We start from the raw sequence: 115,343 nt of genomic DNA, 5'->3' as shown, positions 1-115,343 counted from the left end.
AAACCCTCTTTCCACCGCAGGTGAAGAGAGGGTGGTCGGGCGTAGCCTCGACCGGGTGAGTTTTAGCCAGCGTTTAAGCGAATGTTTATGTAAATTCCAATACATGATGCACAGGCAATTCGTGCAATTCGAATAAATTCGTGCCATTCGTGTTTATAAATTCGCCTCATTCGTGTGCAATAAAAAAGGCCCCGCCTGGCGGGGCCTATACTTACTTACATTATAAACACTAAACTAAAACTCTCTTTTTATTTAAAAACGCTGTATACGTTGGTAATTTTCCAGCCTTTGCCGGTATTGGCAACAGTTACGTAGTTGGTGCGTACAAAGCCGTCAAACTGCATATCTACTTTTACAACGGCCATGTCGGAGTTACTTTCCATAATGGTGGTACTGGTGGTACAATTTTGCTCGATATTTTTGTTTGATTTTATCGACTCAATCATTTCGTTTTTGGTAAAGCTTAATACGTTTTTACCACGTAACATATTAAATTTGGCCGATTGGTCAACCACATCGCCAAGGCCCTGAATTTTGCCGCGGGTCATGGCATCTACATAAGTATTTATTGCGAAATTGCGGGTCAGGTTGTCGCCTTCGGCATTTACGTTTGCTTTGGCTGCGCCACATACTATTACTAAAGCTACTGCTGCGATTATTGATTTTAAGGTTTTCATATTGTTGTTGTTTGGAGGTTATTTGTTTTTTAATTTATATCTATAAGACAGCGGCACTATTCCATTCGTTACAGCTAAATCAATAGATTTGTACGATTTAACAAACATTTAACAATTGGTATTTTTTATTAAATATTTAGCAACAGAAATATAATATATACCACGCTATGGTTGATTTTACTACCATTATTTTGCAATTTGCTGAACAGGGCGAAAAAACCGGCTGGACTTATATTGAAATTCCGGCCGATATTGCACAGGAAATGAAGCCCGGGAATAAAAAATCTTTCCGGGTGAAGGGCAAACTCGATAACCTGGACGTGCGCGGCATGGCCCTGATGCCCATGGGCGAGGGCAACTTTATTATGGCGCTGAAAAAAGATGTTTGCAAAGCCCTGCACAAAAGCCGCGGCGCCATGCTGCGCGCGCAGCTTGAACCCGATGATGATTTTAAATTTGCGATACCTGCCGACCTGCTGGAATGTTTTGAATACGAGCCCGAGGGCGAGGCTTTTTTTAACAGCCTTGCCGAAAGCCACCGCGGCTATTTTATAAAATGGATAGATAGTGCCAAAACCGACGCCACCCGCGCCAACCGGATAGCCAGCACCATAAACGCCATGGTAAGGCGAATGGATTATGGGATGATGCTGCGGGAACTGAAGAAGATGAGGGAGTGAGGAAGTTTATTTCAATAACTTTATATATATTAGTTTCCTGAATAAACAATTTAAACCTAATATGACTACTATCGAACCAGCCACTTACGAAGAAGTAACAACAAAAAAAATATATAAAGACCAGGCCATAAGGGTGGCAACATTTCTTGGTGGCCCCTTGGTTGCCGGTTACCTGATTGCCGAAAACTACAAGGCGTTTAATGAACTTGAAAAAGTTAAAATGACCTGGGTTTATACTGTAGTAGCAACCGTGATAATTTTTGGTGGTGTGTTTTTTATCCCCGATTCTGTTAATATTCCTAAAATAATAATCCCTTTAATTTACTCCTGGGTTACATTTTACATTGTACAAAGTTTTCAGGGTGCCCAAATGAAAACGCATATGGAGCAGGGCGGCGAAACCTTTTCCTGGGGCCGGACTTTGTTAATTGGTTTGATTGGAGCTGTTGTTACTTTGGCGCCTATTGTTATAATAGTTTATTTTTCGTTGGCTTAAGGTTTTTGTTATGAAGTTTATTGAATCTGTTATTTCCCCATCAACAACTCATCTATCAACTCGTCCGTCAAAACAGTTCGGTCATTATCAGTTCTCCATTTGCCATTACTCGGTGGGAAGGCATTGCGCGAATAGCCAACTTTGTTTTTAAAATCAAATATGGCGTGGCAGTAGTTATTGATTAATAACGAGGCTAATTGCCAGTCGTCGGTCCAGGCTATTTTAATATTACATGGGATTGCTTTATCTGTAACGTCGGCTACATTATAAATATGCACGGCATCCAGGATTGCCTGGCCGGGCATTTTTCCTATCGCGTAAAAATAGCCTGTTGTAAGGTCATCCTCAAAAACAACCCCATGCGATGAATCGGGGACAACGCTATCCAGAAATGTATCGTCGCCAACAATAAATTCTTCTTCTACCTCTAAAATCATCGGGCAAAGTTACATTAAGGGAGCGGATTTTATTTCAGATCGAATTAACAGAATTTAACATAATCGGGCCAGTTCCCAGGGGAAATGCAATATATCTTTGTTTTATATGAAAAGGCCGTTGATTTTCTTAATCACCTCATTAAGCTTGATATTGGGAAGTAACGCCGCCTCTGCCCAGGTAAAAATAGGTTATATTGATCTTAAGGCTTTGATAGCGCAAATGCCGGAGACTAAAGATGTTAAAAAGCAGGTAGAAGCTTACCAAAAGCAATTTATAGACCAACTGACAGCCATGATGAATGAATATAGCGATAGGTTTCCTTGTTGTGATGGATATCCTAAATTGACAGATTCTCTTCGTGATGTTATTGGGAAAGAGTTTCAGGCCATTCAAAAAAGGATGCAAGACGTCCAGGATGATGCCATTAAGAAGGTCGAAGCAAAATCGAAGGAACTATATAAGCCTGTGTCGGATAAAGCAATATCAGCACTTACCGAAATAGCCAAAGAAAACGGAATCAGCTATGTGATAGATTCGTCAAAAAACAACAGGCTAATTGTTGCTTTTGTCGCTTCGGACGGAATTAATCTGATGGATGCCACGAAAGCCAAATTAAGTATCAGGTGAATACCCGGCATATGATCAGTTTTTTTACTTAATTACATCGGCAGTTTCAATATTATCCACCTTCCAATCCTCCGGAAATGGAATTTCCTTCATTGTAACCTCCTTAAAGCCTGGTACCTTAAAATCTACCCCCGATTGGTTGTAATAAAAAAACGGGTTGGTTTTAAATGCCTCGTAGTCGGCCAGCATTTGCTGTTCTAATTTTATTAAGCGGTTGCGGTATTTATTATCAAAAGGGGCATCTTCCGGTTTTATGGCCAACAGCCTCATAATATGTTGCAGCAGGTTATAACAGGTGGTAAACTGCCCGCAGGCTATAATACAGGCTTCGCTATGCTCTTGCTCGGTAGATTGTTTGTCAAACCACAACGTGGTACCCATATCGAAGGCCACCTGGGCAACAATCTGGATATCGCGGCTGGGGTTGAGTATAGGAGGCGTTGGCGAGTGGTAGCCATCATTGGCTTCGCGGTTAATGTTGTTTGAAAAAGAAAGGTCATAAATATGGTTACCCTTGCCCCGGTTTTTCCACTGCGGCGAAAAGTAAAATTTATTGTAAAGTAGTTGTCTTATACGCTTTAAAAATATACTCAGGTTAAGCATCAGCACCGATTGTACCCTTGCGCTTATCATTTGTTTAATGATGCTTAAGGGTGTTTTTGCAAAATAGCCAACCAGCACGGTAATTATCCGTTCGGTAAAATTCTTTTTAAAGTTTAATATCAATGCCGAATTGGCAACGCCCAACAACTGCTGCCTCAAATAAAGCGTTGCTACCAAAAAAATTAAAGGGACGGTAGTGAGTAACGAGCAACCTATTGTTAATAAAGCACAATTGTGTTTTACACCGTACCAGGCGCCCACCGATAATATGGCAATAACCGCCGCGGCTATCAGCATCAATCCCCTTATGGATAGTTCCCAGCCCTTTTTTACTTCGGGCATTACATAAGGCGTAATAAAATGACTGCCCACGTCATTAACCATCAGGAAATCAAAATGCCGCAGGTCGGTTTCGTGCCGGGTACGGCGGCCATCGGCATACATCATACTTTGCAGGCCCTGGTTGTCGGTAATGCCGCCATCCATCAGCCCAAAGGTTTTTTTGCTTATAAATTCCTTTTCCTGTTTATCGCCGGTTTGCGGTAGCATGGTAAGTGCCTTTTTTAGGTCTGCCGGGTACAGGCCGGGATACGTAAAATCATCTGGAAAAACTATAGGCTCAAAACCTGCCGGAAAACACGACGATGCGGCCAGTATATCGCCCAGTTTTAGTTTACCTGCTGTTTTTTCATCCAGGTATATAACCATATTGCCGTAGGTGAAATAGGGGTCTTTACCGGCATCGGGCACCAGTTTGATATCCTGCCTGAAAGATTGGCCTGTAAAAAACTCGGTGGCATTAAAACAAACTTCCTGTAAATGCTTACCAGGCGCCCCGTCATGGCAAAGCGATTCAAGGTTGGCATGATCAAATAAATATTTATCGTAAGCCAGTGCAAACGCGTTAATAATATTACGGCTTTTAAGCTCCCTGGTTTTCCAGTACTTTTTATCGGCCAGCATTTCCATCGCGTGTTTTAACAGTTCATCGCCGGTTAGCGCTGTTAAAAGTTTGCTATAATAATCGCCAAAGCTTTTGCCTTTACTGTTGTACAATGCATACAGCGTGGTTGCTATGGTGCCGCCCGATGCCGACGACATATAGTTAACCTTTTGCAACAGGCTTTGTCCAAAAAGCTCATCGGCGGAATCATCAAATTTTACTTTGTCGAGGTATGATAATACACCCAACGCGAAGGAAGCCGCCCGAAAGCCACCGCCCGAAAATGCAAGCGCGATGCTATCAAACGGTTTAATTAAGGCAACCTCCAGCTTGTTTTCTGATAGAGGTTCAGGAGCGGCTATCTTATCCATAATAACATAGGTTTTTGGTTATATAAAATTAGTTAAATATTATGCGGAGTAAAAAAGAATTGACAGGAAAGTTTTTAGACAAATGGCCTGTAGTCCGCATTTTGAGCCTTCACAATCAGTTGTTTTTTTTAAACTAACATCGCCATGGGCATTAACAGTGGATTTTAAAACAGATTTGGTAATGTGCCGGAATAGAAGGAAATTGCCTTGAAGGTTGCATATACCAAAATACTTAACCGGCGTTAACTGGTTTTAATGTATAGACTGATAGTGCAATACCTGATTTTATTCCATTTTGTACCGGCATAATCTTATAACACATTTAAATATGAAAAAAGTAACAGGCATAGGCGGCGTATTTTTTAAATGCGAGAATCCGCAAAGTATGAATGAATGGTATGCCAAAAACCTTGGATTGCCTAAAAGTGAATACGGAACAACGTTTGAGTGGCGCGAGGCCGATGATCCGTCGAAAACAGGATCAACATCCTGGTGTACGTTTCCGCAGGATACCAAATATTTCAATCCCTCGGCAAAGCCGTTTATGATTAATTACCGGGTAGAAAACCTGGTTGCGCTGGTTGAGGAGTTGAAAAAGGACAATGTGACCATTGTAGACGAGATTGCCGAATATGACTATGGCAAATTCGTTCATGTGCTCGACCCGGAAGGCAACATTATTGAGCTTTGGGAACCGGCAGGTGAATAGCATCGGGATAATATGATAGGGTAAACCATGGTTTAGGTATAAAATACAGCGACGGTTTTAAACCCTAAGTGTTCGGCATTTTTAAAATTCAATGAATGTATTGGTCCAATATTCTTAAACATTGCGTAAATTCGATGTGATTTGTAATTAGCAGATCAAATGGTACTCCATGGAAAGACCTGTTTTTTTAGAAAAATTGTTATCTAATATTGATAACATTCACGAACTGGGAAGGCAGCGCGCCTTTGAACTTGGTAACCCATTTTATGCAAAATACGAAGGCGATGGCGAGTACTACACCAAGGAATTACCCACTGGTGAACGGTACCTGGTCAGCGTTGAAATTATTGTAGACGAAAACGACATGCCGGTACAAGTAAAAGATACTGTCATTAAGCAGTTAAGTTCTCAATGAAGCAACCCAAGTTTGTAGTTGTGGCTGGTTGTAACGCTGCTGGTAAGTCAAGTTTTATCCGTACGCGAATAAGTGAGCTTGACGGCTTTGAAATTATTATGACTGATGTTTATAAAGCTCGGTCGAAAGAAATTTTCCTGAAAGCACTCAAACAACGAAAAGACGTTATTTTAGAAACAGTTTTTAATGATTCGAGCTTCAAGGATTTGGCCGATAAAGCACGGAACGCCGGCTATTATACATCATTAATAGTTTTATTTTTAGATTCACCTCAGCACTCAATGGATAGGGTCGCTTTTCGTAGCGTTGAACAGGGAGGCCTGGAAATTAGTGGGAGCAATATTAAAATCAACTTTAATGAAAGCTTTAAAAACGTAGCAACCTACTTTTTTTATTTTGACCACTCCGAATTTATATATACCGGAATTACCAACAAAAATATTTCGGTAATGAGTTTTCAGAAGTCTATACTTACCCGTTATCTTGCTAATGACTTAATGTATCCACAAAAATTTGCACATTATTCTTTTCAAAGTGAGCGATTGAGTAGCGCGTCTTTTGATATCATAACCGCAAACATTAATTATCATATCTAAATTAGCAGTAACGCTTGTTCAAGGCTTCCAGTCCGGGTCTATCCCACTTCAAAAATTTCTTTCCTAAAACACTTGCAATTATATAAGCACTTATATAAATTGCACTATGAATTTATATCAAAGCCTGGGTTATTTGGTATTGGGTAGCAGGTTGCGGCGATTAAGCGAAGCTTTTTTGGCAGAGATTAACCGTGCCTACCAAAATGAGGGGATAGATTTTGATGCCAGCTGGTTTCCGGTGTTTTATTTACTCTCTAAAAACGATGCTTTATCCATCAAGGAACTGAGCGAGCAGATCGAGGTTTCGCACCCGGCGGCAAGCCAGCTGATTACCAATTTAAAAAACCGGGGCCTGGTTACCAGCGCAACCTGTACCGACGACGGCCGCAGGCAACTGGTTACGTTAACCGATAGCGGCCGCGCATTACTAAAGCAGATATTGCCCGTTTGGGATGCCATCAGCCAGGCCATGACCCAACTGGTGGATAGCGATGCCATATCGCAACAACTGTTGCCTGCTATTACGGCCGTTGAAAATACCTTTCGTTCAAGCAACCTGTCTGCCGTTATCGGCGAAAAGTTAACAGCTAATTTAAAATCCGCCGATCATGAATAGCATTTTCAACTACGGCACAAACCATTTAACCATTGGCATTTGCCTTGATATTGCCGCAGGCAAAACCAGGGGGATTATCGATGCAGATGCTGATAAAGCTATCCGTGCCTCCTGGGGCGAGGTTGCCAAAATCGTTCATGCGCAAAAGCCGGTTTACGGCATTAATACAGGTTTTGGCCCGCTATGCGATACCCATATATCCGAGGCTGATACCAGTTTGCTGCAAAGTAATATACTTAAAAGCCATAGTGTTGGGGTTGGTAAACCTATCCCGCGAGAAATTGCCAAACTGATGCTGATAACCAAAGTACATGCTTTGGCGCAAGGCTTCTCTGGTGTGGCGCCGGATACCTTAATACGTATCATCTGGCATATTGACAATGATATTGTGCCGGTCGTGCCCGAAAAAGGATCTGTAGGTGCTTCGGGCGATCTGGCCCCCTTATCGCACCTGTTTTTACCTTTAATAGGTTTAGGCGAGGTATATGAAAATGGCGAACGCAGGCCTGCGTCGCAGGTACTGCAAAAACATAACCTGGCCCCATTAGTTTTAGGCCCTAAAGAAGGGCTTGCCTTAATAAACGGCACACAATTTATATTAGCTTTCGCGATAAAAGCAGTTGAGCGTTTGGATGATGCCCTAAACCGTGCCGACCTGATTGGCGCCATGTCGTTAGAAGGGCTGATGGGTTCGGTAAGGCCTTTTGACGCCCGCATCCATGCTTTACGCCCCTTTAAAGGCACTAAAATGGTTGCCGACCGCCTGTTTACTTTATTAAACGGATCAGAGATCAATTCGGCGCACATCAATTGCGATAGGGTGCAGGATCCCTATTCCTTGCGTTGTATGCCGCAGGTGCACGGCGCATCGCGTAACGCCTGGCTGCATTTAAAAGAACTTACCGAGATTGAGTTAAACTCGGTTACCGATAACCCCGTTATTTTTAGTGCCGATGATACCATCAGCGGCGGCAACTTTCACGGCCAGCCGCTGGCTTTACCGTTGGACTATGCCACCGTGGCCGCTGCCGAACTGGGCAATATAGCCGACAGGCGTTGTTACCTGATGAGCGAAGGCCGTTACGGTTTGCCCAAGCTGCTTACTCATGATGCCGGATTAAATTCTGGATTGATGATCCCACAGTATACTACCGCTGCTTTGGTTACTGAAAATAAAACCCTGTGTTTCCCGGCAAGTGCCGATAGCGTGCCTACTTCATTAGGGCAGGAAGATCACGTATCCATGGGTTCCATCAGCGGGCGCAAGCTGCATACGGTGTTAGATAATATAGAATACATACAGGCCATCGAGCTGCTTTATGCGGCGCAGGCCATGGACTTTCGCAGGCCATTAAAATCGACCCCGGTTGTTGAGGCGTTGCATGATTATGTGCGCCAATATGTTCCGTTTATAAACGACGATCGTGTTTTTGCGGACGATATTAACCGTTTACATCAAATTATTACCGATGGCTCTTTTTTGGCGACTGCCAATAACGCTGCTAATCATCACCATATAACCCTCAGCCATGACGAGTTCGGAATTTATTGATACCTACGCCAGCCATCCGGTGTACAAAGCACCACGTGGTATGCGGCTGCATGCCAAAAGCTGGCAAACCGAAGCTCCTTTGCGGATGCTGCTTAACAACCTTGATGACGAAGTTGCCGAAAATCCTGCCGAACTGGTGGTGTACGGCGGCATTGGCCAGGCTGCCCGCAACCCGGAATCGCTGCGGAAAATTATTGAGTTGTTGCTGGAACTGGATGAGTATCACTCTTTACTGGTACAATCGGGCAAGCCGGTAGGCATTATCCGTAGCCATCCCCAGGCTCCGCGTGTTTTAATAGCCAATAGCAACCTGGTGCCTGCCTGGGCCAACTGGGAGCATTTTAATGATTTGCGCGCCAAAGGCCTGATGATGTACGGCCAGATGACCGCCGGCAGCTGGATATATATAGGTACACAAGGTATTTTGCAGGGCACCTACGAAACCTTTGTAGAGTGTGGCAACCAGCACTTTAATGGCGATTTGGCAGGCAAGCTGGTTGTAAGCGCCGGCTTAGGCGGTATGGGCGGGGCTCAGCCATTGGCGGCAACTATGGCAGGCGGGGTATTTTTAGGTGCGGATGTGGATGCAACGCGTATCCAAAAAAGGTTGGATTCGCAATATATTGACCGCATGACCTACTCCTACGAAGAGGCCATAACCTGGGTAAAAGAGGCTATCGACAAAAAAGAAACCCTGTCTGTAGGCCTGGTAAGCGATGTCGGCGATCTGCTGGAAAGATTATTGAATGACAACCTTATTCCCGATATTTTAACCGACCAGACATCGGCACATGACCCATTAAACGGATATATCCCGAATGGTCTGTCGTTAACGGAAGCTTTGGATTTACGCAAGAGCGATCCGGTAGAATACAAGCGCTTATCGTTAAAAAGTATGGCCAGGCATGTAGGCCTGATGCTGGAATTACAACAACGCGGCGCTATAACTTTTGACTACGGTAACAACCTGCGCGAATTTGCACGGCAGGGGGGCGAACCGGATGCATTTAATTTCCCGGGTTTTACACCGGCCTATATCCGCCCGCTTTTTTGCGAAGGTAAAGGGCCGTTCAGATGGGTAGCCCTTTCCGGCGATCCGGAAGATATTTATACTACGGATAAAGCGCTGATGGAATTATTCCCCGAGGATAAACCACTGGCCAAATGGCTGACCAATGCGAGGGAAAAAATCTCGTTCCAGGGATTGCCTGCCCGTATTTGCTGGCTGGGGATGGGCGATAGGGAGAAAGCCGGGCTGCTGTTTAACCAATTGGTGGCAACAGGCAAGGTAAAAGGCCCGATTGTAATCGGTCGCGACCATTTGGATTGCGGCTCGGTAGCATCGCCCAACCGCGAAACTGAATCTATGAAAGATGGCTCGGACGCCGTGTCTGACTGGCCGCTGCTTAACCTGATGGCCAATGCATCCGGCGGCGCTACGTGGATCTCGTTTCACCACGGCGGCGGCGTAGGCATGGGGTACTCCCAGCATGCCGGCATGGTTGTTTTGGCCGATGGCACCGACAGGGCCGCCACCTGTCTCAAACGCGTATTATATAATGACCCGGCCATGGGAATATTCAGGCATATCGATGCAGGATACGATAAGGCTGAAGAGTGGGCAGAGAAGTTTGGGTTGAAGGTGTGGTAGGTGGGCTGAAAGCTCAAGGCGTAAGGCCGAAAGCAACAAGATAATCGTGAAATATGAGATACGATATCAAACTATGTCATTGCGAGGAACGAAGCAATCTCATAACTATGCATAACCGATACGCAAGTCCGACATGCGTGGCGACGAGATTGCCGCGCTATCGCTCGCAATGACATATTTACCAACTAAATGAAAAAACTAATAGGCCCATTTACGCAAATACTTCCGCTCACTGGGCTTCCGTTAAAAGGCGCTCTAAAGGACGAGCAGTTACACATCATCCCCAACGGAGGTGTATTGATTGAGGATGGACTAATACTTGCAGTTGATGGCTTTGAAAAACTCCGGTCAAACTATCCGTCGGCACAAATCGAAGAAATTAACGGTAATCATGTACTATTGCCCGGTTTTGTAGATTGCCATACCCACATTTGCTTTGCCGGCAGCCGCGCAAAGGATTACGCCATGCGTAACAGTGGTAAAACTTACCTTGAAATAGCGCAATCAGGCGGGGGCATCTGGGATTCAGTTACCCAAACCCGAGCGGCGGATGAGGCGACGCTCACCAGTCTGCTTTTGAAACGTATAAAACGTCATGTAAGTGAAGGTGTTACCACTATTGAAATTAAAAGCGGATACGGCTTAAGTGTAGAGGGCGAGTTAAAACAGTTAAACGCGATAAAAGCGGCGGCAGATAAAACGAATGCCAGTTTAATATCAACCTGCCTTGCCGCCCATATACTGCCTAAGGACTTTAATGGTAATCACCAGGAATATCTTAATCACGTTTTAAATAACTTATTGCCTGTTATCAAACAAAAGGGACTAAGCAACCGGGTTGATGTTTTCATTGAGCAAAGTGCCTTCAATACCAGCGATGCTTTAAACTACCTTGCCAAGGCCAAGCAAATGGGCTTCGAGGCAACGATACATGCCGATCAGTTTACCACGGGCGGTAGCGAGGTTGCCATTAAGGCCCGCGCAGCATCGGCCGATCACCTGGAAGCCAGTGGCGACTATGAAATAAAATTATTGGCAAATTCTGATACCGTAGCTGTAACTTTACCCGGTGCATCCTTAGGTTTAGGTATACCTTACGCTCCAGCCCGAAAGTTACTGGATGCCGGCGCCTGCCTGGCTATAGCCAGCGACTGGAACCCCGGCTCGGCACCAATGGGCGACCTGCTGATGCAAGCCGCCGTAATGGCCGCCGCCGAAAAACTAAGCGCAGCCGAAGTCTTTGCAGGATTGACAGCCCGCGCGGCCCAGGCTCTAAACCTAAATGACCGTGGTGTTTTAGCCAAAGGTAAACTTGCCGATATGCAGGCCTACCCATGCGACGATTACCGCGAGATATTATACCAGCAAGGGAAATTAAAGCCTGAAATGGTATGGACAGAGGGTTTGAAAAATTAAAAGGTGGGGGAATGTGCGATTTTCGCTTTGAGAGGGGCGGAGGGGTGTGTTGGTAAAGCGGCGATGAACGCTGGTCAACACACCCCTGCCACCGCGCTTTCCATCCCGCCCCCTCTCGAGAGGGGAACTTAAAAAGAGGCAGGCTTCGCCGCCATAACCAATGAACTAATGAACCAGTGAACCAATGAACAAACTAATTGAATGCGTACCCAATTTTAGCGAAGGTGTAAACCTTGATATCATTAAACAGATAACCAACGAAGTGGAATCGGTTGAGGGGGTAAGGTTACTAAATGTCGATCCCGGCAAGGCTACCAATCGCACCGTGGTGACTTTTGTGGGTGAACCTTCGCGGGTGATTGAAGCGGCCTTCCTCGCCATAAAAAAAGCGGGTGAGCTGATTGACATGAGCAAACAGAAAGGCGAACACCCGAGGATGGGCGCAACGGATGTTTGTCCGCTGATACCCATTAGTGATATCAGCATGGAAGAAACCGCTGAGTATGCCCGGCAATTGGCAAAGCGTGTAGGGGAGGAGTTGCAAATCCCGGTTTATTTGTACGAAAATGCACAGCCCAATAAAAGCAGGAGCAACCTGTCTGTGATTCGTGCCGGCGAGTATGAAGGCTTTTTTAAGAAGATAAAATTGCCCGAATGGGTGCCCGACTATGGCCCGGCAGAAAATGATGTTAAGCGGGGGGCAACCGTGATAGGTGCCCGTGATTTCCTGGTAGCTTACAATGTAAACCTTAACACCACATCAACCCGCAGGGCAAATGCTATTGCGTTTGATGTGCGCGAGGCTGGCCGAACTTTGCGCGAAGACGACCCGGTTACAGGCAAAATCGTAACAGACGAGAATGGTAAACCCAAATCAATCCCCGGCTCATTAAAAGCGGTTAAAGCCATCGGCTGGTATATCGAGGAATATGGTGTCGCCCAAATTTCGATGAACCTGACCAATATCGAAATAACCCCTGTCCACGTTGCTTTTGACGAGGTTTGCACCAAAGCCAATGGGCGCGGCATTCGGGTAACGGGCAGCGAATTGGTGGGTTTGATCCCTTTAAAAGCGATGCTGGATGCAGGTAAATATTTCCTGCGCAAGCAACAACGCTCTGTTGGCGTTAGCGAAAAAGAACTGATCAAAATTGCCATTAAATCGATGGGGCTTGATGAACTTGGCCCCTTTGTTCCCGAAGAGCGCATTATTGAATATTTATTGCAGGATAAAGCCGATAGTAAATTGATCAGCATGAGCCTTACTGACTTTGCCGACGAAACGGCGAGCGAAAGCCCGGCACCCGGTGGTGGCTCTATCTCGGCCTATGTAGGCTCGTTAGGCGCTTCATTGGCTGGCATGGTGGCCAACCTAAGCTCGCACAAAAAAGGATGGGACAGCCGCTGGCTGGAGTTTAGCGACTGGGCTGAGCAGGCGCAGCAATATAAAGATGAGTTACTTGCTTTGGTTGATCTTGATACTACAGCTTTCAATAAGATCATGGAGTCTTTCAGCCTGCCCAAATCTACTGATGAAGAAAAGGCTGTAAGGGATCAGGCAATACAGGATGCTACCAAATATGCCATTGAAATCCCTTTTAAGGTAATGCAGGCGGCGCTGAACAGTATGGAAGTAATTAAGGCGATGGTAGAGATTGGTAACCCCAACTCCGTAACTGATGCCGGTGTAGCTGCCCTTTGCGCCCGTACGGCCGTTTTGGGTGCATTTATGAACGTGAAGATCAACGCCTCCGGGTATAAGGATAAGGATTACGTTTTGGACATTATTTACCGGGGCAACGAGATTGAACGGCAAGCTATTGCTTTAGAAGCAGAGATTATTGAGTTGGTAAATGGGAAGATAGGCTTGTAAGAAAAAGTCCATGGACCATAGTCTATGGTCCATGGACTAAACGACCTAAAACCTATACCTCACGAAAGCCTCCATAGCTTCGTACTCAGCCAATCCTAACCTGTCGTATTTTTTAGCGGTATCACTTGTCCTGTCTTCAGCCCGTACCCAGAATTCCCTTGCATCATCACCTGGGAATACCGGCCTGTCTTTTTGGGATTGGTGTTTGAAGATGGCATTACGCTTGCGGATCACTTCCTGTGGTGAAAGCGGCACAGCCATCTCAATTTCATGAGTTTCAAACTCGTGCCATGCACCGCGGTACATCCATAACCAGCAATCTTTTACCCACTCTTCGGTAGCTTTTAAACGGTCAAGGGCGGCAAGGATAATGTTGAAACACACCAGGTGGGTGCCATTAGGATCAGCAAAATCGCCGGCAGCGAAGATCTGGTGTGGTTTTATTTTCTGAAGCAGTTCGATGGTTAACAGGATATCCTCCTCGCCAACGGTGTTCTTTTTGATCTTGCCGGTTTCATAAAAAGGCAGGGCCATAAAGTGGATATGATCGTCCTGCAAGCCGGCATAACGGGCTCCCGAGATGGCTTCTGTTTTGCGGATAAAACCTTTTACATTCCGTATCTCACGGGTATCAATCTGGTTGGGTTGTTTTTGCGGGAAGAAGGCACGCATTTCTTCGTATAACGAAGTCAGGTGTGCACTGTCCTCACCAATGCTGTTGGTAAAATCGATGGCGAACTCCATGTAACGCAGCACATCATCATCCCAAACTGCGGTGTTGCCCGATGTTTGGTAAGCAACATGCACATCATGCCCCTGGTCAACCAGGCGGATGAAGGTACCACCCATCGAGATCACATCATCATCCGGGTGCGGGGAGAAGATAACCGAGCGTTTTTTTGCCGGTAAAGCCCTTTCAGGGCGTTGTGAATCATCAGCATTGGGTTTGCCACCCGGCCAGCCGGTAATGGTATGCTGTATCTGGTTAAAAATATCAATATTGATGTTGTAAACAGGGCCTTGCTCTACAGCTAATTGAGCCATACCATGGTTGTTGTAATCTTCTTCGGTAAGTTTTAATACCGGTTTGCCAATGGTATCAGCCAGCCAGATCACGGCTTTCTTTTTCAGCGTATTATCATCCCATGAACAATCTTTTACCAGCCAGGGGGTATCAAAGCGGGTTAGTTCAGATGCTGCCGCTTCGTCAAGCACAAATTCCACATGCTCTGATAATTGCAGGTAGGTAGCAGGAACTTCGCCTGATATCTCGCCTTCTACCGCTTTTTTAACAATCGGCGCTTTTTTGGCGCTCCAGGCCATCAGGATGATTTCGCGGGCTTTAAAAATGGTGCCAATACCCATGGTGATGGCTTTGGTAGGCACATTGGCCTTGCCACCAAAATCGCGGGCGGCATCGCTGCGGGTCAAATCATCCAGGGTAACCAAACGGGTACCCGAATTTGGCGCAGAGCCAGGCTCATTAAATCCGATGTGGCCGGTACGGCCGATACCTAATATCTGTAAATCCAGGCCGCCTAATTCTTCAATCTGTTTTTCATAATCCAGGCAGAAGGCTACCACGTCTTCTTTATCCAAAGTACCATCGGGGATATGGACATTGGCTTTATCAATATCAACATGGCTGAAAAGGTTCTCATACATGAAAGTAACATAGCTTTGGGCGGCATCGGGCTTCATGGGATAGTACTCATCCAAATTAAAGGTGATGACATCTTTAAACGACAAGCCTTCTTCCTTATGTAAGCGTACCAGTTCGGCATAAACACGGATGGGGGTAACACCTGTTGCCAGGCCAAGCACTGCCTGCTCGCCTTTTGCCTGCTTATCGCGGATAAGTTTGGCTATCCTGCCTGCTACGGCAATGGATGCCTCCTGCTGGTTGCCATAAACGCTTACCGGCAGCTTCTCGTACCGGGTCTCTTCCAATAAATTTAATCGGGCCATAATTTTCTAAAGAACCTTTGTTATATATATGTTGAATAAAAAAAAGCGTGTTAAAAAAAATCCCCGCCGAAACGAGGATTTATCAAACCAATTAACAAAAACTGTTTTAACCTCACCGACATAAGGCTAAAAAGAATTCTATTTAATAACAAGTTGTGCATTACTGGTACAAACATAATAAAACTTATTTTCAATAAAAAGAACTTTTTAAATTATTTTAATAAGTGTAATCGCACGAATTGTCACGAATTAAATCGGATTTCCCAAATGACGGTCACGCGAATTTTAGGACGATAAGTATCGATAGTGACATTAACTTTCTAATTCGTGTAATTCGTAAAGATTCGTGAACATTAGTGTGTAACAAGAAAAGAGCTCCTGATGGGCAGGAGCTCAGATTCTAACCAATTATAAAACATAAATATGAGAAGAGAAGAGATGCAGGGGATGGGGTCGAACCATCCGCTTGCTGCCAGCCAGCGCCTGCGTTATAGTTAAAAATGCACCCATTTATAAACTATCTGCTGCAAATATATAATTAATCTATAATATCTATCTATTTAGTAGATAAAATATTGAAATATTTTTTAAGTTTATAAAATTTCCTTCAACAAAAACTCCTGGTCTGCGTTATTAATGGGTTCGTCGATACAAAACTACTCTCTGTCGATGCACACTGTGTTAACTACAATTTAAGCTGAAAATTTGTCGTTAAGTAAATAATTAATTAAGGGTTCATCAGCCCTGTTTACGTTAACCAAAACTATTAATTGTATGATCTTACTACTTTGCGGCCTGTCTGGCGCCGGGAAAACCACCCTCGCTCAAAAAGTTAAAGTAAGCCTCAGCCGGATAGAAATTCCAACAGAGGTAATTGATGCCGACGAATACCGGCAGCAGCTATTCCCCGATCTTAAATATTCAAAGAAAGATAGGTTTGAAAACATCAGGCGGCTGGGCTTTATAGCCAATAAGTTTAGCAACCAGGGCATCGTTACCGTCATCAGCGCCATAATGCCCTATAACGCTATGCGGAGCCAGCTGGTTAACAATTACGATGATGTTAAAGTAGTTTATGTGGATTGCCCTTTACCCATTTTAAAGGCAAGGGATACCAAAGGGCTTTATCAAAAAGCGCAATTGCCAGCCGGCCATCCCGAACGCGTTGGCAACTTAACAGGCGTGAATGACCCGTTTGAAGCACCGGCATCGCCCCACCTGCATATTAATACCTATACCCATAATATTACCGAATGCACAGCTATGCTGCTGGCTTTTATACAACACGAGCATCAATTATTAAAACAGCAGGTTATTGCCTGTTGAATATTTCAAAATCAATCACAGTTAAATTAATACCCCCATGCAACACCAAACTTTAATTATAGCCGGAATGCACCGCTCAGGCACATCGTTAATAACAAACTGGCTTAACCGGTGCGGACTGCAAATTGGCGAAAACCTGGCAGCGGGTAACAATGGAAACATTGACGGGCATTTTGAGGATGTTGAATTTTTAAAGCTGCATGAGGAGATTTTGAATAACAACAGCCTCCATATTTCGGGCCTGGTAGATGCCAAAAAGATAGAATTATCGCCTTACCAGCTGGCCAAATTGCAAGGCATTATTAATATAAAACAGCAACTGTATGAGCAATGGGCATGGAAAGACCCACGCACCTGCCTTTTCCTTGATACCTACAGTAGGTTACTGCCCGAAGCCAAATACCTGGTAATTATGCGCGATTACCAGGCTGTTATCAGTTCGTTGATAAACAGGGAGTTTGCGCATATTGATAAAAAATACATGGGCCGCAATTGCCTGCAACGGATGCTCTGGAAACACTGGCGACGCAGCCGCCGCGAAGAAAAGTTTTACGCCGAACATGCCGAAACTTATTTAAAGGTGTGGATAAACTATAATGAAGAAATATTAAAGACCTTAAAAAAGCTGCCCGCAGATGATTACCTGGTTGTTAATTACCGGCTTTTACTGGAGAAGGACACGGAGGTTATTGATTTTTTAAAGAATAAATGGAAATTTGATTTAAACTACTTTAATTTTGGCCTGGTTTACAAAAGCAATTTAATGAGCGCCGCCCGCGATATTGAACGTTTTATACAAACAAAAACGCTACTGGTAAAGGCACAATATTTGCAGATGCGGTTGAGTCACTATGTGAGGCTGGGGTAGCAAGATGTGCAGATTTCAGATGTGCAGATGATTGTATGAACCCGGATTGCTAAGCAGATTGATCAGGTTATTTTGATTTAGATTTTCAAAAAATCCTGTAATCCTTTAGTCTGACGAATCCCGGTTCAGACATCTTTTAACCAGACAGGAATTTGTGAAATTCGAGTCAATTCGTGCCATGCGTGTTAAATAAGAATCGGCACATCTAAAACCTGCATATCTGCACATCAGTTTAAAACTGCACATACTTTTCAATAAGGGCCCTGTCAATGCCTTTTGCGCGGGCTTTTTTAGCCTGTTTTCTGAGTATAAACTCAAAAATGCTCATCCAGCCGGGGAGGTTGCTTTCGCTGATATCAAACAGCCAGGCTAATGCCAGCTTATCCCTTGGGAAGCCTTTTTTATTGGTGAGGCCATCTGATGCCAGGCCATATCCTATTTGAAGTGATTGCTCAAAGCCCCTGCTTGCGGGCCTCAGTTCTACGCTGAATTTGCAGGGTTTGCCGCTTCTGTTCCTGAACAGGTGGTTAACGTTGGGTTCGGCCAGGGCTTGCTGGCCGGGTTTTAACTTATATGCATTTTTGCCTAATGCTACCTCTACTTCACCATCAATACAGCTAAATTTTTCGCCGTAAGTTTTGTGGTAATGCAGGCCTACACCGCCGCCATCGGCCAGTTCAACTTCTACTAAAGTGTATTCGCCGTTTGTTTCGGCGGCTGTTTTCAAGAATACCACGGTGTCTTTCTGGATAGGATTATAAATGCTCCTGCGGTTATCGGTCATGATTGCTTGCGATTTATCACTATATACGGTCAGTTAAACAATATGGATTTTTGTCTGAACCAGGATTGTAGATTCTTCAGATTTTTTTGATTTGATTTGCAGGGGATAAATGGTCAAAGTTCTGAAATCTGTGTAATCTGAAGAATCTGCTTAATCCGAGTTCAGACTAATCACTAACCAGACAAGAATTTGTGAAATTCGAATCAATCCGCATCATTCGTGTTAAAAAATCATCTGCACATCTGAAATTTGAAATCTGCACATCTGCACTTTAATTTTTATCTTTACCCATCCAAAAGTTTTTAGCGAATAATGAGTGAAGATCTGAATCAAAACGAGATACCTGACAATAACGACGACAAATTACATAACGTTACCTCACTCGACGGGTTATACGAAAACTGGTTTCTTGATTATGCCTCCTATGTTATCCTTGACCGGGCCGTACCACACATCAATGATGGTTTAAAACCGGTACAACGCCGTATCCTGCATTCATTAAAGGAAATGGACGACGGGCGTTTTAACAAGGCCGCCAACGTAATTGGTAATACCATGAAGTATCACCCCCACGGTGATGCATCCATAGGCGATGCCATGGTACAAATAGGGCAAAAAAACCTGCTGATTGATTGCCAGGGCAACTGGGGTGACCCGGTAACCGGTGACTCGGCTGCAGCGCCACGTTATATCGAGGCCCGCTTATCCAAATTCGCGCTGGATGTGGTGTTTAATGCTGATACAACCATTTGGCAGGCCAGTTACGATGGGCGTAATAAAGAACCTATTACCCTGCCTGTAAAATTTCCTTTGCTGCTTGCCCAGGGCGCCGAAGGTATCGCGGTAGGTTTGGCTACCAAAATATTACCGCATAATTTTATCGAACTGATTGATGCATCCATTGCCGCCCTTAAAGGTATCAGGCCTAATTTATTGCCCGATTTCCCTACCGGAGGTATGGCCGATGCATCTGCCTATAACGAAGGGCAGCGCGGCGGTAAGATAAGGGTACGCGCCCGCATTGCCGAAAAGGATAAGAAAACGCTGGTGATATCCGAAATTCCGTTCAGCACTACTACCGGCGGGTTGATGGAAAGTATTGTGAATGCCAACGAAAAAGGCAAGATCAAGATCAAGAAGATTGAAGATAATACATCAAAGGATGTAGAGATTGTAGTGCACCTTGCACCGGGTATATCGCCCGATGTAACTATTGATGCATTATATGCCTTTACCGATTGCGAGGTATCGATATCGCCCAATACCTGCGTTATCCAATCGGATAAGCCACGCTTTATGAGCGTGAACGATATGCTTACCGAAAGCACGTTTTTTACCAAAGAGCTGCTAAAACAGGAGCTGGAGATCAGGCTGAAGGAATTGATGGAGAAAATTTTCTTCAGTTCGTTGCTTAAGATATTTATACAGGAGGGGATGTACAAACACCCCGACTATGAAACATCGGGTAATTTTGAAACGGTGCTGGAGGTATTGAACCGCTTGTTCGAGCCTTTCTTCCCGCAGTTTTACCGTACCATAATGCCCGATGATTATAAAAAGCTGATAGATAAACCTATGAGCAGCATCACCCGCTTTGACGTTAAAAAAGCGGATGAGCAGATGAAGGCCCTGGAAAATGAAATAAAACAGGTAAAACATCACCTGAAACACCTTACCGATTACACCATTGCCTGGTTTGAAAAGCTACGCGAAAAGTATGGTAAAGACAGGGGCCGTAAAACCGAACTGCGCACCTTTGATAAGGTAGAGGCTGCACAGGTGGCGTTGGCCAACATAAAATTGTATGTTAATAAAACCGACGGCTTTGTGGGCTCGGGCCTTAAGCGCGATGACTCGGTGGAGTATGTTGGCGATTGCTCGGATATCGACGAGATTATCGTTTTCCGCGCCGATGGCCGCTGCCTGATCACGAAAGTGCAGGACAAGGTTTTTGTGGGTAAAGACATCATCCACGTGGCAGTATTTAAAAAGAACGACGAGCGTACCGTTTACAACATGATATACAAGGATGGCGAAAGCGGCATTGCGTATATCAAACGGTTCTCGGTAGTAGGGGTAACCCGCGATAAGGAATACGACCTTACCAAGGGCACCAAAGGTACCAAAGTGTTGTATTTTACGGCCAACTCCAACGGTGAGGCCGAAATAGTAAATGTGCAGCTTAAGCCGCATTCCAAACTCAAGAAACTGCAGTTTGATGAAGACTTTGCTTCGATAGCTATTAAAGGCCGTGGATCGATGGGGAACATCATTACCAAATACCCGGTTAAAAAAATTGTGCTGAAATCAAAGGGCGTATCAACCCTGGCCGGCAGAAAGATTTGGTATGATGAGATCCTGAAACGCCTTAACGCCGATGGCCGCGGCAAATACCTGGGCGAGTTTGATGGCGACGACCGTATCCTGAACGTATTGAGTACCGGTGTATATGAGCTTACCAATTTTGATCTGAACAATCATTTTGATGATAAAATGATCCTGATTGAAAAGTACGATCCTAAAAAAGTTTTCTCGGCAATCCACCTTGATGGAAAATCCAAAAACTATATGGTTAAACGCTTCATGTTTGAAACCATAGCTATAGGTAAACAGGTAAGCATCATCAGCGATGAGCCCGGATCAAAGCTTATTTACATTGCCAAAGCAAACCAATTGGTAAAAATTGTACAGCTTAAAGGTAAAGAGCAAACACCCGAAACCATTGAGGTAAACCTTGCCGATCTGATAGATGTAAAAGGCATGAAGGCCATGGGCAACCGCCTGTCGCAATTACCTATAAAATCCGTTGAGTTAATAGCTACTGAGGAGGTTGTAGAAGAACCAGTTGAAGAGGACGGTAGCGACGAAGAAGATTTGGGTGAAACAAACATTGAGACTGATGAAACCGAACCAGAAACAGAGCCGGTGAAACCAGAAGCACCGGCAATGAAATCGGCCCCAAAACAGGTTGAATCTCCGAAAGAAGAATCACCCAAAACAGAAGCGGCAAAATCGCCGGAACCTGAAGTAAGGGAAGCCTCAAATGAATCATCAGATTCGCCCCCAAAACCGGTGCAAATCCAAACAAAGAAAATTGATTTCGAGATTACCAACCCGGATGATATTGATATAGACGACAAAGGCCAGTTAGGGCTGTTTTAAATTATTTAAGCCATCGGTTAACATGCAACCGGTGGCTTTTTTGGCAGTACTATATTACATTTTCCTTGTGGCCACATAAGCCACCAGGTATTGCGGTTCGGCCTTGGGACCCGCCTTAAGTACACCTTGTTCTGCACCGGCAATTACCTGGTTTAGCCGGGTGGCCACAATGCCCGGCACGGTGGCAAGTACATCGGGCGGCAGCAGGGCCGATATTACAGGGTAATATTTCTTTTCGATAACTGCTTTTTGTTTATCGGCGACTATGCTTACATTCCACAATTCGTCTTTGGCAAATCCGTATTCGCTGGCGCAATTGGTTAGTTCATATAAAAAATCCCTGGCCTGGGCCTCGGCAGATTTAGCGGCCATTATTTGGCTTTTTTGTTGGGTGTTATAATTTCTGGTTTGGCTTTGCTGGTTTTACCGGCCTGGTAATCAGACGGGGCTTTTTTACCTACCGGATTAGGCATGCTTTTTTTGTCTTTGCTCATGGTAGTATGGGTTTTATAACCTGCCGGATGTATTTCTGGCTGTGTGTAGTAATCAAAGATGAACTAATAAAACGATGTTTGCGCTATGTTGAAATAATAATTAAATAATTGCGGTATATTTACTTTTTGATTAAAAAACAACAAAACTAATTCGTAGTTGATGTGTTGTTTGGTTCAATAATAAAAGGTAAACTGCACTCATGAACGCTGAACAAGAAAAGACAAGATATAACGAAACCGAATTACTGGAATTTAAAACGCTGATACAGGGCAAAATTAAATCGGCCCGCGAAGAACTGCTCGATCTGACATCTTCAATCAGTAATCCCAACGCCAATGGCACCGATGATACGGCCAGTTCGCACAACACTTTAGAGGATGGATCGGCTACGCTGGAGAAAGAATCTATCAACCAACTGGCATCGCGCCAAAAGAAATTTATCGATCAGCTGGAAGCAGCCCTGGTACGTATAGAAAACCGTACTTACGGCATTTGCCGCGAAACAGGCAAGCTGATCCAGCGCGAACGTTTATTGGCCGTGCCGCACACTACGCTGAGCATGGCAGCCAAGCTGAAGCAGTAAGGTTGTAGTAAGTTATTTGAAAAATCAAAGCCCGGATGGATAAACATTCGGGCTTTATTTTTTAATACAGATTCTCCCGTTTGGTATCCATATAATTTTCGGATGTTTATTGAAATCAAATATTTTGACATCATTCCGGAATTGCCATATATTTATCAGCAAAGAAATCATTATCACAATACCTGCTTAATAGTTTGCCTTAACGTATAAAACAAACCTAACCTTACCCGATGAAAAAATGGCCAATAATTATTGTATGCTTTTCTTGTTTATTTATAGGCTCCATTTGGTATGCCGAATTTAAATATAAATTAGAATCGCTCGATTGGTTATTAACCAAATTGGCAGGTATGACGTTGATATCGGTAGCTTTAATTTTTGTAATTGTTACCAATAAGGAATCAACCGGGAGTAAAATTTTAAGGATATGTAATTTGCTTTTTTGGATGATATTTATGGGGTATAAAGATATATCCAAATACAACAATAATGTCCATCTGAATAAGTTTGGCTTAGTGTTTAATGATACCAGGCGGAGGTTGGGCGTACCCGAAATTCCAATTGATTGGAATGTAAAATACAAGTGGAACAGGTTTGTAGAATGGCAGGCGAAGGATACAACGATTGGGCACCAATCTAAAGAGATTTATATTGATTCAGTTTATAATGTTGATTTTGAAGATGATCGCTATAAACTTAAATCAATTGACAGCGTATCCAGGAGTATCTCTATTACTAGTCGATACGCGCGTGGTAAAATCAAAGACTCCATTTTTTATAATTTTAACCCGGGCGATAGCACCCGGTTAATTTCAAGGCAACAGGCCGACAGTGTCTTTGCTGCCGAAAAAATAAAAAAGGATTATCAGCGCTAAAGGGACCAGGTAGCTTCGAAGCATTATTCGCCATGCTTTTAATATTAATCGATATTTAACTTAGTTTTATAAACCATTAGCCTGATACCATCATGAAAATTATAGCATCAATATTAATAGCCCTGGTTGCCATTGAACACATTTACATTTTATGGATAGAAATGTTTGCCTGGACAACCAAAGGCCGCGCAACTTTTAAAACCTTCCCTGCCGAGTTGTTTGAGCCCACCAAAAATCTTGCAGCCAACCAGGGGCTTTACAACGGTTTTTTGGCCGCCGGGCTGATATGGTCGCTACTCATTGGCGATGCCGTATGGGCCAAAAATGTGGCCATGTTTTTTTTAGGCTGTGTAGTGGTAGCAGGCTTGTACGGCGGCTTTACCGCAGGTAAAGCTATTTTTGTAAAGCAAATGCTGCCCGCCGCTATAGCTTTATGTTCGGTGTTGATATGGATGTAGGTCAACCCCGCCTCCCTGCCTAATTACCAAATCTATTATATTGCCCCCGCTCCATCCTGATATCCAGGCGTTGCAGCATAGCTGGTAAATTGAACCCTTGTTGCTGATATTCGGACTGTACCAATTCTTTCGCGTTTTTTAGCGCTTCTTCACTGGCCCATACGGCTATGGTTATGCAAATAAAGTTGCCTTCATCGTCGGTACGTTCATAAGCTTCATCGTTAATAAAGCCGGGTAGTTGTTTAATAAATGAACGATTGATTTGCATGCGTTCGGTAAATTCCGCCTTTGCGTTTTGTGGCATTATAAAGCGGTCGATAAATATTTGTTCCATTTGATTTGTGTTATTAATTATGTTAAAAGGGTGCAGGCATAACCCTGCCTGTTCATGATATGGATAACCTGTGGCAGGTTAATTGCCTGCTGCGCCGATTCAATACGTAGTATCCGGTCGCAATCTTCCAGGTCGAAATTGATGCGGCAGTGCGGCAGATGTTGCGATAGCAGCCTAATCAGCGTAGCAGCTTCGCATTCCTGTACTACATCGGTTTTAAATATTTCAACCTGTGTGTTCATGCTCAGTAAGCAATTTCGACGGTCGACTTATAAGTTTCTTTATTAACAAGGTTGTTTACCATATAATGGCCTACATCCGCACGCGATACCCGGAGGCAGTTTTTTAAAAAACCGTTTACAGCTGTACGGTAATTAGCCGTTAATGGTTTGTCGGTTAACTGTGGCGGGCGAATAATTGTCCAGTCGGCGCTGCTGTCTTTTACGATAGATTCCATCCGTCGCAGGTCGGCATACATATGTTTAAGCAGCTTTTGAATTACATAACGGGCAACCAGGCGCACATACCAGGGAATCACGGGGCTTATTTCCACCGCCGAGGCCGAGATGCAAATGATGCGCTTAACACCATGCCGCTCCATTGCTTTTAAAATATTAGCGTTGCCCTGTGAGTAAAGCGTGGTAAGCTTATCGCTAAACAAACCGCCGCTTACACCTAATGCCGATAGCACAATTTGCTGGCCTTTTATTTCATCTGCAAAACTTTCAGGTTGCATGATATCGCCCTGTATAATATTAAGATTGGGATGCATTAACTGCAATTTAGCCGGATTACGTACCAGCGCGGTAACCCGGTGGCCGGCCTGCAAAGCCTGCTCCACCGCCTGGCGGCCAATGCCGCCATTAGCGCCTGCAATAAATATGTTCATATCAGTTAAATTTAAAAACGCTTAAAAAAATTATGAGTAAAAACAGCAGCAGCTGCAGCAGGTGAAAGGTTTTGATGTTGCTTTTGATGCGGGCAACTTCGGTAGTGAATACCAATCCTCCAGCTTCCAGCAACTTGCGAAGCTTTAAGCCTTGTCGCCGGCCTATAAGCAGGCTGTTCAGGATTACCAGTATCACCAACCCAAACTTAATCCGGAACCAGAGTTGCTCGCCAAAAACGCCGTGGGTTATAGCCATCATGCCTATACCGCTGGTAATAAGTACGGCGGCACCAATGCCGGCTACCCGTGGCAGCATGGCCATCATGTTCAATAAAGCTTCGGGACGGTTGCCCTGGCCGGCAAACTTCCAAAACGATGAGTAAGCCAGGTAATCAACCAATGTGGTACCGGCCATTAATACTAATGCTGTTAAATGCAGCACCAGAAAAGTGGGTAAGAGATAAGTGATTTGCATATTTTAAACTTTTTGGTAGTAAATAATATACAATATTATACCATATGGTAGTATGTAGCAAATAACTTTTGTCATTTTTTTATAATTTTGCTTCCAAATGGTAGTAAATCAAACAGTAGAATTGGTGAAGCGCTGGGGCGCTTACGAAGCGCAGCATCCCGGCGCCAGTATTGAAGATTTTTGCCGGTACCAGCTGGCGCAAAATGTTAAGCCCGAAAGTTATGGAACACGCAAAGAAGGCGACCTGCGACCCGACCTGAACGGCCAGCTGGTGATCCTGTTGCGCCGGATTGGTAAATTCCATATCGCTTATTCAAACAAAGCGCTTGAGGGCACCGGGCTTGACCAGATGGAAGAATTTGGGATACTGGTAACTATTTATAACCAAAAGAATCCCATCAAATCAGAAGCCATATACAATAACATTATGGAATTATCCAGCGGCAGTAATATGCTGATCAGGCTAAAAAAACGGGGTTTGGTGAGCGAGTACGACGATGAGCAGGACAAACGGGTAAAACGCCTTAAACTAACCACCAAAGGCGAGGCCACTTTATTAACTGCCAAAGAAGTTGTGCTGAAGGTGGCCCGAATGATGGTTAATGAACTGACCGACGAGCAAAAGCGGTTATGCATCCAACTGCTTAGCCCGATTGACCGCCGTTTTTCGGGGCTGTTTCAGAAACAACGCGCCAAGCCGTTTGATGAAATTTATCTGGAAAATATAGGGTAAGCCATATTTATTGAACAGACTTTTGAAAAGCCCCCGCTTTTAAACAAGCTCTGCTTCCCGGACTTTCTTGCAATAATCTGCGTTTGTTTTTTGTGGACCAGGTACGGCTGCTGTTGGGTATTGTGTGGTTATGAGGCTGCCTTTTGCCGCCGCGCCAATTACAATGGCTGCGGATACCAGCACAATGTTTTTAATAATGTATTGACCCAGCAAAGTGGGAATAAATACAGATGCGCCAAAGGTTTCATGAGGGAAGAAAAATAAAGGCAAAAATGTGCCTGCCATTTGAAAATAGAGCAATAACAGCGTAAGGCGCAGCCATTTTTTAAACACCAGGCCAAAGCCAATAGTACACTCCCACATGGCAAGTAATGGTAACGAAACCTGGGGTTTAACCAGCCCAAATGTTAGCGTGTAAATGGTTTTACCGGCAAGGCCCTCGGCAGGGCTTACACCCGGGAAAAATTTAAGCAGGCCGAACCAGATAAATACCAACCCTAAGGATATTCGTAATATATTTAGGCCATTTTGAGCTTTCCATGCTGTTAATTTCTTCTCCTGCGATGCTATCAAACTAATTACCCGGTTATTTCTCATTATTCTTTAAGCGATATTTACCCTAATGCGGTTGATAAAGATGCAAATAAACTAAAACAAAAAGCGGGCAGATTTTAAAAATTAAAAAGGAATTTTGCCTACCCTTTTTAAGTAAAGTTTTAAGAACGCAGCAGTCGTAACTGGTAAATAATGGGATATGTTGCTTAACTTAGCTTTATCGGCTTTTTAACCACCAATTAGCTATAACACCTTATGGATTTCGTAGCCTATCAGCAACTTTTTCAGCATATTTTAACAGATATCAATCCCCGGTCCCCTTATGATGATCCGCATTACCTGAATTATACCCGGTTAAACTGGTCGCGGCAGGAGCGTTGGCTAAAAGTGGGGGTGTTGAATGAAGAATTAACTGCATTGATAACGGGTATCAAAACCAAACAGAACTGGACTATTATCACCGAGCCCTGGTGCGGCGATGCATCCCATAGTTTGCCATTTATACACAGGTTATCGGAATTGAACCCACTGATTAAAGTTGATTATCAATTAAGGGATAGCGAGCCATTTTTAATAAACAGTTACCTCACCAGGGGCAGCAAATCAATACCCAAACTGATAATTGCCAATAGCTACCATCAAGACCTTGCCACCTGGGGCCCACGGCCGGCCGGTTGCCAGCTGTTATATGAGCAGCTTGTAAAAGACCATGTAGTTATGGAGCAGCAAAAGATAGCCTTGCAGCAATGGTATAATGCTGATAAAGGCGTGAGTTTACAGCAGGAACTGGTTGCTATTTTTAAAGCGATTGGGCAATGATTTTATATCGCATGGCGCAGACGACTTATCCAGGCTACGCTACGCTGAATCTCTCTCCGGCTGAAGCCGCATAGAGGGTGAAGCTTATTTTTTGCTTTCTTACCTTTTTCTTTTGCCCCCTCTATGCGACGCAGTCGGAGAGAGGGGAAGACGGGCGTAGCCTCGTCGGGGTGAGTCGTAGCCGGCGTTCAAAGCCAATGTTTTTGTAAAATCAAATACATCCTGAACAAAAACTCAACTCAATAACCCACCCGTAAACGATACCTTGATCTTTGACTGAAAGTTTTCGATGATCTTGAAAATTTCCTTTAATGTAACGCGTTCAATTTTTGAAAGCTGCGAGATGTCAATGTAATTATCAGGTTCGGTATGATCCTGGATAATCTGTTCGGTTTGTTTTTTTAGGCGCAGGTTCATCAGGAAGTAGTAGGATTGGATCAGTTCATGGTATTCTGATTCGGAGAAAATTCCTTTTGCTTTAAGCGCTTTCATGCGCTCGCCGGTGTTTACTTCAAAAATGCGGTTCTTAAGGGCGTAAACTCGTACCAGGTCAACAATGGGGCTCATTGTCCTTTTGATATCAAATACCTCACGGCTATCTTTTTTAAACGTGCGAATGGTGTTAAAAAACGTTAATGGCGGCTCGTATTGCAAGGCATTTTTGGCCATATGGAAAAATAGCTTTTCTAAAGGCTGTTGCAGCCGTTCGTCTAAAAACTGGTGCAGTTCGTTCATAATGGCGCTTTCGCCATAAATGGTGCGGCAATCAAAAAAGGTAGAAAAATTGATCACCGTTTCGGGGATAGATTCGTCCATCCAGTACTCATAATTGCGTTTCCAGTGCGATAGGGAGTGCGTCCATTTAGGGTTTTGGGCCATAAAATCGCCCGTGCAGTATACAAAGCCAATGTTGTTTAAATCGTTGGATACCCGGGTTGCCAGGTCAAGAAAATAAGCCCGTACCTCTTCGCGGTGCTCATTGGCTTTATCTTCATAAATAATGGCGTTGTCCTGGTCGGTTTTAAAGGTTTGTTCTTTACGGCCCTCGCTGCCCAGCACCATAAAAACGAATTTGGCGGGAGGCGGCCCAATTTGGTCAATTACACTTTCAATTACTTTTTGCGCAATAGTATCGGCAACGGTAGTAATTATCTGGTTCACAATCTCGGCGTTTACACCACGGCCAAGTAGTTGGGTCACAAACTGCGGTACGCTTTGCCACTTACGTTTCAGCTCATCTGTTGATAGCGCCAGCTTAACCGATTGTATAAACACCAGCGGCGATTGCGCCTGCTCGCTCAACAACTTATTGCGGCTGATAAAGCCCACATATCCCCCGGCCTTTTGGATCAGGATGTACCGGGTTTTGGTCTGGAACATCATCAGTAGCGCCTCGTAAACAAAGGCATCCGCGCTGATGCTCACTATAGGCGTATCCATAACCGGGCTTACGGCACCGGCAGTATCATATTGCCGGGCTATCACCTTATCGCGCAGCGTAATATCAGTTACGTAGCCAATAATCTTTTGCTCATCATCCAATATAAAAAGGCAGCTGGTTTTTTGGGCAGCCATAAGCTGTGCTGCTTTAAATATGGGCGTTTGCTCATGGCAGCCTACTACGGGCCGGTATTCTATACTTTCTACGCGGCGCGAGTATAATTGCTCAGATGCGATATAGCTTTCGGCAAAGGAGGCTGGTTGCTTAAAAAAATGCACAAACTCCTCGTTTTGCATCCGCTTGCCAAACTCGGCTGTAAAATGCAAAAAGAAATCTTCGTAAGTTTTGCACAGCAGCCGAAAATCCCTGCGGTGCAAAAAATACACCAGCGTTCCCTTTTTGGCAACAACCGTACGTAACGACCGCCGTCTGTTAAGCAATACCGAAACGCCGCCGTAGCAAAAACCGGGCTGGTGGTTTTCTATCAAGCGCTTATTGCCGGCGCTATCGTAAAAAAACGATTCATAGCTGCCCTTTACAATAATATCAACCCCCTTCATCATGGTTATATCCTGCTGGTAAATCACCGCGTCTTTTTGGTAGCTGATTTCCTGTAACTGCTCGGCTACGCCTTGCAGCACATCGGGAGGCAGGGCGTTAAAAGGCGTAGTAGTTCTCAGGAATTCCAGTCGGTTGTTCATAAGCTGTAAATGATGATGGCTGCCAACAATATAAGCATTAACGCGGGCAATAAGCAGCCTTTTTGCTTTTGGGCTGGATCGCGCTGTTGTTCAAAATCCAGGTTTTGCTGCCTGATGCTTTTATCCGGGATTTCGCCACGGTTGCGTAACTCAAAAAAGCAAGCGGCGGTAGCCTGGGCATCATGCAGGGCGTTGTGCTGGTGCTGCAAGTCGGTGTTAAACAACATGTAGTACAGCTCTTCTAACCTTAAATGTCGCGTAAGCGAGCTGTGCACCAGGTGCGTGGTAGCTGCCATGGTACAAAAAACAGGCAGTGTATTCAACGGGTTTTCCATGGCCGACCGGTAAAACGCCGCCCCCAGCAGGTAATAATCCAGGCGTATAAAATGGCCTGTTACCATAGGTTGGTATTGTTGCAAATCGGCGGTCAGCAATTGCAGTACTTCGGTTAGCGGTTTGCCGTTTATAGCCAAAAACTCCGGGGTAAGGCCGTGAATAGCCAGGGCGGCAGGTGTAATATGGATGCCTTCGCTGCCTATGTAGTGGTTCTGTTGCTTAATCAGCGTGTGGTGCCTGTCGTAAATAAGCCATGACACCTGCAGGGCGTGGGGCCAATTCTCGTCGGCGCTGTAAGGCAGGTCCCATTTAAGCGGGAGGCCCGATGCTTCTGTATCGATAAATAAAAAGTAGTCGTTCAAGGTATTTGCCGATGCTGTTTGCGCGGGCATTCAAAAGTAATTAATTCTGCCAGAAGTTGATGGGGATTAAACGGGCGCAGGGAAATTTCTAACAGCGGTATGTGTTGATAAAATACAGCACTTTACTTTGTTATTTCTCTTTTGGAAGAAAGTGCACAGAAATTAAACAAACTAATGCACTTAGCAGTAGCGTTGTTAAAATAAAAGTTATCAATGGTGTTAAGTGGTTGGTAGCTATAAAGTTATAAAAAACAGCTTCCGATTCAAAATATTTTTAAAAAAAAGTCGTTATAAAAGGTTTTCGTACGGCGTGTGCGGGCAGTTATCGTAAAACCTTGTCCTTAGCTTCTCTTTCAAATAAATTTCCAAAATTCCCATCCTGCCATCCTTGTAAATATCCTCCAGGCTTAGCGTATGTTTTTGGCTTTCAAGCTCAATAATCAGCGAGGGTACAGCTATGTAAATGCAATATAAGCCCAGTAGCAACGGCAAAACCGGGAGCACTATCGATTCTGTATATATTGGGATTGATTTTTCTTTTTTTACTTTCGCCAAAAAATATTCGGAATGAAAGAGCAGCTACTTGAGTTAATAATGGCATCCCAAAAAGGATTGCTGGCATTTAATGAAGTTATAAAATTGATTGACACGCATTACAACCATCAGCCAACCGCTTTTAAAAATGGCGATGTATATAATCAGGCCACGCAAAACCAGGGGAGCGCCAGGGTTTTTACCTGTGCCAAACTTAATAAGTTAAGCGCAGCACATACACTCTGGTTATTTGCCGAACATTATCAATCGGTATTAGCCAACCCGGATGCAACAGACCATCAAAATATAAGGCAGTTTATGACTTATGGCTGGGACGGGATGGTTTTTGAGGGTGAGGCTTTGAGCGCGAAATAGTAGGCGCGAAAAACGAAATTTAGCGCGGCAGGCAAAAACGTTACCACTTATAATTTACCAATTGCGAACAAATAGATAAATCCTCCGTATTAATGCTTACCAGCTATAATTGTTAAACCAAATGGTTTGTAATTTATACCATGCCCAAACTTACTTCGCATCCTGTTTTAAAAAAAATAAATGGTTTTTGGACTAATTTAATAGGCAGTCCGTCGGCATTCCCGTTAGAAAGCAGGATTTTCCATTCCATCAGTATAAGCCTGATTATACTAACCAGCTTTTATATTCCATATAATTTTTTTGCCGGGCTTTACATAGGTTCATTTTCGGCCTTTGTACTTTGGGCGTTTTTCGGTTACCAGTATTACCATTCCCGGTTTAACGGGCACAATCATAATAATATTTTGTTTGGGTTAGCCGGAATCGGTATTTTTTCCTTAAACTACTTTGCAAACTCGGGCATCGATGGCTCTACCGATTTGATTTGGCCCGTTTATTTATTACTGCTGCTTGCAATTTCGCCTTACCGGCAGCATATAGTATGGTTAGTTGCTTATCTCATGTGCTTTTTAATTGTGCACGCAGTAGCTTATTACTACCCTTTTTTAGTAAAGTATCCTTTTACTGCCGGTAAAGGCCAGTTTATAGATAGGATTACGGTATTCCCTATCCCGGTGATTACTATTTATGTTATAATCAAATACATCAGGAGAAGCTACGATAACGAAAAGCGTATATCCGAAGAAAAAGCGGCTACTGTAGAACTACGTAACCAACAAATACTGCTTCAAAAAGACCAGCTGGAGCAAAGCAGCGCCGAGAAAACCAAGTTAATGTCTATCATATCGCATGATATGCGTGCGCCGCTCATTAACATACAAAGCTACCTGGGGTTGCTGAACGAAAATGAACTGGAAAGCCATGAACGGCCTGCGCTGGAAAAAGAGCTGCTTAATGCTACTAATAATACCATGCAAATGCTTACCAATTTGTTGTATTGGTCAAAATCACAAATGGAGGGGCCTTTGGTTAACCTGGTGTCCATAAACCTGCTTTCGGTATTGCAAAATACCCTTGAAATGGAGAAAATGCAGGCCTCTACAAAAGATATCGTTTTAAACTACCGCATTGACGATAACATAACAGCTATTGCCGATGTGGATATGCTGCAACTGGTAGTGCGCAACCTCATCAGCAATGCCATTAAATTTACCCCGCATGGGGGCATTATTAATATAGATGCCCAACTGGTACTTAACGAATGTAAAATAACGGTTAGCGACAATGGGAAAGGCATAGCACCTGATAAACAGCAAAAGATATTTTCCATAAACACCGAACCCGGTTTTGGTACCAACAACGAACGAGGTGTTGGCCTTGGCCTGCTGTTATGCAAAGAATTTATTGAGCGCCAGGGCGGCCGGATAGGCTTTGACAGCACCTTTGGCCAGGGCTCCAGCTTTTTTATTTTTATACCGGCAGCTGTTGGAGTGTGATTAATGCGCCATTGTTGCTGTTGTCGCCAACGACTTTTTCCGGAAGCAAATTCGCTAAATGCATCATCAAAGCAATTCTTTATTGACAATAATTGGCCTGTTGGTGACAACACACAACAGGGGGCCATTAGTAACACTAATGAAGCGCTGTGTACGCAGCAACTGATAATTTTTTTGTTTTTATATTTATATTCTTAAATTTCATACATTCGTTATCAACTTCTTTAAAATGACCACCCTAAAGCACTTTTCGGACAACGAATTGGTTGACTTATTTAAGTCGGGGGATCAGGCTGCTTATGTAGAAATATACGATAGGTACACACTCACTTTATTTAATCATGCCTATAATAAAACACGAGACAGAGAAGAGGCCAAAGATGTTGTTCAGGAAGTTTTCACAACCTTGTGGGCTAAACGCGACCAAATTAATTGCCATTCTAATCTTTCGGGTTATTTATATACGTCATTACGTAACAATATTTTGAACAGAATTGCTCGGCAATCAATACTTGAAAAATATACCACGTCTTTAATACAATTTATTCAAACCGAAGCAAGCCAGATCATCACCGATCACCTGGTCCGTGAACACGAACTTGCTACGCTTATCGAAAAAGAGATTGCCGCTCTTCCGCCAAAAATGCGGCAGGTATTTGAACTTAGCCGCAAACAACATCTCTCACATAAACAAATCGCAGAGCAACTGGATATTTCCGAGCAAACCGTAAGTAAGCATGTTACCAACGCCTTAAAAACATTAAGGGTTCGCCTCGGTTTTTTTATCTATCTATTGATGCTTTTTCGGCTCTTGTAAAATATTTTATTTTTATTTACCTGTACGGTACGCGTTGTTTGTCTTACTAAAATAAAGGGAAATAAATAGTAGTATGAACGATCAGGAGCTCAGGGATTTATTACATAAATACGGAAACGATACGGCAACTGATGATGAGAAATCGCTGATTGAAAGCTGGTATTTGCATCATCAGGAATCGGAATTGCCCGATTATACACTTGATGAGCGCCTTCAGGATGCTGCAGCCGTTCGTGAAAACCTGAAAAGTCAATTCAGGATAGGCAGGGTGATATCACTTCCGCTTCGGATAAGTGCGGCCGCATGTGTTTTAATATTATTGAGCCTGGGCGGTTTTTATCTTATTAGAAATAATGTTACTAAAAACGAACTTACTGCAACTACACACCACGATATTCCGCCGGGGCAAAATAAGGCCGTATTAGCCCTTGCCAACGGGCAAAAGATTTACATAACCGGTATAAAAAAAGGGATTATTTACCGGCAAGGCGCACTGCAGGTAACCCGTAATAAAAACGGAGTGCTTGCCTACACCCTAAACAAAAGCTTGATTGCTCCCGGGAATGCAGATAACCAGGGCACAATAAGATACAACACCCTTTCTACACCTCGTGGCGGCCAGTCGTCGATAACTTTAGCAGACGGAACAGTGGCATACCTTGATGCCCAGTCATCTGTCAGGTTTCCGGTTGATTTTTCTAAATCTAAAGAAAGGCGGGTTGAAGTAACCGGGCAGGTATACTTTGATGTAAGGCACAATGCTTCAAAACCTTTTAGGGTAGATGTAAAAGGTCAAACCATTGAAGATATCGGTACTGTATTTAACATCAACGCTTACGATGACGAGCCGGCTATAAAAACCACATTGATTAGCGGCGGTATAAAAATAACAAGAGGAAATTCAATGGCTACGTTGCGGCCTGGTCAACAGGGAATAACTGTTTCTGATAAAACCAATATCCTGGTAAAAGAAACAGATACCGAAGAAGTTACCGCCTGGAAAAATGGCTACTTCCTTTTTAATAACGAGAAGCTGGAAAGCATAATGCGGAAGATATCGCGGTGGTATGATGTTGATATTGTTTATCCGCAAGATAAGAATACCAATGTTGAATACTGGGGCAGCATCACCAGGTATGATAACGTATCTAAAGTTTTAAAGATGCTGGAAATAACCGGCGATGTAAAATTCAGGATTGAAGGAAAGAAGATTTTTATAGAAAAAAAATAACTGACTTGATTAATAACTATTTATAAATTAAACCCAGAGAAATATGAAGAAACAATAACTATAAACTCCAGAAAAGTGAAAAGGAAAAATAGCAGAGGCATTCGCTGTGCCCCTGCTTAATAGCCTGCTCACATCGTTTGCCGGCCGGCAAACGATAAAATTGCTTTGAACCAATATTTCACGTAAAACAGACATTCAAATGTATAAAAAGTTCAACGGATTTTTTTGTACCCGGAAGGGGTATATCCGCAAATTCCTGCTGATTATGAGACTTACCTCTATTATTTTGACGGTTACCATCTTACATGTTAGCGCATTGAGCATCGCTCAAAAAATTACCTACAAAAATAATTCCGCTTCGCTTGAACAAATCTTCAAAGAGATTAGGAAGCAAACTGGTTATAACGTTCTTGTTGCATCCAATAAAATTAAAAACATCCAGCCGCAGGCCGTGAATTTTATAAACACGCCACTTGCCGATGTTTTAGATAAGGTGCTGGATGGACAATCGCTGACTTACAGTATCGACGACAAAACCATATTGATCCGATACGAGCAAAAATTAAAAAAAGACGCGGCGGATGAAGCTCCGCCTATTACCGGAAAAGTAGTTGATTCAACCGGGATGCCTCTTCCCGGTGCTTCCGTCGGCCTGAAGGGAACAACCAATGGCACGCAAACCGATGTAAATGGTAACTTTAGCTTGAACGCGTCGGCAGGCGACATTTTAATAATAAGGTATGTTGGCTATGAAGGCAAGGAAATAAAAATAGGCACCAGTACAAATTTAGTTATCGAACTGAAAAAAAGCGCTGGTTCGTTAAATGAAGTAGTTGTTACTGCTTTGGGTATAAAACGCGAAGCAAGGTCATTAGGCTACGCAGCTCAGACAATATCAGGTGCCGATATGAATAAAGTTAACCCGCCAAATATAGCATCTGGCTTAATGGGCAAAATAGCAGGCCTGAATATTACCCAGCCAAACGGCGTGGAAGGTTCTTCAAACCGTATAGTTATCAGGGGTAATAACAATCTGGCCGGGAACAACCAGGCGCTGATAGTGGTTGATAATGTTATTATTGATAATGAACCTGTACAGCCAAAAGGGGGGGTACAGTCTTTCAATGATGCCTTATCACTTAGCAACGGCGGTACCGACGTTTCGCAACCGCCGGTAGATAACGGATCTTTTTTAAACAGCCTTAACCCTGACGACATCGAAAGCCTTGATGTGTTGAAGGGCCCAACTGCAGCGGCGTTATACGGTGCACGCGGCGCCAACGGCGTAATACTTATCGTAACTAAAAAAGGCAACAAAAAGAAAGGTTTTGGTGTTGATTATGGCTACACCTATCGCGCTAATGATCCTTATCGTTTTATAAAAACGCAAAGTGAATACGGTAACGGGATGACAGAAGACCTTTACTCGGCAAATCCTTTCTTTTATAAAGATGCCAATGGTAAAAACCGGCAGGAACAAATAGGAGGCGACCCATATGGTCCTTTGGGCAACATACCAGGGGCTTATGTTAGCCCGGGTGTTACCAGCGCTGCCGGCGGGCCGTTTTATAATTATATTGGTTTTCCCGGCGATGGTGCATCATGGGGGCCTAAAATGGAAGGACAGCCGCTTGTTTGGTGGGATGGTACAACCAGGCCTTATACCGGCAATTCAAATATTTTCAAAAGCTTTTACAGAACCGGTAATACGCAAACCCATAACATAGCCCTTTCGGGCGGTGGGGAACTTGGTACCCTGCGCGTTTCCTATACACGGTCAACCAATGAGGCTATTACCTACAATAGTAATAACGCCACCAACACATTTAATATAGGTTCATCAATAAACATCAGCCCCAAAGTTAAGGTTGACGCTACAGCCAGTTATATTAACCTGACCAAATTTAATCCACCAAATATATACGGTGAAAACGGAGGTGCGGGTAATATCGGCCTGGGTTATATGACTGTGTACAATTTACCTGCAGATTATAAGCCGATTGAAAGAGGGCTGACTACGCTGGCCGACGGATCACAAAACCCTATACTAAAGCAATCGCCGTTTGAGTATGGGCAGCAATATTACTGGTGGAATACATTTAATGATATTACCACGCTTACACAAAACCAGTTTGTAGGCTCCATATCATTAAATGCCGAAGTTACACCCTGGTTAAAGGCCGTGGGTAACGTTGGTTTGGATTATTACACCAACGAGTATGTAACTAAAAATTATCCTACAGATGCCGCAGGATTAATTGGCAGCTACGGATATGACCTGGCCAAAAATGCTACCAACAACCTCGATGGTCGTTTGATATTTCATAAAAACAGGTTACTTCCCGATTTTAATGCCAGTCTTTCGGTAGGTGCAAGGCACTACTACCGCAACATGTATGATATTGCCCAAAATAATCCCGGGCCATTTAACTACCCGTTTTTATTTAACCTGAGCAATTACGCAGGCAATTCATCAACGGCACTTAATGCGTCAGAAAACAGGTATGAGCAGCAAATAAATACTGTTTATGGCTTGCTTAATCTTTCTTACAAAAATTGCCTGTTCCTGGATCTGGCAGGAACAAATGACTGGTCGTCTACCTTGCGCCCAACAAACTGGAGTTATTTTTACCCTTCGGCAAGTTTAAGCTTTGTGTTTACCGATGCGTTTGATATGAGTTCGGTAAAAAGCTGGCTCACTTATGGCAAAATACGTGTAAGCGAGGCCAAAAGTGCAAATGCCTATTTGCCTTATCAAAACGGATTTACCTACCGCCCAACCTCAAGCACGCCAGGTTTCACAACCGGGTTGAATTTGCCAAGCTCGTACCCAACCAACATACAGCCGCAACGTTCACGTTCTTTTGAAATTGGGCCCGACCTGGGTTTTTTCAATGACAGGCTGGATGTAAATTTTACTTACTATAACACCTACTCAGACAACCAGGAAATAACAATTCCTGTAGCTGGTTCATCGGGTGTTCCAAACGTTTTAATAAACTCCGGCGCATTACGCAACAGGGGGTTTGAATTAACCGTGAATGCAAAGGTGATTAAATCAAGCGATTTTTCATGGAATGTAACGCTGAACGCGGCACATAACCAAAACAAGGTTATCGCGCTTGAGCCAGGGCTTAACTCATTGCAGTTAGGGTCATGGTTTGGCAGCAACGGGGTTTTGATGAAAGTTGATGTAGGCCAAAATTATGGCAGCATTTACGGGTACGATTACAAATATGCGCCAAATGGCCAAAAAATTGTTAACCTGATATACGCTGATGGCACAAACACCGGAAACGGCCCCGTACTTGGCTCTCAATACGCCACATCAGACAATTTGGTTAAAATAGGCGATGCTACGCCAAAACTGACTGGCGGTATTTCGCAGAGTTTCCGTTACAAAAACTTCAGCTTATATGTTCTGACAGACTTTAAGGTGGGCGGACAGATCTGGTCTGGCGATTACGCTACCCTTATGGGGCAGGGTATGGCCCCTGAAACCGTTTACGAAAGGGACGGACACGGCTTAGCTTATACTTATCCCGACGGAACAAAGGCCAACGTTGGTGTAATTTTACCTGGCGTGGTACAGGGCTCAACAGCGGGTACCTATACACCAAACACCAATGTTGTAAATGCCTGGTGGAAATACGCGGGTAATTATCAATCATGGGATAATGATCCGATAGTACGCACCAACTCTATATTCAATGATTCATGGGGTAAGCTACGTGAGGTGTCAATCACTTATAACCTGCCGAAAGAATTTGTACAAAAAACAAAGTTGCTCCAAACCCTGTCCGTATCATTAATCGGCCGCGACCTTTTTTACCTGTTCAATACATTGCCCGACAGGATAAACCCTGAAAGTGTTGTAGGTACCGGAAACGTTCAGGGTATTCAGTTTGGTGGCTTACCTGGCGTACGCTCCTACGGTTTTTCGGTAAAAGCGGGATTTTAATAGGATTGTTAAAAATTAAGAACGAAACTTATGATTAAGTATCATGATATAAAACAATGGGCAATGGTAGTAACTACTTCATTGTTCATTACTGCAGTTCTTGCGTCATGTACCAAGAATTTTCAAAAGGAAAACGCGCCTTATAGCGGCCCGGCATCGGCCACCTTGCAACAGCTTTACACAGGTATCGGCGCTAACCTGGATCGTGCGGCTAACATAGGCAACTGGGCCGAAGCAAGATGGCTATACCCCGTAACCCAACTGGGCGCTGTATATGCCGTATCTGATTTCGGTTTTGTAGAAGGGCAAAACTGGAGCTTGTTTTACTCCAATTTACCGGCTATGGATCAAATGCTTACCACCATGGCCAGCAGTCCCGATTCGGCAACATACACTAATGCTATAGGTATGGTAAAAGTATTGCGGGCTTACGAGGCGCTTGAAGTATCCAACCTATATGGCGATATGCCATATTCTAAAGCAGGAAAGGCATTTTCGGGCTCTACTGCCGATCTTAAAGTGCCGTATGATAAACAGCAGGCTGTATATTTATCCTGCCTGGCCGATCTTACCTGGGCTGCAAACCACTTTACTACCAGCAGTACCCAGTTTTCGTTTGGTTCGGAATTTCTTTTAAACAACGATATCGGCCAATGGAAAGCGTTTGCCAATTCGCTGCGTTTGCGCTACGCGCTTACCATGTATGATAAAGACAATACAGATGCGGCGCCAATAATAGCCGATGCCATAACCAAGCTATCCAGCAACCCGCTTACCGATGTTGTTGGCTTTAAACAAGCCAATATTCCGGGCATATCCTTTGATATAGACGGAGCTGGAAGGGGTTTCTTCTTCCACCAGGAAAGCCGCGCAAGAATGGGCAGCACCCTATGGAACTTATTCAGCAGCAATAACAATACCGACGGCAGCGGAATATTTGACTTAAGGTGTAAAATATTTTTTGAAGTTAACGGGGCGGGTAACTGGGTACCTTATCCGCAAAACCCGGCCACCCCTATAACAGATGGCGGCGACCCTTATAACACCGAAAGAGATGCTGATAATAAAGGTTGGGCAGCTCATAAAGATGGCAATTTGTATTCCGATTATAATTATTACTGGGGAAGGGACGGAATTGCTACCGGCTCGACAGGTGCATGTCCCGAAATTTTCATTACACCGGCCGAGGTACACTTTTTAAAAGCAGAAGTTTATGCACGTGGCGTTGCGGGTGTAGCGCAAAGCACATCGTCGGCACAAAGTGAATATAATGCAGGCGTTACCGCATCACTTACCTTCTGGAATAGTGTAGCGTACAATTCATCCGTTTGGGTTGTAAACAAACCTACTTCAGAAACACCATCTACTGCAACTATCAACGCTATATTGGCCAACCCCAAAGTTGCCTTTAACTCCTCAAATGCACTTAGCCAGATCTATGCGCAGGAATGGGTTGATATGTTTCGCCAGCCCTGGTTAGCGTGGACCCTGCTAAGAAGAACCGGCGGCGCAACACCAATGGATACCAATAACCCGGCGGGCTATAAACAAAATTATGGCAGCTTACAACGTTACCAGTATCCGGCCGATGAAGCGCAACTGAACACGGCCAACTGGAAAGCAGCAACCGGTGGCAGTGATCTGACCAGCACTAAAATCTGGATTACCAAATAAGAAAATGCAAAACGGCATTACACCGAATAACACCAATGTGATGCAGCACTTGACATAAGTACATGTATGAGCCGTCCTGTTACCAGGGCGGCTTTTTTAGTTTGAAGTAGCTGTAATTTCGCCAACTACCAATGTCCAAATCGGCCCGCCATAATGTCTAATTTGCACCCTTTTAATTGCCGGAAACAACATAAGTTTGTATAAAATATATAAGATAAGGTATGACTCATTACCAAACCTTTTACCAGCTGCATCATCAGCCGGTTCCGTTTTTATTAGGTAACGCCTGGAATGCCAAAAGCGCGCGGCTGATACAAGTTGCCGGTTTTGAGGCGATAGGTACTTCAAGTGGCGCAATTGCCGAATCAATGGGCTATGCCGATGGCGAGCAGATTCCTTTTAATGAATTGCTCTACATTGTTCAAAGGATCAAAGCCTCAACAGATCTTCCACTGTCGGTCGATTTTGAGAGAGGGTATAGTAATGATCTGGTGGTTATCAATGAACAAATTCAGCAGCTGCTGGATATTGGGGTTGTTGGCATTAATCTGGAGGACGCCCAGGGCCAGGATGTTTATTTGCGTAAACTGGATAGCATCAAAAACTACCTTGCCAAAACCAACCAGCAGCTTTTTATAAATGCCCGCACTGATGTTTACCTGCAAAAACTGGCCTCGCCGCTCGAAACCGTTATCCTTAGGGCAGGGCTTTACCGCGATGCCGGCGCAGATGGCCTTTTTGTTACCGGCATAGGCGATGCCGCAGTTATTAAACAAATCAGCATGGCGGTTTCCCTCCCTGTTAATGTTGTTGGTAACCCAAATTTGGCTACTGTTGAGGCATTGCAAATTGCCGGTGTAAAAAGGATCAGTATGGCAGTTTTTCCTTATAGGGCGGCTTATGGGCACCTGGAGCAGCTAATTAAACAAGTAAATACTTCGCAATCACTCATGCCCTTGTATTAGGGTAAAAAATTATAAATTTTATACTTCAATCCATGAAACGTATCATCATCCTCGCCTTGCTAAGCTTTACAGCATACCAATGCAGCGCGCAACAACAAACAAGCAACATGATAACCCCACAAGAAAGAGAAAAAGCTACGCAATTGCTCACCCAAACCGAATCTGGCGTTTTTGATGCCGTTAAAGGTTTGAGCGCGGCCCAGTTAAACTTTAAGCCCGCTGCTGATAAATGGAGCGTGGCCGACTGTATTAAACATATTGCCGCCGCCGAAAAAGAACTCTGGGCCATGGCCGAACCTACCTTAGCGCAACCGGCTAACCCCGAAAAACGGGCCGGTATTAAATTTACCGACGACGACCTCATAAAGGCCGTGGAAGATCGCACACATAAATCCAAAACCTTCGCCGCGCTTGAGCCGGCAAATTCGCCCTACAAAACCGTTACCGAAGCGCTCGCCGCATTCAGATCTAATCGCGAAAAGCTGATAGACCTCATAAAAAACACCAAAACAGACCTGCGCAACCACGTGTTGGTATTGCCTGTTGGCACTTACGATAGTTACCAGTTTATCCTGCTGATAGCAGCCCACAGTAATCGCCATACCCAACAAATAAACGAGGTAAAGGGGGATGTTGGGTTCCCCAAATAACGGGCAGGCGCTTTAAAAGTTCACATAGGAGTAAGTTTTAGGAGCCCATATCCTGGTTATACAGGGTATGGGCTTTTTTTGTTGATATCGTTAGAGGGCGTTTGACGCTTTGGCTTTCCAAAAAATATGCTGAAGGACGAACGGCAATCCCGTTTGAATAAACCCGTTAGTCTGCAGAAAAAGACATAGTAATCCGAAGTCGGACCTCGAACAGCGGGTAAAATAACAGCTTTGGCCGGTGCTCCGATACCAACAACCAGAAGCTAAAATGGCTTAACGGCCATTGGAAAAATCGGCGGGAATACTATCTTTAGTTTTGTAAACAGAAATGTTTTTTCGATATGAAAGATAAAGTAAGCCTGGTAAATAAAGTGCCCGTAAAGTGTGGCCCATCATGTTATACTCACCGCATACAGCCCGATTTGGGCAACGGCGGATTTATAAGCCAGGTAAAAAGTTTTTTTGCAAAACTTTTTGATACTGCCGATTGGCCCGCAAGATGGCATTGCGGCAACTGGTCTGATTTTCATGGATGGTTATATATATTGTCAGACATGGCTATCTGGGCAGCATACTTCGCAATCCCCTTCCTGCTTTTCCGGATTATCAGTAAACGGAAGGATATTCCTTTCCCTAAAATACTTTGGCTTTTTATTGGTTTTATCCTGTTGTGCGGCACTACCCATTTATTAGATGCTATTATATTTTGGTGGCCGGCTTACCGTCTTAGTGCCCTGGTCAGGTTATTCACTGCAATTATATCTGTGTTTACGGTTTTCGCATTATACAGATTGCTTCCGATGATTTACCGCTTAAGAACACTCGACGAATTGGAGGCTGAAATTGAGGAACGGAAAAGGGCAGAAGAACAAAGCCGTCACCAGCAGGTACTGACGAAGGCCGCAGAAGATTTGATGGCAAAAAAAGACGAATTTATGAGTATAGCAAGCCACGAGTTAAAAACACCCATAACTACCGTAAAAGCATCTTTGCAGGTGCTCGAGCGAATTTTGGCCCAAAATGATGAGCTGGCTGTTATTGCGCCTTTTGTACACCGTTCATCCAAACAAATTAACAAGCTCACCAGTTTAATTGATGAATTGCTTGATGTAACCCGTATACAGGCCGGACAGTTGCAATTACACAAAGAAGACTTCAATATTATGAAAATGGCTGCCGAATGTGTTGAGCAATGCCAATCGGTGGATGGAATGCACCAGGTTACTATACAGGGAGATGAAAACCTAACGGTATTTGCAGATTACAACCGGATTGACCAGGTGCTATGCAATTTCCTGACAAATGCTTTTAAATACTCGCCAGAGCATACTTTAGTAGAAGTAAATATCAGCTCCGTTGATAATGGAAAGATCAAACTAAGTGTGGCCGACCGGGGAATTGGAATTCCGGACGATAAAAAAGATAATATTTTCGACAGATTTTTCAGGGTTGAAAATACATCCCAAAAATACTCAGGCATTGGTTTGGGCTTATATATTTCTTCCCAAATTATAGCAGCGCATGGCGGGCAAATTGGTGTAACGGATAATGGGGTAAATGGAACTATATTTTGGTTTATTATTTAACAGGGTTATACTTATACACCGTATTTGCGCAAAGCGAAGAGGCCGGGGCTGGCGCATTCATGTCGGACCTGGTCTGGTTTACCGGGTTATATCACTTCTAAATTGTCCTGGTATCGATTGTTTTAGGCACCCTGTAGGCTGGTGACTACGGGCATAGTAATTCGAAGTCAGAGAATCGAACAGCGTGGGCCTGGCCTGCCTGGGCGGTTTTTTTGCTGATTTGCGACAACCAGGTATCCCAATCCTATATAAAGGATAACCACCATCCGCTGTGTGTTTGCTTATATCGGCCATAGTGACGGCAGGGGTAATACATCAGCGCAATAACGGTTATCCAGCACAGGTACACCCCCCAAAGCGGAATACCGAAACCCGGCGCGGCCCATACCGGTGTAGGCTTCTGAAAGTCAAACGGAATACCGGCCATTATAACGCCCGCTACATTGATTATGCGCAGCAACACCAAATGTGCGATAAAATAAAAGTAAGGCACATTGCCATATACAGTACAAAACCGGGTAACGCGGTTGCTTGTGCCCTCGGTAACCGACAACAATAGCAATACCGGCCCAAGCGTCATCAACATAAACAGGAGCGAGGGCGTTTGCTTTCTCACGTTCAGGAACGAAAGCAAGGTATGCGCCGTATTCCGCTGAACGGCCCAGGGCGCAGGGTCGCCGTAATGGTTGATGAGCCGCAAGGTAACAAACAGCACAATCAAGGCGCAGCCCGAAAGCTTTAATATTTTCTGCCGCTTTGCCGCATTATAGCCCTTTTTGTACAGATGGCCAAAAACGTAGCCTAACAATAAAGCCCCCGTCCACGGAATGGCGGCATAAATAGCGAAAATAAACCGGTTGGCGCCGATAGGGATAAATGCCCCTACGCCATTCAATAATAGCGTAGTAAGGTTGCCAGGCGTGCCGCTTTTAGGCAAATCAACGTTGTCAAGTAAATTATGGCTGGCAATAATCAGTATTGCAACCACGGCTATAATTGTTTTAGGTGCCCGAATCAGTAAGGCCAAAATAATCATGCCAAAGCCAATGGCCCACAAAACCTCCAGCACCGGGAAATGGTAATGCACATCAAAGCTAAAGATGAGGCTGATAATTACCAGGTCGGATAATATGAGCCAGGCACCTCGTTTTAGTAAAAAAGTGGTCATTTGGCCGGTTGTTCGGCGTTGCGCGGCAAGGCATGCCGATACGCCGCTCAAAAAAACAAAGGTGGGTGCGCAAAAATGTGTTATCCAGCGCGTAAAAAACAGTATCACCGTGGTGCGCTGTACATCAAGCGGGGGCGGCCCGGCCAGGTGCAAAAAATCGCGGGCATGGTCAAGCGTCATGATAATCATGATTAATCCGCGCACGATGTCTACCGACTGGATACGTTGTTTCATTAAAATAAAGATAGTACAAAACGTTAGCTTTTCTCAATAAGGTATCTTCCTTATCCCGATTTTTAAACAAGCATTGTATGAACGCTTTTTGCTACTTGATTATGGTAGCGGGAGTAGGCACCTTAGTGTGGAGGCTACGGGCATAATAATTCGAAGACAGAGAACTCTACGGACAACGAGGTTAGCCGCTGTCAGAAACGCTTAGTTGACAGGGCCGGCCTTAGGTGGCTTTTTGGGCATTATACTAATTGTTATCACCACCATGTCATTGCGAGGGACGAAGCAATCTCTGGGTTATGTATGGCGTATACTTAGCACGCGGACCACAAAGGTGGACCTGCGGTAGAGAGGGGAACTCTATGAACAACAGGGTTATTTTATTTTTGGTGAAGCCTGAGCATACGGAATAATAGTAATATTTTTGATCTAAATTATACTAAATGACCACTTTAAAATTAGCCTTTTCAGTTCTTATTATATTTTTTTTTAACTGCAAAAAAAATCAGCAATTAACAAAAGAAACCACTCAAAAAGATAGCGTAATTGTTCCGGTTAAGCAATGGCTCAATTTGAATTATGCCGATGATGGCAAAGAGTATCATAACCTCGACATCCATTTGCCTAACGCAGCAAAACCCACCTATAAGGCAATTATTGTAATATACGGTAGCGCATGGTATGGCAATAATTTGAAACAAGCTGCGTTTGATGCCCTTGGAAAACCATTGCTTGACAGCGGTTTTGCGGTTATAGCCATTAACCACAGGTCAAGTGGCGATGCTCCTTACCCAGCCCAAATCAATGATGTGAAAGCTGCGGTACGATATATAAGGGCAAATGCTGGTAAATATCAAATTGATGCTTCATTTATTGGCATTACAGGCTATTCATCAGGTGGACATCTTGCCTCGCTCGCCGGAACATCAAATTCTGTTAAAGAATTTACAGTGGGGAAAGTGAAGGTTGACATAGAAGGAGACGTAGGAAATTATACCGCAGCCAGCAGTTCTGTGAATGCGGTAGTTGATTGGTTTGGCCCTATTGACATGGCTCTGATGGATGAGTGTAAGAAACCTAAAGGAGCAGACTCTCCCGAAGGTGCGCTTATTAGAGGCAATCCGGTCGATAATCTTGATATGATAGCCCTGCTCAACCCCATCACCTTTCTGGACAAAGCGGATCCTCATTTTATGGTAATTCATGGCGATGCTGATAATGTTGTACCCTATTGCCAAAGTGAGCTTTTTGCCAAAGCATTGAAAGAACAGGGAATATTAACTGAGTTTATTTCTGTTCCTAAAGGTCAGCACGGACCGATTACATTCAATGAAAATACTTTTAATAAAATGACAGATTTCTTTTTAAAAGAAGCCAAAAAAAAATAGTACAGCACTTTAATTGTCTCTTTGCCCTTAGTGGCCTCCCATACCAATTGAATAGCCCCGTTTAGTTTCTGGTCGGTGTTATCAGGCTGAATAAAAAAGCGCAGGATGTGTGGGATTCCTTCCTTGAAGAAGGGGGAGGTAGGGGCTAAATCAGGGTGGTTCGGTTAGGGCCGGTCTGGGCATCCTGTAGTCTGGAGACTACGGCGGTAGTTCGAGGTTAGCGACTTCAGCGGGGGAGGATGTTATCCTAAAAGCTGTTATCCTGAGTGGTAAAATTTGTGAAATTCCGAAGGAAGAACGATAACCAGGAGGAAGACTTAAGTTTTAAAAACTAAGTCTACTTCCTGGTTATCTGCGACGTAATGGTGCTATCTGTTATCTTATCATCATCGGCAAGCAGGAAAGCTTTGGATAAGATTACCGAAAGGCCCGCATCGCCTTCAAACGGAATAAACAAGCCTTCGGTGGGACTTTTTTGACCCCTGTCTGGCACAATACATAAATATTGGTCGTTGGGTTCCATCAGGATGTTGGTACTGCCAATGTGTATTTTATAAGTCCGCAGTTTGCCTTTTACTACCAAAAATTTGTCCTGTATTTGTGCAACCTTGCTTATTTTTAAGCGGGGAACCAGGCCAGCCAGTATTTCTTTGCGATTTTTGGCCAGCTCAGACAGATCGCCAAATGAGTATGCCGCCCAATAGTTGTTTAAAGCAGGCACCCCGCCCGAATCCTGCCAGGTAGGGTCGTTGCCAACGCTTGCCACGCCAACAAACAGGTCGACATCACGGAGCGCTTCAGAAAGCGCCAATACAGGAACATCTATCAGGTCAACAACGTTGTCGCTATCTGCTCGCACAAACCTTACCTGATCTGTTGTTACGTAGTTCCATATGCCGGTATCGTTGAAAGCGTCTTCGGCGTTTACCTCGCTTATCCAATATTGCACTTTAAGGCCATGTTCCGGCAAAAGTAGTTCGGCCATGCCGTTTTCTATGCCGTTATCGTAGGCCCCAAGCAATGAATATTTCCAGCCCCTGGTTTTGGCCAGCATATTAAACTGATGCTGCTTTAACACGTGCGCAGCCATCCTGTTACTGTATATGCGAGTATTTATTTCGGCTTCGGTAAGTAAATAAACCTCGCGGAACGCCTGTTTTAAAGGCTGCTGAATTTGATGTTGTGTTAAAAACTGCCGCCATTGTTGTACCTCGGCCAGTGGCACCAATGCCGGGTGCCATAGGGATACCTCGCCATTCTCGTCAGGTGTAATCTCCTCGCTGTTGTTATTAAGCCACTTACCGTTTATCCATATTACCGATGCCGGTTTGCCAGCCTGCGTAACATTCCAGATGACTTGCCTGGCAAGGGAACACATCAGTCCATGATGTAAATAAAACTCGTTAAAAGCACTGAAACTTAATTTACGATCAATGCGAAACATTCGGTCAATACGATCGCGCTGGGCACTGGTTGTTTGGTCGGTTTGCTTTTGGATACCTTTTATTTTTGTTAGCCTGGCGGCCTGTTTGTCTTTTATAGCCGTTGGTACTGCTTTCTGCTGCACACCGTCGGCTTTGTACCAGTTTAGCTCAGATTTGCCAACGCCTGTAATTTTAAGTATGCAGGTAAAGTTTTCAAACTGAAACTCCCGTGTGCCGTTTACAAAGCCAAGGTCGTCAACAGCCATATCCTCAATCTCGTGGGTAGATACACCTTGCTCCTGGGCAGCTTGCTGCATGTATTTTTCAATAATCTGTTGGGTATTAGTTTGTTTGATGCGAAGCTTGAGGCGCGATAGGTGGCCTATGCCATCCAACCCTTTTGATTTATAAAGCGCATAAAGGCAGGCGTTGCCTATACCGGCCGCTGCGGGCCCTATACCCGGCATTTTTTTATAACATCTTTCGGCAAGTTTGGCCAGATTATTAAGGGTGGAGTTATCATGAAAATGTGCGCACATCCACGCAAAACCCTTAATGGCTTCCATGTTAATGGCGCTTAAAAATGTTGATGTGGAGTAAGTGTAGCTACCGCTTGTATACACTTTGGTCTCTTCCTTTAAATTAATAACAAACAGGAACCAGCCATTAACAACGGTTTTAAATTTATCGGCACCTAATTGTTTAAACAGCTCCTTACTTTCCAACAAGTATTTATTGGATGGCTTAGATCCTGTAGCTTTTGAAGCTTTGGTAATTAATTGATACCAAAGTTGCTTGTCAGCATCTGGCAATGCCTGGATAACCTGGTTGGCATAGGCAGAAAACGGATCATCACCTAAAAATAGTGTCGGTTTCACCGTCTCGGGCGATGCTGTTGATCCAAATATCAGCTGGTCTATTTTCTCTATCAACTTTAGCCTGTCTTTTTCCCAATAAACCTGGTCTATTTGCTGTATTTTTAATTTAAACCCGTTTAGCAATGCTATCATTTGTTCGGATACGCCCGATTTGCTGTATTGCCGGGTAAGCTGATTAATGAGGGCTATTACCGGCCATTGGTAAAACACGCTGTGGTTCCAGGTTTTGTTTTGGGCAAACACCTGTAAAATCCTTTCCATGTCATGGTCGTCAATGGCAAGCTTGGTTTTAAACAGCTGTGCTGTATAAGCCAGTCTTACTTCTTTGTTATGCCCGGCTTTGTCGTTTGATGAATAGTTGGCGTTTTTTTTGTTGTATTCGCTGTTTTCATTTAGGCAGTAAATAATAAATTCAATTTTCTTTTTATCCGGCCAATTAGCAACTTCCTGTGTGTAAACTGATAAGGTGTTTATTTTTAAGCCATAAAAATAACTGCTTTTACGGGCGTGTTCTACGCGCGAATTGTGAACTATTTGGTCAAACTCACTTAGTTTGTGGGCCGTCGGGGTATTTTGCGCCGGCGCGGTTTTAAATAACGCGTCTTTAATTTTATCAAAAATGCTCATAATCAGCCACCTACCAATGGCGTTAATTTAATAAAACTGATGGTGGTATCTTTTCGCAAGGCAATTTGCTGATCAAGGCTTTCTGATTGGATATTATCTATTAGTACAAAAAAACCGTTGTTTTGAAATGCATTTAAAGCAACATACACCTGCTTCTCGGCATCAATTACTTTTTTGGGTTTCAGCTTAAAGCCGTTAAGCGTTTTCTCCACATCCGATGGTTCAATCAAACCATTAAAATATTCGGGCAGTTTGTTGTTATAATTTTCTACCTCTTTAATTACCCTGCCGGTTATAATGTCCTGCACGCTAACCGTTTCGGTTTTAAATTCTATCTCCAGTTCATGCAATATTTTGCCGGCAAAAGTCTCGTCTTTGATGGTAATAATCATGCTTTGCTTGTATGGTAATTACTATAATTATAATAAGGTAACAGATAAGCGTAAAGTTATAAAAGGTATTGATAGCTGCCTCAACTACTTACCAATTATTTTTGCCGGTGTAAATAAACCCAGGTAGTGCAGTTGGTCAATTACTTTCTCCAATGATTGTCCGAGGGACTCTGTGGGACTGTGTGAGTGAATTGTCCATCCAAAGCTGACGCACGCGCACCGCGTATGCCTCGCATGCAAATGACGATTTTGTTGGAAATCCAAATGCACACCTCTCCAATCCCCCCCGTTAGCGATTGAAACGGATACCGGCCTGCGCCTAATGCCCTGTGCGCGTATGAGTGTAAAGCGCGGGCCGCAGGCAACGGCGGGAAAAGAGTCAATATGTAAGAATCAAGAATTAAGACGCATTCGATATTTTAAATGCTTCGTCCCTCAGTATCAACGGAAGGAGTGGTGCTTTACCGGCTCTTAAACTTATAGAAAATGTATATTCAGTTTCGTAAGCGGCTGAATTCTTTTAAAATCCTTATAGTTACAGGTGTATAGGTCTGTGCAATGTTTTTCGGCTATGGCGGTGTGCAGGCAGTCATTAAAATCTTTAAAACCTATCGATGACGCCAACTCCATGGCCCTTTTAAATTCATCAAGGCCATATTGAACAGGGGACGACGAAATCAATTGGTTTAATTTTGTTGTAATAAATGAGGTTGGCTGATCAAGTTTAGCAAGTACAAATCCAAGTTCCTGAATGCTGAGGCAGGATATGAGAAGAGTTTGAGTTGTAACCATATCCTCTATCATATCATTTACCTTCAAATGTAAATTTGAATTTTGGTTGATAAGTAAATGGGGTCAATACATCTGTGTCGATATAATTCATCCTACTCGCCCCCAACCGGGTTGTGTGAATCATCAATTAATGCCCTGATGTCCACATCCGGAGAAATTACAGGAGCAGCCTTACGGTTGTCGTTTATCATTTGCAGTAAATTGCTATTTACAGGGCTATCCGATTTTTTTTGAGGACTGTCTACAGATTTTACAGTGATCTCGACTTCCTGCCCGGCAAACATTGTTTTCAGGGATTTCAGAAATGCCATGCTGATCTCTTGCGCCTTTAGTCTGTAAGTTGTTTGCATTGTTGCTGATATTACTGTTCAATCAAAAATACAGAATAATTGTGGAAATGTAAACCCTGGTACCAGTCGCCCTGTTACACCGAAGCAGGCGCATGACAAATTCAGTTTACACAAACATTGTTCTTGAATGCTGGCTACGACTCACCCCGGCTACGCTGCGCTGGCCGACCCTCCGGCTTACGCCGCAAAGAGGGTGAACCCCATTTTGTTTTTCCTTTTTCGCCCCTCTATGCGACGCAGTCGGAGGGGCAGACGGGCGGAGCCTCGTTGGGGTGAGTCGTCGCCGATATGCGATGAAAGTTATTCTCTCTTCAGAATTTTCCGAAATTTACAGCTTAGCATGACATACCCAATTTTCCTGTCATCCTGAGTAACCTTTATTTGCGCACAAATGATCGCATTGCAAATGACACTTTTTTTTGCAATTGATAATCAGTAAGTTATAAATGTGTCAATGGCAGGTACGATGGATCTATCAGCTGTGCATGACCGTTAGAAAAGTTCGCGAATAGATCCTTCACTCCGTTCAGGATGACAGTCGTTTATTTTTGAATGTTTTTCCCGTTCAGCGTTTAGCGAAATTTTACACTCCGCATGACAGGGTAGGGTCAAGGCCTTATTGCCCCGCCTTTTTCAAACTATCTGCCTTGGCCTTTTTGGCTTTGTCCTTAAAAAAACCTTTCAGGAAAAAGTTGTGCTGGGCGGCTTCCAGGTCGTCGTTTAGTTTGACGGAGCTTTGTTGCAGGTTGTCGAGGGTGGTTTGTACTTTAACGGCGGCTTTGGGGTCGTTTAGCAGTACGCCGAGGGCATTGTCGGTACGGTTGAGTTTGTCGCTGGCTTTGTTCAGGTTGTTGGTGAGGGTGCTGGCGTTGCTGGCGGCTTGTTGCAGCTGGTTTACGGCCAGGCGGATGTGGTTAAAGGTGGCCGTATCGGTCAGCATTTTATCTGCTAAACCACCTTTGGTGTTTAGCTTATTGCTAAACGCATTTAGCGAGGCCGCCATTACCGCGGCGTTTTGGGTGGCCGTTTGCAGGTTTTTCATGGCGGCGCGCAGTTGCAGGGCCATGGTATTATCGGCCATTAGCGCGCCAATGGTGCCTTTTCCCTGTAAAATCTGGTGGCTAAGGGTTTTAAAGTCGCCGGTTATGGCCAGCAGGTTTTGATTGTTATCCTGCAGGGTTTTCATGATATCATCTGTCGAGAGCAGCTTTTCGGCCTGTAGTACGTCGCCGTCCTGTACTTCGGGGGCCTGCGGGCTGCCGCCGTCAATCACGATGATTTTGTTGCCTATCAATCCGTCGCTGCTTATTTTGGCCTGGGCGTTGCGGTGGATGTATTGCTGAGTTGCCTGGTCCACACTCATGGACACCCGCACCTGCGATGGTCCTTCAAAGCGCACGGAGCTGATGGTGCCTACCTTTACGCCCGAAAACCAAACGTTGTTGCCTTTTTTAAGCCCGGCCACATCGCCGAAAACCGAACTGAGGTGAATGTTTTTTACAAACGCTTTTTGCTGGCCGCCAAGCGTAAAGATGCCAAGGATAAACAATATGAGGCCGAGGCCCAGGAACAGGCCTACGGTGATTGCTTTTTTATTTTCTGATGCGTCCATGATAATCGTATAATGTCTTTTTTGTTATTGGATAAAGTTATAGTCGTAAAACGGTTTAACACGGCTATCGTTGGTATCAAATACCTCGTCGAAACTGCCGGTGCGCTGAAACTTGCCATCCAGTAGCATGGCAATGCGGTCGCCGGTTTGTTTGGCGCAGGTTAAATCATGTGTTATAATGATAGACGAGGTGTTGAAGCGTTGCTGTACCTCGTTAATCAGGTCGTTAATCTCGATGCAGGTAATAGGGTCGAGGCCGGCGGTTGGCTCATCATACAGCATAATTTCGGGGTTCAGGATCAGCGTACGGGCAATGCCGATACGCTTGCGCTGCCCGCCCGAAAGCTCGGATGGCATCTGGTTAATAGTTTGCGACAGGCCAACGGCATCAAGCACGGTTTCAACCGCAGTATTAATTTCATTACGGGTAATACCCCTACGGTTGCGAACCAGCGGGAACTCGAGGTTTTTGCGTACCGTCATGCTATCATACAAAGCACTGTTCTGAAACGAGAAGCCGATGCGGATGCGCAGCTCCTGCAGTTCCTTTTCGCTTATTTCGGCGTAGTTATGGCCTAATACGTTAATCTCGCCTTTATCGGGCGTTAACAGGCCGGATATGATTTTTATTAATACAGATTTGCCGGTACCCGAGCGGCCCAATACCACCAGGTTTTCGCCCTGGTATAGGTCAAGGTCGATACCGCGGAGAACGTGATAGTCTTCAAAGGCTTTTTCAAGCCCCCGGATAGTGATAACCGGGTTGTTATGGTCGGCCTTTACAATTTTCTTTTCCATGCTAAATCGATTAACGGAACCAGCTGGTTATCTGTACAATAATTACTTCTTCAATAAACACCAAAAACATGGCGGTAACCACCGCGCCGTTGGCGGCTTTGCCCACGCCTTCGGTACCCTTGCTGCTGTTATAGCCCTGGTAGCAACCCACAATGCCTATGGTAAACCCAAATACGATGGATTTGATAAGCGAAGCCACGAAATCGGTATACGTTAAGGGATCAAAAAACTCCTGTATAAAGGTTGTCCAGGTGGTGCCCTCGTTTTGGGCCACGTTTAAATAACCGCCAAACATGGCAATAAAGCCGGTGTAGGTAGATAGGATGGGGATGGTAAGCGTAGTAGCCAGTACCCTGGTACACACCAGGTATTTGAATGGCTTGGTTCCCGATACCTCCATAGCATCTATCTGTTCGGTTACCCGCATAGAGCCCAGTTCGGCCCCAATGCCCGAACCTACCTTGCCCGATGCGATAAGCGCCGTAACCAATGGTGCCAGCGCCCGCATAATGGCTATAGATACCAGCGATGGCAGCCACGATGTAGCCCCAAACTGCGAAAGCGACGGCCGCGATTGTTTGGTAAATATAAGGCCCACAATAAAGCCGGTAACGGTAATGAGGGTAAAGGAGCGCACACCAACTTCATAACACTGGCGCATAACCTCTTTAAACTCAAAAGGGGGCATAAATGCCTCCCTGAAGAAGCGCAGGATAAACTGGTTTATGCGGTACAGGCTTATCAGGAAGTCGGTAATGCTTTGCTTAAACTTGTTTACCCTTTTGCGTATAGTAGGTTTGGTGCTTTGTGCGGTATCCATTAATTATGTAATGTTTTGATCCATCTTTGTTTATACCGTGTTCTACAACAAATATCCGGTAATTGTTTTGATAGTTGTGCGTATTGAGTATTGAGTTCTGAGTCTTGGGTTTTAAGTCCGAAGTCTTGAGTCAAAAGTTCTAAGTCCTGAACAATTGTCAAAACACTGCAGGTTTCGGGCCCGAGACTTTGGCATTAAGACCTTGGATTTAACGCTTCGGACTCAAGACTCAGAACTCAAGACTTAAAACTCGGTGCTAAACAAGCTGACCCAAAGGGTTAAAAGTTAAAAATCAATCCGGTTGCAAACCTAAAAGTTAAAATTTATATCAATGTAACAGGCAGTTAAAAAAAGGGTTATTTTTTTGTAATTTTTTGGATGTTTTTAGGTGTCAATGGGGAGGTTTTTGGTGCTTAGCCGGACTTTATTGACGTTATTTGACGGTGTTTGAGGGGTGTTTTGGGGTGGGGCGACGACTTAATTTAATATTTTAGTGGGAGTGATATCCGTGCACTTGTTATTCAAAACTTTATAAAAATGTAAAATATTTGATATGCTGATGTTAAATATGTATCATTGATCGCCTTTTTAAAATCTGTTCAGAATTATGATTACCAATAATGTAATGCGCGAGATTACGCCGCTAACCCCAAGCGATTGTTTTACCATTTTTTCGAGGGTTAAAAAGAAGTTTGATTTTCCGCTGCATTACCATGATGAGTATGAGTTAAACCTGATTATCAATGCCAAGGGCGCCAAGCGCGTTGTAGGCGGCCATATCGAGATGATTGACGAGCTGGAGCTGGCGCTAATAGGCCCCAACCTGTACCATGCCTGGTTTACCCACCAATGCCAAAGCGAGGAGATTACCGAGGTAACCATCCAGTTTCATAAGGATTTGTTTGATGAAAAACTACTGAAACGCAACCAGTTAAGTTTTGTAAAAAGTATGCTGGAGCGGTCGCAGCGGGGCATTGTATTTTCGCCCGATACCATTATGGCTTTACGTGACCGCATCCAGGGCCTTGATAAAAAAAGCGGGTTTGATTCGGTGCTGGAGCTGATGTCGATACTGCATGATCTGTCTATCTCGCGCAATATGAAGATGTTATCAGATCCCAGCTTTGCCAACGATAAGTTTTATTACAACAGCCGCCGTATTGAAAAGGTGTTTGAGCACATGAACATAAACTACAACAAGCAGGTAACCCTTGCCGAGGTGGCCAAAATAGCCAATATGCCCGAGGCATCGTTCAGCAGGTTTATCAAAAAACGCACCGGTAAAACCTTCATTGACAGCCTGAACGAGATTCGGCTGGGCCACGCCTCCCGCATGCTGATAGACTCGACAGCCACCGTGGCCGAGATTGCCTATAAATGCGGATTCAACAATATCTCCAACTTTAACCGCATTTTTAAACGCAAAAAGCTGTGCATTCCCAAGGAATTCCGGGAAACTTATACGGGGAACAGGGTGTTTATTTAATTTGAGGATTTTAAAATTTGAAAATGCGGTATTTCCGGGTGGCGGATGCACTATTAATGAATAATGCTTTCGATGTAAAATTAAGCCGCTTTTGTTGTAGGTTATTGCCGTTTTATCAAGGTACACAGTAACGCACCTGTCAACCGTTAAAGATACTCCCAAGCACCTTGCCAAGCACCCGGAAGTTACCAAAACAACACCCCGCGCACGTCGAAAGTACCCCCGAAAACGAATGGTTATTGTAAGCCAAAAAAAGCGATAGTTCTTAACCTTTGTTATATAGAATATCGATAAGTAAAAGAATAGGTTAAAAAAGTATTACAAAAATGACTTTTATAAACCCACTTTTGAGTGCACCAATTATGATCAGGATTTACAGAATTTGAGAATTAACAGAATTTGTAAAAAATTACCGAACGCAAGGTATTCTGAAAATCCGTAAATTCTGAAAATTCTGATTCCGACAAAAAAATGAAGCTACACTTAGCCGATATTATTATCATCGTTCTGTACCTGCTGAGTACCATTTTTATTGGTTTGTGGTACCGTAAAAAAGCCCGCGAAAACAAGGAAAGCTACATGCTTGGCGGCAAATCGCTGCCCTGGTATAAGCTGGGTTTAAGCGATGCCTCTGATATGTTCGATATCAGCGGCACTATGTGGATGGTAAGCCTGTGCTTTGTGTACGGCATGAAAAGCATCTGGATACCCTGGCTGTGGCCCGTATTTAACCAGGTGTTCTTGATGATGTACCTGTCGCGCTGGCTGCGCCGCTCCAACGCTGCAACCGGCGCCGAGTGGCTGGCTACCCGCTTTGGTAAAACGGGTACCTGGGTGGCCGCCTCACAAATGGTAGTTATCGCTTTTGCGTTGTTAAGCTGTTTTGGTTTCCTGGCTTATGGGTTTATCGGGCTGGGTAAATTCATCGAGATATTTATCCCCTGGGACCTGGTGAAAAGCTATGTGCCGTTTAACGTTGGCCCGCAATATGTGCCACATGTTTATGGTATTATATTCACGTTGTTTGCCATGTTTTATTCCATTTTAGGCGGGATGCACAGCATAGTTTTGGGCGACATGGTTAAGTACGGCGTGATGACGGTTGCCTGTATCTGGATAGGGTTCATCGCTGCCCATAAACTGGCAGGCCATAGCCTTCATGTGCCCGATGGTTGGTTTAGTCCGTTTTTTGGCACCCACTTGAACATGAACTGGTCGGGCATTATTACCGAGGTAAACAAAAAGATAAAAGACGACGGCTACTCGCTGTTCGGGTTGTTTTTTATGATGATGACCTTCAAGGGCTTTTTCGCAGCATTGGCGGGGCCTGCACCCAATTATGATATGCAGAAGATCCTGTCAACCCGCTCGCCCGAGGACGCCAGTAAAATGAGTGGCTTTGTTAATATTGTTTTGCTGCCCATCAGGTATTCGCTCATTGTAAGCCTCACCATTTTAGGTTTAATCTACTATCACCAAATGAACCTGAAGGATGCTACCGGCGATATCGATTTTGAACGGATATTACCGGCAGTTATCAATAATTTTTTACCCGTTGGCCTGGTAGGCTTATTGCTGGCCGGTTTATTAGGCGCTTTTATGAGCACCTTTAGCGGCACCATGAACGCGGCCCAGGCTTACATTGTTAATGATATTTACCTCAAATACGTTAACCCGGTTGCCTCCAACAAAAATATCATCACCATGAATTACCTGGTGGGCATCATTGTGGTAGCTATCGGGGTTTTCCTGGGCTTTTTTGCGCACAATGTTAACACCGTACTGCAATGGATCGTCTCGGCATTATATGGCGGCTATGTAGCATCAAATGTGTTAAAGTGGCATTGGTGGCGCTTTAATGCCGGCGGGTTTTTCTGGGGGATGCTTTCAGGCATTTTGTCGGCAATGGTTTTCTCGTTGTATGTTTCCAATAACGAGTTATTGTATTGGTTCCCGGTATTGTTCCTTATCTCGCTGGCTGGTTCGGTTATAGGATCGCTTGCAACCGAGCCTACAGATATAGCGGTACTGAAAGCCTTCTACAGCAATGTACGGCCCTGGGGCTTTTGGGGACCGGTAAAAAAGCTGGTCATGGCCGATGATGAAAGTTTTACGCCCAACAAAAACTTTAAGCTCAACATGTTCAACGTAGTTATAGGTACAATCACCCAGCTATGCCTTACCATATTGCCTATGTACCTTATCCTCAACCAAAAGTTGCCTTTGGCGGTTACCATAGGCTTGCTGGCAATTACGATGCTGATCCTGAAAAAAACATGGTGGAATAAACTAAAAGAATATTGATAATTGATTACCCTATGACCCCTGAATTTAAACAAAGGCTGGCCCAGCTACACCAGGAGCAGCAACAACTCATAAACAAGCCAAACCAGGTAGCCGGTATCGGCAATGGTATTTTTAACCGCTATAAAAACCCGGTGCTTACCGCCGCGCATACTCCCATCAACTGGCGGTATGATTTGAATCCCGACACCAATCCGTACCTGATGGAACGCTTTGGTATTAACGCTGCTTTTAATGCCGGAGCTATTAAATTCAATAGTAAATACCTGATGGTAGTTAGGGTAGAGGGGGCAGACCGCAAATCGTTTTTCGCCGTAGCCGAAAGCCCTGATGGTATCAGCAATTTTACTTTTTGGGATTACCCCATCAACCTGCCGCAAACCCGGGAGCCGGATACCAATGTGTATGATATGCGCCTTACCCTGCACCAGGATGGATACATATACGGCTTGTTTTGTACCGAAAGACGCGACCCGGCAGCGCCTGCCTATGATCAGTCCATGGCCGTAGCGGCCTGTGGTATAGCCCGTACTAAGGATATGGTGAAATGGGAGCGCCTGCCCGATTTGAAAACCAACTCGCCTCAGCAACGTAATGTGGTACTGCACCCCGAGTTTGTGGATGGCAAATATGCCCTGTATACCCGCCCGCAAGATGGTTTTATCAGCGCGGGTACCGGCGGCGGCATTGGCTTTGGCTTAGCCGAAACAATGGAAAATGCCGTGATAGACCAGGAAACCATCATCGATAATAAAAACTACCATACCGTTTACGAAGCTAAAAACGGACAAGGCCCCACACCCATTAAGACCGATAAAGGCTGGCTGCACCTGGCACATGGCGTACGCAACACGGCCGCCGGCTTGCGTTATGTACTGTACATGTTTATGACCGATTTGCATGACCTGACCAAAGTTTTGCACAAACCCGGAGGTTATTTTTTGGCACCCGAGGGCGAGGAACGCATTGGCGATGTATCAAACGTGGTTTTTTGCAACGGTTGGATTGCCGATGAAGATGGTTCGGTGTATATTTACTATGCATCCTCAGATACCCGCATGCATGTGGCAACTACTACAGTTAATAAATTGATTGACTACGTGGTGAATACACCAGCAGATGGCTTTAAGTCGTCAACTTCGGTAGATGCAATTTATAGGATTATTGATAGGAATAAAGAGCCTCACCCTGCCCTCTCCAAAGGAGAGGGTTCTTGATTAGGCTAAATAAAAAAGCGGTGGTAAGTGCGAATCCCCTCTTGAGAGGGGCGGAGGGGGGTGTTTATTCAGGATACATAGTAGATACCCCCCTCTAATAAGGCATTATCCGATTGTTCCCTTTCGGATGAAAATTAATTACTAAAAAGGCATGACGTATAACACACCCCTACAGCCGCACCATTCATCGCGCCCCCTCTCAAGAGGGGAACTTGAAAATATGCTTGGGACAGTAAGTGTCGAGCTTGCCACCCAACTCCACAACATCATCGCCTACTGGCAAAATTATACACCCGACGAAACGCACGGCGGCTTTTTGGGTCAAATAGATAACGACAATAACGCTACGCCAGAAGCGCCCAAAGGGTCCGTATTAAACGCAAGGATATTGTGGAGCTTTTCGGCGGCTTATAACCTGCAACCCGATGATGCAGCATTGCAAATGGCGCACCGGGCTTATGAGTATATCTGCCGGTATTTTATTGACCCTGAATTTGGCGGGGTATACTGGTCGGTTGATTATAAAGGCGAAAAACTGGATACCAAAAAACAGGTTTATGCCAGTGCCTTTACCATTTACGCGTTGAGTGAATATTATGTGGCCTCGGGCTTAAAGGAAGCCAGGGATCGGGCCATCAGCCTATATCGTTTATTGGTTGATAAAAGCTATGATGCTGATAGAACGGGCTACATGGAGGCCTTTACCCGCGACTGGCAGCCCATTGGCGACCTGCGACTGAGCGCTAAGGATGCCAACGAAAAAAAAACCATGAACACCCATTTGCATGTACTGGAAGCTTACACCAACCTATACCGCATCTGGCCTGATAAGAAGCTGAGGATTCAAATACAAACCTTAATAGGCAATTTTTTCGATCATTTTATCGATCCGAAAACCAATCATCTAATATTGTTTTTTGATGAAGATTGGAACCGCAAATCAGACATCATATCGTACGGGCATGATATTGAGGCCACCTGGCTTTTGCTGGAAGCTGCCGAAGTAATAGATGATATTGTATGGGAAGAAGATATTGAAGAAATGTGCATACAGGTAGCCGACGCTACCATTGAAGGTTTGGACACAGACGGCGGCTTATGGTATGAATATGAACCAACCGAAGGCCACCTGGTTAAAGAAAAACACTGGTGGGTGCAGGCCGAGGCAATGGTAGGTTTTTTTAACGCATGGCAAATAAGCCGGGATCAAAGATACCTCGATATCGTTGTAAAAAGCTGGGCTTTTGTAAAGGATAAGATCCTCGATCATCAAAATGGCGAATGGTTTTGGGGGATAAAAGCCGACGGCGGTATAATGCCCGGCGAAGATAAAGTTGGCCTGTGGAAATGCCCCTACCACAACAGCCGGGCTTGTATAGAGCTTATTAAACGAATTAACCATAGTGCCATCATATGACAATATATAAACAATTAACGGCTGTTGTCCCCGGTATTGGCAACCTTGTTATAACGACGAATTAAGAAATTACAGGATTATATGCTGCTTACGCTTTAACCTTAAAAGGGTTCTTTATAACAAAACAATGCTTTATATTTGGCTATGCCTTATTATAAACCGCCTGTCGCCGGGAAATATATTGACCCTTTAGTTGACTTTGCCTTTAAGAAAATATTTGGAAGCGAACCTAATAAAGATTTGCTGATCGCTTTTTTAAATGAAGTGTTCAGGGGGCGCAAGCATATTGTTGACTTAGTTTATAACAAAAATGAACACCCCGGTGATTTAAGGGACGAAGGGGCAGCTATATTCGATTTGCTCTGTACAGGAGATAAAGGCGAGCGTTTTATAATAGAAGTACAACGGGGCAGGCAAGGCTACTTTAAAGAAAGAGCCCTGTTTTATACCAGCCGGCTCATAAGCGACCTGGCACCCAAAGGTAAACGTAGCGAATGGGCTTACAATCTTACAGAAGTGTACCTGGTTGCCTTACTGGAGGATTTTACGTTGGCAGCAAGCCCTTCACATGAATACCTGCATGATATTTGCCTGTGTAACAGGCATACGGGTGAAATATTTTACGATAAATTAGGCTACACTTATATTGAATTGATTAATTTTGTAAAGACGGAGGCCGAACTGGAAACCGACCTTGACAGATGGCTGTATGTTTTAAAGCATCTTAGCCAAATGAATAAGATCCCGGCTTACCTGCGTAAATCCATATTTGAAAAATTATTCAGTATTGCAGAATATACTAATCTGACAAAGGAGGAAAAAGAGATGTACGATAGCAGCTTAAAATACAAATGGGATAATAAGAATGTGCGGGACTATGCTGTGAAAGAAGGCATAGCACAAGGTATAGCACAAGGTATAGCGCAAGGTATGGAAAAAGGCATAGCACAAGGTAAACATGAAGAAGCTATCACCATTGCCCGGGAACTCAAAAAAATTGGAATACGTTTGGAAGATATTGCTAAAGGCACCGGCTTATCTATTGAAGAAATAGAAAAGCTTTAACAACGATGTACGATAGCAGCTTAAAATACAAGTGGGATAGTAAGAATGTGTTGGATTACGCTGTGAAAGAAGGCACAGCACAAGGAATAGAAAAAGGTATAGCACAAGGCAGAGTTGAAATAGCTATAGACATCGCCCGCGAATTAAAAAAAACGGGTATGTGTTTAGAAGACATTGCCAAAGGCACTAAACTTTCTATCGAAGAAATAGAAAAACTTTAACGTACTATCGAATAGTTGCTTAACTACAAATAAGGAAAATAAAGTGCCAATCTGGTAGAAACCTTAAATTGTGTTAAATCTATGTTTTTTTCAACGCAATCACCCCCAAAATCCCTGCAAGCAACGAAGCCAACAAGATCCCATACTTCGCCTGGTCAACCATCTCAGCATGCGTAAATGCCAGGCCTGATATAAAAAGCGACATGGTAAAACCAACACCAGCCAGTAACGCTACGCCGGTTATTTGTTTCCAGGTAGAGTTTGCCGGGAGTGGGGCGCCAAACTTTACCATGAGCCAGGTGGCCGATAGTACGCCTATAAATTTGCCTGCTACAAGGCCAATCATCACACCCAGGCTTACCGGGTTTAGTAACGACGAAAAGAAATCAGAACCAATAATGATACCTGCGTTTGAGAGGGCGAACAGTGGCATCACCACAAACGCCACCCAGGGATGCAGCCCATACTCTACCTTTTGCAGCGGGGTTTCAGCATCTGTAGTCATTTTCTTTATTTTTTCGATGGTCTGATGTTGCTCGGGCGTTGTAAGTGTGCTGTTATTGGGGATCTGCGCCTCAAAATCAAACAAAAGTTTGCGCAGGCTTTCGGCATAGTTTTTTTCGTTGATGCGGGTACGTGCAGGAATGGTAAAAGCAACCAATACGCCGGCAATTGTAGCATGCACACCCGAAAGCAAAAAGGCTACCCATACTGCAAAACCTATCACCAGGTAAAAAATAATACTGCGAATGCCCAGTTTATTACCAATAAGCAATATGGTTAACAGGCATACGCCAATGGTTAAAGGCGCAAAATCGATATGCGAGCTGTAAAAAATAGCTATTACCAATACCGCACCCAAATCATCGGCCACAGCCAAAGCGGATAGAAACACTTTTACTGATGATGGGATATGCCTGCCTGCAATAGATAACAACGCCAGCGCAAAGGCTATATCTGTAGCCATAGGGATGCCCCAGCCATGTTCGGATGCTGTGCCTTTGTTGATGAAAAAGTATATCAGGGCGGGCACTACCATTCCGCCCAGAGCGGCTACCATGGGCAGGGAAGCTTTTTTTATTGTTGATAGTTCGCCGGCCATAAATTCCCGCTTCAGCTCCAGGCCTATTACAAAGAAAAAGACGGCCATCAGCCCATCGTTTATCCATAAGTGCAGGGAATGATCAAGTACGTGTGCGCCAAAACCAAGCGAAAACTTAATATCCCAAAGTTGATGATACGAGTGTGCAAACGGCGAGTTTACCCATGTTATAGCTGTCAAAACACCTATAAACAGTACAATGCCGCTGGTATGCTCCTGGTGTATGAACTTACTTGCCGGCTCGGTAATTTTATCAATAGGTAGTTTTTTTCGCATCTTTTTTATTAGAATCAAGAATTAAGAGGCAAGAATCAAGATAGCCGCATTTGTTGTTATCGATTTTTACAACACCGTCATTGCGAGGTACGAAGCAATCCCCGACATGCAAATCAATTACTCAAAGTTCAACAATTGTCCTAAAGAGATTGCTTCGTACCTCGCAATGACGGTGGAGAAGCGCTGATTCTCGGTTTTTGTTCCCTTGCTCTCCAATTACGGTTTCCAGATATTGTTGCTCTTATCTGAATCTACATCGTAAGTGGTGCCTAAAGTTATCTGTTTTATAGCGCCCTTGGCCCCAAAGTTAAGCGTTGTTGATTTATTGCCCTTTGCCCAGGCTGCTATACTTGTTCCTACTGATTGTTTGCTGCCATCAGCATAAAAAATGGTAAGGTGCACGGGTACAGCTTTATTCCCGATACTGGTAACGGTGACCGTATATTGTTTTGCTACATGCGTTACCTTGCTGATCGCCAGGTCGGGAATGCCGTTATCAAAGAACCAGTTTTTCCAAAACCAGTTCATGTTAATGCCTGCGCCGGTATTCATGCAATTAAAAAAATCATACGGCATGGGGTGTTTACCATGCCACAGGTTAATATAGTTGTGCAGTGCTTTGGTAAAAAGTTTGTCGCCCAGCATTTCTTTTACATAAAGGTAGCCAAAGCCGGGTTTAGGGTAATTATCGGTAAAGGCTGCAATGCCTGTAAGCGCCGGGGTAAGCGTCATGATAGGTACATCCTGTTCGCTACCTGCCGAGTTTTCAACGGCAGTGATGCCATACAGGTCTGTTATTTTAGGATCAATATCGGGGCTGATCAGCCATTCGCCAATGGTGGCCCAGCCTTCGTCCATAAAAGCATACTTGGTTTCGTTTATACCCATGTAAAACGGGAACATGGTATGGAAAATTTCATGGTCGGTCAATTCTATCGCATCTTCGCTTTGCTCTAATGGGTTGTCGTTCACCATCATGGGGTATTCCATTTGGGCAAGGCCGTCAAAAACGGTTTCGTGCGGGTAGGGGTAAGGCCATTTAGGGAATTTGTAGCTCATACTCTCTACCGTTTTGCGGGCGTAATCTACCACCTCGTAATAATCCTTATGTGCCGGGTTAAATACCGCATCCACGCGGGTGCGCCTTTGGGTTTTAGGATCAACCACCAGGCTGCTGGCTTTCCAAATGTAATGGTTGCTGGTGGCAAAGGCCAGGTCGGTAACGCTGTCGGCTTCAAATTTCCAGGTGTTGGTAGCATTCTTTTTGGTGATATCGCCTGCGGCTACATCAGCTTCGGTAACAATATCTGTTATTTTATCGGCGCCGTCTGCGGAGGTAATCAGTTTTACATATTTGGGATTGTATACTTCATTCGCATTTTTCAGGTTGCCGGTTGCCCAAACCTGGTAATCGCCGGGAACGGTAATCTCGGCATTAAAATGGCAAAAATCGTTGTAAAACTCCTGCGAACCGGTGTACGGGAATTCGTTCCATCCGTCTATATCATCATAAACAGCCACCCGCGGAAAAAAGTAGGCAACGAAAAAAGCCCCCGGATCAACCTGCCCGCCGCGTATGTGCGAGGTTTTGTTGAGAATAAAAGAGTAAGCAATATCTAAGTGTACTTTTTGTTTTGGGCTGATAGGTTTAACCCTTAACGACATATTGGTAGCATTAACACGGCGTTTGGTACTATCAACAGGCTGATTATCCAAAGTGATCGACTTTATTTTAACACCATCACTTACATCATTTGGCGAAATGGCGGCATCCCGCGGTGCTCCTTTTTGGTATACATTGGGATATAGCTTAAAGCCAAGTTTTTTAAGTGTATCGGGACTGTTGTTTATATAATCGATACCAACAGTGCCGGTAATTTCGAGGGTCTTAGGATCAAAATTTACTTTTATGGAATAGTCGGCAGTGTTTTGCCAGTAATTTTTACCCGGTGCGCCGCCCCGGGTACGTGTGCCTTTGGTATATGTTTTTTGCAGGGTAGTATTTATGGGTAAAGTTATTTGTGCCGATGCCATTGTGCTGCCAAGGAGTAAAGCCACCGGGAGTAATTTTTTAAGGTTGATCATGAAGGTAGTTTATATCTATATTTGACGTAAATATAATAAACAGGAATATACCCCGGTTAGCATAGCAGCTTTAATGCATAAATATTACATAACTTAAAACTATTTGTGCCCGTTTAAGTAGTACCAATTATAACAACCATATGACCGCAGAAAAAATGATCATTATAACAGGTAAGCAATACCTGGAACTTAAGCAAAGTTTAGAGAGCGGCGAAGGCCTTACTTATAATATAGGCACCGATAAGCACCCCGAAATGGTAAAAATTACCAATATGTACATGGATACCGATCCTGATTTTACGCGCAACTCGGGCCAGTTTGCCAAAATGAGCGAAAGCCTGAATGTACAGGTAAAAATGGAGTATTTGGCAGAGTAGGCTGTTGGGCGAATTCCTGCAAGTGGTTAAACTTGTTTCAAAATTTTACAATTCCAATTTCACTGTCATCCTGAGTGGCAAAATTTCGCAATGACATGCAATAAGAGAATTGTCTTCCTGAACGTAGTGAAGGATCTATTCGCGAACTTTTCCGTCAGCGATGCATGTCGATTAACAGATTCTTCACTCCGTTCAGAATGACAACAGGGGCTGTTTATAACATGTAATGGGTAGGTATTAAGGATTTATCGAAAGGATCTTCCCTAAGGCCCAATTCACTAAATCACTAATTAAGTAATTCAATAATTAAAAAAATCACCATCCTCCTTTGAAGCCCTCAGTCAGCGCATGTTTATATCCTTCCAAATCAAACGAATATAAATAGGGCGCTTTATGGGCGCCTCCCTTACGGGGTTGTTCTGCACGGTTCAGGATGCCAAAGCCCAAAATTCGGCGCTGAAAGTTGCGGCGGTCCAGTTTTTTACCCAGTATGGTTTCATATAGTTTTTGCAACTCGGGCATGGTAAACTCTTTGGGCATCAGGTTATAGCCAATGGGCTGGTAATTTAGCTGAAGGCGTAACGTATCAAGGGCGGTTTTAAATATCAGTTGATGATCAAGCTCCAATGGGGGCATGTCGTCCAGGTCGCGCCAGGTACATAACTCCGAAAATTTGTCATGTTGCGGGTTAACCTCAAAAAAATCAACCAGCGCATAATATCCTATTGTTAAAAAACGGCCCGAAAACCAGTTCTTTTCAGGTGGCAGCATATTGCTATACATCTCGTTGTGAACTTTCGACCTGTCGGGATCGCCAAATACGTGAAATTGCTGCAAAAATATCTGGTCGAGGCCGGTACGCTCTTTTAAAATGCGGTTGGCAGCCATTTCAATAGGTTCGCGCTTAAGCACAAAGCCACCTGGCAGGTACCATTTTTCTTCTCCTATGTTTTTAAGCAGCAGTATTTTCATCTGGCCTTCGTGAAAGCCAAAAACAACACAATCAATAGAAATATGCTCAAGGTAGTTTTTACGGGCCTCGTCGCTGTACTCAATAAGTTCTTCTCTGGTCAACATTTTTGCTATTCTACAAAAATACTTTGATTATTTAATTATAATAATTACAATTGTGTACTTTATACACAATCATTTTGTTGTTGTGTTATAGCCAATTATAAGCGATGATTTTTAATTAAATAGTTATGTAAGGGCTTAATCGCGCTTTTACCTGTCCAAATTTGGTTAATCATTATCCCTGCAACGTAAATTTAAAAAATGAACAAATATTTTTCAACTCAACTTATAGCCAGGGTTATTCCGCTTTGCGTAGCGTTATTGCCTTTTAACCGGGTGTTGGCTCAAAATAAAACCGAGGATGCCAAAATGGATGTTTTTGTGAGCGGTTTGATGAAAAAAATGACGCTCGACGAAAAAATCGGCCAGTTAAACCTGGTAACCATCGGTGCGCCAACCACAGGATCGGTAGTTAATAAAGGTGTAGAGGATAAAATTAAAAAGGGCGCTATTGGTGGGGTATTTGGCATTTGGGGCGTCGATCATACCAAAGAAGTACAGGAAGCAGCTGTTAAAAACTCCCGGCTACATATTCCGTTGATTTTTGGGTTGGATGTTATCCATGGCCATCGCACTATTTTTCCAATTCCGTTGGGCATGTCGGCAACGTGGGACCTGGACCTGATCAAACAGTCGGCACATATTGCAGCAAAAGAAGCAACCGCCGAGGGCTTAAGCTGGGTGTTTTCGCCCATGGTTGATATCGCCCGCGATGCACGCTGGGGCCGGATATCAGAAGGTGCTGGTGAAGACCCATGGTACGGCGGGCAGGTGGCAAAGGCTATGGTACAGGGTTACCAGGGTGCAAGCCTGAAAAATGCCGATGCGGTTATGGCCTGCGTAAAACACTTTGCTTTATATGGAGGCGCGGAAGCCGGCCGCGAATACAATACCGTTGATATGAGCCGTATTAAAATGTACCAGGATTACCTGCCGCCTTACAAAGCGGCCGTTGATGCGGGTGCAGGTAGCTTCATGAGCTCATTTAATACCGTTGACGGTGTACCCGCAACAGGTAACCAATGGCTGCTTACCGATTTGTTGCGCAAGCAATGGGGCTTTAAAGGTTTCGTGGTATCGGACTACACTGCAGTTAACGAAATGGAAGCGCATGGTCTTGGTAATTTGCAAACGGTATCGGCCCTGGCGTTAAAAGCCGGGCTGGATATGGATATGGTTGGCGAAGGCTTTTTAACCACGCTAAAAAAATCATTACAGGAAAAGAAGATAACCCAATTTGATATTGACCAGGCCTGTCGCCGTGTGTTAGAGGCCAAGTATAAATTGGGTTTGTTTGATAACCCCTACAAATCAATGGATGCAGCGCGCGAAAAAACGGATGTGATGTCTGAGGCGAATCTTTCTGCTGCCAGGGAAATTACCAAACGTTCGTTTGTATTGTTAAAAAACGATAACCAAACGCTGCCGCTTAAAAAAACGGGTAGTATAGCGCTTGTTGGCCCGCTGGCCAATAACCAGCGCGATATGCTGGGCACCTGGATATTAGCCGGCGAATGGCAAAAGTCAATCAGCGTGATGCAGGGCATTAAAAATGTTGTTGGCGATGGTGTTACGATCAATTATGCCAAAGGATCAAACATTACCGAGGATACTGAATTTATAAAACGACTCAATTTTGGCCCCGGAATGGTTACAATAGATCCTAAACCTGCTGATGAACTTTTGAAGGAGGCTATTGATGCTGCCAACAAATCGGATGTGATTGTGGCGGTGGTAGGGGAGTCGCAAAGTATGTCGGGCGAATCATCAAGCCGGTCGGATATTGATGTCCCGGAGCCGCAAAAAAATATGCTGAAGGCATTGTCTAAATTAGGTAAGCCAATGGTTATTGTGCTGTTTAACGGCCGCCCGCTTACTTTAACCTGGGAAAACGAGCACGCAAGCGCTATATTGGATGTTTGGGCGCCCGGCACCGAAGCAGGCAATGCTATTGCTGATGTTTTATTTGGCCAATACAACCCCGCCGGAAAACTCACAGCAACTTTTCCGCGCAGTGTAGGGCAGATACCTATATATTATAACCACAAAAACACTGGCCGTCCGTACACCAGCGGGCCAACTAAGTTTAAATCAAATTACCTGGATATTTCCAATGATCCGCTTTATCCTTTTGGATATGGGCTAAGCTATACAACTTTTGGCTACAGCGATGTTAAGTTGAGTAAAACTACGCTTAAAGGCAACGAAACGCTAACTGCAACAGTAACAGTTACCAATACCGGCAAATATGCGGGCGAAGAAGTTGTACAGCTATACATTAGCGACCCTGTTGCAAGTATAAGCCGCTCGGTTAAAGAGTTGAAAAATTTTAAGAAAATAAGCCTACAGCCAGGCGAGTCTAAAGAGGTAAGTTTTTCCATTACACCCGAGCAATTGAAGTTTTATAACAGCCAGCTGAAGTACGATTGGGAGCCAGGCAAATTTGTAATTGAGATAGGTACAAACTCAACCGATACCCATGCGGCATCAGTTTGGTGGAACAAATAAAAGCCACACATTTCAGCATGGATTATATTTAAATAATATATAGCATATGGCCGATGTTCATTGGTTATATAACTAAGTCCATCATATAAAAAGCACCGCGCGTTTTAAAGTGCGGTGCTTTTTTGCTTATAAATAGGTTTTTTTTGACATTGTTTGCACGGGTTTATAAATTAAGAAATGTTGGCATAACACTTATTATTTTATTTATAAATGTTTGTATTACAGTTAAAAACCAATAGAATAATAAATGTTGTAATGACATTTTTGCTAAATCATGATGATATTTTAACACTAAGGTTCACCGGCTTTTGTAACATTATTATAGCATCAATACAGTAAAAAAAATGGAGGTTTAAAGGCAGCTGCATTAAAGATGCGCGATTAGAGCGTTCCTCAATTGCAAATTGTTTGTTGTGTGGTTATTTAACCTTTGCATAATTTTTAAATAATATGGGGTTTTATTAATGATTTATTAATAAAATATTCACAATTTGTAATTTTATTGTCTTTTAGGGTTTATAAATAATTAATTTGTAAATCTTCATTTTTCACTTGTGTAAACAATACACTCTCTTTACATTAGATGCATAGCCAATATAAATTTCTGGAATGCCAGGAACCATACAAATTCTGATAGTATTATAACATTGTTCACGTACACTTAAGTTTTAAGAGGCGTGAAACCAGGGTAACGGGGATAAGTTAAATTTGTTACAGGAAGTTCACATATGATAAGACTTTTACATTCCAACATTTTAAAATCTTCAAATTTCACCTGTCAGCATTATGCTGTCAAGCCTCATGATTTTTTTGTTCTCACCAAAAAAATCATGACGAGGCATGTCATAGTTCAACTGCAAACTTAAAAAACACCAAAATCGTCCAAGATCTTAAATCAAATATATTAATCAACTAAATCTCAATCTCATGTTTAAAAGTTTACTCCTAAAAGGAAGAATGCTTGGCGTGCTATTATGCTGCCTGGTTTCTTCATTGGTAGTTACAGCCCAAACAAAGTACAAAGGTAAAGTTATCGGCAGCGATGACAAATTACCGATCATTGGAGCGTCGGTACGCATCCAGGGATCTACTACAGGCGCAGTAACTGATGTTAACGGTGAATTCACCCTTACATTAAGCCCGGGCCAAACGCTCGTGGTATCGTACATTGGCTATCAAAGCCAGGAAGTTAAAATTGGTGCAAGTACCAACATCACTGTTACACTTGTTGCAGGCAGCAATGCACTGAATGAGGTGGTGGTAACAGGTTACGGTTCGCAACGTAAAAAAGACATCACCGGTTCGGTTGCTGTTGTTAACGTTGCCAACTTAAAAACGGTACCAGGCGGCCAGGCAGCAGCGTTATTGCAAGGTCAGGCGGCAGGTGTTACTGTAATCAATAGTGGTCAGCCAGGTGGTGGTAGTGCTGTGCGCGTGCGTGGTATTACATCAACCGGTAACTCAAGCCCATTGTACGTAATTGATGGTGTGCAAGGAAAGTTTGAAGATATCAACGCTAATGATATTGAATCTATCCAGGTATTGAAAGATGCGGGTTCTGCAGCTATCTATGGTGTGCAAGGTTCAAACGGTGTGGTAGTTATCACAACCAAAAAAGGTAAATCGGGCAGAGCAACCATTACTTACGATGCTTATTATGGAAGTCAAAAACCGCTTAGCGATGGTTTCCGTATGGCAGGTAGCCAGGAATATGCCGATGCGCTCCAAAGATCAGTAGGTAGCGTACAATATCCTGGTACCGGCGGCGCAATATTGAAAGATTATATTACCCCAACTGCAGCCAATGAAGGCGATCCGGGTACAAACCCTGCAACTTATAACATTAACAGCAACCAGATCACCAAAACCAATAAAGTTGGTACAGATTGGTTTCATGAAGTGTTTAAATCTGCACCAAGAACATTCCATAACATCACTGCAAGCGGTGGTGGCGATAAATCGAGTTATTTAATGTCGGTAAATTACCTTAATGAAAAAGGTACGTTGCTTAACACCTATCTTAAGCGTTATGCAATGCGTGTAAATACAAATTTTGCAATTGGTGATCATATCCGCATTGGTGAAAATGCTTACTTATTTCATAAGGATAACCCAACAATTGGTAACCAAAATGAAGGTAATGCTATTTCATACACCTATCGCCAGCCTCCTGTAATCCCTGTTTATGATATCATGGGTAACTTTGCAGGTACAAAATCAGCCGGTTTAAGTAACTCATCAAATCCTGTTGCGATACGTACACGCGCGCTGGATAATAAAGGTTATAACTGGACAATGCAGGGAAATATATTTGCCGAAGTTGATTTTCTGAAACATTTTACTGCCCGTACAAGCATTGGTGGTACATTTGAAAATTATTACTACTGGAGCTTTAACCCAACTGCGGTTGAAAACGCTGAGGGTAACACCAACCCTAATACATTCTCAGAGAGCGCCGGCTACGCCAGCACCTGGATCTGGACAAACACGGTTACCTACAATCAGAAATTTGGTAAACACGATGTTAAAATTTTAATTGGTGAAGAAGCCAAAAACTATAACCAAAGAGGTATGCGTGCAGGCAGGTCAAACTATACTGTATCTACCACTCCTGTTTATGTAGATTTGGATACTGGTTCACCTGCAGGCCAAAGCAACCAGAATATTGATATCAATTATTTGAGGCTTTACTCATATTTTGGCAAGTTAGATTATGCCTACAATGATAAGTACCTGTTGAGTGGTACCTTACGTCGTGATGGTGCATCAGTGTTTGCTCCCGCACATCGTTACGGTACATTCTACTCGGTAACTGCTGGCTGGAGGATTTCACAGGAATCTTTCCTGAAGAATGTTAGCTGGTTAAATGACTTAAAACTCCGCGGTGGTTACGGTGGTTTGGGTTCTATCAGTAACATTAATAAATTCAATGCTACTAATTTATTTGCTGCAAACCCACAGAATTCATACTATGACATTAACGGAACCGGTAACAGCGCTGTATTAGGTATTTACCGTTCACAAGTTGGTAACGAATTTACTACCTGGGAAACAGACAAGGTTACCAACATTGGTTTTGATGCAACGGTGATGAACAATAAACTGGAAATTGGTTTTGAACTTTACAAAAAGGATATCAAAAACCTGCTTTTCCAGCCAAGTGTATCTAACGTAGGCGGTGGTGCTACACCAGCTTTCGTAAATGCCGGTAACATCAGTAACAAAGGTTTCGACCTTAACGTTACCTACCATGGTAATGTTGGCAGGGATTTTAAATTCGATATAACAGGTAACATAACCAGTTATAAAAGCAGGGTTGTCAGCTTACCAGAAGGAAAAAAATACTACGATTTTAATAGTGCCGGCTCAACCCGTATTGGTTCATTTACAAGGTTTCAGCCAGGTCAGCCAATGGGAGAGTTCTTTGGATACGTAGTTCAGGGCTTATTCAGAGATGCAGCCGATGTAAGCAGTTCTCCTACGCAGGAAAGTGCTGCTCCCGGTTTCTTTAAATACAAAGATGTCAATGGCGATGGTAAGATCACGACAGATGACAGAACTTTCTTCGGTAACCCTAACCCGGATTTTACATATGGTTTTACGCTGAATGCTAACTATAAAAACTTTGATTTTAATGCGTTCTTCTACGGTTCAAAAGGTAACCAGAATATTAACTACGTAAAATACTGGACAGATTTTCCGCAGGTATTTAAAGGTGGTGTTTCAAAGGGAATTTTAGCTAACTCATGGACTCCTTCTAATCAAAATGCCTCAATTCCAGTTTTAACTGCAGCTGCAAACTTTAGCAATACTGCTGTTTTCAATTCATATTATATGGAGAGCGGATCATACCTAAGGTTAAAAACGTTAACTTTGGGCTATAGCATTCCAAATTCACAAGTTAAACAAATAGGTATATCAAGGCTAAGGGTCTATTTACAAGGTGCCAACTTGTTTACCATAACAAAATATAAAGGTTTAGATCCTGAGATCCAGCCATCTGACCTGAACAACAACACTAACTTCGGTATTGATTTTGGTAACTATCCGGCTAATCAAAAAACTTACTTAATAGGTGTACAGGCTACGTTTTAACAACTATTTTAATAGATTAAAATCATGAAAAAATTTCAATTTAAATTAATTATACCGCTTTGCCTGCTGTTAATATGTGCAGTATATGCGTGTAAAAAAAGCTTTCTGGATAAGCCGGCATTGGGTCAAATAGATCCAGCTTTGCTCGCTAATAAAGCTGGTGTTGAGAGTTTGTTAATTGGTGCCTACTCCGAACTGGATGGTTATGGTGGTAATGGTGCGGGGCAATCTGCGGCGCCATCAAACTGGATGTTTGGTAGTATTACCGGTGGGGATGCATACAAAGGCTCAGATCCGTCAGATGGTGCAAATGACCAAACCCCGGTAGCTACATTTATTTTACCGGCCACAAATTCATTCATAGTAGGTAAGTATGCCGCGCAATATGATGGTGTTCAACGTGCTAACGATGTTTTGAGAGGAATTCCAAACGCAAAGGATCTTTCGGCTGATGATGTTAAAAGAATAACAGGCGAAGCAAGGTTTTTAAGAGGCTACTTCTATTTTGAATTGCGCCGTAATTTCTTTATGGTACCTTATGCAGACGAAACCGCTACAGATTTCGCAAATATCAAAAACGATAAAGACATTTATCCAATGATAGAAGCGGATTTTAAATTTGCAATGGACAACCTTCCCGAAACTCAGCCTCAAAGAGGTCGTGCTAATAAATATGCTGCAATGGCTTATTTGGCAAAGGTTTATATGGCGCAGTCTAAATACACAGATGCAAAACCTTTGTTAGCTACATTGATGACTTCCGGTAAAACGGCAGGTGGTCAAACATATGCATTGAATGATCACTTTCAGCAAAATTTCAGTCCTGAAGCAGGTCAGAAGAACAGTGCCGAGTCGGTTTTCGCAGTTCAAGCTTCTGTAAATGATGGTTCATTGGGTAATAACAGTAACCAAGGTGATAACTTGAACTTTCCTTATAATGGTGGTCCTGGTGGTTGCTGCGGTTTCTTTAACCCGTCACAATGGTTAGCAAACTCTTATAAAACAGACCCGGTAACTGGCTTACCATTACTTGATGATTTTAACTCAGCACCTGCTGTAACTGATGTTACTTATACTGGTACATTAGATCCTCGTATTGATATTACTATGGGTCGTAAAGGCATTCCTTACCTTGATTGGGGACCACACCCTGGCGATGCCTGGATTCGTAACCCAGGATCAGACGGTCACTTCAGCCCTAAAAAGAATGTGTATTCAAAAAGTGAGGTTGGTACTAACACAAGTACGGAAAATACCTGGACCTCTGCTTTAAGTACATCAAACAATGTTAACCTCATCCGTTATTCTGATATCATTTTATGGGCAGCAGAATGCGAAGTTGAAACAGGTAGCCTTGTAACTGCAATGACTCTTGTAAACAAGGTACGTGCCCGTGCTCAAATTACCAGTGGCTGGGTTTATTTAAATTCACCTTATGACGCTTCTAAATCAATCTATACGGTTCAAACTACACCCGCTGCTAATTATAAAGTTGGTTTGTATACCGTATTCGCGACTCAGGAATATGCACGTAAAGCTGTTCGTTTTGAACGTAAAATTGAACTGGCTATGGAAGGTCACCGTTTCTTCGATTTACAACGTTGGGGTAGTGCTTATCAGGCTGCTGAAATTAATGCGTTCTTTGCGAGCGATAAATCAATTGACATCACATTGAAGGATGCTCATTTTACGCAAAATCAGGATGAGTATCGTCCTATCCCTCAGGCCCAAATTGACATTTCAAATTCAAAAGGCCCAATAGTTTTAAAACAAAATCCTGGTTATTAATTTTTGATAACCGGTTCAATTATTCTAATTTAGGTGGAGATAATTTTCTCCACCTTTTTTTATAGCCTACTGCCCAAAATTCATGAAGTATACCTATATATTTTTCAGCCTGCTTGTGTTTTTATCAGCCTGTAAAAAGTCGGCCCTTTTTCAACAAATACCCTCGTCAGAATCGGGCATTACTTTTAGCAATACCATTGTTGAAGATGATAAAATAAACCCCCTTACCAAGCTCAATCTTTACAATGGCGGCGGGGTAGGTATCGGCGATTTTAACAACGACGGCTTGCAGGATATATATTTTGTTGCCAATACGCTATCAAACAGGCTGTATCTTAACAAGGGCGACATGAAGTTTGAAGATGTAACCGCAAAAGCCGGGGTTGGCGGCAAAGGCGGATGGGGCAGGGGAGTGGCAGTTGTAGATATTAATAACGACGGCCTTGCCGATATATATGTTTGTAACACTTTGCTCGACGATTCTGTTAAGCGAATCAACCTGTTATACGTAAACCAGGGTGTTGACAAAGATGGCGTACCGGTTTTTAAAGAAATGGGTAAAGAGTATGGCCTGGATATTAACGTGCACTCTACCATGGCATCGTTTTTTGATTATGACAATGATGGCGACCTGGATATGTACGTTACTGTTAATGAAGCGTTAGCCAGCGACAATCAAAGTACCTTTAGGCCTACTATAAAAGATGGCAGTCACAAAAGTACAGGCAGGCTTTATCGTAACGATTGGAATGCCGCGCTTAAACACCCTGTATTTACAAACGTGTCAAAACAGGCAGGAATAACCATTGAAGGTTACGGGCATGCTACAACTATTGTTGATATTAACAAAGATGGCTGGAAGGACATATATGTAACCAATGATTTTTTACCTGATAATATACTGTACATCAACAATGGCGATGGTACTTTTACAGATAGATCGAAAGAATATTTTAAGCATACCTCATTTAGCGCAATGGGGCAGGATTTTGAAGATGTTAACAATGATGGGCTGGTTGATGCATTTGAAGTTGATATGAATCCCGAGGATAACTATCGTAAAAAGATGTTTATGCCCGGTAACAATTACCAGGTATTTCAAAATTTCGACCGCTATAACCAACAATACCAATATACACGCAATACCTTACAAATAAATAAAGGCCCGCGCCTGGGCCAGAATGATTCAATAGGCGCACCAATTTTTAGTGAAGTAGCTTTTTTAAGCGGTGTGGGGCAAACCGACTGGAGTTGGGGCCCAATGCTTACCGATTTTGATAACGATGGTTTACGAGATCTGATCGTGACCAATGGTTATCCGCGCGATGTTACCGATCATGACTTTATTACTTTCAGGAACAGCGCTTTTGCAATCGCGTCAAACAAACAAATCCTTGACCAGATTCCGATTGTAAAAATACCAAACTATGCATTTAAAAATACCGACGGGCTACAATTTACCGATGTAACTAAAGAATGGGGCCTTGGCACGCCATCGTTTTCAAACGGTGCGGCGTACGCCGATCTGGATAATGACGGCGCTATGGACATGATTATCAATAATATTGATGATGAAGCCTTTATTTACAGGAATACTGCCCGCGATAAAAATAAAACCAACAACAACTATTTACACATACAATTTAAAGGCGGTCCGCAAAACCTTGGCGGCATTGGGGCGTTTGCCAATATTTATTACAATCACGGCCAGCAGCAGGTGTATGAGAACACGCCATACCGTGGCTATTTGTCTACCATCCAAAACATAGCCCATTTTGGCCTTGGTAACGTATCCCAGGTAGACTCTGTTGTAATCAGTTGGGATAACGGAAAAAAACAGGTGCTGAAAAATGTAAAGGCCAACCAAACACTTAAAGTAAGCATGGCAGATGCCCGCGAGCCTTATTCGTTTAAACTCCCGGCCCAAAACACAGGCGCGCTTTTCCGCGAGATAACAAAATCGGCAGGCATTAGTTATAAGCACCAGGAAAAAGATTATATCGACTTTAACGTTCAAAAATTAATACCGCATAAATTATCGCAGTACACGCCGGCAGTAGCCGTTGGCGATGTGGATGGTAATGGTTTTGACGATATGGTAATTGGCGGTACAACTTTGTATCCGGCGCAATTATTATTGCAACAGGCCAGTGGCAAGTTTATTCAGCGCAATTTGCTGCCGCAATCAAAAACAAAGGTCCCAGCTTTAAACCCAATGGATATGGGGGCATATTTGTCGCAGGTTGCTGGTAATAAAGATGAAGGCGTACTATTGTTTGATGCCAATGGAGATGGCCATCCTGATTTATATATCGCCAGTGGCGGATTTGAAACCCAGCCAGGCTCCGTCAATTACCAGGATAGGTTTTACCTGAATGATGGCAAGGGCAATTTTATACTTCAGCCAGATGCTTTGCCCAAAAATCTCACCAGTAAATTGTGTGTAAAGTCTGTTGATTTTGACCATGATGGCAAGCTTGACCTCTTTGTATCGGGCCGGGTTGATCCATGGAATTATCCAAAACCGGTATCCAGCTTTATTTTGCGTAACGACAGTAAAAATGGTGTTATCAAATTTACCGATGTATCTGCTGCGGTGGCGCCCGCTTTAAAAAATATCGGTCTGGTATGTGATGCCACCTTTACCGATTTTAATAACGATGGCTGGCCCGATTTAATACTTACCGGCGAATGGATGCCTATAACCTTTTTGAAAAATGAAAAAGGGGTATTTAAAAACGTCACAAACAACACTGGGGTAGCCGATAAATTAGGCTGGTGGAATACCATTGCCGCAGGCGATTTTGATCATGATGGTGATATCGACTACATTGTAGGCAATACGGGCCTGAATACTTTTTACAAAGCATCAGACCAATATCCTATTTATATAACAGCTAAAGATTTTGATAATAATGATAGTTATGACGCCTTTCCATCGGTTTTTTTAAAAGATCAGGACGGAGTAAGGCAGGAGTTCCCGGCATTTGGGCGCGATGATATTGTAAAGCAAATGATTAGCATGCGTATCAAATTCCAAAACTACCGCTCTTTTGCTGTGGCCCCTATGGATTCGATAATCACCCCGAAAATGCGCGAAGGTGCTATCCGTCTGAAGGTAAACTACCTGCAGTCGTGCTATTTGCGCAACGATGGTGGCGGTAAATTTACAATGACGCCGTTACCAATTGATGCCCAGCAGTCTGAACTTTGCGGTATTACCGTTGATGATTTTGATGGCGACGGCAACCTTGATGTAGCCCTGAGCGGCAATGATTACGGTACCGAGGTTGCAACAGGCCGCTACGATGCATTTAACGGACTGGTGCTAAAAGGTGATGGCAAAGGTGGTTTTAAACCCTTAAGTATTTTACAAAGCGGTTTATACATACCTGGCGATGGCAAAGGCCTTGTTAAATTAAGAAGCGCCAAGGGGAATTATATGCTTGCAGCAACCCAAAACCGGGATGCCCTGAAGTTATTTGAGCTAAACCGAAGCATTAAAACGGTTGCTTTACAGCCGTTGGATGCTTTTGCAATCATCAAATATAAAAATGGAAAAATGACCAGGCAAGAGTTTTATAATGGTAGTTCTTTCTTGTCGCAGTCAGGCAGATTCTTTAATATTGAAAGTAATATGGCATCAGTAACAATAACTGATAGCTATGGCCACCAACGAACCGTACAGCTTAACTAATTACTTGTTTATGAGATGTTTTAAAATACTTTTAGCCGTTGCATGCTTATTTTTGATTTATAGTTGCGGGCAGAAAAAAACAACACCCTTGTTAAAAGACGCGGACGTGTTACATAACAACGTTGATCAGTTAACGCAGGTTATCATTTATGATGTGTTTACACCGCCTGTTGCAAGCCGTATTTATGGCTATACCACGTTGGCGGCTTACGAGGCCGAGCGTTATTCTGATACCAGTTATAATTCTATAGCCGCGCAACTAAAGGGTTTTGGCAATCCGCCGAAGCCAAAAAAAGATTTAAAATATAATTTTACGCTGGCTGCAACCAAGGCTTTTTTTACAGTAGCCCACAAAATCACCTTCTCGGTAGATACGCTGCAGAAATATGAAGATAAGGTTTATGCCATGTACAAGGACAACCTTGATGATTCTACTTATGCCCGCTCAATAGCATTTGGCACGCAAATGGGTAAATTCATCCTGAAACGTTCGGCAGTTGATAATTATCCGCAAACCCGTGGCAAACCTCGTTTTTTGGGTAACGACGGCCCTGGTCAATGGCGCCCTACGGCCCCAGATTACCTTGATGGTGTTGAGTTTTGCTGGGGTACTATGCATACTTTTGCTGTTGATACTTCAACTCAATTTAAATTGCCGCCGCCGCCCGCCTTTAGCGACGACAAAAATAGCCCATATTTTAAGCAGGTTGTTGAAGTGTACGAATTAAGCAAACACATAACCCCCGAGCAAACTACTATAGCCCGCTTTTGGGACGATAATCCTTTTGTAATTCAGCATAACGGGCACATGATGTTTGCCAACAAGAAGATAACGCCTGGCGGCCACTGGATTGGCATTGCAGCTATTGCCTGCAAACAAACCCATGCTGATGCTTTAAAAACGGCACAGACTTATGCGCTTACTTCCATAGCCTTGTTTGATGCTTTTATTTGCGGCTGGCAGGTTAAATATGAAACCAACTATATAAGACCGGTTACGGTTATTAACGATAAAATTGACCATGACTGGCTGCCTATGCTGCAAACACCGCCATTCCCCGAATATCCAAGCGGACATAGCGATATCAGCGCTGCATCGGCAGTAATGCTTACCCACTTGTTTGGCGATAATTTTGCTTACCAGGATACCAGCGATTTAAAATATATAGGCATGCAACGCCATTTCGATTCGTTTTTAAAAGCGTCCGACGAAACATCTATAAGTCGGTTTTACGGCGGTATTCATTATCGTAACAGTGTTGACCAGGGAGCTGTACAAGGACGGCAAGTTGGCGAATACATCTGGAAGAAACTTAAATTAAAAAAATAACGGTACTTAACGCTTTATATGCACTTCAAAATAAAATACCTGGCTACTACTTACCTGCTTTTATTTACAGTTTTATTATCGTTTGCTACGTTGATTTATGGCTGCAAACCCAAAACAAATGAGCCCTATAAATTAACCGGTAATGTAAAGTTAGATGGCGAAAACCTGGTACGATTGAAATGTACAAGATGCCATGCATTAACACCGATAAATGCCTTGCCAAAAGATGTCTGGATAAATCACGTATTGGTGAGTATGGCACCCATGCTCAAAATTTCTACCTACGGAGGGCAGTTTTTTAAACAGGATGCTAAAGATACAACCGGTGCAAGTATAGTGGAGTGGTTGGCTATTGTTAATTATTACAAAACGCTTGCGCCCGATACGCTGTTGCCCGGCAAAAAACCTACGCCGCTGGTTGAAGACTGGGCCGGGTTTACGTTAAAAAAGCCTTCGGCGTTTAGTTCAACCAGTTTTACTACCGCCATAAACTATAACCCGGCTACCAAAAAGCTGTATAGTGCCGATGCCGTTAACGAAAAATTATACAGCTGGGATAGTAATTTAAAAGCCGATTCGCTGGCATCAATGCCATCGGCGGGCGTTGATATCAGTTTTGATAAAGAAGCAGGCAGTAACATTGGTTTTGTATCAGCTATTGGCCGTATGGCACCTGTTGATTTCCCTAACGGCAAAATTGTTAAGCTTAATCTCGACGCTAAAGACGTTCACGCTTCTGAAACTTATATCGCATCAGATTTGCCCCGGCCGGTGCAAACCATTGTGGGGGATTTTAATAAAGATGGCCTGAACGACGTTGTAGTATGCGGGCAGGGCGATAAAAAGGGCGGTATTTATATGTTGGTTCAAAATAAGGACAAAACCTACACCCAGCAGGTTATTTTAAATAAAGCAGGATCGGTACAAGCTTTAAAAGGCGATTTTAATAAAGATGGATGGCCTGACGTGATGGTTTTAACGGGCACAGGCGACGAAGGCCTGTGGTTGTTATTAAATGACCAGAAAGGCGGATTTACGACGAGAAAACTACTTACTTTCCCGCCAACAAACAGTTCAACCAGTTTTCAGTTGGTTGATATGAATCACGATGGTAATCTTGACCTGGTTTATACCTGCGGATATAATTACCATGATTCGCGCATTTTGAAACCCTACCATGGCCTGTATATTTTTACCAACGCGGGAGACTGGAATTTTAAACAAAAGTATTTTTACCCGATAAATGGGTGTACCAAAGCAATAGCAGCTGATTTTGATGGCGATGGTGACGTTGATATTGCAACAATAGCCTTTTTTGCCGATATGCAAAACACACCACAGGAGGAGTTTATTTACTTTGAACAAAACAAGCCGTTTGATTTTAAACCGCACGCTGTGCCTGTAAGTAAATATGGCCGCTGGATGTGCATGGAAACTGCCGATTTAAATAACGATGGTAAGCTTGATATTATATTAGGTAATTATGCCGACGGGTTTAAATTCATCCATGGCCTGCAACCGCAATGGGATAGAAATTTACCACTGATTGTGCTTGAAAATCATACAAAAAAATAGGTTTTACTATAATAGAGTATATAAATAAGCGTCTATCTTCAAGCTTTGAAAACTGCGTCGGAAAACGGGATAAGTGTAAATGATTAATAAACAAAAGTTTTTTTTCTATTCATTAATCATTGCGCTATTTGCTTCGCTCGCACTGTGCGGCAGTTGCAATAGGGATAATGGGCAGGCAGACGATGAAAGGTATATTGAGGAGGGCAAGCAACTGGCTCAAAAGCGTTGTTCCACCTGTCACCAGGCGCCAGATGCATCTTTGCTTGATAAAGCAACATGGGATAAAGGTATTTTGCCTGCCATGGCGGCTAAGTTTGGGGTAAGGCCCTTTATGGGCGACTACCTGGTATACTCATCATCAGCCATATCAAACGCCGATTGGCATAAAATTGTCATGTATTACAAAAGCGCTGCGCCCGATAAATTGGTTATCCCTAAGCCCAATGCGGTGAAAGATTGGGCTATTTTTAGCCTAAAACGACCGGCAAAGACGGATACAGCTGATGGTATAGCCATGACAACCATGGTTGCGTTTAACCCTAATGATAAAAGTTTTTACACCGGGGGGGCGGGCGATAAGCTTTATAAATGGGATAGCGGCCTCAACGCCACAGTTGTCAAAAAATTCCAGTCGCCGGTGGTTGACGCTGAATTTTTTAAAACGGCTGTAAATCCTAATGGCGCGGTTATTACCTGTATCGGAGTATTACCCCCTAATGATCAGCTCAAAGGGAAACTGATCAGCATTAACCTTAATAGTAAATTAAAGGGTAAAGACTCGGTTTTAATTACCGATAGCTTGCCCAGGCCGGTAAAAAGCGCTTACGCCGATTTTAATAAAGACGGTTTAATGGATTATGTATCCTGCGGATTTGGCCACAATAAAGGTGGCCTATTCCTGGTGCAGCAACAACCGGCACATCAATTCACAAAAAAAATCATCAGGGCAATGCCGGGGCCAAGTCAGCTTTATATAGATGATTACAACAATGACGGCTGGCCCGATATTGTATGCCTGTTTGCCCAGGCTGATGAGGGGGTGTGGTTATTTCTGAATGACAAAAAAGGAGGGTTTACTACGCAAAACCTGGTGCGTTTTCCATCCGTGTATGGATCAAGCAGTTTCCAGTTCATTGATTTTAATAACGATGGCAAACCTGATATTTTGTATACCTGTGGCGATAATAATGATTACTCGCCTATATTTAAGCCCTACCACGGGGTATATATTTTTACCAACCAGGGCAACTGGAAGTTTAAACAAACTTATTTTTACCATATAAACGGATGCTCAAAGGCTATGGCCGCAGATTTTGACCATGACGGCGATCTTGACCTGGCCGTTATCGCTTTCTTCCCCGATTTTAAATACCATCCTTCCGAAGGTTTTACTTACCATGAACAAACAAGCCCTGGCAAATTTAAAGTGCACGAAATCCCGGTTAACCCTTATGGCCGTTGGCTCGCCATGGATGTGAACGATATTGATGGCGATGGCAACATGGATATAGTTTTGGGTAATTTTTCGGTAGGCGCAAAAGGACTTATCAACCAAAAAGATTACAATCCTAACTGGGACATGTATTCACCCATCACCGTATTGCACAATATTGCCAAAAAGAGCCACTGAAAGTTGCATTTGTATCATTTGTATGATAAAATGATAAATAAGTACAATATCAACCTGCCGATTGTTAATTAGTTTTACCGTTGTTAATTATTGCCCAATGGGTGTTTCGATACCTATTCATTGATTGGCCGGCGGGCATCCCTGTTAAAAAATCATTATGATGAAAAAAACTATTAATGCGGTATTTGGTGTTGTTGCAGCCTCTGTTTTGCCCGCCTTTTTGTCGGCTCAAACTGCCCCTGTAAAGCAGGTTAAACTTGTTAACTTTGATTTGCAATCTTCAGCGTTGATTAACGCCAGCGGTGCCGAGTTATCAAGTATCCAATACCATTCGTCCATATACTGGTTTCCGGTTAGGGTACCTTCAACCGTGTTAACGGGGCTGGTGGCCAATAAAATTTATCCCGATCCATACCAGGGATTAAATAATATGCTGATCCCTGATGCATCAGATCAATTTAATAAAGAATATAACCTGGAGCAATACAGCCATTTACCCAATGATCCTAATCCATGGAAAAAGCCTTACTGGTACCGTACCACATTTAAAGTTTCAGCGACAGATAAAGGCAAGCAATTTCAGCTGATATTTAAAGGCATCAACTACCGCGCAGCAGTGTATTTAAACGGCAAACAAATTGCCGATAGCACCCAAATGGCCGGCATGTTTGCCGAGCACAACCTGGATGTTAGTAAAGCTATAAACGCTGGTGGCGAAAACGCGCTGGCTGTAAAAATTTACCCATTGGATTATGCAGGTTATCCGGCAAAAGAACAGTTAAAGGCCCTTGGCCCATTCTATGAAAACGGTGGCCCTACCGGCGATATTGGCAAAAACGTTACCATGCTTTGCTCTGCCGGCTGGGATTGGATTCCGCCTGTACGCGACAGGAATATGGGTATCTGGCAGCCGGTTTTTTTACGTACTACGGGCGCAGTTACTATAGGCAGGCCAAAATTGGTAACCAATTTACCAAACCTGCCAGACACAGGTATTGCTAAACTATCTTTAAAACTTACTTTATCAAATAACACTTCAGTTACCAACGCGGGTAGGCTAACCATCAGCATAAAACCCGAAAACTTTGCAGGGCTACCTGCGCAGTTTACGCAAGCAGTTTCTGTTCCTGCAAACTCGGGTAAAGCGGTTGATTTAAACGCCGATAATATTAGTCAGCTGATTGTTCATCAGCCTAAACTATGGTGGCCAAATGGCTACGGTAAGGCTAACTTATACCGTATCCGCCTGCAATATGCCGATGCTAAAGGTATAAGCGACGATACTACTTTTGTTTTTGGGGTGCGCACAGTATCATCAAAAGCCGAAAAAGTGAACGGCTTTGTACGCCGCCAGTTTTATGTAAATGGCAAGCTGGTACATTTAGTAGGAGGCGCCTGGGTACCCGATATGATGGTAAACCGCGATTCGGCCCGGTATGATTACGAGATGCACCTGTGCCGCAATGCCAACGTTAACCTGGTGCGTATTTGGGGCGGCGGAGTTACCGAACCTGATGCGTTTTGGAATGCAGCCGATAAATATGGCCAGATGGTTTGGTCGGACTTCTGGATCACCGGCGATACGCAGGGTGAGTTTAAAGGCTCGCCGGACTGGCCTTTGGAAGGCAACGTATTTACAAAAAATGTACAGAGCACTATTTATCGTATCCGTAACCACCCAAGCCTGCTGGTTTGGACCGGGGGTAACGAAGGCCATGCCCGTAAAGAATTGTACGATAAAATGCGTAACGATATTATTGAGCTGGATGGCACCCGTCCGTTTATCCCAAGTTCATCGGGTTTTGCCAAACTGCCCGAAGGCTGGAAAGGCTCGTGGCCGGATGATATGCCATCTGGCGTATACAGTGGCGGCCCTTATGCCTGGAAAAATCCTAAAGACTATTACAAACTGGCCAACCTTGCTCATGACTGGGTATTTAAGGACGAAACAGGTTTACCATCGCAACCACCTTACACCACGCTGCCTAAGATAATCCCTAATTTAACGTGGGATAAAGCTTTACCTTTCCCCTTAAATAATACCTGGGGTTATCATGACGCCGCCACCGGCGCGGGTCAGTATGATAAGTACTACGACGAAATGGTAAAACGCTATGGCGCACCAAGCAGCATCGTTAATTTTTCGGATAAGATGCAATTCCTGAACTACATTGGCTACCAGGGAATTTTTGAGGCCGATGGCCATAAGTTGAACGAAACCGGTGGTGTTATGCTTTGGAAACTGAATGCCGCGCTCCCAAGCGTTATCTGGCAAATTTATGACTGGTACCTGGAGCCAAACGCTGGCTACTACAGCATGCAAAACGCCTGCGAGCCGGTGCATATTCAATATAACTACGATAATTCGAGCGTGGCTATCATTAACCGCATGCACCATGCTACAGGTAGTTTAACCGCTACTGCCGATGTTTTTGATATCGATAGTAAACTCATCAAATCTATTAAGTTAGATCATGTTGGTTTGGCTACAAATGGTGTGCAGGAAATCATTCAGCTTAAGGATGTTTTGGCAGGTACACAAGGTGTAAGCTTTGTGATACTTAATTTGAAAACATCGGCAGGCAAAGCGGTATCGCACAATGCTTACTGGCTATCTGCAACAGATGAATTCAAAACGCTTAACGATATGAAACATGCACAGGTAAGCGCCAAAATTATCAAAACCGAAAAAGGTACCGTAGAAAGTAAATGGACCGTTCAATTCACCAACACCTCAAATAAACTGGCCTTTTTTGTTCGCCCGCAACTGATGAAAAACGGCGAAGAAATTATGCCAAGCTACTGGACGGGCAACTATTTTACCCTGGCCCCGCACGAAAGCATAACCCTATCGGTAACTGCCCCGGCAGCCAGATTAGGCAGCGGAACCCCAACCATATTACTGGAAGGCTGGAATTTAGATAAGCAGACTATCGTCTTATCCTCAAAATAATGATATAAATATTGTTTAAACAAAAACGCCTGGCTCAAAAAGTCAGGCGTTTCTGTTTTTTATCATCTCCACATCTGTAATCTGCACACTTGCATATCAAAAACGCCCCCTTCAGGGGGCTGGGGGGCTTGGCTCCTGCTGGCTTAAGCAATGGAAGCTACCCAGCCCCCAGATAATATCTGTCGAATCAATCCCCACAACTTCGCGGCCGGGAAAACATTGCTGGATGATCTGCAACGCTTTATCATCATTTGCTGAATGATAAGTAGGTACTACCACCGCCGAGTTAGCAATGTAAAAATTAGCGTACGATGCAGGCAAACGGGTGTCTTCGTAAATCACTTCATCGGGCATCGGCAGCTCAACCACGTTAAGTTGTTTGCCGTTAAGCAGGCGCATCGTTTTAAGTGCTTCAAGGTTTTCTTGCAGAAGATAGTAGTTATCGTCGTTTTTATTTTCTTCAACAACGGTAACAACAGTATCTTCATTTACAAAACGGGTAATATCGTCGATATGGCCATCGGTATCATCGCCAACAATACCATCTCCCAACCATAAAATTTGTTCGGCACCGTAATAGTTACGCAGGTAGCCTTCAATTTTCTCCTGGTTAAGGTGTGGGTTGCGGTTTTTGTTGAGAAGGCAGGCAGTGGTTGTTAAAATAGTGCCTTTGCCATTAAAATCGACAGAGCCGCCTTCCATGACAATCCCGGGATTAAATACCGGCAAGCCAAAGTGTTGCCCAATTTTAGTAGGGATTACATCATCCAGATCAAACGGCGGATATTTACCACCCCAGGCGTTATAGCCCCAGTCAACAATGGCTTTTTGTTTGGTATCCGGGTTTATCAAAAACGCCGGCCCGTGATCGCGGCACCAGGCATCGTTGGTAGCAAATTCAAATAACTCAATTTTGCTCATATCCACCCCCGCATTTTGCAGCTGGAAGGCTACCGAGGCTTTCATGTTTTCATCAACCACGTTAATGCGTACTAATTCGCCCTTGGTAAGTACTTTAATGAATTCAATGTAGGCTGGATAGATCAAGTCTATTTTACCAGGCCATGAGGCTTCCTTGTGCGGCCAGCTCAACCAGGTGGCAGTATGTGGTGCCCACTCGGCTGGGAAATGAAAGCCAAGCGAAGCAGGAGTTTGTATAGTAGAAATTTTTTTATAGTCCATAGTCGATTGTCCATAGTCCATGGTAGGAATATGCTATAATGTTTTTCTTAACGACGTTATCATTTTACATAACGACTGATATTCGTTATATAATTTATCAAAGTCATCTTCCTTGATAATGTTTCTTCTTTTTGCGATAAATAAGCAAGCTACAACTTCTATTGCTGACCTTAACGAATAACCAAGGAAGGTGCTAAAAACAGCATTTGTTTGTCCCGTACATCCTTCCGCAATATTAAGTACAACAGAATCTGCCGCTCTTTTTATTTGAGAAGTTAATATAAATAATTCTTCTTTTGGAAAGTTGTTTTTGGTTAGCGTATTAATCTCATCAGTTAACTCTAATGCCTTTTGCCAAACCTGAAGATTTTCGAATTTAAATGCCATTGCTTTTGCTATGGTCCATTGTCCATGGACTATCGACCAATTAATCCTCGTCTAATAAACGTTTTGTTATCGGCTGGTAGCTGTCAATCCTTCTGTCGCGTAAAAAAGGCCAGTGGCTTCTATAGTAATCAGATTTATCTAAATCCAACTCCTGTACTACAACTTCTTCCTGGTCGTGTGATGTTTGATGGATAATGGCGCCAAACGGATTGGCAAAAAATGATCCGCCCCAGAATTTTACGCCGGCTTCTTCGCCTACGCGGTTGATGCTCACAACGTGTATGCCATTGGCAACAGCGTGCGAGCGCTGGATGGTTTGCCATGCGTTGTATTGTTCAATATTTGTAGCCTCGTCCTGGATGGTGGCCCAGCCAATGGCTGTTGGATAAAACAGGATATCGGCACCCATCAACGCAGTAATGCGTGCTGCTTCAGGGTACCACTGGTCCCAGCAGATCAATACACCTAAACGCCCGTATTTGGTATTGAAAACTTTATAGCCCAGGTCGCCGGGGGTAAAGTAAAATTTTTCGTAAAAACCCGGATCATCGGGAATATGCATTTTGCGGTATTTGCCAAGGTAGCCGCCGTCGGCATCCAATACAGCTGTTGTATTGTGATATACACCTTGTGCACGCTTCTCAAAAAGCGATGCAATGATTACTACGTTTAACTCAGCAGCAACTTTTGACAGTTCATCGGTTGATGGGCCGGGGATAGCTTCGGCCAGTTTAAAGTTGTCGTAATCTTCTACATCGCAAAAATAAAGCGAGGTAAATAGTTCCTGTAAGCAAACAATCTGCGCACCTTTGGCAGCTGCTTCCCTTACTTTAACAATAGCCTTTTGCAGGTTCTGCTGCTTATCTGCAGTACAGCTCATTTGCACAATGCCAACTTTTACTTTGTTCATACCTATAAAAATTTGCGCAAAAATAACAATTGAAATCAGGATTGCGCCGATTTATGTTATTGATTACACTTATTTGAAACTGTTATTACGCTGAGGTTATAATTGATTACAGTGCCTTAACAAGCTAATGCAGGTTAGTTAATATTGGTTTTTAATTTTGTAAAATATTAGTGGCAGCATTTGTTAAATCACAATTCAAATTTAGCTAAATAAAAAAATACACATAGCTTTGCGGCACATGGCAGTAAACGAACAAGAAATACCCGCTCCCAAAACCTTTAAGCAGCAGCTGTGGAACGCTGCCAAATTAGTGCTTAAAATTGCAGTTACATCGGGATTACTTTACTGGGTTTTTACCAAGGTAGATTTTAGCAAGGTAAAAGACAGGCTGCTGCATGCCAATTATTGGTGGATGCTGGTTGCCGTTATTTGTTACTTCTGCTCTATGTTGGCTTCATCATGGCGTTTGCTTAGCTTTTTTAAATCGATAAAATTAAATTTAAATCCCTGGTATAATTTACGGTTATACTTCCTTGGCCTGTTTTATAACATGCTGTTACCCGGCGGTATCGGTGGCGATGGCTACAAAATATTTATATTAAATAAGGCTCACAAAGTTCCCGGAAAAAAGCTGTTTTGGGCCATAATGTTTGATAGGTTAAGCGGCCTTTGGGCAATAGGTTTAATAACTGTGGGACTTATCTTTTTAATTCCGCAAATTGATATTCATATTGCCATCCCTGGTAGTATCTTCTTTGCTGCATCGGCTATTTATTATTTTGTAGCCTACAAGTTTTTTAGAGAATACACCACTTATTTTTTCCAGGCGCATTTAAAAGCGCTGATAGTACAGGGTATGCAGTTATTAGCCATTATTTGCGTAATGATTGGCCAGGACTTTACCGGCAAGTACTCGCCTTACCTGTTGTCGTTTTTGATATCGGCCCTGGCATCTATCCTGCCAATTACTGTTGGCGGCGCCGGTGCGCGTGAAGCCATATTTACCAAATTATCGGATATTTTCCCTATGGATAAAGGGCTTGCCGTATTTTTGCCATCCTCTTTTTACCTCATATCACTATTGGTAGCCTTGTTCGGGGTTTATTATGTGATCCGTCCGGCGCGTTTGGAAAAAGGGTTAGACAAATCAATTTTTGAGGGCGAAACCGTTGATGAGAATAAATCCGCTGCCGAAAAATAAAGTTTGCGGGTAAACCTAATTAGCTAATTTTACGTTCTGTTTTAAACCAATTAAACGTAAATGAACTTTAATGATTTTAATAATCCGCAGGTTGCGGCATTGCCCGGTCATTTAAAACAATTTATAGTCGACCAACATTACGAGCATTACACGCCTATTGACCACGCGGTTTGGCGCTATGTAATGCGGCAAAATTATAGCTATCTTAAGGATGTAGCCTACTATCCTTACATCCCCGGTTTAACCAAAGCCGGCCTTACCATCGAACGGATTCCCGATTTGCAGGAAATGAACGATGCTCTGGCTAAAATAGGCTGGGGAGCCGTTACCGTTGATGGTTTTATACCGCCTGCGGCCTTCATGGAATACCAGGCCTGCAGGGTGCTGGTTATTGCTGCCGATATCCGGCAATCGCGACATATTGAGTATACACCGGCACCCGATATTATACACGAATCGGCAGGGCATGCGCCAATTATTGCCGATAAGGATTACCACGAATATTTGAGCTATTTTGGGTCGATAGGGGCAAAGGCTATGTTTTCGGCACAGGATTTTGAACTTTATGAAGCCATAAGGGCTTTATCGATATTAAAAGAAATGCCGGATGCAGACCCCGAGCAGATCAAAAAGGCCGAAGAGTTATTGGCCTACAGGCAGGAAAACATGGGCGAACCATCAGAAATGGCGCTGCTAAGCCGCCTGCATTGGTGGACGGTAGAATATGGCCTGATTGGTACACTCGAAAACCCGAAAATATACGGGGCCGGCCTGCTATCGTCAATAGGCGAGAGTGCCAGCTGTATGACGGCCGGCGTTAAAAAGCTTTGGTATACCATAGATGCCGTAAACTATAGTTATGATATTACCAAAACACAGCCGCAGCTTTTTGTAACGCCAACTTTCCAAAACCTGATAGATGTATTGGAGCAGTTTGCCAATACCATGGCGTTCCGCCGGGGCGGTGCTTATGGTTTAGGCAAGGCTGTCGAAAGTAAAAATACCTGCACCGTAGTTTATAGCTCTGGCCTGCAGGTTTCCGGCACCGTTACCGAATTTAAGTTGGATAGAGACGGCCAGCCCTGTTTTATTAAAATCACCGAGCCTGCTGCTTTGGCAGTAAATAATAAACAGCTAAAGGGGCATGGCAAAACCTATCATCGTAACGGCTTTAGCTCACCGGTTGGCAAGCTGAAAAACTTTGGCCCGATTGAAGATTGGGACGTTGCCGAATTGGAAAGTATCGGCATCAGCATAAACCAAAACGCGGTGCTGAATTTTGAAAGCGGTATTACTGTGAAAGGGAAAGTAAAAGGCATACTGGAAAATGAAGGCAAAACGAGCCTCATTACTTTTGCAGACTGTACGGTAACCGACCACAACGATACAATACTGTTCGACCCATCATGGGGTGTTTATGATATGGCTGTTGGCCAACATGTAACCTCGGTGTTTTGCGGCGCTGCCGATAAAGAAGCTTTTGAGGAGGCTGTTTATAAATCAAAAACGGCAACCCATCATGTGGAATATGATTTTAAAAGTAAAGAACTTCATAAGCTTTACAAACAGGTTCGGGATTGCCGCCAAAAACAAGGCGATTATGGTTTTTTAGGTAATGTTTGGCTCAAACTGCAAAAAGACCATCATGACGACTGGCTTTGTGCCCTGGAAATACTGGAACTTTTGGAGCATGAGGATATTGAGCCACTATTAGCATCCGACATCCGGAATTTTCTGCAACAAAAAGCAAAAGATCAGCCCGAGCTAAAAAAACTGATTGACGATGGTTTTTACCTGATAGCACATCCGGTTGAGCAAAAATTGGTATTTTAGGCCGGGTTTTATTGCTATCGGTGTTGATGCCGCAAAGTAATAAAGGATGGTTTGCGCCCGGTAATCAGTGCTGCAAATAACTCATTTTATATCAAACTATCGTTCCCCCTTCAGGGGGTTAGGGGGCTTAACTTATGAATATCATTATAACAGGCGCCAGCAGCGGCGTAGGATTTGAAGCTGTAATTGAATTGATACTATCCGGTAATCATAAAGTAATAGCCCTTGCGCGATCGCAGGATAAACTGGAGCGTTTGCTGGAAATAGCCAATGGCCTTAACCCCGATTGCCAGTTGTACGCGCTTACATTTGATATCGTACACGATGATTACGAAGGCCTGCTTCAGTTTATTAAAGCCAACTTTGATAACCGGGTTGATATTTTAATTAACAATGCCGGCGTACTCATCAATAAGCCGTTTATGGAATTGCAGGAAACTGATTTTGTAGAAATGCTGCAAAGTAATTTTATAGGACACGTGCGCATAATACAAGCTTTATTGCCCCTGGTACCAGGGGGCGGTCATATTGTAAATATTGGTAGCATGGGCGGCTACCAGGGCAGCGCTAAGTTTCCGGGCCTGGCGGCTTATTCGGCAAGTAAATCGGCATTACACACTTTAACCGAGTGCCTGGCCCAGGAACTGGCCGGCCAGGATATTAAAGTGAATTGCCTGGCATTAGGATCGGCACAAACCGAAATGCTGGAAAAGGCTTTTCCAGGTTATGAATCGCCTGTTTTGGCATTTGAAATGGGGAAATATGTTGCCGATTTTGCGCTTACCGGCCATAGGTTTTTCAATGGTAAAGTTTTGCCCGTTGCGGTGAGTACGCCCTAAATTAATATTTGATTATTATAAATATTTTATAACTTAGATATAGTAAAATATGCCATAATCATCTGCTATGGATACAAGATTCATATCCTTTTTTACGCATTCAAAAGATATATTTTTTGTAATGGATATGAGCGGTGTAATATTGCACACTAACCCGGCTTTCCAACATTTATTTAATTATACTGAAGCCGAACTGGCTGGAATAAATATTGCCGACATATGCCACCCGGCCGATAAGGAACGCAAAGAAGAATCAGTTGCCAGGTTGGTTGCGGATAAAAAACTAATAGGGTATCAAAGCCGTGTTAAAGCCAAGGACGGTTGTTATTACAACGTTACCTGGTCTATCCTGCTTAACGACGACAACCTTATTTATTCAACAGGGAGCCCTGTTATCGGCATTGTTGACGCTGTAAGCGATGATATAGTGCAACATACCATCCAAAGTCTTAACGAAGGTTTTATTGTACTTGATGCAGGGTGGAATGTTTTGGCTTTTAATCCGGCTTTCCTGGCAATGACCAATTTAGATGCAGGCCAGGTCTCCTTATCGAGGCTTACGGAGATCGAAAGCCTCGGTTTAACACCCAGGGTAACCGACGAATTTCAGCGGTCGCTGGCCAGGAAACAATCATTACAGGTACAGTATTTAAATTCATTTTCCAACTCGTGGTTGCGTATGAATGTATATCCATACGATAATAAGTTGGCCGTTTTTATCCGGGACATTACCGAAATTATGATCCAGCAATGGGTTTTAACCCTGGAAAAGAAGGTGTTAGAGTTAAATACTGCATCAAGATACACCCTTGCGCAAACAACCAACGAATTATTAATGGGAATTGAAGGTATTTTTCCGGAAATGATATGCTCGGTTTTGGAGGTTGATGATGCGCAGGAAAAATTACATAATCTTGCTGCCCCGCAGCTACCTAAAGCTTATTGTGATGCAATTGAAAACCTATCGGTAGGCCCACATGTTGGTTCATGTGGTACAGCGGTGTTTCATAGGAGGCAGGTTATAGTAACCGATATTGAAAATGATTTTCTTTGGGCCGATTATGCCGGCCTGGCTAAACAGTTTGGATTAAAAGCATGTTGGTCTACCCCGGTTATCAGTTCAAAAGGATCAAAAGTTTTGGCGGTGTTTGGTATTTATTATAACTGTGTACGTGAACCCAATGATAGCGAACTTCAATTGATTGGGCGCACCGTAAATATTTTGCGGGTTTTGATAGAAAGCAAAAGAAACGAGGAAAATATACTGGATCAAAACAACCGGCTACACTCGATAGCTAATATAAGCTCGCATGAACTCAGGCGGCCGGTGGCTACCATCCTCGGTCTTGTCAATTTATTCGATCGGGATGATATGCTAAATCCTTTGAATAAAGAAATAGTTACCCACCTTGATACCACTGCTCGTGAACTGGACGAAGTGATTCACAATATTGTCGAAAAAACCGTTTATATGCGGGTTAATGATACAGAGATGTATGGCGAAGAAGTAAAAGGAGGAAGGTAAACCATATCAAATGTTCTATAGGAAAATAATTACTAAAAATACGTTGCAAAAACATTTAGCCGAAGCTACGGTTAGTTTGCTTGGCATGGCCCGTGATTTGGCATGGAATACGATATCTGATAATTGTTTATATATTATTAGTAACCTTAAAGAACGGGAAGAGGAATTTGGCGTACGAGGTAAGGTTTCGAAAGCTAGATACGATAAAATGGAGCCGCAATATTTAGCCGATATTATGCCTCAGATGTTAACGTTGTATCCCGACCTTTATGATATTAACCTGTTTGTTTATAAAGCTTCAAACGAGCGTACTATAATTGAAATTGGGTATTATCCTAAGAGTGCTTTGGATGAAGATTACAGAAAAACGATTGAAAATAATCCACCAATGCTTCATAGTAAAGTTTCGCAACCTTTTTATTATCATCTTAATGGAAAAAAAAAGTTCGACATCAACTGGCAAAACAACTCACTTTCCTTTAAAGTAAATTCCTTTCGGGTCAAGTTTAAATATAGGTTTTACAGGACAATTGGCCGGGATTATTATGCTATATTGACAAAACAACCTTGAAACGGTTTGTATAGTAACTAATAAACTTCAAAAAATCAGTGAGGAGCCATTTCAGGCTATCGGAATAGTAAACCAAAAAGTGCTCCCTTTTCCCGGTTCGCTTTCAACGCCTATCTGCCCTTCATGTTTTTTAATAATCTCGGCGCTGATGTACAACCCTAAGCCTAATCCTCCTGTTTGAAAGCCGGCTGTTTCAACCCGGTAATAGCGCTCAAAAATGCGCTTTGCTTCTTCCGGCCGGATACCAGGCCCTTTATCTGTTACGCTAACCCTGGCCATATCGTTTATTTTTTCAATCGATACAATAATATCTTTTGAGCGGGGGGCGTATTTTACCGCGTTGTTAATAAAGTTTACCAACACCTGGTCAATCTGGTGCTCGTCGGCAAATACCTCCAGTTCAAGATCACCTGTTACTATTGTTTTATATTCTTCGGCCAGCCGTATTTCGCTGCTGCCGGCGCTTACTATTTTTGAAAGTACAAAGGCCGATTTGGTCAATTGCAGGCGGTCCTGGTTTATTCTGCTTAAGTTTAACAGATCTTCAACAAGGGCTGTTATTTTATGCATACTCCTGCTTGATTGGGCTATCAGCTTAGGCAGCATGGGCGAAGTAAGATTGTTAACCAACCGCTCCAATAATTGCAAAGAACCTTTCAGGCTGGTCATAGGGGTTTTAAGCTCATGACTGGCAATGCTAATAAAGTCGTCTTTTTGCTGTTGCAGCTCCTTAAGCTGGTTTATTTCGGTTGCTGTGCCAATCCACATTTCTGTTTCGCCTTCTTCGTTTTTAACCGGTACCATCCTGGTTAAATGCCAGCGAAATTCCCCGTCGGTACCTTTAATCCTGTTTTCGAAACCGCCACCATCACTTAAGCCCAATTGCATATCCCTGAATTTGTTAAGGGCTGCTTCCACATCGTCAGGATGCATCGCTTCTTTCCAGCCATATCCTTTACTGGCTTCAAAATCGAGGCCGGTATAGTCGTACCATCTTTTGTTAAAAAAAGTTGCCTCCGCGTTATTATCAACGGTCCATGCCATTTGCGATATGGTTTCAAACATGGTCCTAAAACGGGTTTCACTATCGGCCAAAGCCTTGGTACGCTTTAAAATACGGTCTTCCAATTCGGTATTAAGCACTTGCAAGCTTTCGCGCGATTGTTCCAACAGTTCATTTGATGTAAATAACTGTTCGTTTGTAACGGCAAGTTCTTCGTTGGTGCAAGCCAATTCTTCATTTACAGCCCGTAGCTCTTCATTAAAGTTTTGCAATTCATTATTGGCGTTGGCAAGTTCTTCGGCCATCTCCAATTCTTTTTTCCTTGATTCTGCCAGGGCCAGTTTATTTAACTCCTGTTCCGTTACATTTTTGGCAATACTTAGCAGGTATGCTACCTTGCCTTCGCTATCAAAAATTGGCGTAAGTTCGGTTTGCGCCCAACCCTGAACGGTAGTACCCCCTGGAACAGGAATTTCGAAATAAAGCAATGGGAGCTTAACGTGTTTTTTTTGTTCTACGGCTTCAATGAGCCCATTTTTTAGCAGGCTTAATTGTTCTTCGCTGTTTTTGTCCCAGGGTTTAAAAACATCAAACGTATCCTTGCCAATCATTGCATCTGCGGGCATAGCGGTTGCATTTATCCGCGCCTCATTCATAGCTATTATTGTAAACCGCGGTATGTTGGGTTCAATAATAGTCATTGGGAAACCAATCTGATTAAATACAGTTTCAAACATGTGGGCTTGTCCGGCATCCATACGGGTAGATATAATTGGACTCAAATATACTATTCAAAACCCAAAGCCACTTATTAGCGTGGCCTATAATATAGGGAAATGTTATTTGAGATATTTAAAATACGAATAAGGCCATTTCTGTAAAAAGGTAACTTATTTTTGGCGCAAGACGTTAAGAAAACCAGCGCCTTTTCTTGAGCCTGTATGCGAAAGACATCAATAATACACACCTCTTACAATCGGCCGGAACGGGAAAAAACCATAAGTTTTTTCCCAATCCGGCGTCATGGGTAAATGGATGTAATTGACTACAAGCCCCTCATTTCTCATCGTCTTTATTTACCGGTGCAACAAACCACCTACCCGAAACCTTTTTTACTTCCCTGGCTTTCTCTTCATCAATACTTGCATCAGGCGCTTTGGGATCTTCGGCCGCCTGGGGTTGGTTTACGGTTTTTACTCTTCAGCCTTTCGCACCTACTTTTAAAAAGTCGTTTACCACAATTTCAGATACGTAGCGTTTAATGCCGTCTTTATCCACGTAATTGCGGTTAGCCAGTTTACCCTCAATAGCTACTTCATCGCCTTTTTTGAGTAAATCTTCGGCACGTTTGGCTGTGGCGTTCCAGAAGACCAGGTTGTGCCAGGTAGTATCGGTTATTTTTTCGCCTTTGTCATTTTTATAACTTTCGTTGGTGGCAAGGGATAACCGCACCATTTTTTTATCGCTGTCAAAAGTTTTTACTTCCGGGTCCATACCTAAGTTGCCTACAAGGCGTACACTGTTTCTTAATGTGTTCATCGTTTTATTTTTTAATGTTACTGTTTGTTTTGATAACGATACAAAGGTGCAGCTACCCCGAAAATTTAACCGGATAATAACCGTTTACAGTCGATAGTATCCATTTGTAAGCGTTTGCAAACGGATAAATAATTATCTAACTTTATCACATGAACCAGGAAAGAAACTGTTTGGATTGCGGCGAACCTCTGCACGGCCGGGCCGATAAAAAATTCTGTAACGACCTATGCCGCAACAATTATAACAACCAGCTCAACAGCAACAGCTATAACCTGGTGCGCAATATCAATAACATATTACGGCGCAACCGCCGCGTGCTGGAGGAGCTAAACCCAACCGGCAAAACCAAAACCACCCGAAAAAAAATGACGGCTAAAGGTTTTGATTTTGACCATATCACCAGTATCTATCAAACCAAAACAGGGTCGACTTATATGTTTTGCTATGAATATGGATATTTGTTATTGGATGGGGATGAGGTGTTGTTGGTGAAGAGGGAAGGGGAGCGAGAATAATATGAAAATAATTATAAAGATAGCCAGGGTGTTGTTGTCTATTGCGTTGATGTTTTTATTATTTTTTTGGATGCTATTTCACGGAAGCGGGCATAATATTCCATTAAAAACGGACCTGACTTTTGTATATGCCATAGGAACTGTAATTGTCTTATTAGTGTGTCTTTACGTTTTTAATTTAAGATATAAAAACAACACTAAATAGTTGGAACTTAAGTTCATAAGAGGATTGATCTAAGTGTTAGGGATTGAAACGGATACCGGCCAATGTGGTTAAGGCCTGTGCAGTATGAGTGTAAAGCCCGGGCCGCAGGCAACACCATAGATTTAGTATCAAGTAGTTAGTATCAAGTATCAAGATTTTTTGATGAGGAGAAAAGCAGATTTCAGGTGTGCGGATGATTTTGTCTGAACAGGAATTTGTCGAATTAGCGGAATTTTTCGAATTAAATTCTGTTCATTCTTTAATTCTGAAAATTCCGGTTCAGACAACCTCCGGTTCAGACAAAAATCATCAATTAAAAAAATCCGAAATCCAAATTCCGAAATTCCAAATCAAATCCTATCTTTGCCCATGCAAGAAAAAATCCTTATTCTTGACTTTGGCTCGCAATTCACCCAACTTATAGCGCGCCGTGTCAGGGAGCTCAATATTTACTGTGAGATCCACCCCTTTAATCATTATCCCGAAATTGACAGCAGCGTAAAAGGTATCATCCTTTCCGGCAGCCCGTATTCTGTACGGCAGGAAGATGCACCCCGTTTTGATTTTGATCAATTTCATAACACCCGCCCAATTTTAGGGGTTTGTTACGGGGCGCAGTACGTGGCGCATTTTCACGGTGGCGAGGTATTGGCATCGAGCACCCGCGAATACGGCCGTGCTAATTTAGATTACGTTAACCGCGAAAACCCGCTGTTTAAAAATATTCCCGAAAATTCGCAGGTGTGGATGTCGCATGCGGATACCATCGCACGCATTGCCGATAATTTTGAGGTTATTGCCAGTACCGATACCGTGAAGGTTGCGGCTTACCAGGTTACAGGCACCCAAACTTACGGCATCCAGTTTCACCCCGAGGTTACCCACAGTATTGATGGCAAGCAGTTGCTGCAAAACTTTTTGGTTGATATTTGCGGCTGCCACCAGGACTGGACACCCGATTCGTTCATTGAAACTACCATTGCCGCTTTAAAAGAAAAACTGGGCGATGATAAAGTAGTTTTAGGCTTATCGGGCGGCGTTGATTCATCGGTTGCGGCGGTATTGCTGCACCATGCTATTGGTGCAAACCTGCATTGTATTTTTGTTGATAACGGCCTGCTACGTAAAGGCGAGTATGAGCAGGTGCTCGATTCGTACAAACACATGGGCTTAAATATAAAAGGCATTGATGCCAAACAACGCTTTTACGATGCGCTGGCCGGCTTAAGCGACCCCGAAAAGAAACGTAAAGCCATTGGCCGTGTATTTATTGAAGTTTTTGATGATGCAGCGCACGAGGTGCAGGACGTAAAATGGCTTGGCCAGGGTACCATTTACCCGGATGTTATCGAATCGGTTTCTGTTAAAGGGCCATCGGCTACTATTAAATCGCACCATAACGTTGGCGGACTGCCTGATTTTATGAAGCTGAAGGTTGTTGAACCTTTAAACACCCTGTTTAAAGACGAAGTTAGGCGTGTTGGCAAAGCATTAGGTATCGATCCTAATATTTTAGGCAGGCACCCGTTTCCTGGTCCGGGCCTGGCTATCAGGATATTGGGCGATGTTACGCCAGAAAAAGTTGCTATATTACAAGAGGCCGATGCGATTTATATCAACAATTTACGCAGTTACGGTGTTTACGATAAGGTTTGGCAGGCAGGCGCTATATTTTTACCTGTACAATCGGTAGGGGTAATGGGCGATGAGCGTACTTACGAGAATGTAATTTGCCTTCGTGCTGTTGAATCGTTGGATGGAATGACCGCCGATTGGTGCCATTTACCGTACGATTTGCTGGCCAAGATCAGTAACGAGATCATTAACAACGTAAAAGGAATTAACCGGGTAGTATATGATATCAGTTCGAAACCACCTGCTACAATTGAGTGGGAATAAATGGTTACTGTTTTTTATAACGGCGCTGGTACTGGCTGCATGTTCGCCAAAAGTGCGGCAGGTAGCGCCTGTTAAAAAACCAACTGACGCAGAAGCCGAAAAGCCAAAGATTGCTGAAAAGCCGCCCGTGAAACCGGCTGCTTCCAAACCTTTAACTATAGCTATGGTATTGCCGCTGGGTTTAGATCACCTGAAACCCGGCGCCAGGTATACTTCGCCCGGCTTAACCAAGGCCAATATGAGCGTGGAATATTACCAGGGCTTTAAACTTGCCCTGGATTCGCTAACAGCCGGCGGCGCCAATTTTAAACTCCGGCTGTACGATTCAAAGGACGAGGCCGCGCAGGCGCATAGCCTCGGCTTTAATCCCCTCATCAAAAACAGCGACCTGATTGTTGGCCCGGTTTTTCCTGATGGCATGAAAGTTTTTACAGCAGTGCTTAATACAAAGTCGCCGGTTGTTTCACCGCTTTCGCCTGCATCTCCGGGCACCATCAACAGCGATAATTTAATTACGGTAATGCCCCCCCTGGAGTACCATGGCTCTGGTGCAGCGCAGTACATTAATGATAAGCTAAAACCCAAAAAAATATTTATCCTTCGCTCGGGCTTTAGCCAGGAGCAGGATTATGTACGGGGCTTTAAAAATGCTACGGATAGTTTGAGCAATAAGAAGGTTAAGGTAATTATAGTCACCATTTCAAAAGGCCAGTTGGGTGGATTAATACCTCAGCTATCTAAAAAGGAACAAAATATATTTGTAGTAGCCGCCACCGACCAGGCTTTTTTGACAGTTACGTTAAAATCCCTGGATACATTAAACAGGCATTATCCCGTAACCCTGTTTGGCCATCCCAGTTGGGAAAAGTTTAGTTTTTTGAAGATAGATATTTTGCAGCGGCTTAAAACCCATATTACATCCGGCGATCAGGTTGATTATAAATCGGATGCCAATATGGAATTTGTTAGGGTTTATCACCGCGCGTACCATGTGGAACCTACCGACTTTGCCATTAAGGGCTTTGACGAGGGGATGTACTTTGGCCGCCAATTGATTGATAATAACTTTGCAACATTGGATAAAACCGACTATGTAGGCCTGCACAACCGGTTTCATTTTATTAAGAAAAATGGACTGGGATGGGTAAATACGCATGTAAATGTGTTAATGTATGCTAACTTTGAGCTTAAACAGGTAGAATGAAGGCTATAAACCAGCTTAAAACGTTTCAGCGCATAATAGGGGAGTACCCGGTTGATACGCCCTTAAGTAAATTTTTACCCGGTTTTTACAGGCAAAACAAACAAATGGGCTCAACCGACAGGCGGGTAGCCAGCCGTTTGGTTTATAATTACTTTCGCCTCGGGCAGGCCCTGCCCAACCTGGCAACCGATGAACGCCTGATAGTTGCCGAGTTTTTATGCAATACCCAAAGCAATTCGTTTTTACTGCATTTTAAGCCCGACTGGGCGGCTTGCATTAATTTTACTATTGATGATAAGCTTACGCTGATAAAGAGCGCCTACCCCGCGTTTAAGCTGGAAGATGTATTCCCCTGGACGTCACAGATCTCGGTGGGAATTGATAAGGATGCATTCCTGAAATCATTTTTTTGCCAGCCCGATTTGTTTATCCGGGTACGCAACGGCTACGACCACCTGGTTAAAGCAGAACTGAATAAGGCTGGAGTTGTATTTAAAGATGAAGGCAACGGCTGCTACGCTTTGCCTAACGGAACCAGGCTCGAAACCATCTTTGCAAAACAAAACTGGTTCGAGGTGCAGGACCTTTCCTCGCAGCAAACCGGCGATTTTTTTAGGCCGCAACGCTGGGACAACTGGTGGGATGCCTGCGCGGCATCGGGCGGTAAGTCGCTATTGTTGCACGAGGACGAACCCAATATTAAGCTGGTTGTATCCGATATCCGCGAATCGGTTTTAGCCAACCTGGATGAGCGCTTCCAGTTAGCCGGTCTAACCAAATACCAAAAAAAAGTACTCGACCTTACTACCAATATCGATCAAACCCTGCACGATTACGAGTTTGACGGGATCATCCTCGATGCCCCCTGCAGCGGCTCGGGTACCTGGGGCCGCACCCCCGAAATGATAGCCCAGTTTATGCCGGCTAAAATCGAATTCTTTCAGCGCCTGCAAAAAGGCATCGCCCAAAACGTGGTGAAATACCTTAAGCCCGGCAAGCCACTTATTTACATTACCTGCTCGGCCTTTAAAGGCGAGAATGAGGATGTTGTTGATTACCTGGTGAAAGAGTTGGGCTTGAAGCTGGAAGAAAGTAAGGTGTTAAAGGGGTATGAACATAAGGCGGATACGATGTTTGTGGCGAGGCTTTTAGCAATTTGAAAATTTGAGGATTTGAAAATTTGAAAATGCCAACCGTCGCGAGGTTTTAACTCGTGACAAAAGCTGGTTTCAGCTTTCAGCTGAACTGCGTAAGCTATAAGCTTACAACAGTTTAACCCACGAGTTACGCTTCGCTAACCTCGCGGGAGTTGAGCAATTTGACTATTTGGGTTTAAATAAAAACGCAGCTGCAATACCTGTACCTATTAATCCAATGGGTAAATAAACCTGTCCTGGTATCAAAATGGCAGATATAATAGCAAGCAAAATTCCAATTGCTATTTTTATTAGGGCGATGTTAAAGAAAGGCTTGTTCTCTTTAGTTACTTCGACTATTTGTTGAACTGTCAGATTTTTGATCACCTGTTTAATCATTTCCTCAGGTATGCCTTCTTTATCCATCCGCGCTCTGATTACTTCGTAATCATACCCTTGTTGCAGTAATCTTGATGCCAAAAGATAGGCCCTCTTTTTTAGTTCTTCGCTCATGATAAACTTTCAATGTGATTTTTGATGTGTTTTAGGGCTGTCGCTTTTCTCTTAACTTCTTCTTCAAAATCATCAACTATTTGAAAATCATTAATCAACCACATAAAATCCTCTTCGCCTAAGTAGCCGGTTAAAGCAATGTTAATAGCTTCCTGTTGAATTTTCCTGTTGCCGTCAAGTTGGGTTATCTTAATATCGATAGCAAAGGTTCCATCATCAAACTGGTATAAAATATATTGCCATGCGCTGGTATCAACTGTTATTTTAATACCTCGTTCGTTTTCCAATTGCACGATGCCTTTCCAATCTTTAACCGGTTTGGATGGCAAAAAATGCCAGCCTTTGCAATTTGGAGCTAAGGCAATCACTTGTTGGGTATATTCCAGCAGATCGATGTTTAGGTTGGGTGAAATAGCCAAAAACTGTAGTTCATCTGTCCATGGGCCGATCTCCCAGCTAACAGCACCAAGACGGTTCACCCGATCATCCAACTGGTAAATAAGCGTTTGATTATTGGCGTGATCTAAAAGTGCATCGGATATGATTTTAAACCAGTCCCAAAACTTGTTGATTTTGTTAGCGTCAAATGCCATTTATGAGTAAGATAAAGTTTAAGCTAATAGAAAAACTCCCCCTTCAGGGGGCCGGGGGGCTTCGCCTACAAATGCGTATTGGCCCTAAACAACTTTATCGCTATCGCCAGCAAAATTATCCCAAACGATTTTCGCAAAATACTTAGCCCAACCGGGCCTAAAAGCTTCTCTATCCATTTCACATTTTTAAGCACAAGGTAAACTACAATGGTGTTTAGCACAATGCCTACAATAATGTTTTGGGTTTGATATTGAGATTTTAAAGATAATAGTGTAGTCATGGTTCCCGCACCCGCTATCAGCGGGAAAGCTATGGGCACTATCGATGCAGAAAGCGGTACCTCTTCCTTAAAAAAGTCGACACCCAATACCATTTCCATGGCGATGATAAAGATCACCAGCGAGCCGGCTATTGCGAAGGAAGAGATATCCAGGCCAATAATGGCCAGCAGTTCATCGCCCACAAATAAAAATACTACCATTAATATCAGTACCGCTATGCTTGCTTTTTCCGATTCGATGTGCCCTACACGCTGGCGTACCTGTATAATTACAGGTATGGCGCCAAGGATGTCAATAATGGCAAACAGGATCATCGTAACAGACAATATTTCCCTGAAAATTAATGGGTGCATGGCTTTAGGGTTTTGTGTTTTTTTAACTTTAACCGGAAACTGAGCAAAGTTGCAATTAAAGCTCCGGTATAAAAAGAACTTAACAAAAAAGGTCCTGAATTTTCAGAACCTTTTTTGTTTGTATTGATATTGTTTATCAGTTACTCAATAAATTTGGGGTTAATAGGGTCAACGGCGGCTTCAACCTTGCCATGCCTTACATGCGAACGTTTGACGCTGTAACCAAAATATACAACAAAGCCTATCAGTAACCAAACAATAAGCCTTGCCCAGTTTTCCCAGCCTTCACTGGCTATCATACATAAGCAAATGATTGCGCCCAGCGGACAAACCACCATATACCATGGCGTTTTAAACGGACGAACAATATTTGGATCGGTTCTTCTTAAAATGAATATACCCAAGCATACCAGCACAAACGCAAACAAGGTACCAATGCTCACCATATCTCCAACATATTTATCCGGAATAAAACCGGCAAATAACGATACGAAAATAAAGAACAACCATTGCGATTTGTAAGGGGTACGGTATTTGGGATGTAATTTTGAAAACACTTTAGGGATTAAACCATCGGTGCTCATGGTATAAAATACACGGGTTTGGCCCATCAGCATCACCAGGATAACTGAAGAGAAACCTGCAAGGATAGATACCGTTACAAATGACGCTAACCATCCATAGCCAGGCATGGCAGTTTTAATGGCATAGCTCACCGATGCTTCTTTACCCTGGATCAGGAAATCTTTATATGATACCAAACCGGTTAATACATGCGAGAACAGGATATATAGAGCTGTACAGATAACCAGTGATATCAGGATCCCTTTTGGCATATCGCGTTGTGGGTTTTTAGCTTCCTGCGCCGCGGTTGATACGGCATCAAAACCAATAAAGGCAAAAAATACTACACTCGCCCCGCGTAATACACCCAGCCAGCCGTGGTTAAAAGTATCGGCATAATCAACAATACCCGCGCTAACTTTAATTTTACCGGCATCGGCAGGAATAGTATAAGGGGTATGGAAAGCCGGATTAATAAAATGCCAGCCTAAGCCGATGATCATTAATACAATAGCTACTTTAATTACAACAATGATGTTATTTACAATTGCCGACTCGGCCGTACCGCGAATTAACAGCAAGGTAAGCAGGAAAAGGATGAGGATAGCGGGCAGATTTACGATACCTCTTGTGCCTAATTCGCCAACGTACATGCCGGCGGTAGTATTTGAGGTTTCCATAAACGAGTGCGACCAGGCGTAGGGAATATGTACATTAAAAAATGTATGCAAAAACTCGTTAAAATACTGCGACCAGCCTATCGAAACAGTAGCAGCGCCCAAAGCATATTCGAGCACCAAATCCCAGCCGATGATCCAGGCGATGAACTCGCCCATGGTGGCGTAAGAGTAGGTGTAGGCTGATCCTGCGATGGGGATCATACTGGCAAATTCTGCGTAACATAAGCCGGCCAATGCGCAACCCGCTGCCGCTATCAGAAATGAAATGGTAACAGCCGGACCGGCATGTTCGCCTGCTGCCGCTGCCGTTCGTACAAAGATACCGGCACCTATAATTGCGCCAATACCCAGTGCTATAAGCGATCCAACGCCTAAAGTTCTTTTAAGCGTTTTCTCCGTTTCTGCCGAAGCAGCCATCAATTGCGCAATAGGTTTTTTAATAAATAACTTCATGTTTAATTAGTAAGATCAGTCGTAAAAAAATTAAAAATTCACATTTCCCCAAACGTACTTAAATTTATTGAAAAGTTAAAGGGCAGAATGTAACAATGGGTGCGAATTAATATCCCAAATTATAGTTTGAAAATGAAGCGTTTACAGTTGGGTTCAAACCATGATTAATACGTTGTTGTTACAATATCGCCGGGTAACACGCGCCACATCAGGCCCTGGTATAGCGATTACTCAAAGTTATGCAGCTTTTTTAATGCTATTAAGCTGTAGGCCGTTGTACAGGTAACCTTCATCGTGTCTGCCTGTATCACATTATTATCAAAAATGTATTGTTTTTCTTCCGACAGCACCGTATCCCCTTTTACTTTACAATCAATATAACCCGTTTGGTCATCATAGGTGCCCAATTTAAGGCTGAAGTTTGCCGAATCGGTAAGGTAGGCGGTAGTGGATGTTTCAAACAAACCCGTGCGGTAAATCTGGATGTACAGGTTGCTGTCTTTAGCAATGGTGTATTTGAACCTGTTTGGGCTTTTGCCGTTTTTGCAGGAGGCGAGGGCAAGGGCCAGTATAAAAGCTAAATACCGATGATTCATTGTTTGAGCGCAAAATAATTTGGAGAGACATCGGTTAATAATTTGAACAAAATCAAAAAAGCGATAATGAACAGGACAGATTTCATGATGCCCAATTTAACTAAAATAGGTTAATAAGATAAAACGCAACTAAAGATTGACTTTCATTCTGTTCATTCTCAAATTCTGCCAATTCTGATTCAGATAAGTGTTAGGGATAGCAGCGGATACCGGCCAGCGTGGTTAAGGCCTGTGCAGTATGAGCGGATAGCCCGGCCGCAGGCAACACCCAATTACGTATAAGTGGTGTTTACCCAAACTCAGGTGCCTTTTGAAAAGATACCCTGAGCGAAGATCATATGGATGGAAATACTTTTTCATTTAGAGGACGGTACAGAAACACCCTAACCTATCGTGAATGCTTATCTCGCGGTAAACTTACTAATGTCGGTAATTATCACTATCGCAAACCCTATCAGTATAACCAGAAAAAACAGGTGCCCTGCAAAATAATACATTCTAAACCTGTTAAAGGGTTCTTTATGTGTGTAACTTTTAATTATATAAAAAAGCGCCATTAGAACAAGTACATAAACTGCTAATACCGGGAGCAGAATGGCAAATGCGCCAATGATTGGATTGATGCCGTTAAATAAGGATGAATATAAAGCAATCCATACGCACGTATAAAATGCCAGCCTATAAAAAAGCCTGGATTTTTTATAGTATTTATAAGCACTGTTACCGGCTTCCATTTAGTTCAAAACTTTTGAATTTAATCTCTACTGACCAGCCTTTAAAGACAATAACGAGCTAAATATCCACCCGATGGTTTTAATGCTTCTTGATTTACCATCCACATTTTGTAACACTTCGGCCTGGCTGTTTACAAGGTACACCTTACTCCATTGTCCGTTTGTTTCTATCAAGCCCACCTCATAACCTTTTGTTAATTTTTTAAGGACAGGGGCATTGGTCGAGAATGAATTTCTAAAATTGGTGCCATCGGTATTTACCACATAAATTCTACCTGTGTTGTTTGAATGGCCGTACACATTTGTTTTAAATGTATCCCAGGGGAATGCCGGTCCGGGATCTGGTTTGCGCGCCGGGGAGATATCATCATGGCCAACGGCTGCAATCAAATGATAGGTATCAAACAATACTTTGCAAAGCTTGTACAGGGCTTGTAACTGGGCATCCGGAAACGTGCGCCAGTAATGGTTGTTTTTGCCCGTCCAAAATTTATGCTTATGATCAATTTTCATAAACTTATCGCCGTCGGTAGCCGGGTAAATTTTTACACCGTCGTCTGTAACGCGTTTAAAAGTATTATCTGCCAGCTTTTCTGCAAAGCCCGGGTTTACAATTTCGATACCGATGGCATGATAGTTAAAACTATCTACCCCATCCCAGGTGCTGGTACCCGCATGATTTGCCCTGTGATTAAAAGGCACCAGCTGCGTAATGGTGCCATCGGTGTTTAATACGATATGCGCGGCAATCCTGTCGGGGTTCGAGTGGGTGTCCATAAACCAATTTATTGCCGACTGCGCGGTATCGGTGGCGGTATAATGAATTACCAGGTAATCGGGATCAATAGGGTCCCTGGCATTCCCGGATTTAGAAATTTTTATTTTTTCGGCATTCGAGTCGGCTTCTAACCAGTGATTTGTAATTTTCATATAGATGCAGGTAAGGTTTAACTAATTGATTGTGTTTGGGTTATTAAAGGTAGATAGAAATAATAAAATAAAACCACTTTTCAGATCTTTTTTATAATTGATGATGTTGAAGGGGATATAGGCGGGTATTCGCCATATTTATAAAATAATTTTGCCCCGCTTATTATTAAATAAACAGATACTATTATGGGCGTAAAATTTATGGAATCGCGGTATATGATTGCAACTGTAAGCAGTATTGCCGAGATTTATCCAAATAAAATTCAGTTGTTTTACAGCTAAACACAGCGATGCCCAACAAAGCGTTCAAAATTTATTATTTAAGCGAAACAGCGGTTACCGTTGAGTTTGGGCAGCAAATTGCCGAAGAATTGCTAAACGCAGTCAACAGCTTAAACCTGTTGCTTCACCAACAGCCATTTCCGGGTTTTAATACAACGGTGCCGGCCTATTCTACTTTAACTGTTTTTTATGATCCTGTTATAGTGATCAAATCTGATTTACCGGGCGCAGGCTGCTTTGCCAAGGTATCGGGCTACCTGGATGATTTAAAATTTCAAAAGAAAACGGCCAAGCCGGCCGGGGGGGATATTATCACGATCCCGGTATGTTATGGTGGCAGTTTTGGTCCTGATTTGGAAGAGGTTGCCGATTCACACCATATCAGCATGGCCGAGGTAATTAAATTGCACAGTGCGGCTACATATAAAGTTTACATGATAGGCTTTGTTCCCGGCTTTGCTTATTTAGGCGGTATGGATGAACGATTGGCAACACCCCGTAAAGCAGCGCCGCGAAAATTGGTACCGGCAGGGGCAGTGGGTATAGCCGGGCAGCAAACGGGCGTATACCCATTGCATACACCGGGCGGCTGGCAAATTATTGGGCAAACACCCCTCAAAATGTTCGATCGTGATCGCGGGCAGCCATCGCTGCTAAAGGCTGGCGATATGGTTGTTTTTAAAGCTATTGATATACACGAGTTTAATGAATTATTGGCCGGGTAATATGCAGATAAGAATATTAAAACCCGGTTTAATGACCACCATACAGGATTTGGGGCGCTACCAATATCTTTCGCATGCGGTGCCGGTGTCGGGAGCTATGGATACGTTATCGGCGCGTATTGCAAACATAGTCGTTGGTAATGGCGACAACGCCGCCGTAATTGAATTTACCTATGCTGATGCGGAATTTGTTGCCGAAACCGACCTGCTGATTGCTTATGCAGGTGAGGGCGCGGTATTTCAATCAGGTGAACAAGTATTGCCACCGGAGCGTCCTCTTTTTGTCCCATCGGGAGCCATCATAAAATTAATAAATAACCCATCGGGCAGCCGCACTTACCTGGCCATTGCCGGTGGCTGGGATGTGCCCGAAATTTTGGGAAGCAAAAGTACCTGCCTGGTCGCCGAGTTTGGCGGGTTTGAAGGCCGGGTGTTAAAACGCGGTGATGTGCTCATAAATGGGCAAAAATTAACAAGTATTGCACAAGTAATAGTAGAAAAATTCAGAGAAATACAAAAAAGTGTAAAGAAAGATCAGGTTTTTTACCTTCCATGGAGCATTCCCCGGCGCGCGCATTTGCCGACCGATGGTAAAACAATAAGGGTGGTGCCGGGTAACGAATTTGGCTGGTTTAATGGCCGCAGCATCGCCAATTTTTTGTCGGAACCATACATCATTGGCAGGCAAAGTAACCGCATGGGCTACCATTTGGAAGGCGCAGTGATGGAACGTTTAAAAAAGGATGAATTGTTAAGTACCGCCGTAACACAAGGCACCATACAGGTTACCGGCAACGGCAGCATGGTGCTTTTGATGGCCGATTGCCAAACTACCGGAGGGTATCCGCGAATAGCGCAGGTAGCCGCTGTAGATATGACTTTATGCGCCCAGCTTAAACCCGGCAACGCCATTTATTTTAAAGATATCACCCGGCGTGAAGCAGAAATGCTGTATATTGAACGTGAACAACAATTGCACCAGCTAACCATTGCTGTGCAAAACAAATTTTTATAAAATACTACCATGCAAAGCATAGACCTGAACTGCGATATGGGCGAAGCATTTGGCAACTACCCCATGCCCAACGACGAAACCCTGATGGACTACATTACATCGGCCAACATAGCCTGCGGCTTTCACGCGGGCGACCCGGAGGTAATGCAGCATACCGTTGGCATGGCGGTAAAAAAAGGCGTGGCCATTGGCGCACACCCCGGCTTGCCCGATTTGCAGGGCTTTGGCAGGCGCGAAATGAAGATATCGGCAAATGAAGCCTATCAGATGACACTTTACCAGATAGGTGCCCTATCGGGTTTTGTTAAAGCTGCTTACGGTAAACTTCATCACGTAAAGGCACATGGGGCATTATACAATATGGCTGCTAAGGATGTTAATTTGGCTAAAGCTATTGCCGAGGCTGTGCACGATTTTGATTCTTCGCTGATATTGTATGGGCTGGCCAATAGCGAAATGATTACCTGGGCCAAAAAACTGGGTTTGACTACCGCATCCGAAGTATTTGCCGACCGTACTTACCAGGACGATGGCTCGCTTACCCCGCGTACCCAGAGCAACGCGCTGATAACCGACGAGCAGCAATCCATCAGCCAGGTGCTGATGATGGTAAAACAACAGCAAGTGATTTCGGCCAATAATAAAACCATCGGCCTTAAAGCCGAAACGCTATGCCTGCACGGCGATGGCGCGCATGCCGTTGAATTTGCCAAAAAGATAAACGAGAAACTGAAAGCCGAAGGCATAAGCATTAAAGCACCTGCGCAATAAATGAAAAAACAGCGTAACTGGAGTGTGTTAATGGGGGCCGCCTTCCTGATGGCGTCGTCGGCTATAGGGCCGGGGTTTTTAACACAAACCGCAGTATTTACCGCGCAGTTGGGCGCCAGTTTTGGTTTTGTGATATTGCTTTCGGTGGTGCTGGATGCTATTGCCCAGCTCAACATCTGGCGTATTATTACCGTGGCCGGTAAACCCGCGCAGGATATTGCCAACCAGCTTTTGCCTGGCTTAGGTTACTTTATTTCGCTGCTGGTGTTTTTGGGTGGTATGGCGTTCAACATTGGCAATATTGCGGGGGCCGGGTTGGGCCTCAACGTCTTGTTTGGCGTAAGCGTAGGGCAGGGGGCAGTTATGAGCGGCATTGTGGCCATCGGCATATTTATTTATAAAGAATCGGGTAAGGCGATGGATTTGTTTGCCAAATGCATGGGATGCCTCAAAATAGCGCTGGCTTTGTATGTTGCTTACATCAGCAACCCGCCGCTGGCCCAGGCGGCCATCAGGGCGGTAAATCCCACGCAGTTTAGCTTTACCGCGGTATTAACTATTGTTGGCGGCACCGTTGGCGGCTATATTACTTTTGCCGGGGCACACCGCCTGCTGGATGCAAAGATCACCGGTCAGCAAAATTTGCCGGTGGTTAACCGGGGGGCTTTAAGTGCCATCGGGTTGGCATCGCTGATGCGGTTGTTGTTGTTTATAGCTGCTTTGGGGGTTATAACTGCCGGCGGCAAGCTCGATCCGGCTAATCCGGCGGCTTCTATATTTCAGCTGGCTGCGGGGCAGGTGGGTTACAAACTTTTTGGGGTTATTATCTGGGCGGCCGGGATCTCTTCGGTGGTGGGCTCGGCGTATACATCGGTTTCGTTTATCAGGAGTTTTAGTCCGCTGATATTGAAATGGAACCGCGAAATTATTATCGGTTTCATTATGATATCCTGCTGTATATTTTTGGCTATAGGTAAGCCGGTGAAAATACTATTGGTAGTTGGGGCCATCAACGGCTTTATATTGCCAGTTGCCCTGGGCGTAATGCTGGTTGCGGCTTACCGGTCAAAAATCATCGCGACCTACAAACAGCCTTTATGGCTTACCATTTTAGGGGTACTGGTAGTTGGCACCATGACCTGGATGAGCATTGGGGCGATAGGGCAGATGTTGGGGTGGTGAGTAGTGAGTGGTGAGTAGTGAGTGGTGAGTAGTGAGTAGTGAGTAGTGAGTAGTGAGTGGTGAGTAGTGAGTGGTGAGTGGTGAGTGGTGAGTCAGTTCGCTGTCCGATTCTCTGGTTTCGGATGATTATGCAGATAGTCTCCGACTATCGAATGATAAGGTCAAACGCATCTTGTTAGGTTAACATAACTTAACACATTTCAGATAAAATATTTATAAGTAATTTGAAATCAATATTTTATATTTTATCATGGTTAACACTAAACTGGTAACTCAATTTAGCCGCTCCCAAATATTTGTGCCTGTTGCTGACCAATACAAGTCCCTTTGGTACCTGTTGCCCGATTCTCTGGATGATTATGCCGATAGTCTGTTACTATCGAATGATAAGGTGATGGATCGGCAATTGAAGCAACATGGATTGCCTATTTTAAAAATTGGTCAAAAAAACTTATTTTTGATCAATTGATCATTAATGAAAAACATCAAAGATGAACTACAAAATATCATTCTCGGAGATGAACCTGCTGGCGAGGCAAATAAACTCAAAAAAGCCCAATGTTTCCTTAGATCAGATGCGGCAGCAGGCTTCACAGCTAAAAAACAGCAGTACGTCAAAAGTAAAGAAACAGCAAAACTCTTAACTTTCGCCGAAAGGGAGAATCTTTTCTATATTCCGCTAATCCTGCAAAGTGATTTTATCAGCGAAGGCGCCGAACAAAAAGTATACAGGCTTAATGGAACCCACGTTATTAAAACCAATGCAGGTATCTTTTATGAAAGCTGGCTTGATTATTTCAATAGTCTAATTATTCACAATTACTTTTTCCCAGCTACTGCATATACATTCCTCGGTTTCAAAATAATTAACGATGAGCTTAATGCAGTAGTTATGCAAGAGTTTATAGTTGCTTCCGAGCCAACAGACCTTACTGCCGTTAAAAACTTTTTAGAATTCAATAATTTTCGCAATAATCGCAATAACGATTATATCAACAATAAGCTGGGTTTAATTTTTGAAGATCTGCATGATGAAAATGTGCTCTCTTTCAATGGCGTCCTTTTCTTTATTGACACTATATTTTATTTAACACCAGATTTTTATATTTCCTGAGTTCCTCCGCTGTCCGATTCTCCGACTTCGGATTTAGAATTTACAACACGTTCGCTTGAACGCGGGCTACGACTCACCCGGTCGAGGCTACGCCCGACCACCCTCTCTTCACCTGCGGTGGAAAGAGGGTTTTGTATTTAATTATTTCATAATCAGTTATTTTAAAATATATATTTCCAAGCCCCTCTTTCCGGCGAAGCCGAAGAGAGGGTGGCGGGCGCAGCCTCGCCGGGTGAGTCTTCACCGCCACGCGATATGCATCATCGTCCCTTCATTGGAAGCATAAAAACATTGGTAAACCAAATTTAAACAGTCTCTAATAATCCTGTAGTCGAAGAAACAGGCGTAATGGTTCGAAGTCCAGAGAATCGAACAGCGGGGGGGGGAAGTCAACAGTACTAAGTCTTAAGTCAACAGTGTTTTTTGGGGCTTAGAGCTTAAGACTTTGGGCTACAGGCTACCCGTCAATGGGTAACTCACATACTATTTACCATTATTTACAAAATTTACATTTTTATTTACAATCCAAATTCGTCGCCCCGAAAAGTATCAAAGTAGGTTTGCTGAATCAATTTTAACAGGATATGAAAAATAAAAGAAATGTTTTGTACAGCCTGGCTATCATGCTGGTTGGCGTAATTTATTTTCCCGTACAGGCTCAACAAAAAAATGGCGCTCATCGCGCTGATTTTTCTGGCGAATGGAAATCCAAAGAGTCGATAAGTATGGGCGGAAATATTGTTTGCACATATGACGAGGGTGATCGTATGCTATCTAAAACAATGAAAATAACAGCGCAGGCAGATTTTATGACCATAGAAGTGCCAAACCCCTCTCCTGGCGCAGCGCTTGTTACAAGCCAGGAGAAACTGGTCTTCGACGGTAAAGCAAGCGAAATTAATCATGGCCGGGGAAGAGGAAAGAAGTTTACCGTAAAGTTGTCGGCTGATGGCCAAACCATGACTGTTAACTCCATTGTACACCTGATGATTGATCAAAAACAAGTATTTGTTAACGTAACAGAGGTTTGGAAGTTGAGCAATGATGGCAAGTCTATTTCTGTTCAGGCCAATGCAAAATCAAACATATTCGACAGCGGGCGTTCCTGGAAGACCGTATTCGATAAAGCCGGTTAGTATTCAAGAAACTCCGCTTGCACTTTCTCGCTACAAAAAACGAGGCTGACCTTTCTGAGCCAACCTCGTTTATCATTTTTATTGATGCTTATTTCCTTCTTAAATGATCAGGCAGGGGGTGCTTGCGTAAAAACTCTTTGGCTTCTTCAGCTTTTTTTACAAAGTAAGGATCATTGCTGCGGTCTTTAACCTTGTCGCTAACGATAGCATCACCATAAAAACCTTTTTCGTCAATCACTTTCTTAATGGTTGGCATAATTACTCATTTCTTTATTCTTATAACCAAATTTAACGTTTTATTTCCTGCCTTTACTGAGGTGTTTACTTTTTTTGATGCCACCCACTTGCAACGATGCGAACTTTGCAGGTTGAAACCGGGCGTATACTTAGCATGCGGGCCACAAGCCGGGGACGCTTGCGGCAGCGGGGGGAATTGCTATTAATTGACAACAGTAGTCGGAATTTTGCCTAAACTTAGTAAGTATATACCTGATACTTCGTCCAACGCCAAAGAAAGATTTTCAATAAAATTTATATGAGAAATAATTGTGGTCATATCAGGCCAACTGAAACTAACCGAAGGGTGTGCTATTGTATTTCTAAGGTCCATGAATTGGTCTAACTGTTTCTTTGCTTCATTTGTTGCTAGTCCTGTATCTGAAGTTTCAAAAAAAA

Annotated in this window: 99 protein-coding genes and 1 pseudogene (1 of these 100 only partly in view); 60 read left to right on the top strand and 40 right to left on the bottom strand. The window is 43.4% G+C overall.

The window, feature by feature from the left end; translation table 11 throughout:
* Positions 1-248: 248 nt before the first annotated feature.
* On the bottom strand, positions 249-677 hold the full coding sequence (locus tag PQ469_RS18515; RefSeq protein ID WP_090645324.1) for a nuclear transport factor 2 family protein: 429 nt from the start codon (positions 675-677) through the stop codon (positions 249-251).
* A 167-nt stretch (positions 678-844) separates the two neighbouring features.
* On the opposite strand from PQ469_RS18515, the gene PQ469_RS18510 reads away from it, so the two are divergent.
* Positions 845-1,357 carry a YdeI/OmpD-associated family protein gene (locus PQ469_RS18510; RefSeq protein WP_090645326.1) on the top strand — a complete coding sequence of 171 codons (513 nt, stop codon included), beginning with the start codon at positions 845-847 and terminating at the stop codon, positions 1,355-1,357.
* Between the two features lie 61 nt (positions 1,358-1,418).
* Entirely contained in the window at positions 1,419-1,853 is a 435-nt protein-coding gene (locus PQ469_RS18505; protein WP_274209014.1) for a hypothetical protein, read from the top strand.
* Between the two features lie 29 nt (positions 1,854-1,882).
* On the opposite strand, the gene PQ469_RS18500 is transcribed toward PQ469_RS18505, so the two are convergent.
* Entirely contained in the window at positions 1,883-2,290 is a 408-nt protein-coding gene (locus tag PQ469_RS18500) for a DUF2251 domain-containing protein (protein WP_274209013.1), read from the bottom strand.
* Between the two features lie 151 nt (positions 2,291-2,441).
* Between PQ469_RS18500 and PQ469_RS18495 the strand changes: the two genes are divergently transcribed.
* Positions 2,442-2,918: an OmpH/Skp family outer membrane protein gene (locus PQ469_RS18495; protein WP_274209012.1), complete on the top strand. Its 477-nt coding sequence runs from the start codon at positions 2,442-2,444 to the stop codon at positions 2,916-2,918.
* Positions 2,919-2,942: 24 nt separating this feature from the next.
* Here the strand turns inward: PQ469_RS18495 and PQ469_RS18490 are convergent, their stop codons facing one another.
* Complete coding sequence (locus PQ469_RS18490; RefSeq protein ID WP_274209011.1) at positions 2,943-4,835, bottom strand: patatin-like phospholipase family protein; 1,893 nt, start codon at positions 4,833-4,835, stop codon at positions 2,943-2,945.
* Positions 4,836-5,163: 328 nt separating this feature from the next.
* Here PQ469_RS18490 and PQ469_RS18485 point away from each other — a divergent pair, with 328 nt between their 5' ends.
* The 8 genes from PQ469_RS18485 (at position 5,164) to ftcD (ending at position 13,663) form a co-directional block, all read left to right on the top strand.
* The gene (locus PQ469_RS18485) at positions 5,164-5,544 is read left to right on the top strand and encodes a VOC family protein (protein WP_274209010.1); all 381 of its coding nucleotides are present in this window, start codon (positions 5,164-5,166) and stop codon (positions 5,542-5,544) included.
* Positions 5,545-5,713: 169 nt separating this feature from the next.
* Positions 5,714-5,959 carry a hypothetical protein gene (locus PQ469_RS18480; protein WP_274209009.1) on the top strand — a complete coding sequence of 82 codons (246 nt, stop codon included), beginning with the start codon at positions 5,714-5,716 and terminating at the stop codon, positions 5,957-5,959.
* Entirely contained in the window at positions 5,956-6,555 is a 600-nt protein-coding gene (locus PQ469_RS18475) for a zeta toxin family protein (protein ID WP_274209008.1), read from the top strand. Before PQ469_RS18480 ends, PQ469_RS18475 begins: the two co-directional genes overlap by 4 nt.
* A gap of 106 nt (positions 6,556-6,661) precedes the next feature.
* A complete protein-coding gene (locus PQ469_RS18470; protein WP_274209007.1) occupies positions 6,662-7,171 on the top strand; it encodes a MarR family winged helix-turn-helix transcriptional regulator in 510 nt (169 codons plus the stop codon).
* Positions 7,164-8,723, top strand: coding sequence for a histidine ammonia-lyase (hutH, locus tag PQ469_RS18465; RefSeq protein ID WP_274209006.1), 1,560 nt, complete (start codon positions 7,164-7,166; stop codon positions 8,721-8,723). Before PQ469_RS18470 ends, hutH begins: the two co-directional genes overlap by 8 nt.
* Positions 8,701-10,374, top strand: a complete 1,674-nt coding sequence (hutU, locus tag PQ469_RS18460; RefSeq protein ID WP_274209005.1) for a urocanate hydratase — start codon at positions 8,701-8,703, stop codon at positions 10,372-10,374. Before hutH ends, hutU begins: the two co-directional genes overlap by 23 nt.
* Before the next feature lie 189 nt (positions 10,375-10,563).
* Entirely contained in the window at positions 10,564-11,790 is a 1,227-nt protein-coding gene (gene hutI, locus PQ469_RS18455; protein WP_274209004.1) for an imidazolonepropionase, read from the top strand.
* 184 nt (positions 11,791-11,974) lie between these two features.
* A complete protein-coding gene (gene ftcD, locus PQ469_RS18450; protein WP_274209003.1) occupies positions 11,975-13,663 on the top strand; it encodes a glutamate formimidoyltransferase in 1,689 nt (562 codons plus the stop codon).
* A gap of 45 nt (positions 13,664-13,708) precedes the next feature.
* Here ftcD and nagB read toward each other — a convergent pair whose 3' ends face one another.
* Entirely contained in the window at positions 13,709-15,631 is a 1,923-nt protein-coding gene (gene nagB / locus PQ469_RS18445; protein WP_274209002.1) for a glucosamine-6-phosphate deaminase, read from the bottom strand.
* A gap of 774 nt (positions 15,632-16,405) precedes the next feature.
* On the opposite strand from nagB, the gene cysC reads away from it, so the two are divergent.
* Positions 16,406-16,957, top strand: a complete 552-nt coding sequence (cysC, locus tag PQ469_RS18440) for an adenylyl-sulfate kinase (RefSeq protein ID WP_274209001.1) — start codon at positions 16,406-16,408, stop codon at positions 16,955-16,957.
* A 37-nt stretch (positions 16,958-16,994) separates the two neighbouring features.
* Positions 16,995-17,825 carry a sulfotransferase gene (locus PQ469_RS18435; protein ID WP_274209000.1) on the top strand — a complete coding sequence of 277 codons (831 nt, stop codon included), beginning with the start codon at positions 16,995-16,997 and terminating at the stop codon, positions 17,823-17,825.
* Between the two features lie 232 nt (positions 17,826-18,057).
* Here the strand turns inward: PQ469_RS18435 and PQ469_RS18430 are convergent, their stop codons facing one another.
* Entirely contained in the window at positions 18,058-18,609 is a 552-nt protein-coding gene (locus PQ469_RS18430) for a cupin domain-containing protein (protein ID WP_274208999.1), read from the bottom strand.
* 312 nt (positions 18,610-18,921) lie between these two features.
* Between PQ469_RS18430 and PQ469_RS18425 the strand changes: the two genes are divergently transcribed.
* Positions 18,922-21,771: a DNA gyrase/topoisomerase IV subunit A gene (locus tag PQ469_RS18425; RefSeq protein ID WP_274208998.1), complete on the top strand. Its 2,850-nt coding sequence runs from the start codon at positions 18,922-18,924 to the stop codon at positions 21,769-21,771.
* Between the two features lie 54 nt (positions 21,772-21,825).
* Here PQ469_RS18425 and PQ469_RS18420 read toward each other — a convergent pair whose 3' ends face one another.
* A complete protein-coding gene (locus tag PQ469_RS18420) occupies positions 21,826-22,143 on the bottom strand; it encodes a hypothetical protein (protein WP_274208997.1) in 318 nt (105 codons plus the stop codon).
* Positions 22,143-22,265: a hypothetical protein gene (locus PQ469_RS18415; protein ID WP_262713487.1), complete on the bottom strand. Its 123-nt coding sequence runs from the start codon at positions 22,263-22,265 to the stop codon at positions 22,143-22,145. Before PQ469_RS18415 ends, PQ469_RS18420 begins: the two co-directional genes overlap by 1 nt.
* A gap of 200 nt (positions 22,266-22,465) precedes the next feature.
* Between PQ469_RS18415 and PQ469_RS18410 the strand changes: the two genes are divergently transcribed.
* The 3 genes from PQ469_RS18410 to PQ469_RS18400 all read left to right on the top strand — a co-directional run bounded on the left by PQ469_RS18410 (position 22,466) and on the right by PQ469_RS18400 (position 24,182).
* The gene (locus tag PQ469_RS18410; RefSeq protein ID WP_090645387.1) at positions 22,466-22,849 is read left to right on the top strand and encodes a TraR/DksA family transcriptional regulator; all 384 of its coding nucleotides are present in this window, start codon (positions 22,466-22,468) and stop codon (positions 22,847-22,849) included.
* Positions 22,850-23,079: 230 nt separating this feature from the next.
* Positions 23,080-23,724 (top strand): hypothetical protein, encoded by a 645-nt coding sequence (locus tag PQ469_RS18405; RefSeq protein WP_274208996.1) that lies wholly within the window; start codon positions 23,080-23,082, stop codon positions 23,722-23,724.
* A gap of 92 nt (positions 23,725-23,816) precedes the next feature.
* Positions 23,817-24,182 carry a DUF1304 domain-containing protein gene (locus PQ469_RS18400; RefSeq protein ID WP_274208995.1) on the top strand — a complete coding sequence of 122 codons (366 nt, stop codon included), beginning with the start codon at positions 23,817-23,819 and terminating at the stop codon, positions 24,180-24,182.
* 19 nt (positions 24,183-24,201) lie between these two features.
* On the opposite strand, the gene PQ469_RS18395 is transcribed toward PQ469_RS18400, so the two are convergent.
* Genes PQ469_RS18395 through PQ469_RS18380 form a run of 4 tightly spaced genes read right to left on the bottom strand, consistent with a single transcriptional unit; the run spans position 24,202 to position 25,880 of the window.
* Positions 24,202-24,516 carry an antibiotic biosynthesis monooxygenase family protein gene (locus PQ469_RS18395; RefSeq protein ID WP_274208994.1) on the bottom strand — a complete coding sequence of 105 codons (315 nt, stop codon included), beginning with the start codon at positions 24,514-24,516 and terminating at the stop codon, positions 24,202-24,204.
* Positions 24,517-24,533: 17 nt separating this feature from the next.
* Complete coding sequence (locus tag PQ469_RS18390) at positions 24,534-24,758, bottom strand: hypothetical protein (protein ID WP_090645398.1); 225 nt, start codon at positions 24,756-24,758, stop codon at positions 24,534-24,536.
* A gap of 2 nt (positions 24,759-24,760) precedes the next feature.
* Positions 24,761-25,405, bottom strand: a complete 645-nt coding sequence (locus PQ469_RS18385) for an NAD(P)-dependent oxidoreductase (RefSeq protein ID WP_274208993.1) — start codon at positions 25,403-25,405, stop codon at positions 24,761-24,763.
* 1 nt (position 25,406) lies between these two features.
* A complete protein-coding gene (locus tag PQ469_RS18380) occupies positions 25,407-25,880 on the bottom strand; it encodes a hypothetical protein (RefSeq protein WP_274208992.1) in 474 nt (157 codons plus the stop codon).
* A 97-nt stretch (positions 25,881-25,977) separates the two neighbouring features.
* On the opposite strand from PQ469_RS18380, the gene PQ469_RS18375 reads away from it, so the two are divergent.
* The gene (locus tag PQ469_RS18375) at positions 25,978-26,613 is read left to right on the top strand and encodes a MarR family winged helix-turn-helix transcriptional regulator (RefSeq protein WP_090645407.1); all 636 of its coding nucleotides are present in this window, start codon (positions 25,978-25,980) and stop codon (positions 26,611-26,613) included.
* 39 nt (positions 26,614-26,652) lie between these two features.
* On the opposite strand, the gene PQ469_RS18370 is transcribed toward PQ469_RS18375, so the two are convergent.
* On the bottom strand, positions 26,653-27,210 hold the full coding sequence (locus PQ469_RS18370) for a DoxX family membrane protein (protein WP_274208991.1): 558 nt from the start codon (positions 27,208-27,210) through the stop codon (positions 26,653-26,655).
* Positions 27,211-27,423: 213 nt separating this feature from the next.
* Between PQ469_RS18370 and PQ469_RS18365 the strand changes: the two genes are divergently transcribed.
* On the top strand, positions 27,424-27,987 hold the full coding sequence (locus PQ469_RS18365) for a thioredoxin family protein (protein WP_274208990.1): 564 nt from the start codon (positions 27,424-27,426) through the stop codon (positions 27,985-27,987).
* Between the two features lie 234 nt (positions 27,988-28,221).
* On the opposite strand, the gene PQ469_RS18360 is transcribed toward PQ469_RS18365, so the two are convergent.
* The 3 genes from PQ469_RS18360 to PQ469_RS18350 form a co-directional block, all read right to left on the bottom strand.
* Positions 28,222-30,129, bottom strand: coding sequence for a DUF294 nucleotidyltransferase-like domain-containing protein (locus PQ469_RS18360; RefSeq protein ID WP_274208989.1), 1,908 nt, complete (start codon positions 30,127-30,129; stop codon positions 28,222-28,224).
* Entirely contained in the window at positions 30,126-30,857 is a 732-nt protein-coding gene (locus tag PQ469_RS18355; RefSeq protein ID WP_274208988.1) for a 3'-5' exonuclease, read from the bottom strand. The genes PQ469_RS18360 and PQ469_RS18355 overlap by 4 nt, the downstream gene beginning before the upstream one ends.
* A 258-nt stretch (positions 30,858-31,115) precedes the next feature.
* Positions 31,116-31,382, bottom strand: a complete 267-nt coding sequence (locus tag PQ469_RS18350) for a hypothetical protein (protein ID WP_274208987.1) — start codon at positions 31,380-31,382, stop codon at positions 31,116-31,118.
* Between the two features lie 12 nt (positions 31,383-31,394).
* Here PQ469_RS18350 and PQ469_RS18345 point away from each other — a divergent pair, with 12 nt between their 5' ends.
* The 9 genes from PQ469_RS18345 (at position 31,395) to PQ469_RS18305 (ending at position 44,116) form a co-directional block, all read left to right on the top strand.
* A complete protein-coding gene (locus PQ469_RS18345; RefSeq protein ID WP_274208986.1) occupies positions 31,395-31,736 on the top strand; it encodes a HopJ type III effector protein in 342 nt (113 codons plus the stop codon).
* Positions 31,737-31,876: 140 nt separating this feature from the next.
* Entirely contained in the window at positions 31,877-33,232 is a 1,356-nt protein-coding gene (locus tag PQ469_RS18340; RefSeq protein ID WP_274208985.1) for a sensor histidine kinase, read from the top strand.
* A gap of 229 nt (positions 33,233-33,461) precedes the next feature.
* Positions 33,462-34,049: an RNA polymerase sigma factor gene (locus PQ469_RS18335; RefSeq protein WP_090645434.1), complete on the top strand. Its 588-nt coding sequence runs from the start codon at positions 33,462-33,464 to the stop codon at positions 34,047-34,049.
* Positions 34,050-34,122: 73 nt separating this feature from the next.
* Positions 34,123-35,280, top strand: a complete 1,158-nt coding sequence (locus tag PQ469_RS18330) for a FecR family protein (RefSeq protein ID WP_274208984.1) — start codon at positions 34,123-34,125, stop codon at positions 35,278-35,280.
* Positions 35,281-35,479: 199 nt separating this feature from the next.
* Positions 35,480-39,241: a SusC/RagA family TonB-linked outer membrane protein gene (locus tag PQ469_RS18325; protein ID WP_274208983.1), complete on the top strand. Its 3,762-nt coding sequence runs from the start codon at positions 35,480-35,482 to the stop codon at positions 39,239-39,241.
* Positions 39,242-39,271: 30 nt separating this feature from the next.
* Positions 39,272-40,915: a SusD/RagB family nutrient-binding outer membrane lipoprotein gene (locus tag PQ469_RS18320; RefSeq protein ID WP_274208982.1), complete on the top strand. Its 1,644-nt coding sequence runs from the start codon at positions 39,272-39,274 to the stop codon at positions 40,913-40,915.
* 221 nt (positions 40,916-41,136) lie between these two features.
* On the top strand, positions 41,137-41,880 hold the full coding sequence (locus PQ469_RS18315) for an isocitrate lyase/PEP mutase family protein (RefSeq protein WP_274208981.1): 744 nt from the start codon (positions 41,137-41,139) through the stop codon (positions 41,878-41,880).
* Between the two features lie 32 nt (positions 41,881-41,912).
* Positions 41,913-42,530: a DinB family protein gene (locus PQ469_RS18310; RefSeq protein ID WP_274208980.1), complete on the top strand. Its 618-nt coding sequence runs from the start codon at positions 41,913-41,915 to the stop codon at positions 42,528-42,530.
* Positions 42,531-42,871: 341 nt separating this feature from the next.
* On the top strand, positions 42,872-44,116 hold the full coding sequence (locus PQ469_RS18305; RefSeq protein ID WP_274208979.1) for a sensor histidine kinase: 1,245 nt from the start codon (positions 42,872-42,874) through the stop codon (positions 44,114-44,116).
* 244 nt (positions 44,117-44,360) lie between these two features.
* Here the strand turns inward: PQ469_RS18305 and PQ469_RS18300 are convergent, their stop codons facing one another.
* Positions 44,361-45,518 carry an acetyltransferase domain-containing protein gene (locus PQ469_RS18300; protein ID WP_274208978.1) on the bottom strand — a complete coding sequence of 386 codons (1,158 nt, stop codon included), beginning with the start codon at positions 45,516-45,518 and terminating at the stop codon, positions 44,361-44,363.
* Between the two features lie 440 nt (positions 45,519-45,958).
* On the opposite strand from PQ469_RS18300, the gene PQ469_RS18295 reads away from it, so the two are divergent.
* Positions 45,959-46,903, top strand: a complete 945-nt coding sequence (locus PQ469_RS18295) for an alpha/beta hydrolase (RefSeq protein ID WP_274208977.1) — start codon at positions 45,959-45,961, stop codon at positions 46,901-46,903.
* 337 nt (positions 46,904-47,240) lie between these two features.
* Here the strand turns inward: PQ469_RS18295 and PQ469_RS18290 are convergent, their stop codons facing one another.
* From PQ469_RS18290 to PQ469_RS18260, 7 genes are all read right to left on the bottom strand, one after another.
* Positions 47,241-49,832: a DUF4132 domain-containing protein gene (locus PQ469_RS18290; RefSeq protein WP_274208976.1), complete on the bottom strand. Its 2,592-nt coding sequence runs from the start codon at positions 49,830-49,832 to the stop codon at positions 47,241-47,243.
* Between the two features lie 2 nt (positions 49,833-49,834).
* Entirely contained in the window at positions 49,835-50,224 is a 390-nt protein-coding gene (locus PQ469_RS18285) for a hypothetical protein (RefSeq protein ID WP_274208975.1), read from the bottom strand.
* Between the two features lie 477 nt (positions 50,225-50,701).
* A complete protein-coding gene (locus tag PQ469_RS18280) occupies positions 50,702-51,043 on the bottom strand; it encodes a PIN domain-containing protein (RefSeq protein WP_274208974.1) in 342 nt (113 codons plus the stop codon).
* Positions 51,044-51,108: 65 nt separating this feature from the next.
* A complete protein-coding gene (locus tag PQ469_RS18275) occupies positions 51,109-51,366 on the bottom strand; it encodes a hypothetical protein (protein ID WP_274208973.1) in 258 nt (85 codons plus the stop codon).
* Positions 51,367-51,982: 616 nt separating this feature from the next.
* Positions 51,983-52,978, bottom strand: a complete 996-nt coding sequence (locus tag PQ469_RS18270; RefSeq protein ID WP_274208972.1) for an MlaD family protein — start codon at positions 52,976-52,978, stop codon at positions 51,983-51,985.
* Between the two features lie 24 nt (positions 52,979-53,002).
* The gene (locus PQ469_RS18265) at positions 53,003-53,776 is read right to left on the bottom strand and encodes an ABC transporter ATP-binding protein (RefSeq protein ID WP_274208971.1); all 774 of its coding nucleotides are present in this window, start codon (positions 53,774-53,776) and stop codon (positions 53,003-53,005) included.
* A 10-nt stretch (positions 53,777-53,786) separates the two neighbouring features.
* The gene (locus PQ469_RS18260; protein WP_090645494.1) at positions 53,787-54,596 is read right to left on the bottom strand and encodes an MlaE family ABC transporter permease; all 810 of its coding nucleotides are present in this window, start codon (positions 54,594-54,596) and stop codon (positions 53,787-53,789) included.
* A gap of 607 nt (positions 54,597-55,203) precedes the next feature.
* On the opposite strand from PQ469_RS18260, the gene PQ469_RS18255 reads away from it, so the two are divergent.
* The 6 genes from PQ469_RS18255 (at position 55,204) to PQ469_RS18230 (ending at position 62,306) form a co-directional block, all read left to right on the top strand.
* Positions 55,204-56,082, top strand: coding sequence for an AraC family transcriptional regulator (locus PQ469_RS18255; RefSeq protein ID WP_274208969.1), 879 nt, complete (start codon positions 55,204-55,206; stop codon positions 56,080-56,082).
* 471 nt (positions 56,083-56,553) lie between these two features.
* Positions 56,554-58,386: a sodium:solute symporter family protein gene (locus PQ469_RS18250; protein WP_274208968.1), complete on the top strand. Its 1,833-nt coding sequence runs from the start codon at positions 56,554-56,556 to the stop codon at positions 58,384-58,386.
* 14 nt (positions 58,387-58,400) lie between these two features.
* On the top strand, positions 58,401-59,603 hold the full coding sequence (locus tag PQ469_RS18245) for a glycoside hydrolase family 130 protein (RefSeq protein WP_274208967.1): 1,203 nt from the start codon (positions 58,401-58,403) through the stop codon (positions 59,601-59,603).
* Positions 59,604-59,823: 220 nt separating this feature from the next.
* A complete protein-coding gene (locus tag PQ469_RS18240; RefSeq protein ID WP_274208966.1) occupies positions 59,824-61,020 on the top strand; it encodes an AGE family epimerase/isomerase in 1,197 nt (398 codons plus the stop codon).
* 144 nt (positions 61,021-61,164) lie between these two features.
* Positions 61,165-62,085 (top strand): Rpn family recombination-promoting nuclease/putative transposase, encoded by a 921-nt coding sequence (locus tag PQ469_RS18235; protein ID WP_274208965.1) that lies wholly within the window; start codon positions 61,165-61,167, stop codon positions 62,083-62,085.
* A gap of 5 nt (positions 62,086-62,090) precedes the next feature.
* On the top strand, positions 62,091-62,306 hold the full coding sequence (locus tag PQ469_RS18230) for a hypothetical protein (protein WP_274208964.1): 216 nt from the start codon (positions 62,091-62,093) through the stop codon (positions 62,304-62,306).
* A 79-nt stretch (positions 62,307-62,385) separates the two neighbouring features.
* On the opposite strand, the gene nhaA is transcribed toward PQ469_RS18230, so the two are convergent.
* Both nhaA and PQ469_RS18220 read right to left on the bottom strand, forming a co-directional pair.
* Positions 62,386-63,684, bottom strand: a complete 1,299-nt coding sequence (nhaA, locus tag PQ469_RS18225) for a Na+/H+ antiporter NhaA (protein ID WP_090645525.1) — start codon at positions 63,682-63,684, stop codon at positions 62,386-62,388.
* Positions 63,685-63,900: 216 nt separating this feature from the next.
* Positions 63,901-65,769 (bottom strand): M1 family metallopeptidase, encoded by a 1,869-nt coding sequence (locus tag PQ469_RS18220; protein WP_274208963.1) that lies wholly within the window; start codon positions 65,767-65,769, stop codon positions 63,901-63,903.
* Positions 65,770-65,909: 140 nt separating this feature from the next.
* Here PQ469_RS18220 and PQ469_RS18215 point away from each other — a divergent pair, with 140 nt between their 5' ends.
* Positions 65,910-66,146: a hypothetical protein gene (locus tag PQ469_RS18215; protein ID WP_090645531.1), complete on the top strand. Its 237-nt coding sequence runs from the start codon at positions 65,910-65,912 to the stop codon at positions 66,144-66,146.
* Positions 66,147-66,461: 315 nt separating this feature from the next.
* Here the strand turns inward: PQ469_RS18215 and PQ469_RS18210 are convergent, their stop codons facing one another.
* Positions 66,462-67,223, bottom strand: coding sequence for an NUDIX hydrolase (locus PQ469_RS18210; RefSeq protein ID WP_274208961.1), 762 nt, complete (start codon positions 67,221-67,223; stop codon positions 66,462-66,464).
* A gap of 198 nt (positions 67,224-67,421) precedes the next feature.
* On the opposite strand from PQ469_RS18210, the gene bglX reads away from it, so the two are divergent.
* The 8 genes from bglX (at position 67,422) to PQ469_RS18170 (ending at position 86,796) form a co-directional block, all read left to right on the top strand.
* A complete protein-coding gene (gene bglX, locus PQ469_RS18205; protein WP_274208960.1) occupies positions 67,422-69,728 on the top strand; it encodes a beta-glucosidase BglX in 2,307 nt (768 codons plus the stop codon).
* Positions 69,729-70,655: 927 nt separating this feature from the next.
* The gene (locus PQ469_RS18200) at positions 70,656-73,823 is read left to right on the top strand and encodes a SusC/RagA family TonB-linked outer membrane protein (RefSeq protein WP_274208959.1); all 3,168 of its coding nucleotides are present in this window, start codon (positions 70,656-70,658) and stop codon (positions 73,821-73,823) included.
* A 24-nt stretch (positions 73,824-73,847) separates the two neighbouring features.
* Positions 73,848-75,611 (top strand): RagB/SusD family nutrient uptake outer membrane protein, encoded by a 1,764-nt coding sequence (locus PQ469_RS18195; protein WP_090645550.1) that lies wholly within the window; start codon positions 73,848-73,850, stop codon positions 75,609-75,611.
* Positions 75,612-75,693: 82 nt separating this feature from the next.
* Positions 75,694-79,308 carry a VCBS repeat-containing protein gene (locus PQ469_RS18190; RefSeq protein ID WP_274208957.1) on the top strand — a complete coding sequence of 1,205 codons (3,615 nt, stop codon included), beginning with the start codon at positions 75,694-75,696 and terminating at the stop codon, positions 79,306-79,308.
* Positions 79,309-79,396: 88 nt separating this feature from the next.
* Positions 79,397-80,638 carry a vanadium-dependent haloperoxidase gene (locus tag PQ469_RS18185; protein WP_274208955.1) on the top strand — a complete coding sequence of 414 codons (1,242 nt, stop codon included), beginning with the start codon at positions 79,397-79,399 and terminating at the stop codon, positions 80,636-80,638.
* Between the two features lie 18 nt (positions 80,639-80,656).
* Positions 80,657-82,213 (top strand): FG-GAP repeat domain-containing protein, encoded by a 1,557-nt coding sequence (locus PQ469_RS18180; RefSeq protein WP_274208954.1) that lies wholly within the window; start codon positions 80,657-80,659, stop codon positions 82,211-82,213.
* Positions 82,214-82,292: 79 nt separating this feature from the next.
* On the top strand, positions 82,293-83,843 hold the full coding sequence (locus tag PQ469_RS18175; RefSeq protein WP_274208953.1) for an FG-GAP repeat domain-containing protein: 1,551 nt from the start codon (positions 82,293-82,295) through the stop codon (positions 83,841-83,843).
* 157 nt (positions 83,844-84,000) lie between these two features.
* Positions 84,001-86,796 (top strand): glycoside hydrolase family 2 protein, encoded by a 2,796-nt coding sequence (locus PQ469_RS18170; RefSeq protein ID WP_274208952.1) that lies wholly within the window; start codon positions 84,001-84,003, stop codon positions 86,794-86,796.
* Between the two features lie 111 nt (positions 86,797-86,907).
* On the opposite strand, the gene PQ469_RS18165 is transcribed toward PQ469_RS18170, so the two are convergent.
* From PQ469_RS18165 to PQ469_RS18155, 3 genes are read right to left on the bottom strand one after another with little or no spacing between them, the layout of a single operon-like run.
* Positions 86,908-87,978 carry an agmatine deiminase family protein gene (locus tag PQ469_RS18165; RefSeq protein WP_274208951.1) on the bottom strand — a complete coding sequence of 357 codons (1,071 nt, stop codon included), beginning with the start codon at positions 87,976-87,978 and terminating at the stop codon, positions 86,908-86,910.
* 33 nt (positions 87,979-88,011) lie between these two features.
* The gene (locus tag PQ469_RS18160) at positions 88,012-88,365 is read right to left on the bottom strand and encodes a four helix bundle protein (protein ID WP_274208950.1); all 354 of its coding nucleotides are present in this window, start codon (positions 88,363-88,365) and stop codon (positions 88,012-88,014) included.
* A gap of 40 nt (positions 88,366-88,405) precedes the next feature.
* Entirely contained in the window at positions 88,406-89,275 is an 870-nt protein-coding gene (locus PQ469_RS18155) for a carbon-nitrogen hydrolase (RefSeq protein ID WP_274208949.1), read from the bottom strand.
* 238 nt (positions 89,276-89,513) lie between these two features.
* Here PQ469_RS18155 and PQ469_RS18150 point away from each other — a divergent pair, with 238 nt between their 5' ends.
* The 5 genes from PQ469_RS18150 (at position 89,514) to PQ469_RS18130 (ending at position 95,244) form a co-directional block, all read left to right on the top strand.
* Entirely contained in the window at positions 89,514-90,476 is a 963-nt protein-coding gene (locus tag PQ469_RS18150) for a lysylphosphatidylglycerol synthase transmembrane domain-containing protein (protein ID WP_274208948.1), read from the top strand.
* Between the two features lie 60 nt (positions 90,477-90,536).
* Positions 90,537-92,309, top strand: a complete 1,773-nt coding sequence (locus PQ469_RS18145; protein ID WP_274208947.1) for an aromatic amino acid hydroxylase — start codon at positions 90,537-90,539, stop codon at positions 92,307-92,309.
* Positions 92,310-92,443: 134 nt separating this feature from the next.
* Entirely contained in the window at positions 92,444-93,148 is a 705-nt protein-coding gene (locus PQ469_RS18140) for an SDR family NAD(P)-dependent oxidoreductase (protein WP_090645602.1), read from the top strand.
* Between the two features lie 67 nt (positions 93,149-93,215).
* Positions 93,216-94,673, top strand: coding sequence for a PAS domain S-box protein (locus PQ469_RS18135; protein ID WP_274208944.1), 1,458 nt, complete (start codon positions 93,216-93,218; stop codon positions 94,671-94,673).
* Positions 94,674-94,716: 43 nt separating this feature from the next.
* Positions 94,717-95,244, top strand: coding sequence for a hypothetical protein (locus PQ469_RS18130; RefSeq protein ID WP_274208942.1), 528 nt, complete (start codon positions 94,717-94,719; stop codon positions 95,242-95,244).
* A 51-nt stretch (positions 95,245-95,295) separates the two neighbouring features.
* Here PQ469_RS18130 and PQ469_RS31410 read toward each other — a convergent pair whose 3' ends face one another.
* The 3 genes and pseudogenes from PQ469_RS31410 to PQ469_RS18120 all read right to left on the bottom strand — a co-directional run bounded on the left by PQ469_RS31410 (position 95,296) and on the right by PQ469_RS18120 (position 97,786).
* The gene (locus PQ469_RS31410) at positions 95,296-95,913 is read right to left on the bottom strand and encodes a sensor histidine kinase (RefSeq protein ID WP_443192812.1); all 618 of its coding nucleotides are present in this window, start codon (positions 95,911-95,913) and stop codon (positions 95,296-95,298) included.
* A gap of 105 nt (positions 95,914-96,018) precedes the next feature.
* Positions 96,019-96,288: pseudogene (locus tag PQ469_RS31405) on the bottom strand (PAS domain-containing protein); the annotation flags it as partial.
* Positions 96,289-97,447: 1,159 nt separating this feature from the next.
* Positions 97,448-97,786 carry a single-stranded DNA-binding protein gene (locus PQ469_RS18120; protein WP_090645614.1) on the bottom strand — a complete coding sequence of 113 codons (339 nt, stop codon included), beginning with the start codon at positions 97,784-97,786 and terminating at the stop codon, positions 97,448-97,450.
* A gap of 149 nt (positions 97,787-97,935) precedes the next feature.
* On the opposite strand from PQ469_RS18120, the gene PQ469_RS18115 reads away from it, so the two are divergent.
* The 4 genes from PQ469_RS18115 (at position 97,936) to PQ469_RS18100 (ending at position 102,769) form a co-directional block, all read left to right on the top strand.
* Positions 97,936-98,301 carry a hypothetical protein gene (locus tag PQ469_RS18115; protein ID WP_274208940.1) on the top strand — a complete coding sequence of 122 codons (366 nt, stop codon included), beginning with the start codon at positions 97,936-97,938 and terminating at the stop codon, positions 98,299-98,301.
* A 574-nt stretch (positions 98,302-98,875) separates the two neighbouring features.
* The gene (gene guaA, locus PQ469_RS18110) at positions 98,876-100,405 is read left to right on the top strand and encodes a glutamine-hydrolyzing GMP synthase (protein WP_274208939.1); all 1,530 of its coding nucleotides are present in this window, start codon (positions 98,876-98,878) and stop codon (positions 100,403-100,405) included.
* Positions 100,362-101,609: an ABC transporter substrate-binding protein gene (locus PQ469_RS18105; protein WP_274208937.1), complete on the top strand. Its 1,248-nt coding sequence runs from the start codon at positions 100,362-100,364 to the stop codon at positions 101,607-101,609. The genes guaA and PQ469_RS18105 overlap by 44 nt, the downstream gene beginning before the upstream one ends.
* Positions 101,606-102,769 carry an RsmB/NOP family class I SAM-dependent RNA methyltransferase gene (locus PQ469_RS18100; protein ID WP_274208936.1) on the top strand — a complete coding sequence of 388 codons (1,164 nt, stop codon included), beginning with the start codon at positions 101,606-101,608 and terminating at the stop codon, positions 102,767-102,769. Before PQ469_RS18105 ends, PQ469_RS18100 begins: the two co-directional genes overlap by 4 nt.
* Positions 102,770-102,931: 162 nt before the next feature.
* Here the strand turns inward: PQ469_RS18100 and PQ469_RS18095 are convergent, their stop codons facing one another.
* The 6 genes from PQ469_RS18095 to PQ469_RS18070 all read right to left on the bottom strand — a co-directional run bounded on the left by PQ469_RS18095 (position 102,932) and on the right by PQ469_RS18070 (position 108,443).
* On the bottom strand, positions 102,932-103,258 hold the full coding sequence (locus tag PQ469_RS18095; protein WP_274208935.1) for a hypothetical protein: 327 nt from the start codon (positions 103,256-103,258) through the stop codon (positions 102,932-102,934).
* Positions 103,255-103,851, bottom strand: coding sequence for a hypothetical protein (locus PQ469_RS18090; RefSeq protein WP_274208933.1), 597 nt, complete (start codon positions 103,849-103,851; stop codon positions 103,255-103,257). Before PQ469_RS18090 ends, PQ469_RS18095 begins: the two co-directional genes overlap by 4 nt.
* 65 nt (positions 103,852-103,916) lie before the next feature.
* Entirely contained in the window at positions 103,917-104,486 is a 570-nt protein-coding gene (locus tag PQ469_RS18085) for a MarC family protein (protein ID WP_090645642.1), read from the bottom strand.
* 140 nt (positions 104,487-104,626) lie between these two features.
* Positions 104,627-106,183 carry an amino acid permease gene (locus PQ469_RS18080; RefSeq protein WP_090645647.1) on the bottom strand — a complete coding sequence of 519 codons (1,557 nt, stop codon included), beginning with the start codon at positions 106,181-106,183 and terminating at the stop codon, positions 104,627-104,629.
* Positions 106,184-106,410: 227 nt separating this feature from the next.
* The gene (locus PQ469_RS18075) at positions 106,411-106,779 is read right to left on the bottom strand and encodes a hypothetical protein (RefSeq protein ID WP_274208932.1); all 369 of its coding nucleotides are present in this window, start codon (positions 106,777-106,779) and stop codon (positions 106,411-106,413) included.
* A 761-nt stretch (positions 106,780-107,540) separates the two neighbouring features.
* Positions 107,541-108,443, bottom strand: coding sequence for an N-acetylmuramoyl-L-alanine amidase (locus PQ469_RS18070; protein WP_274208931.1), 903 nt, complete (start codon positions 108,441-108,443; stop codon positions 107,541-107,543).
* Between the two features lie 290 nt (positions 108,444-108,733).
* Between PQ469_RS18070 and pxpB the strand changes: the two genes are divergently transcribed.
* The 7 genes from pxpB to PQ469_RS18035 all read left to right on the top strand — a co-directional run bounded on the left by pxpB (position 108,734) and on the right by PQ469_RS18035 (position 114,668).
* The gene (gene pxpB, locus PQ469_RS18065) at positions 108,734-109,450 is read left to right on the top strand and encodes a 5-oxoprolinase subunit PxpB (protein ID WP_274208930.1); all 717 of its coding nucleotides are present in this window, start codon (positions 108,734-108,736) and stop codon (positions 109,448-109,450) included.
* A gap of 1 nt (position 109,451) precedes the next feature.
* Positions 109,452-110,465, top strand: coding sequence for a 5-oxoprolinase subunit C family protein (locus PQ469_RS18060; RefSeq protein ID WP_274208929.1), 1,014 nt, complete (start codon positions 109,452-109,454; stop codon positions 110,463-110,465).
* Between the two features lie 9 nt (positions 110,466-110,474).
* Positions 110,475-111,236 (top strand): 5-oxoprolinase subunit PxpA, encoded by a 762-nt coding sequence (gene pxpA / locus PQ469_RS18055; RefSeq protein WP_274208928.1) that lies wholly within the window; start codon positions 110,475-110,477, stop codon positions 111,234-111,236.
* Entirely contained in the window at positions 111,237-112,418 is a 1,182-nt protein-coding gene (locus PQ469_RS18050) for an NRAMP family divalent metal transporter (protein ID WP_274208927.1), read from the top strand.
* Between the two features lie 250 nt (positions 112,419-112,668).
* Positions 112,669-112,887, top strand: a complete 219-nt coding sequence (locus tag PQ469_RS18045) for a hypothetical protein (RefSeq protein WP_274208926.1) — start codon at positions 112,669-112,671, stop codon at positions 112,885-112,887.
* Positions 112,888-112,893: 6 nt separating this feature from the next.
* Positions 112,894-113,532 (top strand): putative polyvalent protein kinase domain-containing protein, encoded by a 639-nt coding sequence (locus PQ469_RS18040; protein ID WP_274208924.1) that lies wholly within the window; start codon positions 112,894-112,896, stop codon positions 113,530-113,532.
* Positions 113,533-114,116: 584 nt separating this feature from the next.
* On the top strand, positions 114,117-114,668 hold the full coding sequence (locus PQ469_RS18035) for a hypothetical protein (RefSeq protein WP_274208923.1): 552 nt from the start codon (positions 114,117-114,119) through the stop codon (positions 114,666-114,668).
* Positions 114,669-114,756: 88 nt separating this feature from the next.
* Here PQ469_RS18035 and PQ469_RS18030 read toward each other — a convergent pair whose 3' ends face one another.
* Both PQ469_RS18030 and PQ469_RS18025 read right to left on the bottom strand, forming a co-directional pair.
* The gene (locus PQ469_RS18030) at positions 114,757-114,924 is read right to left on the bottom strand and encodes a hypothetical protein (protein ID WP_274208922.1); all 168 of its coding nucleotides are present in this window, start codon (positions 114,922-114,924) and stop codon (positions 114,757-114,759) included.
* Positions 114,925-115,107: 183 nt separating this feature from the next.
* A protein-coding gene (locus PQ469_RS18025; protein ID WP_274208921.1) for a HEPN domain-containing protein crosses the window boundary here: on the bottom strand, positions 115,108-115,343 show its 3' portion. 571 nt of this gene lie beyond the right edge of the window; 236 of the gene's 807 nt are visible here — the last part of the coding sequence; its start codon lies off the right edge, out of view — the gene reads right to left on this strand; the stop codon is at positions 115,108-115,110.

Source organism: Mucilaginibacter sp. KACC 22773, assembly GCF_028736215.1.
GTDB lineage: Bacteria > Bacteroidota > Bacteroidia > Sphingobacteriales > Sphingobacteriaceae > Mucilaginibacter.
This window is presented reverse-complemented; position numbering and strand designations above follow the sequence as displayed.

Coding starts and splice junctions, on each gene's coding strand:
- PQ469_RS18115 (WP_274208940.1), top strand. CDS start 97,936: ATGAACCAGGAAAGAAACTGTTTGGATTGCGGCGAACCTCTGCACGGC.
- PQ469_RS18230 (WP_274208964.1), top strand. CDS start 62,091: ATGTACGATAGCAGCTTAAAATACAAGTGGGATAGTAAGAATGTGTTG.
- PQ469_RS18335 (WP_090645434.1), top strand. CDS start 33,462: ATGACCACCCTAAAGCACTTTTCGGACAACGAATTGGTTGACTTATTT.
- PQ469_RS18415 (WP_262713487.1), bottom strand. CDS start 22,265: ATGAGCAAAGACAAAAAAAGCATGCCTAATCCGGTAGGTAAAAAAGCC.
- PQ469_RS18035 (WP_274208923.1), top strand. CDS start 114,117: ATGAAAAATAAAAGAAATGTTTTGTACAGCCTGGCTATCATGCTGGTT.
- PQ469_RS31410 (WP_443192812.1), bottom strand. CDS start 95,913: ATGACCAGCCTGAAAGGTTCTTTGCAATTATTGGAGCGGTTGGTTAAC.
- pxpB (WP_274208930.1), top strand. CDS start 108,734: ATGCCCAACAAAGCGTTCAAAATTTATTATTTAAGCGAAACAGCGGTT.
- PQ469_RS18245 (WP_274208967.1), top strand. CDS start 58,401: ATGACCCCTGAATTTAAACAAAGGCTGGCCCAGCTACACCAGGAGCAG.
- PQ469_RS18395 (WP_274208994.1), bottom strand. CDS start 24,516: ATGGAACAAATATTTATCGACCGCTTTATAATGCCACAAAACGCAAAG.
- bglX (WP_274208960.1), top strand. CDS start 67,422: ATGAACAAATATTTTTCAACTCAACTTATAGCCAGGGTTATTCCGCTT.
- PQ469_RS18175 (WP_274208953.1), top strand. CDS start 82,293: ATGATTAATAAACAAAAGTTTTTTTTCTATTCATTAATCATTGCGCTA.
- PQ469_RS18030 (WP_274208922.1), bottom strand. CDS start 114,924: ATGCCAACCATTAAGAAAGTGATTGACGAAAAAGGTTTTTATGGTGAT.
- PQ469_RS18040 (WP_274208924.1), top strand. CDS start 112,894: ATGAAAAACATCAAAGATGAACTACAAAATATCATTCTCGGAGATGAA.
- PQ469_RS18330 (WP_274208984.1), top strand. CDS start 34,123: ATGAACGATCAGGAGCTCAGGGATTTATTACATAAATACGGAAACGAT.
- PQ469_RS18145 (WP_274208947.1), top strand. CDS start 90,537: ATGAACTTTAATGATTTTAATAATCCGCAGGTTGCGGCATTGCCCGGT.
- PQ469_RS18190 (WP_274208957.1), top strand. CDS start 75,694: ATGAAGTATACCTATATATTTTTCAGCCTGCTTGTGTTTTTATCAGCC.
- PQ469_RS18310 (WP_274208980.1), top strand. CDS start 41,913: ATGAAACGTATCATCATCCTCGCCTTGCTAAGCTTTACAGCATACCAA.
- PQ469_RS18510 (WP_090645326.1), top strand. CDS start 845: ATGGTTGATTTTACTACCATTATTTTGCAATTTGCTGAACAGGGCGAA.
- PQ469_RS18345 (WP_274208986.1), top strand. CDS start 31,395: ATGAAAGAGCAGCTACTTGAGTTAATAATGGCATCCCAAAAAGGATTG.
- PQ469_RS18080 (WP_090645647.1), bottom strand. CDS start 106,183: ATGAAGTTATTTATTAAAAAACCTATTGCGCAATTGATGGCTGCTTCG.
- PQ469_RS18360 (WP_274208989.1), bottom strand. CDS start 30,129: ATGAACAACCGACTGGAATTCCTGAGAACTACTACGCCTTTTAACGCC.
- PQ469_RS18285 (WP_274208975.1), bottom strand. CDS start 50,224: ATGATTATTACCATCAAAGACGAGACTTTTGCCGGCAAAATATTGCAT.
- PQ469_RS18420 (WP_274208997.1), bottom strand. CDS start 22,143: ATGGCCGCTAAATCTGCCGAGGCCCAGGCCAGGGATTTTTTATATGAA.
- PQ469_RS18235 (WP_274208965.1), top strand. CDS start 61,165: ATGCCTTATTATAAACCGCCTGTCGCCGGGAAATATATTGACCCTTTA.
- PQ469_RS18220 (WP_274208963.1), bottom strand. CDS start 65,769: ATGATCAACCTTAAAAAATTACTCCCGGTGGCTTTACTCCTTGGCAGC.
- PQ469_RS18405 (WP_274208996.1), top strand. CDS start 23,080: ATGAAAAAATGGCCAATAATTATTGTATGCTTTTCTTGTTTATTTATA.
- PQ469_RS18505 (WP_274209014.1), top strand. CDS start 1,419: ATGACTACTATCGAACCAGCCACTTACGAAGAAGTAACAACAAAAAAA.
- PQ469_RS18380 (WP_274208992.1), bottom strand. CDS start 25,880: ATGCAAATCACTTATCTCTTACCCACTTTTCTGGTGCTGCATTTAACA.
- cysC (WP_274209001.1), top strand. CDS start 16,406: ATGATCTTACTACTTTGCGGCCTGTCTGGCGCCGGGAAAACCACCCTC.
- PQ469_RS18275 (WP_274208973.1), bottom strand. CDS start 51,366: ATGCAAACAACTTACAGACTAAAGGCGCAAGAGATCAGCATGGCATTT.
- PQ469_RS18375 (WP_090645407.1), top strand. CDS start 25,978: ATGGTAGTAAATCAAACAGTAGAATTGGTGAAGCGCTGGGGCGCTTAC.
- hutI (WP_274209004.1), top strand. CDS start 10,564: ATGAAAAAACTAATAGGCCCATTTACGCAAATACTTCCGCTCACTGGG.
- PQ469_RS18490 (WP_274209011.1), bottom strand. CDS start 4,835: ATGGATAAGATAGCCGCTCCTGAACCTCTATCAGAAAACAAGCTGGAG.
- PQ469_RS18155 (WP_274208949.1), bottom strand. CDS start 89,275: ATGAACAAAGTAAAAGTTGGCATTGTGCAAATGAGCTGTACTGCAGAT.
- PQ469_RS18400 (WP_274208995.1), top strand. CDS start 23,817: ATGAAAATTATAGCATCAATATTAATAGCCCTGGTTGCCATTGAACAC.
- PQ469_RS18060 (WP_274208929.1), top strand. CDS start 109,452: ATGCAGATAAGAATATTAAAACCCGGTTTAATGACCACCATACAGGAT.
- PQ469_RS18090 (WP_274208933.1), bottom strand. CDS start 103,851: ATGGCATTTGACGCTAACAAAATCAACAAGTTTTGGGACTGGTTTAAA.
- PQ469_RS18045 (WP_274208926.1), top strand. CDS start 112,669: ATGGTTAACACTAAACTGGTAACTCAATTTAGCCGCTCCCAAATATTT.
- PQ469_RS18160 (WP_274208950.1), bottom strand. CDS start 88,365: ATGGCATTTAAATTCGAAAATCTTCAGGTTTGGCAAAAGGCATTAGAG.
- PQ469_RS18320 (WP_274208982.1), top strand. CDS start 39,272: ATGATTAAGTATCATGATATAAAACAATGGGCAATGGTAGTAACTACT.
- PQ469_RS18410 (WP_090645387.1), top strand. CDS start 22,466: ATGAACGCTGAACAAGAAAAGACAAGATATAACGAAACCGAATTACTG.
- ftcD (WP_274209003.1), top strand. CDS start 11,975: ATGAACAAACTAATTGAATGCGTACCCAATTTTAGCGAAGGTGTAAAC.
- PQ469_RS18480 (WP_274209009.1), top strand. CDS start 5,714: ATGGAAAGACCTGTTTTTTTAGAAAAATTGTTATCTAATATTGATAAC.
- PQ469_RS18315 (WP_274208981.1), top strand. CDS start 41,137: ATGACTCATTACCAAACCTTTTACCAGCTGCATCATCAGCCGGTTCCG.
- PQ469_RS18135 (WP_274208944.1), top strand. CDS start 93,216: ATGGATACAAGATTCATATCCTTTTTTACGCATTCAAAAGATATATTT.
- PQ469_RS18305 (WP_274208979.1), top strand. CDS start 42,872: ATGAAAGATAAAGTAAGCCTGGTAAATAAAGTGCCCGTAAAGTGTGGC.
- pxpA (WP_274208928.1), top strand. CDS start 110,475: ATGCAAAGCATAGACCTGAACTGCGATATGGGCGAAGCATTTGGCAAC.
- PQ469_RS18085 (WP_090645642.1), bottom strand. CDS start 104,486: ATGCACCCATTAATTTTCAGGGAAATATTGTCTGTTACGATGATCCTG.
- PQ469_RS18195 (WP_090645550.1), top strand. CDS start 73,848: ATGAAAAAATTTCAATTTAAATTAATTATACCGCTTTGCCTGCTGTTA.
- PQ469_RS18265 (WP_274208971.1), bottom strand. CDS start 53,776: ATGGAAAAGAAAATTGTAAAGGCCGACCATAACAACCCGGTTATCACT.
- PQ469_RS18170 (WP_274208952.1), top strand. CDS start 84,001: ATGATGAAAAAAACTATTAATGCGGTATTTGGTGTTGTTGCAGCCTCT.
- PQ469_RS18435 (WP_274209000.1), top strand. CDS start 16,995: ATGCAACACCAAACTTTAATTATAGCCGGAATGCACCGCTCAGGCACA.
- PQ469_RS18430 (WP_274208999.1), bottom strand. CDS start 18,609: ATGACCGATAACCGCAGGAGCATTTATAATCCTATCCAGAAAGACACC.
- PQ469_RS18425 (WP_274208998.1), top strand. CDS start 18,922: ATGAGTGAAGATCTGAATCAAAACGAGATACCTGACAATAACGACGAC.
- PQ469_RS18100 (WP_274208936.1), top strand. CDS start 101,606: ATGAAGGCTATAAACCAGCTTAAAACGTTTCAGCGCATAATAGGGGAG.
- PQ469_RS18390 (WP_090645398.1), bottom strand. CDS start 24,758: ATGAACACACAGGTTGAAATATTTAAAACCGATGTAGTACAGGAATGC.
- PQ469_RS18250 (WP_274208968.1), top strand. CDS start 56,554: ATGAAGCTACACTTAGCCGATATTATTATCATCGTTCTGTACCTGCTG.
- PQ469_RS18165 (WP_274208951.1), bottom strand. CDS start 87,978: ATGGACTATAAAAAAATTTCTACTATACAAACTCCTGCTTCGCTTGGC.
- PQ469_RS18075 (WP_274208932.1), bottom strand. CDS start 106,779: ATGAATCATCGGTATTTAGCTTTTATACTGGCCCTTGCCCTCGCCTCC.
- guaA (WP_274208939.1), top strand. CDS start 98,876: ATGCAAGAAAAAATCCTTATTCTTGACTTTGGCTCGCAATTCACCCAA.
- PQ469_RS18140 (WP_090645602.1), top strand. CDS start 92,444: ATGAATATCATTATAACAGGCGCCAGCAGCGGCGTAGGATTTGAAGCT.
- PQ469_RS18270 (WP_274208972.1), bottom strand. CDS start 52,978: ATGGACGCATCAGAAAATAAAAAAGCAATCACCGTAGGCCTGTTCCTG.
- PQ469_RS18500 (WP_274209013.1), bottom strand. CDS start 2,290: ATGATTTTAGAGGTAGAAGAAGAATTTATTGTTGGCGACGATACATTT.
- PQ469_RS18200 (WP_274208959.1), top strand. CDS start 70,656: ATGTTTAAAAGTTTACTCCTAAAAGGAAGAATGCTTGGCGTGCTATTA.
- PQ469_RS18210 (WP_274208961.1), bottom strand. CDS start 67,223: ATGTTGACCAGAGAAGAACTTATTGAGTACAGCGACGAGGCCCGTAAA.
- PQ469_RS18365 (WP_274208990.1), top strand. CDS start 27,424: ATGGATTTCGTAGCCTATCAGCAACTTTTTCAGCATATTTTAACAGAT.
- PQ469_RS18105 (WP_274208937.1), top strand. CDS start 100,362: ATGATATCAGTTCGAAACCACCTGCTACAATTGAGTGGGAATAAATGG.
- PQ469_RS18095 (WP_274208935.1), bottom strand. CDS start 103,258: ATGAGCGAAGAACTAAAAAAGAGGGCCTATCTTTTGGCATCAAGATTA.
- nhaA (WP_090645525.1), bottom strand. CDS start 63,684: ATGCGAAAAAAACTACCTATTGATAAAATTACCGAGCCGGCAAGTAAG.
- PQ469_RS18290 (WP_274208976.1), bottom strand. CDS start 49,832: ATGAGCATTTTTGATAAAATTAAAGACGCGTTATTTAAAACCGCGCCG.
- nagB (WP_274209002.1), bottom strand. CDS start 15,631: ATGGCCCGATTAAATTTATTGGAAGAGACCCGGTACGAGAAGCTGCCG.
- PQ469_RS18470 (WP_274209007.1), top strand. CDS start 6,662: ATGAATTTATATCAAAGCCTGGGTTATTTGGTATTGGGTAGCAGGTTG.
- PQ469_RS18255 (WP_274208969.1), top strand. CDS start 55,204: ATGATTACCAATAATGTAATGCGCGAGATTACGCCGCTAACCCCAAGC.
- PQ469_RS18355 (WP_274208988.1), bottom strand. CDS start 30,857: ATGCCCGCGCAAACAGCATCGGCAAATACCTTGAACGACTACTTTTTA.
- PQ469_RS18070 (WP_274208931.1), bottom strand. CDS start 108,443: ATGAAAATTACAAATCACTGGTTAGAAGCCGACTCGAATGCCGAAAAA.
- PQ469_RS18215 (WP_090645531.1), top strand. CDS start 65,910: ATGACCGCAGAAAAAATGATCATTATAACAGGTAAGCAATACCTGGAA.
- PQ469_RS18300 (WP_274208978.1), bottom strand. CDS start 45,518: ATGAAACAACGTATCCAGTCGGTAGACATCGTGCGCGGATTAATCATG.
- hutU (WP_274209005.1), top strand. CDS start 8,701: ATGACGAGTTCGGAATTTATTGATACCTACGCCAGCCATCCGGTGTAC.
- PQ469_RS18180 (WP_274208954.1), top strand. CDS start 80,657: ATGCACTTCAAAATAAAATACCTGGCTACTACTTACCTGCTTTTATTT.
- PQ469_RS18475 (WP_274209008.1), top strand. CDS start 5,956: ATGAAGCAACCCAAGTTTGTAGTTGTGGCTGGTTGTAACGCTGCTGGT.
- PQ469_RS18120 (WP_090645614.1), bottom strand. CDS start 97,786: ATGAACACATTAAGAAACAGTGTACGCCTTGTAGGCAACTTAGGTATG.
- PQ469_RS18260 (WP_090645494.1), bottom strand. CDS start 54,596: ATGGATACCGCACAAAGCACCAAACCTACTATACGCAAAAGGGTAAAC.
- PQ469_RS18050 (WP_274208927.1), top strand. CDS start 111,237: ATGAAAAAACAGCGTAACTGGAGTGTGTTAATGGGGGCCGCCTTCCTG.
- PQ469_RS18150 (WP_274208948.1), top strand. CDS start 89,514: ATGGCAGTAAACGAACAAGAAATACCCGCTCCCAAAACCTTTAAGCAG.
- PQ469_RS18485 (WP_274209010.1), top strand. CDS start 5,164: ATGAAAAAAGTAACAGGCATAGGCGGCGTATTTTTTAAATGCGAGAAT.
- PQ469_RS18385 (WP_274208993.1), bottom strand. CDS start 25,405: ATGAACATATTTATTGCAGGCGCTAATGGCGGCATTGGCCGCCAGGCG.
- PQ469_RS18240 (WP_274208966.1), top strand. CDS start 59,824: ATGCTTGGGACAGTAAGTGTCGAGCTTGCCACCCAACTCCACAACATC.
- PQ469_RS18515 (WP_090645324.1), bottom strand. CDS start 677: ATGAAAACCTTAAAATCAATAATCGCAGCAGTAGCTTTAGTAATAGTA.
- PQ469_RS18370 (WP_274208991.1), bottom strand. CDS start 27,210: ATGAGAAATAACCGGGTAATTAGTTTGATAGCATCGCAGGAGAAGAAA.
- PQ469_RS18295 (WP_274208977.1), top strand. CDS start 45,959: ATGACCACTTTAAAATTAGCCTTTTCAGTTCTTATTATATTTTTTTTT.
- hutH (WP_274209006.1), top strand. CDS start 7,164: ATGAATAGCATTTTCAACTACGGCACAAACCATTTAACCATTGGCATT.
- PQ469_RS18325 (WP_274208983.1), top strand. CDS start 35,480: ATGTATAAAAAGTTCAACGGATTTTTTTGTACCCGGAAGGGGTATATC.
- PQ469_RS18340 (WP_274208985.1), top strand. CDS start 31,877: ATGCCCAAACTTACTTCGCATCCTGTTTTAAAAAAAATAAATGGTTTT.